The 106,105-nt window shown below is 70.1% G+C and carries 89 protein-coding genes, 2 tRNA genes and 5 pseudogenes (1 of these 96 only partly in view); 34 read left to right on the top strand and 62 right to left on the bottom strand.

What is annotated here, in order from left to right:
• On the top strand, positions 1–1,489 hold a 1,489-nt coding region (locus ACFYQ5_RS02065; RefSeq protein ID WP_389191693.1), incomplete at its 5' end, for a hypothetical protein.
• Positions 1,490–1,514: 25 nt separating this feature from the next.
• On the opposite strand, the gene ACFYQ5_RS02060 is transcribed toward ACFYQ5_RS02065, so the two are convergent.
• On the bottom strand, positions 1,515–2,150 hold the full coding sequence (locus tag ACFYQ5_RS02060; protein ID WP_389191690.1) for a tetratricopeptide repeat protein: 636 nt from the start codon (positions 2,148–2,150) through the stop codon (positions 1,515–1,517).
• 514 nt (positions 2,151–2,664) lie between these two features.
• On the opposite strand from ACFYQ5_RS02060, the gene ACFYQ5_RS02055 reads away from it, so the two are divergent.
• On the top strand, positions 2,665–4,377 hold the full coding sequence (locus tag ACFYQ5_RS02055; RefSeq protein ID WP_389191687.1) for a hypothetical protein: 1,713 nt from the start codon (positions 2,665–2,667) through the stop codon (positions 4,375–4,377).
• Positions 4,378–4,435: 58 nt separating this feature from the next.
• Here ACFYQ5_RS02055 and ACFYQ5_RS02050 read toward each other — a convergent pair whose 3' ends face one another.
• Complete coding sequence (locus tag ACFYQ5_RS02050; RefSeq protein WP_389191685.1) at positions 4,436–6,802, bottom strand: NB-ARC domain-containing protein; 2,367 nt, start codon at positions 6,800–6,802, stop codon at positions 4,436–4,438.
• Positions 6,803–7,030: 228 nt separating this feature from the next.
• On the opposite strand from ACFYQ5_RS02050, the pseudogene ACFYQ5_RS02045 reads away from it, so the two are divergent.
• A pseudogene (locus ACFYQ5_RS02045) lies at positions 7,031–7,414 on the top strand (transposase); the annotation flags it as partial.
• A 215-nt stretch (positions 7,415–7,629) separates the two neighbouring features.
• On the opposite strand, the gene ACFYQ5_RS02040 reads toward ACFYQ5_RS02045, so the two are convergent.
• The 11 genes from ACFYQ5_RS02040 to ACFYQ5_RS01990 all read right to left on the bottom strand — a co-directional run bounded on the left by ACFYQ5_RS02040 (position 7,630) and on the right by ACFYQ5_RS01990 (position 24,169).
• Positions 7,630–7,703: transfer RNA gene (locus tag ACFYQ5_RS02040), tRNA-Thr, on the bottom strand.
• A gap of 98 nt (positions 7,704–7,801) precedes the next feature.
• A complete protein-coding gene (locus ACFYQ5_RS02035; protein WP_389191682.1) occupies positions 7,802–9,331 on the bottom strand; it encodes an alpha/beta hydrolase in 1,530 nt (509 codons plus the stop codon).
• 102 nt (positions 9,332–9,433) lie between these two features.
• On the bottom strand, positions 9,434–10,639 hold the full coding sequence (locus ACFYQ5_RS02030; RefSeq protein ID WP_389191679.1) for a DNA polymerase III subunit delta': 1,206 nt from the start codon (positions 10,637–10,639) through the stop codon (positions 9,434–9,436).
• A gap of 118 nt (positions 10,640–10,757) precedes the next feature.
• Positions 10,758–13,868 (bottom strand): dTMP kinase, encoded by a 3,111-nt coding sequence (gene tmk, locus ACFYQ5_RS02025; RefSeq protein WP_389191676.1) that lies wholly within the window; start codon positions 13,866–13,868, stop codon positions 10,758–10,760.
• 178 nt (positions 13,869–14,046) lie between these two features.
• Entirely contained in the window at positions 14,047–16,908 is a 2,862-nt protein-coding gene (topA, locus tag ACFYQ5_RS02020) for a type I DNA topoisomerase (protein WP_389191674.1), read from the bottom strand.
• A 280-nt stretch (positions 16,909–17,188) separates the two neighbouring features.
• On the bottom strand, positions 17,189–17,386 hold the full coding sequence (locus ACFYQ5_RS02015) for a hypothetical protein (RefSeq protein WP_389191673.1): 198 nt from the start codon (positions 17,384–17,386) through the stop codon (positions 17,189–17,191).
• A gap of 381 nt (positions 17,387–17,767) precedes the next feature.
• Positions 17,768–19,273, bottom strand: coding sequence for a methyltransferase (locus tag ACFYQ5_RS02010; RefSeq protein ID WP_389191670.1), 1,506 nt, complete (start codon positions 19,271–19,273; stop codon positions 17,768–17,770).
• Between the two features lie 157 nt (positions 19,274–19,430).
• A complete protein-coding gene (locus tag ACFYQ5_RS02005; protein ID WP_389191667.1) occupies positions 19,431–20,057 on the bottom strand; it encodes a small secreted protein in 627 nt (208 codons plus the stop codon).
• Positions 20,058–20,337: 280 nt separating this feature from the next.
• Positions 20,338–22,809: a sodium-translocating pyrophosphatase gene (locus ACFYQ5_RS02000; RefSeq protein WP_389191664.1), complete on the bottom strand. Its 2,472-nt coding sequence runs from the start codon at positions 22,807–22,809 to the stop codon at positions 20,338–20,340.
• 350 nt (positions 22,810–23,159) lie between these two features.
• Positions 23,160–23,609: an ATP-binding protein gene (locus ACFYQ5_RS01995; protein ID WP_389191661.1), complete on the bottom strand. Its 450-nt coding sequence runs from the start codon at positions 23,607–23,609 to the stop codon at positions 23,160–23,162.
• A gap of 206 nt (positions 23,610–23,815) precedes the next feature.
• Positions 23,816–24,169, bottom strand: coding sequence for an STAS domain-containing protein (locus tag ACFYQ5_RS01990; protein ID WP_003967428.1), 354 nt, complete (start codon positions 24,167–24,169; stop codon positions 23,816–23,818).
• A 79-nt stretch (positions 24,170–24,248) separates the two neighbouring features.
• Here ACFYQ5_RS01990 and ACFYQ5_RS01985 point away from each other — a divergent pair, with 79 nt between their 5' ends.
• Positions 24,249–26,762, top strand: a complete 2,514-nt coding sequence (locus tag ACFYQ5_RS01985) for a DEAD/DEAH box helicase (RefSeq protein ID WP_389191659.1) — start codon at positions 24,249–24,251, stop codon at positions 26,760–26,762.
• Here the strand turns inward: ACFYQ5_RS01985 and ACFYQ5_RS01980 are convergent.
• The 7 genes from ACFYQ5_RS01980 to ssd form a co-directional block, all read right to left on the bottom strand.
• A complete protein-coding gene (locus ACFYQ5_RS01980) occupies positions 26,680–27,090 on the bottom strand; it encodes an Rv3654c family TadE-like protein (protein WP_389191965.1) in 411 nt (136 codons plus the stop codon). The genes ACFYQ5_RS01985 and ACFYQ5_RS01980 overlap by 83 nt on opposite strands.
• A gap of 83 nt (positions 27,091–27,173) precedes the next feature.
• Positions 27,174–27,566: a TadE family type IV pilus minor pilin gene (locus tag ACFYQ5_RS01975; RefSeq protein WP_389191656.1), complete on the bottom strand. Its 393-nt coding sequence runs from the start codon at positions 27,564–27,566 to the stop codon at positions 27,174–27,176.
• Entirely contained in the window at positions 27,553–27,789 is a 237-nt protein-coding gene (locus ACFYQ5_RS01970) for a DUF4244 domain-containing protein (RefSeq protein WP_389191653.1), read from the bottom strand. Before ACFYQ5_RS01970 ends, ACFYQ5_RS01975 begins: the two co-directional genes overlap by 14 nt.
• 168 nt (positions 27,790–27,957) lie before the next feature.
• Entirely contained in the window at positions 27,958–28,782 is an 825-nt protein-coding gene (locus ACFYQ5_RS01965; protein ID WP_389191650.1) for a type II secretion system F family protein, read from the bottom strand.
• A complete protein-coding gene (locus tag ACFYQ5_RS01960; protein ID WP_389191962.1) occupies positions 28,779–29,621 on the bottom strand; it encodes a type II secretion system F family protein in 843 nt (280 codons plus the stop codon). Before ACFYQ5_RS01960 ends, ACFYQ5_RS01965 begins: the two co-directional genes overlap by 4 nt.
• A 23-nt stretch (positions 29,622–29,644) precedes the next feature.
• Entirely contained in the window at positions 29,645–30,793 is a 1,149-nt protein-coding gene (locus ACFYQ5_RS01955) for a TadA family conjugal transfer-associated ATPase (protein ID WP_389191647.1), read from the bottom strand.
• Positions 30,790–31,929, bottom strand: a complete 1,140-nt coding sequence (gene ssd, locus ACFYQ5_RS01950) for a septum site-determining protein Ssd (RefSeq protein ID WP_389191644.1) — start codon at positions 31,927–31,929, stop codon at positions 30,790–30,792. Before ssd ends, ACFYQ5_RS01955 begins: the two co-directional genes overlap by 4 nt.
• Before the next feature lie 502 nt (positions 31,930–32,431).
• Between ssd and ACFYQ5_RS01945 the strand changes: the two genes are divergently transcribed.
• A complete protein-coding gene (locus ACFYQ5_RS01945; protein ID WP_389191642.1) occupies positions 32,432–33,271 on the top strand; it encodes an HAD family hydrolase in 840 nt (279 codons plus the stop codon).
• Between the two features lie 495 nt (positions 33,272–33,766).
• Here the strand turns inward: ACFYQ5_RS01945 and ACFYQ5_RS01940 are convergent, their stop codons facing one another.
• Entirely contained in the window at positions 33,767–34,591 is an 825-nt protein-coding gene (locus ACFYQ5_RS01940; protein ID WP_389191639.1) for an oxidoreductase, read from the bottom strand.
• Between the two features lie 102 nt (positions 34,592–34,693).
• On the opposite strand from ACFYQ5_RS01940, the gene ACFYQ5_RS01935 reads away from it, so the two are divergent.
• Positions 34,694–35,689, top strand: coding sequence for an ATP-binding protein (locus ACFYQ5_RS01935; protein WP_389191636.1), 996 nt, complete (start codon positions 34,694–34,696; stop codon positions 35,687–35,689).
• Between the two features lie 31 nt (positions 35,690–35,720).
• Here ACFYQ5_RS01935 and ACFYQ5_RS01930 read toward each other — a convergent pair whose 3' ends face one another.
• Positions 35,721–37,043: a hypothetical protein gene (locus tag ACFYQ5_RS01930; protein WP_389191633.1), complete on the bottom strand. Its 1,323-nt coding sequence runs from the start codon at positions 37,041–37,043 to the stop codon at positions 35,721–35,723.
• Positions 37,044–37,339: 296 nt separating this feature from the next.
• Between ACFYQ5_RS01930 and ACFYQ5_RS01925 the strand changes: the two genes are divergently transcribed.
• The 7 genes and pseudogenes from ACFYQ5_RS01925 (at position 37,340) to ACFYQ5_RS01895 (ending at position 45,677) form a co-directional block, all read left to right on the top strand.
• Positions 37,340–39,844 (top strand): SulP family inorganic anion transporter, encoded by a 2,505-nt coding sequence (locus ACFYQ5_RS01925; RefSeq protein ID WP_389191630.1) that lies wholly within the window; start codon positions 37,340–37,342, stop codon positions 39,842–39,844.
• Positions 39,845–40,029: 185 nt separating this feature from the next.
• Positions 40,030–41,997: an acetate--CoA ligase gene (gene acs / locus ACFYQ5_RS01920; protein WP_389191627.1), complete on the top strand. Its 1,968-nt coding sequence runs from the start codon at positions 40,030–40,032 to the stop codon at positions 41,995–41,997.
• A 116-nt stretch (positions 41,998–42,113) separates the two neighbouring features.
• Positions 42,114–42,227, top strand: a pseudogene (locus ACFYQ5_RS01915) (IS481 family transposase); the annotation flags it as partial.
• A 193-nt stretch (positions 42,228–42,420) separates the two neighbouring features.
• Positions 42,421–43,824, top strand: coding sequence for a Na+/H+ antiporter NhaA (gene nhaA / locus ACFYQ5_RS01910; RefSeq protein WP_389191624.1), 1,404 nt, complete (start codon positions 42,421–42,423; stop codon positions 43,822–43,824).
• A gap of 39 nt (positions 43,825–43,863) precedes the next feature.
• Positions 43,864–44,394 carry a phage holin family protein gene (locus ACFYQ5_RS01905; protein ID WP_351279673.1) on the top strand — a complete coding sequence of 177 codons (531 nt, stop codon included), beginning with the start codon at positions 43,864–43,866 and terminating at the stop codon, positions 44,392–44,394.
• On the top strand, positions 44,391–45,368 hold the full coding sequence (locus tag ACFYQ5_RS01900; protein ID WP_389191620.1) for an alpha/beta fold hydrolase: 978 nt from the start codon (positions 44,391–44,393) through the stop codon (positions 45,366–45,368). The genes ACFYQ5_RS01905 and ACFYQ5_RS01900 overlap by 4 nt, the downstream gene beginning before the upstream one ends.
• 105 nt (positions 45,369–45,473) lie before the next feature.
• A complete protein-coding gene (locus ACFYQ5_RS01895; protein ID WP_389191618.1) occupies positions 45,474–45,677 on the top strand; it encodes a hypothetical protein in 204 nt (67 codons plus the stop codon).
• Between the two features lie 60 nt (positions 45,678–45,737).
• Here ACFYQ5_RS01895 and ACFYQ5_RS01890 read toward each other — a convergent pair whose 3' ends face one another.
• The 3 genes from ACFYQ5_RS01890 to nth form a co-directional block, all read right to left on the bottom strand.
• Positions 45,738–46,943 carry a MarP family serine protease gene (locus ACFYQ5_RS01890; protein WP_389191615.1) on the bottom strand — a complete coding sequence of 402 codons (1,206 nt, stop codon included), beginning with the start codon at positions 46,941–46,943 and terminating at the stop codon, positions 45,738–45,740.
• 91 nt (positions 46,944–47,034) lie between these two features.
• On the bottom strand, positions 47,035–47,772 hold the full coding sequence (locus ACFYQ5_RS01885; protein WP_389191613.1) for an NUDIX hydrolase: 738 nt from the start codon (positions 47,770–47,772) through the stop codon (positions 47,035–47,037).
• A gap of 117 nt (positions 47,773–47,889) precedes the next feature.
• On the bottom strand, positions 47,890–48,732 hold the full coding sequence (gene nth / locus ACFYQ5_RS01880) for an endonuclease III (protein ID WP_389191959.1): 843 nt from the start codon (positions 48,730–48,732) through the stop codon (positions 47,890–47,892).
• Between the two features lie 253 nt (positions 48,733–48,985).
• Between nth and ACFYQ5_RS01875 the strand changes: the two genes are divergently transcribed.
• Entirely contained in the window at positions 48,986–49,660 is a 675-nt protein-coding gene (locus tag ACFYQ5_RS01875; RefSeq protein ID WP_014046869.1) for a Crp/Fnr family transcriptional regulator, read from the top strand.
• A gap of 84 nt (positions 49,661–49,744) precedes the next feature.
• On the opposite strand, the gene ACFYQ5_RS01870 is transcribed toward ACFYQ5_RS01875, so the two are convergent.
• The 4 genes from ACFYQ5_RS01870 to ACFYQ5_RS01855 all read right to left on the bottom strand — a co-directional run bounded on the left by ACFYQ5_RS01870 (position 49,745) and on the right by ACFYQ5_RS01855 (position 52,266).
• On the bottom strand, positions 49,745–50,575 hold the full coding sequence (locus ACFYQ5_RS01870) for an MBL fold metallo-hydrolase (protein ID WP_389191610.1): 831 nt from the start codon (positions 50,573–50,575) through the stop codon (positions 49,745–49,747).
• On the bottom strand, positions 50,568–51,494 hold the full coding sequence (locus ACFYQ5_RS01865; protein WP_389191607.1) for an NUDIX hydrolase: 927 nt from the start codon (positions 51,492–51,494) through the stop codon (positions 50,568–50,570). Before ACFYQ5_RS01865 ends, ACFYQ5_RS01870 begins: the two co-directional genes overlap by 8 nt.
• Before the next feature lie 143 nt (positions 51,495–51,637).
• A complete protein-coding gene (locus ACFYQ5_RS01860) occupies positions 51,638–52,108 on the bottom strand; it encodes a RidA family protein (protein WP_389191604.1) in 471 nt (156 codons plus the stop codon).
• The gene (locus ACFYQ5_RS01855) at positions 52,108–52,266 is read right to left on the bottom strand and encodes a DUF4177 domain-containing protein (RefSeq protein ID WP_019992579.1); all 159 of its coding nucleotides are present in this window, start codon (positions 52,264–52,266) and stop codon (positions 52,108–52,110) included. The genes ACFYQ5_RS01860 and ACFYQ5_RS01855 overlap by 1 nt, the downstream gene beginning before the upstream one ends.
• Before the next feature lie 71 nt (positions 52,267–52,337).
• Here ACFYQ5_RS01855 and ACFYQ5_RS01850 point away from each other — a divergent pair, with 71 nt between their 5' ends.
• Together ACFYQ5_RS01850 and ACFYQ5_RS01845 are read left to right on the top strand one after the other, a co-directional pair.
• Positions 52,338–53,372 (top strand): ArsA family ATPase, encoded by a 1,035-nt coding sequence (locus tag ACFYQ5_RS01850; RefSeq protein WP_389191601.1) that lies wholly within the window; start codon positions 52,338–52,340, stop codon positions 53,370–53,372.
• Entirely contained in the window at positions 53,369–54,823 is a 1,455-nt protein-coding gene (locus ACFYQ5_RS01845) for an ArsA family ATPase (RefSeq protein WP_389191598.1), read from the top strand. Before ACFYQ5_RS01850 ends, ACFYQ5_RS01845 begins: the two co-directional genes overlap by 4 nt.
• 35 nt (positions 54,824–54,858) lie before the next feature.
• On the opposite strand, the gene ACFYQ5_RS01840 is transcribed toward ACFYQ5_RS01845, so the two are convergent.
• Positions 54,859–55,221 carry a WhiB family transcriptional regulator gene (locus ACFYQ5_RS01840; protein WP_389191956.1) on the bottom strand — a complete coding sequence of 121 codons (363 nt, stop codon included), beginning with the start codon at positions 55,219–55,221 and terminating at the stop codon, positions 54,859–54,861.
• Between the two features lie 398 nt (positions 55,222–55,619).
• On the opposite strand from ACFYQ5_RS01840, the gene ACFYQ5_RS01835 reads away from it, so the two are divergent.
• On the top strand, positions 55,620–57,878 hold the full coding sequence (locus ACFYQ5_RS01835) for a transglycosylase domain-containing protein (protein ID WP_389191595.1): 2,259 nt from the start codon (positions 55,620–55,622) through the stop codon (positions 57,876–57,878).
• An 88-nt stretch (positions 57,879–57,966) separates the two neighbouring features.
• Here ACFYQ5_RS01835 and ACFYQ5_RS01830 read toward each other — a convergent pair whose 3' ends face one another.
• Positions 57,967–58,431, bottom strand: a complete 465-nt coding sequence (locus ACFYQ5_RS01830) for a GatB/YqeY domain-containing protein (protein ID WP_389191592.1) — start codon at positions 58,429–58,431, stop codon at positions 57,967–57,969.
• Between the two features lie 79 nt (positions 58,432–58,510).
• Here ACFYQ5_RS01830 and ACFYQ5_RS01825 point away from each other — a divergent pair, with 79 nt between their 5' ends.
• The 4 genes from ACFYQ5_RS01825 to ACFYQ5_RS01810 all read left to right on the top strand — a co-directional run bounded on the left by ACFYQ5_RS01825 (position 58,511) and on the right by ACFYQ5_RS01810 (position 61,445).
• Positions 58,511–59,449, top strand: a complete 939-nt coding sequence (locus ACFYQ5_RS01825; RefSeq protein ID WP_389191589.1) for a metallophosphoesterase — start codon at positions 58,511–58,513, stop codon at positions 59,447–59,449.
• 87 nt (positions 59,450–59,536) lie between these two features.
• A tRNA-Pro gene (locus ACFYQ5_RS01820) sits at positions 59,537–59,610 on the top strand.
• 826 nt (positions 59,611–60,436) lie between these two features.
• On the top strand, positions 60,437–60,787 hold the full coding sequence (locus ACFYQ5_RS01815) for a MerR family transcriptional regulator (protein WP_389191586.1): 351 nt from the start codon (positions 60,437–60,439) through the stop codon (positions 60,785–60,787).
• Between the two features lie 454 nt (positions 60,788–61,241).
• Positions 61,242–61,445: a cold-shock protein gene (locus tag ACFYQ5_RS01810; RefSeq protein ID WP_389191584.1), complete on the top strand. Its 204-nt coding sequence runs from the start codon at positions 61,242–61,244 to the stop codon at positions 61,443–61,445.
• Between the two features lie 308 nt (positions 61,446–61,753).
• Here the strand turns inward: ACFYQ5_RS01810 and ACFYQ5_RS01805 are convergent.
• From ACFYQ5_RS01805 to ACFYQ5_RS01785, 5 genes and pseudogenes are all read right to left on the bottom strand, one after another.
• A pseudogene (locus ACFYQ5_RS01805) lies at positions 61,754–61,950 on the bottom strand (hypothetical protein); the annotation flags it as partial.
• On the bottom strand, positions 61,947–63,077 hold the full coding sequence (locus ACFYQ5_RS01800) for a 4-oxalomesaconate tautomerase (protein WP_389191581.1): 1,131 nt from the start codon (positions 63,075–63,077) through the stop codon (positions 61,947–61,949). The gene ACFYQ5_RS01800 and the pseudogene ACFYQ5_RS01805, both read right to left, overlap by 4 nt.
• Positions 63,074–63,781 carry a 4-carboxy-4-hydroxy-2-oxoadipate aldolase/oxaloacetate decarboxylase gene (locus tag ACFYQ5_RS01795; protein WP_389191578.1) on the bottom strand — a complete coding sequence of 236 codons (708 nt, stop codon included), beginning with the start codon at positions 63,779–63,781 and terminating at the stop codon, positions 63,074–63,076. The genes ACFYQ5_RS01800 and ACFYQ5_RS01795 overlap by 4 nt, the downstream gene beginning before the upstream one ends.
• 134 nt (positions 63,782–63,915) lie before the next feature.
• Positions 63,916–64,439 (bottom strand): annotated as a pseudogene (locus ACFYQ5_RS01790) (GntR family transcriptional regulator).
• 237 nt (positions 64,440–64,676) lie between these two features.
• Positions 64,677–65,234: an NAD(P)H-dependent oxidoreductase gene (locus ACFYQ5_RS01785; RefSeq protein ID WP_389191575.1), complete on the bottom strand. Its 558-nt coding sequence runs from the start codon at positions 65,232–65,234 to the stop codon at positions 64,677–64,679.
• Positions 65,235–65,351: 117 nt separating this feature from the next.
• Here ACFYQ5_RS01785 and ACFYQ5_RS01780 point away from each other — a divergent pair, with 117 nt between their 5' ends.
• The gene (locus tag ACFYQ5_RS01780) at positions 65,352–66,005 is read left to right on the top strand and encodes a TetR/AcrR family transcriptional regulator (RefSeq protein ID WP_389191573.1); all 654 of its coding nucleotides are present in this window, start codon (positions 65,352–65,354) and stop codon (positions 66,003–66,005) included.
• Here the strand turns inward: ACFYQ5_RS01780 and ACFYQ5_RS01775 are convergent.
• Positions 65,980–67,227 carry a damage-control phosphatase ARMT1 family protein gene (locus ACFYQ5_RS01775; protein ID WP_389191571.1) on the bottom strand — a complete coding sequence of 416 codons (1,248 nt, stop codon included), beginning with the start codon at positions 67,225–67,227 and terminating at the stop codon, positions 65,980–65,982. The two genes, ACFYQ5_RS01780 and ACFYQ5_RS01775, sit on opposite strands and share 26 nt — an antisense overlap.
• A 175-nt stretch (positions 67,228–67,402) precedes the next feature.
• On the opposite strand from ACFYQ5_RS01775, the gene htpG reads away from it, so the two are divergent.
• Both htpG and ACFYQ5_RS01765 read left to right on the top strand, forming a co-directional pair.
• Positions 67,403–69,316, top strand: coding sequence for a molecular chaperone HtpG (gene htpG / locus ACFYQ5_RS01770; RefSeq protein ID WP_389191569.1), 1,914 nt, complete (start codon positions 67,403–67,405; stop codon positions 69,314–69,316).
• A 362-nt stretch (positions 69,317–69,678) separates the two neighbouring features.
• Positions 69,679–70,473: an SGNH/GDSL hydrolase family protein gene (locus ACFYQ5_RS01765; protein WP_389191566.1), complete on the top strand. Its 795-nt coding sequence runs from the start codon at positions 69,679–69,681 to the stop codon at positions 70,471–70,473.
• 43 nt (positions 70,474–70,516) lie between these two features.
• Here the strand turns inward: ACFYQ5_RS01765 and ACFYQ5_RS01760 are convergent, their stop codons facing one another.
• The gene (locus ACFYQ5_RS01760; protein ID WP_389191563.1) at positions 70,517–71,353 is read right to left on the bottom strand and encodes a class I SAM-dependent methyltransferase; all 837 of its coding nucleotides are present in this window, start codon (positions 71,351–71,353) and stop codon (positions 70,517–70,519) included.
• A gap of 90 nt (positions 71,354–71,443) precedes the next feature.
• Between ACFYQ5_RS01760 and ACFYQ5_RS01755 the strand changes: the two genes are divergently transcribed.
• Both ACFYQ5_RS01755 and ACFYQ5_RS01750 read left to right on the top strand, forming a co-directional pair.
• Positions 71,444–73,324, top strand: coding sequence for a S9 family peptidase (locus ACFYQ5_RS01755; protein ID WP_389191560.1), 1,881 nt, complete (start codon positions 71,444–71,446; stop codon positions 73,322–73,324).
• Between the two features lie 62 nt (positions 73,325–73,386).
• Positions 73,387–74,166, top strand: a complete 780-nt coding sequence (locus ACFYQ5_RS01750; protein ID WP_389191557.1) for an SURF1 family protein — start codon at positions 73,387–73,389, stop codon at positions 74,164–74,166.
• Between the two features lie 126 nt (positions 74,167–74,292).
• Here the strand turns inward: ACFYQ5_RS01750 and ACFYQ5_RS01745 are convergent, their stop codons facing one another.
• From ACFYQ5_RS01745 to ACFYQ5_RS01715, 7 genes are all read right to left on the bottom strand, one after another.
• Positions 74,293–75,693 (bottom strand): hypothetical protein, encoded by a 1,401-nt coding sequence (locus tag ACFYQ5_RS01745; RefSeq protein ID WP_389191554.1) that lies wholly within the window; start codon positions 75,691–75,693, stop codon positions 74,293–74,295.
• A complete protein-coding gene (locus ACFYQ5_RS01740; RefSeq protein WP_389191551.1) occupies positions 75,690–76,265 on the bottom strand; it encodes a SigE family RNA polymerase sigma factor in 576 nt (191 codons plus the stop codon). Before ACFYQ5_RS01740 ends, ACFYQ5_RS01745 begins: the two co-directional genes overlap by 4 nt.
• 358 nt (positions 76,266–76,623) lie before the next feature.
• Positions 76,624–77,688 carry an aspartate-semialdehyde dehydrogenase gene (locus ACFYQ5_RS01735; RefSeq protein ID WP_389191549.1) on the bottom strand — a complete coding sequence of 355 codons (1,065 nt, stop codon included), beginning with the start codon at positions 77,686–77,688 and terminating at the stop codon, positions 76,624–76,626.
• A complete protein-coding gene (locus tag ACFYQ5_RS01730) occupies positions 77,685–78,956 on the bottom strand; it encodes an aspartate kinase (RefSeq protein WP_359476845.1) in 1,272 nt (423 codons plus the stop codon). The genes ACFYQ5_RS01735 and ACFYQ5_RS01730 overlap by 4 nt, the downstream gene beginning before the upstream one ends.
• A gap of 230 nt (positions 78,957–79,186) precedes the next feature.
• A complete protein-coding gene (locus tag ACFYQ5_RS01725; RefSeq protein WP_389191546.1) occupies positions 79,187–79,846 on the bottom strand; it encodes a DUF5063 domain-containing protein in 660 nt (219 codons plus the stop codon).
• Between the two features lie 83 nt (positions 79,847–79,929).
• On the bottom strand, positions 79,930–80,529 hold the full coding sequence (gene recR / locus ACFYQ5_RS01720; protein WP_031090791.1) for a recombination mediator RecR: 600 nt from the start codon (positions 80,527–80,529) through the stop codon (positions 79,930–79,932).
• A gap of 60 nt (positions 80,530–80,589) precedes the next feature.
• Positions 80,590–80,925 carry a YbaB/EbfC family nucleoid-associated protein gene (locus ACFYQ5_RS01715; RefSeq protein WP_362546522.1) on the bottom strand — a complete coding sequence of 112 codons (336 nt, stop codon included), beginning with the start codon at positions 80,923–80,925 and terminating at the stop codon, positions 80,590–80,592.
• A gap of 359 nt (positions 80,926–81,284) precedes the next feature.
• Between ACFYQ5_RS01715 and ACFYQ5_RS01710 the strand changes: the two genes are divergently transcribed.
• Positions 81,285–82,073: an SLATT domain-containing protein gene (locus ACFYQ5_RS01710; RefSeq protein WP_389191544.1), complete on the top strand. Its 789-nt coding sequence runs from the start codon at positions 81,285–81,287 to the stop codon at positions 82,071–82,073.
• Positions 82,074–82,129: 56 nt separating this feature from the next.
• On the opposite strand, the gene ACFYQ5_RS01705 is transcribed toward ACFYQ5_RS01710, so the two are convergent.
• From ACFYQ5_RS01705 to ACFYQ5_RS01695, 3 genes are all read right to left on the bottom strand, one after another.
• Complete coding sequence (locus tag ACFYQ5_RS01705) at positions 82,130–82,780, bottom strand: hypothetical protein (protein WP_389191541.1); 651 nt, start codon at positions 82,778–82,780, stop codon at positions 82,130–82,132.
• Positions 82,781–82,889: 109 nt separating this feature from the next.
• Positions 82,890–83,603, bottom strand: a complete 714-nt coding sequence (locus tag ACFYQ5_RS01700) for a GntR family transcriptional regulator (RefSeq protein ID WP_389191538.1) — start codon at positions 83,601–83,603, stop codon at positions 82,890–82,892.
• Positions 83,604–83,694: 91 nt separating this feature from the next.
• A complete protein-coding gene (locus tag ACFYQ5_RS01695; protein ID WP_389191536.1) occupies positions 83,695–85,068 on the bottom strand; it encodes an aspartate aminotransferase family protein in 1,374 nt (457 codons plus the stop codon).
• Positions 85,069–85,243: 175 nt separating this feature from the next.
• Here ACFYQ5_RS01695 and ACFYQ5_RS01690 point away from each other — a divergent pair, with 175 nt between their 5' ends.
• The 3 genes from ACFYQ5_RS01690 to ACFYQ5_RS01680 all read left to right on the top strand — a co-directional run bounded on the left by ACFYQ5_RS01690 (position 85,244) and on the right by ACFYQ5_RS01680 (position 88,147).
• Entirely contained in the window at positions 85,244–85,855 is a 612-nt protein-coding gene (locus tag ACFYQ5_RS01690) for a DJ-1/PfpI family protein (RefSeq protein ID WP_389191533.1), read from the top strand.
• Positions 85,852–86,355 carry a MarR family winged helix-turn-helix transcriptional regulator gene (locus tag ACFYQ5_RS01685; RefSeq protein ID WP_389191531.1) on the top strand — a complete coding sequence of 168 codons (504 nt, stop codon included), beginning with the start codon at positions 85,852–85,854 and terminating at the stop codon, positions 86,353–86,355. Before ACFYQ5_RS01690 ends, ACFYQ5_RS01685 begins: the two co-directional genes overlap by 4 nt.
• Before the next feature lie 73 nt (positions 86,356–86,428).
• On the top strand, positions 86,429–88,147 hold the full coding sequence (locus ACFYQ5_RS01680) for a serine/threonine-protein kinase (protein ID WP_389191528.1): 1,719 nt from the start codon (positions 86,429–86,431) through the stop codon (positions 88,145–88,147).
• A 34-nt stretch (positions 88,148–88,181) separates the two neighbouring features.
• Here ACFYQ5_RS01680 and ACFYQ5_RS01675 read toward each other — a convergent pair whose 3' ends face one another.
• From ACFYQ5_RS01675 to ACFYQ5_RS01665, 3 genes are all read right to left on the bottom strand, one after another.
• Entirely contained in the window at positions 88,182–89,639 is a 1,458-nt protein-coding gene (locus tag ACFYQ5_RS01675) for a helix-turn-helix domain-containing protein (RefSeq protein ID WP_389191953.1), read from the bottom strand.
• 387 nt (positions 89,640–90,026) lie between these two features.
• Positions 90,027–90,518, bottom strand: coding sequence for a hypothetical protein (locus ACFYQ5_RS01670; RefSeq protein WP_389191524.1), 492 nt, complete (start codon positions 90,516–90,518; stop codon positions 90,027–90,029).
• A 98-nt stretch (positions 90,519–90,616) separates the two neighbouring features.
• Positions 90,617–91,510 (bottom strand): glycoside hydrolase family 19 protein, encoded by an 894-nt coding sequence (locus tag ACFYQ5_RS01665; protein WP_389191521.1) that lies wholly within the window; start codon positions 91,508–91,510, stop codon positions 90,617–90,619.
• A gap of 264 nt (positions 91,511–91,774) precedes the next feature.
• Here ACFYQ5_RS01665 and ACFYQ5_RS01660 point away from each other — a divergent pair, with 264 nt between their 5' ends.
• Entirely contained in the window at positions 91,775–93,328 is a 1,554-nt protein-coding gene (locus ACFYQ5_RS01660; RefSeq protein ID WP_389191519.1) for a substrate-binding domain-containing protein, read from the top strand.
• 143 nt (positions 93,329–93,471) lie between these two features.
• On the opposite strand, the gene ACFYQ5_RS01655 is transcribed toward ACFYQ5_RS01660, so the two are convergent.
• Complete coding sequence (locus ACFYQ5_RS01655; protein ID WP_389191516.1) at positions 93,472–94,755, bottom strand: adenylosuccinate synthase; 1,284 nt, start codon at positions 94,753–94,755, stop codon at positions 93,472–93,474.
• A gap of 186 nt (positions 94,756–94,941) precedes the next feature.
• Here ACFYQ5_RS01655 and ACFYQ5_RS01650 point away from each other — a divergent pair, with 186 nt between their 5' ends.
• Positions 94,942–95,778, top strand: a complete 837-nt coding sequence (locus ACFYQ5_RS01650) for a diacylglycerol kinase (protein ID WP_389191513.1) — start codon at positions 94,942–94,944, stop codon at positions 95,776–95,778.
• Between the two features lie 18 nt (positions 95,779–95,796).
• Here ACFYQ5_RS01650 and ACFYQ5_RS01645 read toward each other — a convergent pair whose 3' ends face one another.
• The gene (locus ACFYQ5_RS01645) at positions 95,797–96,318 is read right to left on the bottom strand and encodes a GbsR/MarR family transcriptional regulator (protein WP_389191950.1); all 522 of its coding nucleotides are present in this window, start codon (positions 96,316–96,318) and stop codon (positions 95,797–95,799) included.
• Between the two features lie 94 nt (positions 96,319–96,412).
• Between ACFYQ5_RS01645 and ACFYQ5_RS01640 the strand changes: the two are divergent.
• Together ACFYQ5_RS01640 and ACFYQ5_RS01635 are read left to right on the top strand one after the other, a co-directional pair.
• A pseudogene (locus tag ACFYQ5_RS01640) lies at positions 96,413–96,505 on the top strand (ABC transporter); the annotation flags it as partial.
• 157 nt (positions 96,506–96,662) lie between these two features.
• Entirely contained in the window at positions 96,663–97,049 is a 387-nt protein-coding gene (locus tag ACFYQ5_RS01635) for a hypothetical protein (RefSeq protein ID WP_389191510.1), read from the top strand.
• Here the strand turns inward: ACFYQ5_RS01635 and ACFYQ5_RS01630 are convergent.
• The 9 genes from ACFYQ5_RS01630 to fbaA form a co-directional block, all read right to left on the bottom strand.
• The gene (locus ACFYQ5_RS01630) at positions 97,032–98,237 is read right to left on the bottom strand and encodes a cytochrome P450 (RefSeq protein ID WP_389191507.1); all 1,206 of its coding nucleotides are present in this window, start codon (positions 98,235–98,237) and stop codon (positions 97,032–97,034) included. The genes ACFYQ5_RS01635 and ACFYQ5_RS01630 overlap by 18 nt on opposite strands.
• 9 nt (positions 98,238–98,246) lie before the next feature.
• The gene (locus ACFYQ5_RS01625) at positions 98,247–98,915 is read right to left on the bottom strand and encodes a response regulator (protein ID WP_389191504.1); all 669 of its coding nucleotides are present in this window, start codon (positions 98,913–98,915) and stop codon (positions 98,247–98,249) included.
• On the bottom strand, positions 98,912–100,225 hold the full coding sequence (locus ACFYQ5_RS01620) for a histidine kinase (protein ID WP_389191501.1): 1,314 nt from the start codon (positions 100,223–100,225) through the stop codon (positions 98,912–98,914). The genes ACFYQ5_RS01625 and ACFYQ5_RS01620 overlap by 4 nt, the downstream gene beginning before the upstream one ends.
• Before the next feature lie 73 nt (positions 100,226–100,298).
• Positions 100,299–101,174, bottom strand: a complete 876-nt coding sequence (locus ACFYQ5_RS01615) for an alpha/beta hydrolase (RefSeq protein ID WP_389191498.1) — start codon at positions 101,172–101,174, stop codon at positions 100,299–100,301.
• A gap of 125 nt (positions 101,175–101,299) precedes the next feature.
• The gene (gene kynU, locus ACFYQ5_RS01610) at positions 101,300–102,496 is read right to left on the bottom strand and encodes a kynureninase (protein WP_389191495.1); all 1,197 of its coding nucleotides are present in this window, start codon (positions 102,494–102,496) and stop codon (positions 101,300–101,302) included.
• Positions 102,489–103,337, bottom strand: a complete 849-nt coding sequence (locus tag ACFYQ5_RS01605) for a tryptophan 2,3-dioxygenase family protein (protein WP_389191492.1) — start codon at positions 103,335–103,337, stop codon at positions 102,489–102,491. The genes kynU and ACFYQ5_RS01605 overlap by 8 nt, the downstream gene beginning before the upstream one ends.
• A gap of 171 nt (positions 103,338–103,508) precedes the next feature.
• A complete protein-coding gene (locus ACFYQ5_RS01600; protein WP_389191490.1) occupies positions 103,509–103,922 on the bottom strand; it encodes a DUF3151 domain-containing protein in 414 nt (137 codons plus the stop codon).
• Between the two features lie 3 nt (positions 103,923–103,925).
• Positions 103,926–105,416, bottom strand: a complete 1,491-nt coding sequence (locus tag ACFYQ5_RS01595) for a DHA2 family efflux MFS transporter permease subunit (RefSeq protein WP_389191488.1) — start codon at positions 105,414–105,416, stop codon at positions 103,926–103,928.
• 221 nt (positions 105,417–105,637) lie between these two features.
• Positions 105,638–106,105, bottom strand: the 3' end of a protein-coding gene (gene fbaA / locus ACFYQ5_RS01590) for a class II fructose-bisphosphate aldolase (protein ID WP_389191486.1). It continues 564 nt past the right edge of the window; 468 of the gene's 1,032 nt are visible here — the last part of the coding sequence; its start codon lies off the right edge, out of view — the gene reads right to left on this strand; the stop codon is at positions 105,638–105,640.

Raw genomic sequence — 106,105 nt, 5'->3', positions numbered from 1 at the left:
GACCGGAGACCGGAGACCGGAGACCGGAGACCGGAGACCGGAGACCGGAGACCGGAGACCGGAGACCGGAGACCGGAGACCGGAGACCGGAGACCGGAGACCGGTCTTCGGTATGTCGCCGGAATGGCTCCTCCAAGACGGGCGCCCGCTTGCCGCCGCCACGGTCCTGTCCCACCCCGAACAACTGGAGAGACTGACCGCGTCGTGCCCCGAGGCGGCGCCCACCGCCATCCTCGCCGGAGACCCCTGTTACGACCGCATCCTCGCCGCCCTTCCCCAGCGCGACCGCTTCCCTCGCGCCCTGGGCGTCGGGCCGGATCAGCGGCTGATCGTCGTCAGTTCGACCTGGTCACCACGCTCGCTCTTCGGCGACGACAACGGGGAAGCAGAAGCGAGCGGGGGTGATCTGCTGCCCTGGCTGCTGCCGCGCCTGGCCGCCGAACTGCCCGCCGATGAGTACCGGGCTGCGGCCGTCCTGCACCCGAACATCTGGCACGGCCACGGCCCCGGACAGGTCCGGGCGTGGCTGGACAGCGCCCAGCGCGCGGGCCTTGCCCTCGTTCCTCCGCTCGAAGGCTGGCGGCAGGCACTGATCGCGGCTGACTGCGTTCTGGGAGACCACAGCAGCGTCACCTACTACGCGGCGTCCATCGGCGTCCCCGTCCTGCTCGGGGCGTTCCCCGGGGAAGCCCTCGACCCGTCCTCTCCGGTCGCGGCCCTCGGCCGGACGGCTCCCAAGCTGCTCCGCCGTGGCAGCTTGCGGGCGCAGATCGACCAGACGATGGCATCCCATGAGCCCGCCCGGTACGCGGGTCTGGCGGAACAGACCAGCTCGTCACCCGGCGAGTCGGCCACGCTTCTGCGTCGCCTGTTCTACGACCTCATAGGCATCGACGAACCCGACGGCCGCCCAGCACTGCTTGCTCCGCTGCCCCTGCCACTCTACGAGCCGGCCCAACCCACCGTCCCGATCCGCGTGTTCACCCACGTGGTCAGTGTGGATCCGCCGGAGGTGACAGTGGTCCGCCACGCCCAGACCGGCTTCGAGGCCGGGCACGCGGAAGACGAGGCCGAGCACGCCACTGCCGCCCACACGGCGGTCGACGAGGAGACGCGGGAGGCCGGCCGACTGCGCATCGCGGACGTCATCGTGCGGCGCGCAGACGAGGACGACCCCCGGATCGGCCCACCCGGTGCCTGGGCATCGGACGCGCTCGCCCAGTACCCGTACTGCGGCCTGACCGCTTACATCGACGGACCGGACCGCTGCGTCGTACGCACCCGCGAGGGCGACCTCGTACGCCTGACCGCGGCTGCCGGCCCGGACGGAAGGCCTGACCTCTGCGACCCCGCCGCCTATGCCTCCGCGCTGTACGCCTGGACCGGCAGCGGGAAGTCCCTGCTGGAGGCGGGCCCCGAAATCACCGTATGGACGGGCACCACGGCGCACCGCGTCACCGCCGAGTACATCGGCCCGCCCCGGGAGTAGGGCAAGACCGCCACAGCCCGGGGTTTCAGTCCCCCAGCTCGGCAAGCCGCGCACGTACCCGGGCGAGAGCCACCTGGTCACCGCCCTGCTCGTAGAGGGAGGCGGCGGTGCAGAGGTCCTCCGCCTCTTCGGCCCGGCGGTCCGAAAGCCGGTTGCACCGCGCCCTCAGTTCCGCAGCGTCGGCAAGCTGAAGCCCGGCTCCCTCGATGTCCATAGAGGCCATGGCCTTATCCAGACAGACGCGTGCGAGGGCGGTGTCCCCCGCGTCGAGGTGCGTCTCGCCCAGGCTCATGTACACGCGGCCCTCGTTGTAGCGGTCGCCACCGGGCAGGGCACGGAACTGCGCCAGCGCGTCGTTGAGGTGGCCGGCGGCGTCGGCGAAGCGCTGCTGACGGCCCTGCGCGCGGCCGATGTGATGCACGAGAAGGGCCAGGGCACGGGGTCGGTCCCGCCACCCGTCATCGCCCTGCCCCATACGGCTCAGGATCTCCCGGGCCTCCTCGAAGCACCGCTGCGCCTCCGGATACTTCCACTGCTTCAGCCGGAGCAGTCCCAGCGCCTCGACGGCACTCGCCTGTCCCCGATGGTGCCCCAGGGCCTCGTCCGCGTTGGCCGCCGCCCTCAGAGCCTCCTCCGCGTCATCTGCTCGCCCGAGGCCCATATAAGCCATCCCCCCAACTCGCAGCTCTGCCAACCGTATCGCCAAGATCAGGACGACGATGCCGGAACCGATGATGCCGTCGTCCTGGAAGGCCTCCCGAAGACAAGCAGTGGCCTTCGGTCCTTCGCCCTCGACGACGAGAGGTCGAATTCTTGGAGGTACAAGCGGGACCCACGAGGAGGCCAAGCACAAGTGGGGCGACGGCTGGCCTTGCTCCTTTTCGCGGCAAACCGTCGCAGTGACTGCCGCAGAGCGTTGTTCACGCGGCCCGTGGAGGTTGGCCTATCACCAGCCAGTACGGTGTAGCCATTCATCCGGATCAATGACACCTGGAAGGGTTGTTTGTCGGCGTGAGATGGGATAGGGGCACCGTAGCCGCGAGCCGCGAGCCGCGAGCCGCGAGCCGCGAGCCGCGAGCCGCGAGCCGCGAGCCGCGAGCCGCGAGCCGCGAGCCGCGAGCCGCGAGCCGCGAGCTCATTTCGGACCACGCCGCACGTAGCTATTCGGGGCGGCCATGACCGCTAGACCGCCCCTGCGCGTTCCGGTTGGGCCCGATGCTCGTCGGTGGAGCACCTTCCGCGCCGAAAGGACGTTGGTCGTAGCTGCTCGCACCGTCACCTCTACCGTCCGCGTGCTCGAGTGCCTGCCTGCGCTGGTACGCGACGACAGCCGCGTTTCGGTCGTCTTCGCCTACGACCCGACCTCGGCCTTCAGCGACGGGGTCCTGGACCTGCTCCATGACGCCGGATGCCGGATCATGCCCTGGGATCAGCTGGGCCGCGCCGCGCCCGACCTCATCCTCTCCGCCAGTGAGAACATCGAGGTCCCGGACGGCGACTGCCCGGTCCTCGTGCTGCCGCACGGAGTGGGCTTTCAGAAATTCGTGCCCGATTCCCGCAGTTCCCGCGTACGGCTCTCCGGCGTCGTATCCGACGCTCTGCTCGAATCCGGCCGTGCGTGGCTTGCTGTGTCGCACCCGGATCAGGAAGAGCAGCTTCTCTCCACACACCCCAAGACAGCCGGACGCACGCTCCTCGTCGGCGACCCGTGCTTCGACGAGCTCCTGAGCAGCCGGCCCCACAGGGCCACGTACCGGCGTGCGCTGGGTGTGGCGGAGGACCGCCGACTGGTCATCGTCAGTTCGACCTGGGGCCCTTCCTCCCTCATCGGCCAGTGCCCGGACCTGCCGGCGCGCCTCCTCGCCTCGCTGCCGTACGACGAGTACCAGGTCGGGCTGATCGTCCACCCCAACGTCTGGGCGGCGCACGGATCGTGGCAGATCCGTACCTTGCTGGCCTCCGCGCTCGACGCGGGCCTGATGCTCATTCCCCCCGTCCACTCCTGGCGGACCGCACTCGTCGCCGCCGACCTGGTCATCGGCGACCACGGGTCCGTGACGCTGTACGGAGCTTCACTGGGCACCCCCGTACTGCTTGCCGCGTTCGGCGAAGACTCCGTGCCAAGGACGGCGGCCGGCGCCCTGGCACAGCTCGCACCCCGCCTCGATCCCGGTACGGAACTCCACCAGCAGGTCGCCGACGCCGTCAGCACGCACGAGCGACCACCCTGCGCCTCCATCGCTCAGCAGGCGTTCGCGGAGCCCGGGCAGGCCCACGCCCGCCTCCGTGCCAACCTCTACCGGCTGATGAAGCTGACGGAACCGGTCTCCGCATCTCCGGATGCACCAGTTCTCAGCCCGCCCGAGCCGACGCACGCCGCGGCGACTTCCTGCACGTCCTGGCGGGTGACCACCACGGTCTCAACGGACGGCGGCCGGTCGGCGGTCAGCGTGCTCCGTCTCCCCGCGGCCGTTTCCGAGCCCGGGGCGGAAGACGGCTCCACCTTCGTTCATCTCGCCTGCGACGAAGAGGAAGAGGACCGGCGCCTCACCGAGAGTGCGTCCGTCATGCTCCGCCACCGCGCGGCGACGACCGACGTCTGCGCGCTGCGCTGGATCGCGGAGACCCTCGATCGCCTGCCCGGCTGCCGCCTGGCCGCAGTGGACACGGACGCACACACCACCCTCGCCGGCCTTCGGGACGGGCGGGTCGTGACAGCGACAGTCACGGGGCCCACTCCGGGGCCGGGCCCCGTAGCCGCCGTGGTCTACGCGCTCCTTCGAGCCTCGCAGCCGCTGTCGGACGCTTCTGTGACCCTGCGGATCGGGTCCGCACGCACCGAGGACGTTCTCCTCAGGCTCCACCCCCACCTGCCGGCTCTCTCGTAGGCTGGGCGAGACGGGGCCCCTCTCAGCTTGGTCGGTCCAGGATCCGCAGACGTTCCCGCTACTGCTCCACGAGCGGGCTGCCGCCGTCCTGATGGATCTCGACGGCGCGGGCCAGATGCTCCCGGAGGTGAGTACGGTCGCCGCCCGGCCGCTCCGCGATGGCGGCCAGCTCCAGCAGCGCCTCGGCCTCGTAGTGAGTCGCGTCCTGCGCCTGGAGGATGCGAGCCGCCTCACTCAGTGTTCCGATCGCCTGCTCCGTCTCGCCCCGGTGGTCGTACGCACGGCCGATGGCGAGCATGGCCCGCGCCGCCATCCGCAGGTCAGGACTCCGGCCGGTCAACAGCGCTTGGTGTGCGTGCCGCAGGGTGACGAGCGCCTGGGCCGGGTTGCCGGCCGCGTCCTGTGCGCTGCCCAGGAAGAGAGAGGCGATGGCGGCTCCCCGCGCCTCACCGGCCTCGGTGTTGAGCTCCAGAGAGCGCTCGTACATCTCGATGGCCCGGGACGGATGGAATCGGTCCCAGTAGCGCCCGAAGAACTCGAGTACGGATGCGCGGAGATCGGTGCGGTCGGCCACCTCCGCACAGGCGAGAGCCTTCTCCAGTTGCACACGCGCCTGCTCGTACTCGCCCAGGTCCATCAAGGGGCGAGAGAGCAAGGATCGCAGGCGCGCCTCGGCTGCGGGAACGAGCTCGTCGGACGCCGCCGCAGCCGCGGCTCCGAGCTCCAGTGATTCCTTCCAGTCCCCGAGGTGTCTGCGGTGCAGGAAGAGCACGGTGAATCCCTCGGCCAACTGCCAAACGGGTGTGTGCAGACCGAGGCGAGACGCCTCGCGAAGCACGGCCAGGATGTTGGACCGCTCGGCGTCCAGCCAGGACAGCGGGGGCGGTGTGTCGTCCGCCGCGAACGGATCCGCGGCGCCGAGCAGCAATTCGCCCACGTCGGCGATGCGCAGGCGGTCCGCCCGCACCGCCCGGTCGGCGAACGCGGTCAGTGCCAGATAGTGGGTCACCAGCCGCTCCACCAGTGCTCGCCGCGTACCGGACGGCTCCTCCGCCTCCGCGCGCTCGCGTGCGTGCAAGCGTACGAGGTCATGGAAGCGGTAGCGGTCGTCGCCCGCCACCTCCAGCAGGCCGGCTTCCTCAAGCACGTCCAGCAAGGTCTGGGCGGCAGGCGCGTCGACTCCCGTGGCAACGGCCGCCGCGCCCGCGTCGAAAGTGCGGCACGGCAGGCAGCCCAGAAGTCGATAGAAACGCGCTTCGTCAGCCGGAAGCTGCCGGTATGTGGAGTCGAACACTGCGGACACCGGGTGCTCCCCTCGGAGGGACATCGCGGTCAGTCGGCTGAATTCGTCCGACAGTTCCTGGGTCAGGCGGGCCATGGTGAGGCGGCGGTTGGTCACGAGACGGGCAGCCACCACATGCAGGGCGACAGGCAGCCCACCACATAGCGCGACCAGCCGTTCGGCGGCGATCGGTTCCGCTGCGACAGCGTCGTCGCCACAGCGATCGGCAAGAATCCGCAGGGAGCTGTGGATGTCGAGGGGTGCCAGAGACAGTAACCTGGCTCCGTCGAGGGCGAGTTCACCGAGTTTGGCGTTGCTGGTGACCAGCACCGCGCTGCCGGACCCCTGCGGCACCAAAGCCCGTACCTGGGCGGGCTCGTTGACATCGTCCAGGACGAGCAGAATCCGCCGCCCGGCGGAGCGCGATCTGAACAGCCGGGTCCGTTCCGCGAGGGAGTGCGGCAGGTAGGGGTCCTTCACGCCGAGCGACCGCAGGAGCATCTCCAGGGCGGCGGACACGTCACCGCCTCCCCGTTGACCCCGCAGCTCCGCGAAGTCGACGTACAGCTGCCCGTCGGGGAAACGCTCCCGGGACCCGTGCGCCCAGCGGCTGGCCGTCGCCGACTTGCCGACCCCAGGCGTACCACCGAGCACCAGCACGTCGACATGCGAGGAACCACAGCCGTCGGCGCTCACCATCGCGTCCATCCTGGACAGGTCAACGGTGCGGTTGATAAAGGGAACGCGCAGGGCGGGAACCTCGTCCGGCAGCGCCTCCGGCGGGGGCGGCGGTTGAACGGTGTAAGTGATCCCGCCGTGGATCTGGGAGTTCTGAAACGCCCCGTACTGGACTCCCCCGCTGATGGCCGCGCCGCCCGGCCCACGTTCCCCGCTCAGGTCGGCCAACCACTGCCTCAGGTCCTGTGCGGCAGCCGGATCCTCCTCAAGCAGTCCGCTGAGCCGCAGCCGCCAATCGGCCTCGATGTCCACGGCAGCGCGTCGCTCGCCCCCCTCCTGGGCTGCGGCCAGCCGTTGGCTGGCCTGTTGGAGGTCGCCATCCGCCTCCTCCTCCCCGGATCGGCCACGACGGCCGAAAAGCCGCGCCACCCCTGCCTTCGCCTGCTCCCACGATTCTGTAACCATGGCACCGACCAGCGCCGCCGCCCCCGACGCGGCAAGCGCCGCCAACTCCGCTTCCACAGAGCCCCCCTCGCACTTCGCCTCTGTCCAGATCGATCAGAACCCCACCGTAGAGAGATCACAAAGGCTTGGATAGCCCGGCACCCGTGCACCACGTACATCGTGGCCGACTATCCGGCTCGCTCCCGACGTCTGCCTACGAGCAGTCAAAAGATCGAAAGGAGACACATGGCCGCCCGCCAGGACCGGGGCAAGATCGCGAAGGTCTCAAGCCCGTCTGCGCAGCACCGACCGAGGAGGCAGCACTCGAGCGGTTCGCCGAGTTCGCCGACGCCTGGGGCAAGAAGCATCCGGCGATCGTCCGGCTCTGGGAGAACGCCTGGGAGGAGTTCACCCCGTTCCTCCGCTTCGACACCGAGATCCGCCGCATCGTTCTGCACCACGAACGCGATCGAGTCCGTGAATGCCAGGATCCGGCTGGCGGTCAAAGCCCACCGGCACTTCCCGGATGAGCAGGGCGCCTTGAAGTGCGTCTACATGGCGATCATGTCGCTCGACCCCACAGTCAAAGGCCAGGCCCGCTGGACCATGCGCTGGAAGACCGCAGCGACGTGACGTGAAGCGCGAACGCGGCCCGGATCCCGGCCGCTCGTCCCCCTTCGGCAACAACCCGCTTGTCCACCGCTCTGCGCGCTCGCTGCACGCCTGTCCACCGGTTGTCCACCGGAGGCGGTCATGGCGCCCAGGAAGGGGCGTCCAACTGCCATGAATTGATCTTTACAAAAGCAAAAGCCCCAGGTCACGGCGAGTGAGTCCTGAGGCTTCTACAGAGCCGCCTTCGGGATTCGAACCCGAGACCTACGCATTACGAGTGCGTTGCTCTGGCCAACTGAGCTAAGGCGGCACGCTCTGTCGCACCATGGTGCGGTCAGCAGCGACGCCAATTCTACACAGTTTCCAGGGGTGCTCCGCACCGCCCGCCCTGACCGCCGTATCCCCAGGTCAGGTGCACTTCTTGCCGTCCTTGGGCGGCGTGCCGTCCAGCAGATAGGTGTTGATCGCCGTGTCGACGCAGTCGCTGCCCCGGCCGTACGCCGTGTGCCCGTCACCCTCGTAGGTCAGCAAAGTGCCGGAGGAGAGCTGGTCCGCGAGGGACTCGGCCCACTTGTACGGGGTCGCCGGGTCGCGGGTGGTGCCGACGACGACGATCGGCGCGGCGCCCTCCGCCTCGGTGCGGTGCGGGGTACCGGTGGGGTCCACGGGCCAGGAGCCGCAGTTCAGGGCGGCCCAGGCGAAGCCCCTGCCGAAGACCGGCGAGGCCTTCTCGAACTCCGGGAGCGCCTTCTCCACCGCCGCGGTGCCGGTGAACGCGGGGGGCAGGTCCAGACAGTTCACAGCGGCGTTGGCGAACATGAGATTGGCGTACTCACCGCTCGGCTCGCGCTCGTAGTAACTGTCGGCCAGAGCGAGCAGACCGGAGCCGTCCCCGCGCTGCGCGCCGGCGACCGCTTCGCGGAGCTGGGGCCAGGCGCCCTCGTCGTACATGGCGGCGATCACACCCGTGGTCGCCAGGGACTCGGTCAGCTTCCGGGGCTCACCGGTCGCCGCGGGTGCGGAGTCCAGATCGGTGAAGAGCTTCTTCAGCGCCGTCGCCGCATCGGCGGTGGACGTGGTGCCGAGCGGACAGTCGGCCTGCTTCACACAGTCCGCGGCGAAGGACTGGAAGGCGGCCTCGAAGCCCGCGGTCTGGTCGCGGTTGATGTCGACAGCGGGAAGCGAGGGGTCCATCGCCCCGTCCAGGACGAGGCGTCCGGCCCGGGTGGGGAACAGCTCGGCGTAGGTCGCGCCGAGGAACGTGCCGTACGAGGCGCCGACGTAGTGCAGCTTCTCGTCGCCGAGCAGGGAGCGCAGGATGTCCATGTCTCGCGCCGTCTCGACCGTGGAGACATGCGGGAGGATCTCGCCGGAGCGCTTCGCACAGCCGTCGGCGAACTTCGCGTAGGACTTCTTCAGCGCGGTGATCTCGCCCCGGTCGTCCGGGGTCTGGTCCACCTGCGTGTAGGCGTCCATCTCCTTGCCGGTGAGGCACTCGACCGGTTCGCTGCGGGCCACCCCGCGCGGATCGATGGCCACCGTGTCGTACCGGGCACGGACAGGGGCGGGGTAGCCGATGCCCGCGTACCCCTGGAGATAGCCGACGGCCGAGCCGCCGGGACCACCGGGATTCACCAGGAGCGAGCCGATCCGCTTGCCCGGCCCCGTGGCCTTCTTACGGGAGACGGCCAGCTTGACGTCTCCGTCGTCAGGCTTCGCGTAGTCCAGCGGGGCCTTCATCGTGGCGCACTGGAAACCCTCCACACCGCAGTTCCGCCAGCGCAGTTTCTGCCCGTAGTACGGCTGGAGTTCCTCGGTGACGGCCGAACCCGTCGCCGACGCACTCGGTGCCGAACCACCACTGCTGCAGCCGGAGACGAGAAGGCCGGCAGTGCCGAGCGCGGTGGAAAGGATTCGGAGCAGGCGCCTGGTGTCCATCCTCGGAGCGTAGCCGCCGTGGGACGACCCAACCGATTCCCCACTCATACGGGTGAATTCACCATCCGAGCGGAGCCCTACGGGATACGCCGACGCCGGACCTCAGCCCGCTCGGAGCGTCACCGTCATCGCCTCCACGGCGAGCAGGGGCGCGACGTTACGGTCGAGGGCACGGCGGCAGGCGATCACGGCCTCGATCCGGCGCAAGGTGCGCTCGGGCGTGGACGACTCGGCGATCCGGTCGAGAGCATCCTGTACATCGGTGTTGGCGAGGGCGATCCGGGAGCCGAGCTGAAGAGCCAGCACATCGCGGTAGAAACCGGTGAGTTCGCTCAGCGCCAGATCGAGGCTGTCCCGCTGCGTACGCGTCCTGCGTCGCTTCTGCCTGTCCTCCAGCTCCTTCATCGCACCCGCCGTCCCGCGCGGCATCCGGCCCCCGGCCACACCGCCGAGCGCCGCCTTCATGTCGTCCGTCTCCTTGACGTCGACATCCTCGGCGACCTGCTTGGCGTCGTCCGTGGCCGTATCGATCAGCTCCTGGGCCGCCTTGAGGCAGCCACCGACGTCGTGGACGCGCAGCGGGAGCTTGAGCACGGCGGCACGGCGCGCACGCGCACGCTCGTCCGTGGCCAGGCGGCGCGCCCTGCCGATGTGCCCCTGAGTGGCACGGGCCGCGGACGCGGCCCGCTCGGGATCGATGCCGTCACGCCTGATCAGTACATCGGCCACGGCCTCCACCGGAGGCGTACGCAGCGTGAGATGACGGCAGCGGGAGCGGATCGTGGGCAGCACGTCCTCGAGGGAGGGGGCGCAGAGCAACCACACCGTGCGGGGCGCGGGCTCCTCCACCGCCTTCAGCAGGACGTTTCCCGCGCCCTCGGTGAGGCGGTCGGCATCCTCCATGACGATGACCTGCCAGCGGCCCACGGCGGGGGACAACTGCGCACGGCGGACCAGCTCACGGGTCTCCTTCACACCGATGGAGAGCAGATCCGTGCGGATCACCTCGACATCGGCGTGGGTGCCGATCAGCGCCGTGTGGCAGCCGTCGCAGAAGCCGCAGCCGGGCGCCCCGCCCAGGGCCCGGTCAGGGCTGGTGCACTGGAGCGCGGCGGCGAAGGCGCGGGCGGCGGTGGCCCGGCCGGAGCCGGGCGGGCCCGTGAACAGCCAGGCATGGGTCATCTTGGAGCCGGGGGGCACCGGCTCGCCCGTGGAATTGGCGGTGACCAGTGCGTCGGCGTCCCGGGCTGCGGCGCCGAGCTGCTCCTGCACCCGGTCCTGTCCGACCAGGTCGTCCCATACGGTCATGGTCACCGCCCTTCCGGTGGTGTGGTGCGGGGACGCCGGAATCCCAGCGCTTCCCTATTGTGCGGGAAGGCTCTGACAGTCCCGGCGTTCCGTCCCCTGGCCCACCGCCCGCCCGTCGTCAGCGGCGCGGTCGGCGCCCGCCGCGTCCGGAGCCGCCCTGGTCCTCGTCCTGGTCGCCGAGCAGTTCGTCGGCCAGGGACGGCAGATCGTCGAGCGGCGTCTCCTCGGCCCAGTCGGGACGCGGCCGCTTCTGGCGGCCGGAGGCGCCCTGCGCCGCCCGTCCGGCCTGCGGGTCGTCGCTGACCTGGGGCAGCTCGCGCGTGCGCTCGTTCTCACCCTCGGGGCGGGAAGCGCGGCGCTCGTCGCGGAAGACGCCCGGCGGTACCCGGTCCGAGGGGTTCTCGTCGCGCACGGGCGGCAGTACAGCCGTCTCGTCCGCGTCCCGGACGGGCGGCAGGACGGTCGTCTCGTCCGCGTCGCGCGCCGGGCTGTCCGGCCGGGCGACCGGCACGGGCTGCGTGATCTCGTTGGGGTTCACGATCGGAGTCGGCACGGTGAGCTCGTTGTCCGGTACGGACTGCCCCGTGGACCCGGAACCGGAACGGCCGGACTCCTGGGAACGCTGCGCGGCAGCGGCCTCCTCGGCCCGGACAGCAGCCTCGGCCTCGGCGCGACGGCGTGCCTCCTCGGCCCGTACGAGCGCCTCCTCCGCCTTGCGCTGCTTCTCAAGGCGCAGTTCCTCCGCCTCCTTGCGAAGTCGCGCCTCCTCCTGGGCCTGCCGGCGCAGCCGCTCCTGCTCGGCCTCACGCACCCGCTCCTCGGCCTCGAGACGGGCCCGCTCCTCCTCCGCACGGCGGCGTGCCTCCTCGGCGCGCTGCCGGGCCTCCTCCGCCTGCCGTTCGGCCTCGCGCTGCCGCGCCTCTTCCTCCTCGCGGCGCTTGCGCTCCTCCTCCTCGGCGCGGAGCTTGGCGAGCTGAGCCTGCCGCTCACGCTCCAGCCGCTCCTCCTCGGCCTTCCGGGCGGCCTCTTCCTCGGCCTTGCGCCTGGCCTCTTCCTCGGCTGCCTTGCGCGCGTCCTCCTGGGCCTTGATCTCGGCCTCGGAGAGCGGCAGGAGGTGGTCGAGCCGGTGGCGTACGACGGTAGTGATCGCTTCCGGTTCCTGACCGGCGTCCACCACGAGGTAGCGGGCCGGGTCGGCCGCCGCGAGGGTGAGGAAGCCGGACCGGACCCGGGTGTGGAATTCGGCCGGCTCGGACTCCAGCCGGTCGGGCGCCTCGGTGAAGCGCTCCCGTGCCGTCTCCGGGTCGACGTCCAGAAGCACGGTCAGATGCGGTACGAGCCCGCTCGTCGCCCAGCGTGAGATCCGGGCGATCTCGGTCGGGGCGAGGTCACGGCCCGCGCCCTGGTAGGCGACCGAGGAGTCGATGTAACGGTCCGAGATGACGATCGCGCCGCGCTCCAGTGCCGGGCGGACGACCGAGTCGACGTGCTCGGCGCGGTCGGCTGCGTACAGCAGTGCTTCCGCGCGGTTGGACAGACCTGCCGACGAGACGTCCAGCAGGATCGAACGCAGCCGCTTGCCGACCGGGGTGGCGCCGGGTTCGCGGGTCACGACGACCTCGTGGCCCTTGGCACGGATCCATTCGGCGAGCGCCTCGACCTGGGTGGACTTGCCGGCTCCGTCGCCGCCCTCCAGGACGAGGAAGAAACCGTTCGCCGCGGGTGCGACGGCGGGATCGCCGCCACGCAGCGCCTCACGCAGATCACGGCGCAGCGGCACACCGGCACGGTCGTCGGTCCTGGCGAGGACGATCACCGCGACGGGCAGCAGCAACGCGCCGATGAGCATCAGCGCGAAGGCCGCACCACCGTGCGCGAAGACGAAGTCACCGGACCCCAGGCGGTGCCGCCCGATGGCGGCGGCGAGCAGCGGGCCGCCCACCGCGCCGAGCGCGACCAGCACCCGGACGACGGCCTGGAGGTGTTCGGTGGCCCTGGCCTGACGGAATGCCTCCGTCTCCTGATCGATGACCGCATGCCCGATGTGGGCGGCGACGCCCGCCGCGTAACCGGCGAGCAGCGCGATCAGCAGCCCGGTGGCGGTGTCGGGCACCAGGCCGAGGGCGAGGAGGGCCACACCCGTGACGGCGACCGCGAGTGCCAGCAGCCGGCGGCGCGACAGGGCGGGCAGCACCTTGCGCGCGGTACGGATACCGAGCGCGGTGCCACCGGTCAGGGCCAGGACCAGCAGGGCGAAGGTGGCAGGCCCGCCACCGAGGTCGGCGGCGTGCAGCACCGAGACGGCGGCAGCGGCGGCGACGGCCCCGGCGACCGCGGCGCACGCGGCGACGATCAGCGGGACGCTGCCGGTACGGCCCTTGTCGGACCCCGTTCCGGTGACCGGCCGGCGCAGCCCCTCCAGGGGCGAGCGCGGGCGGGGCGTCCGGGTGGCGGGGAATTCGAGGAAGTACAGGGTCGAGACGGAAGCGGCGAAGAGTCCCGCCGCGACGTAGGAGCCGAGAGCGGCCTGGTGGAGGGAGAACCATTCGAAGCCGGTGCCGAGCAGTTCACCGATCAGCGCGGCGACCACCAGCACGGCGGCGGCCGCGGGGACCGCCAGGAAGTTCGTCCGCAGGGAGAGCCGGCGCAGGGCGTCGAGGTGGTCCGGCAGCGGGCGCACGGCGGCGCCCTCCAGGGGCGGGGCGGGAAGCAGCGCGGGAGCCGCGCTCTCCTTGGCCACCGCCCACAGCCGTTCGCCGACCCCGGCGACGAAGACGGTGATCAGGATCATCATGAGTGCCTTGTCCGGCATCCAGTCGATCCACAGGGGCGCGACGACCAGCAGAGCGAGCCTCAGCCCGTCCGCCCCGATCATCAGCCAGCGGCGGTCGACGGGACCGCCGGGCGCCGTGAGCGCCGTCAGAGGCCCCAGGAGTACGGCTCCGAAGAGCACGGTGGAAAGAATCCGGGCACCGAACACGGCGGCGACGGCAAAGGCCGCCCCGCGGTATCCGGTCCCGAAGGAGCCCTCGAGGACCGCCGCTTGCAGCGACAGCAGCACAAGCACGAGAAGGGCGAGTGAATCGCCGATACTGCCGACGAGCTGGGCGCTCCACAACCGCCTGAGCGGGGGAACACGCAAAAGGGCTCGTACGGCGCGCTCGCGTGAGTCTGCGGCAAGTGTGTCGGAGGTGGGGCTCACGACCGGTGGCTGCTCGGCTCGCGTCATCCGCCCAGCCTATCGGGAACGGAACGGTGCCCGGGGGCCGCGTCCGAACATATGCCCCCATAGGGACGCGGGCCGCCTGTCGCGCGAACGCCGGAGGGGCCGGGACGTCCCGGCCCCTCCGGCGTTCCCGAACGGCCGGCGGTCAGCTCCGCACGGCTTCGGCACCGATGCCCGACGGTCAGTTCTCCTCGGACGGAGCCGAAGCCGTCCTCTTCGCCGCTGCGGCCGTCTTCTTCGCGGGCGCCTTCTTGGCTGCGGTCGCCTTCTTGGCCGTCGTGGCCTTCTTGGCCGTCGTCCCGGTCGTGGCCTTCTTCGCCGTCGCCTTCTTGGCCGGAGCCTTCTTGGCCGGAGCCTTCTTCGCCGTCTTCTTCTTCGCCGGCCCCTTGGCCCGCTTCTCGGCGAGCAGCTCGTAGCCGCGCTCCGGCGTGATGTCATCGACGCTGTCGTCGGTCCGCAGCGTCGCGTTCGTCTCGCCGTCGGTGACGTACGCGCCGAAGCGGCCGTCCTTCACGACCACCGGAGCCCCGCTCACGGGGTCCGTGCCCAGTTCCTTCAGCGGCGGCTTGGCGGCGGCCCGCCCGCGCTGCTTCGGCTGGGCGTAGATCGCGAGGGCCTCTTCGAGCGTGATGTCGAAGAGCTGGTCCTCGGACGTCAGCGAACGAGAGTCCGTGCCCTTCTTGAGATAGGGCCCGTAGCGGCCGTTCTGCGCGGTGATCTCGACGCCCTCGGCGTCCTCACCGACGACCCGCGGCAGCGACATCAGCTTGAGCGCGTCGGCCAGCGTCACCGTATCGAGCGACATCGACTTGAAGAGGCTGGCCGTCCGCGGCTTCACCGCGTTCTTGCCCGTCTTCGGCGTGCCCTCGGGCAGCACTTCGGTGACGTACGGGCCGTAACGCCCGTCCTTGGCGATGATCTGGTGGCCGCTGACCGGGTCGGCGCCGAGTTCGAAATCGCCGCTCGGCTTGGCCAGCAGCTCCTCCGCGTGCTCCACGGACAGCTCGTCGGGCGCCAGGTCCTCCGGCACGTCCGCGCGCTGGTGGCCCTCCGAGTCCTTCTCACCGCGCTCGATGTACGGGCCGTAGCGGCCGACGCGGAGCTTGATGTCGTTGCCGACGGGGAACGAGGAGATCTCGCGGGCGTCGATCGCGCCCAGGTCGGTCACGAGCTCCTTCAGGCCGCCGAGGTGGTCCCCGTCGCCGTTGCCCGCGGAGGACGCGGCACCCGCACCGGTCGTGTCGTCGCCGGTGCCGAAGTAGAAGTGCCGCAGCCACGGCACGGACTGGGCCTCGCCCCGCGCGATGCGGTCGAGGTCGTCCTCCATGCGGGCGGTGAAGTCGTAGTCGACGAGCCGGCCGAAGTGCTTCTCCAGCAGGTTGACCACGGCGAACGAGAGGAACGACGGCACCAGGGCCGTGCCCTTCTTGAACACGTAGCCGCGGTCCAGGATGGTCCCGATGATCGAGGCGTACGTCGACGGGCGGCCGATCTCCCGCTCCTCGAGCTCCTTGACCAGCGAGGCCTCGGTGTAACGGGCCGGCGGCTTGGTGGCATGTCCGTCGACCGTGACCTCGTCGGCCGTCAGCGCGTCGCCCTCGGCGACCTGCGGCAGCCGGCGCTCTCGGTCGTCCAGCTCGGCGTTCGGGTCGTCCGCGCCTTCGACGTACGCCTTCATGAAGCCGTGGAAGGTGATCGTCTTGCCGGACGCGGAGAACTCGGCGTCCCGGCCGTCGCTCGCCCGGCCACCGATCTTCACGGTGACGGAGTTACCGACGGCGTCCTTCATCTGGGAGGCGACGGTCCGCTTCCAGATCAGCTCGTACAGCCGGAACTGGTCGCCGGTGAGGCCCGTCTCGGCCGGGGTGCGGAAGCGGTCGCCCGAGGGGCGGATCGCCTCGTGCGCCTCCTGCGCGTTCTTGACCTTCCCGGCGTACGTCCGCGGCTTGTCGGGCAGGTAGTTCGCCCCGTACAGCTGCGTGACCTGCGCGCGGGCCGCGGAGATCGCGGTGTCCGAGAGCGTCGTGGAGTCCGTACGCATATAGGTGATGAAGCCGTTCTCGTACAGCTTCTGCGCCACCTGCATCGTGGCCTTGGCCCCGAAGCCCAGCTTGCGGCTCGCCTCCTGCTGGAGGGTCGTCGTGCGGAAGGGCGCGTACGGCGAGCGGCGGTACGGCTTCGACTCGACGGAGCGGACCGCGAACGTGGAGTCGGCGAGCGCCGCCGCCAGGGCGCGGGCGTTCGCCTCGTCCAGGTGCAGCGTCTGGCCCGAGCCGGACTTGAGCTGCCCGTCCGGACCGAAGTCACGGCCCTGGGCGATACGGCGCCCGTCGACCGCGCTGAGGCGGGCGGTGAGCGTCGAGGGGTCCGAGGCGTCACCGGTGCGCCCGGTGGCGAACGTGCCGGTCAGGTCCCAGTACTCGGCGGAGCGGAAGGCGATGCGCTCGCGCTCCCGCTCGACGACGAGACGGGTGGCGACGGACTGGACACGGCCCGCGGAGAGCCGCGGCATGACCTTCTTCCACAGGACCGGCGAGACCTCGTAGCCGTAGAGGCGGTCGAGGATACGACGGGTCTCCTGGGCGTCGACCATGCGCTGGTTGAGCTCGCGCGGATTGGCGACGGCGGCCCGGATCGCGTCCTTGGTGATCTCGTGGAAGACCATCCGGTGGACCGGGACCTTGGGCTTGAGGACTTCCTGCAGGTGCCACGCGATGGCTTCGCCCTCGCGGTCCTCATCGGTGGCCAGGAAGAGTTCGTCGGATTCGGCGAGGAGCTGCTTGAGCTTCCTGACCTGGGCTTTCTTGTCCGCATTGACGACGTAGATCGGCTGGAAGTCATTGTTGACGTCCACGCCGAGGCGGCGTACCTCACCGGTGTACTCGTCCGGCACCTCGGCGGCGCCGTTCGGCAGGTCGCGGATGTGCCCGACGCTCGCCTCGACGACGTATCCGGGGCCGAGATAGCCCTTGATCGTCTTCGCCTTGGCAGGCGACTCGACAATGACGAGTCGGCGGCCTGCGCTCTCGCTGGTCGGGGACAACTTCGCTCTTCTCTCCGGTCGGCACTCGTGGGCATCCGGGCAGCGCTCTGGCGCTGCGCGCGGTGCTGTCGCTGCGGAGTGTGACGGTACAACCCGCCCCCGTGTCAAACGGCAAAAGCCCGCAACGGCCACTCGAACGGTAACCCGACTTCCGCCGTTCCTGCCGCCCGGACTGCCCGGTCCGCTCCTCGCAGTGCTGTCGCCTGCGGGTTTCGAGGCCCTGTCGGGGAACCGTGCGGGACGCCTGTCCGGCCGCCGCCGTCCCTGCCGGACACGTGGATCAGACGCGGGTGAAGCACCACACGCCGAGGACGAGGAAGAGTACGCCGAAGAACGTGGCGAGAGCCGTGGAGGCGACGGGGCTCACACCGAGCGCCACCGGCGCGCGCTGAACGGTGCGCGCCCCCGTCCAGACGAGGAGGGCGGCACCGAACAGTGCGAAGGCCGCACCGGCGAAGACCGTGGTGACGCTTTCCATGTCCGTGCCCCTCACGCTCTCCCCCTCGGCTGCCGCGTGGCGCTCGTACGCCGTCGCGCTTCACGTGGCTCCCGTGCCGTCGCGCTGTGCGCGCGGCTCGGCAGAGGGGAGGCTGGCACGTCGGCACGAACCCGGGGTGAACACCGGACGGCTGCCCGGGGAACGGTCGTGAGCGGAATCCGCGACCCGTGCCGGAGCGGCGTGGGCCCGTGTGCGTCAGGGCTGGTCAGAGGGAGGTTGAGCGTCGGAGGACGCGGCTCCGGTACGCGGGAACGGAGCTCGGGGACGGAGCGCGACTGCGCACCGGGGGAACACGCACCGCCGGCACCACGGCGCACCGGGGGAAACGCACTGCCGGCACCAGCGCGCCGCGTCACCCCGTCATCGCACGGGCTTCAGGAAGCCTTCCTCCACCAGCAGTCGGATCGCCTGCGGGGTGCGGTCGCGCAGCAGCACGGGATCCTCTGCCATCAGCTGGGCGATGGCGTCCAGAATCCGGCCCGCGGGCAGCGAACCGTCGCACACGCCGGCGAACCCGGCCCCGACGGCATCGACCTTGGTGGCGCGGCGCATCCCGCGGTGCTGACGCAGCACCACATGCTCGGGGTCCTCGGCACCTGGCAGCCCGACCTGCTCCTGCACGACCTCCTCGGCGAGCGTGAAATGCGCGGCGAGCAACGCCGCGTCGTCGTGCTCCCGCAGGTAGTCCTGCCGTGTGAAGTGCGCCTCGACGGCGGACCCGAGAGGCTGCTCCACCGCGTGCGGCCACTCCTCGGCCACGAGCGAGGGATTCCCGGCGGCAGCCGCGGCGGACTTCCGGAGCGTGATCCAGCCGAAGCCGACGGCCTTGGTACTGCGGGCCTCGAACTCGTCCAGCCAGGCCGCGTACCGCTCGGCGTACAGGGCGGGGTCGGTGCGGTGGTCGCCGCTGTCGCGCAGCCACAGCTCGGCGTACTGCGTGATGTCCTGCACCTCGCGCTGCACGATCCAGGCGTCACAGCCGACGGGCACCCAGGAGCGCACCCGGTCCTGCCACTCCTCGCCCTCCACGTGCTGCCAGTTGGCGAGGAACTGCGCGTAACCGCCTTCGTTGAGCCGGTCCCCGGCCTGCTGCACGAGGGTCCGGCACAGATCGTCGCCCCCCATGCCGCCGTCGCGGTAGGTCAGCCGGGCGCCGGGCGAAATGACGAAGGGCGGGTTGGACACGATCAGGTCGTACGTCTCGGCACCGACCGGTTCGAAGAGAGAGCCCTCGCGCAGATCGGCGGGGGCCGCTCCGGACAGGGCAAGGGTCAGGCGGGTGAATTCCAGCGCGCGCGGGTTGACGTCCGTGGCCGTGACCCGGGTGGCGTGCTGGGCGGCGTGCAGGGCCTGGATACCGGAGCCGGTACCGAGATCGAGGGCGGCGGCCACGGGCCTGCGTACCGTGATCCCGGCGAGCGTGGTGGAGGCCCCACCGACGCCCAGGACGACACCTTCCTCGTGCGAGCCGATGCCGCCGGCCCCGCCGACCGCGCACCCCAGGTCGGAGACGATGAACCAGTCCTGCCCCTCGGGACCGCCGTAGGGCCGTACGTCGACAGTCGCTGTGACCAGGTCGCCCTCGTGGACCGCCCAGCCGTCCTCCACGCACTCCTCCAGCGGGAGGGCGGCAGCGGCCGCGGCGGCCGGAACGGGGCGCTGCAGAAGGAACAGCCGCACCAGCGTGTCGAGCGGTGAATCCCCGCGGGTGGCCCGGAGCGCCGGGACGGTTTCGCTACGGGCGAGCGCGGCGTAGGCGGGCGCGCCGAGCCGTTCGAGGAGGCCATCGGCGGTGAACGCGGCGGCGATCAGGGCTTCGCGGAGCCGGGGGGCATGGTCGGATGCGGGGAGGCTGGTCGTACTCACCCGCCCATTGTGTCCGCTCGCGCCGACAACGGCAGCTGCCCGGCCCCCACGTGGGGCGGGGCCGGGCAGCTGCGAGGGTCTCGACCGCTACGACTCCTCGCCCCTCTACGGCTCCTCGCCCCTCTACAGCTCCTCGACTGCTACGACTTCTCGACTGCTACGACTTCTCGCTTGCCGAGGCCGAAGGCGATGCGGACTTCGACGCCGGGGCGGACGGAGCGGAGGCGGGCGGAGCCGATGCCGTCGGCTTCTGGCAGCCCTTCTGCTTCGCCATCGCGGAACCGACCTCGCCGGACTGAAGCTTCTTCAGCGCCTGGTCACCATTGGTGCTGATCTTTGTCAGCTCGTCGGCGATGCCCTTGAGACCGTCGGCGAACTTCGCCTGGTCCTTCGGATCGAGCGTGTCGACCTTCGTCTTCAGATCCGCGTAGGCCGTCGAGGAAGCGTTGAGCTCTTTCACGGCCTCCTTGTGCGTGGTCTCTCCGCCGTCCACGGGCGGCGCACCCGCCGACTGCACAGCCGTGCCCAGCGCCTTGTACGCCTGCGAGATCTGCTGGAAGGCGGCCGAGTCGGTCTTCTGGACGTCGGCGGGCTTGCTGGCGTCGCCCGTCTGCTGCTGGATCGCGGCATTGGCGTTCGCGATCTTCTGCAACTGCGGCTGAACCTGGTCGCAGACCTTCTTCGCCCAGTCGTTCACCTTGTTGTCGCTGTCGTCGCTGCAGCCCGACAGCGTCAGTACGAGTACCGCACCGCCGGACAGTGCGGCTGCAAGCTTCTTGTTCACCGGATTGGGTCCCTTCCAAGGCTCTCGGCCCCGGAACTTACACGTCGAGTGGGCGACAATCAGGCGCGGGGCATTCGATATATATGCTTTTGCAGCCATTTGCACCAAGGAAAATGAGGGAGATACAACTCACCTGCTCACTCGGACACCCGTACGAGCCGCCTCCCCCACCGAAGTCCGCCCCAGGCCACGGAAGCGGCGGACTGCGCATCAGAACGCGCCGTCCGCCGCCGCGCTGAGCAGGCGTCACTACCGGCTCACCGCTCTCCGACCGTGGATCTCACGAAACTGCCGCAGGGCCGGAGGACTTGACGGGACCGCTCCCCCCGTCGTCACCACCAGGGCCACCACCACCCGGACTGCCACTCGGGCTGTCGCTGTCGATGTCGCCCACGGCGATCCCTCGCCGCTTGGACACATAGACCGCACCGACGATGACCACGACGGCGATCCCTGCCACCAGGGCCCGTACCCCCGCGCTCGCGTCCTCGCCGTAACTGAACTGCACCACCGCGGGGGCGATGAGCAGCGCCACCAGATTCATCACCTTGAGGAGCGGGTTGATGGCCGGGCCCGCCGTGTCCTTGAAGGGATCGCCGACCGTGTCACCGATGATCGTCGCGGCATGGGCCTCGCTGCCCTTCCCTCCGTGGTGGCCGTCCTCGACGAGTTTCTTGGCGTTGTCCCACGCGCCACCGGAGTTGGCGAGGAAGACGGCCATCAGGGTGCCGGTGGCGATCGCTCCCGCGAGGTAGGAACCGAGGGCACCGACCCCCAGGGAGAACCCGACGGCGATCGGCGCCAGAACCGCGAGCAGCCCGGGCGTGGCGAGCTCACGCAGCGCGTCCTTGGTGCAGATGTCGACGACGCGTCCGTACTCCGGCTTCTCCGTGTAATCCATGATCCCGGGGTGTTCCCGGAACTGCCGCCGCACCTCGTGGACCACGGCCCCGGCCGAACGGGAGACCGCGTTGATGGCCAGCCCGGAGAAGAGGAACACGACTGCGGCTCCGAGGATCAGGCCGACCAGGTTGTTCGGCTGCGAGATGTCCAGACTCAGCCCGAGCTCTCCCGCCCTGGCCCCGACGTCGTCGACCGCCGAGGCGATGGCATCCCGGTACGAGCCGAAAAGCGCCGCCGCCGCAAGAACCGCCGTGGCGATCGCGATGCCCTTGGTGATGGCCTTGGTGGTGTTGCCGACGGCGTCCAGATCCGTGAGGACCTGGGCTCCGGCGCCGGTGACGTCCCCGGACATCTCGGCGATGCCCTGGGCGTTGTCGGAGACCGGTCCGAAGGTGTCCATCGCGACGATGACGCCCACGGTGGTGAGCAGGCCGGTCCCTGCCAGGGCCACCGCGAAGAGCGCCAGCATGATCGACGTACCGCCGAGCAGGAAGGCCCCGTAGACGCCGAGACCGATCAGGAGCGCGGTGTAGACGGCCGACTCCAGACCGATGGAGATACCCGCGAGCACGACGGTCGCCGGGCCGGTGAGGGAGGACTTCCCGATGTCCCGGACCGGGCGCCGCCCGGTCTCGGTGAAGTAGCCGGTGAGCTGCTGGATCAAGGCGGCAAGCACGATACCGATGGCCACGGCGACCAGCGCGAAGACGCGCGGGTCGCCGCCGTGCGAGGTGATGGCTTCATCGGTGACCCCGTCCAGCTCGGCGTACGAGGACGGCAGAAAGACGAAGACGGCCACCGCGACGAGGACGAGCGAGATCACGGCGGAGACGAAGAATCCGCGATTGATGGCGCTCATCCCACTGCGGTCGGCGCGCCTGGGAGCGACGGCGAAGATCCCGATCATCGCCGTGATCACACCGATCGCCGGCACGATCAGCGGAAAGGCGAGCCCGGAGTCCCCGAAGGCAGCCATGCCCAGGATGAGCGCGGCCACGAGCGTCACGGCGTACGACTCGAACAGGTCGGCGGCCATGCCCGCGCAGTCACCGACGTTGTCGCCCACGTTGTCGGCGATGGTGGCGGCGTTGCGCGGGTCGTCCTCGGGGATGCCCTGCTCCACCTTGCCCACGAGGTCGGCACCCACATCGGCGGCCTTGGTGAAGATGCCGCCTCCGACCCTCATGAACATGGCGATCAATGCGGCACCGAGGCCGAACCCCTCCAGCACCTTGGGCGCGTCGGCGGCGTAGACGAGCACCACACAGGATGCGCCCAGCAGGCCGAGGCCCACCGTGATCATGCCGACCACCCCACCGGTACGAAAAGCGATCTTCATCGCTTTGTGCGAAACGGTGGTGAGATCTTTTGCCGGCTCTCCCGCGGCGGGAGTCGCCTCGCGTGCGGCAGCGGCCACGCGCACATTGCTACGGACTGCGAGCCGCATACCGATGTATCCGGTGGCTGCCGAGAAAAGCGCACCGACCAGGAAGAACAGCGAGCGCCCCGCGCGCTGCGACCAGTTGTCGGCCGGAAGCAGCAGAAGCAGGAAGAACACGACGACGGCGAAGATGCCGACGGTACGCAGCTGACGGGCCAGATAGGCGTTCGCGCCCTCCTGGACCGCCGCCGCGATCTCTTTCATGCGTTCGGTGCCTTCACCGGCCGCCAGCACCTGGCGTACGAGCAACTGGGCCACGACCAGCGCGGCAAGGGCGACAACCGCGATGACCACGATGATCAGCCGGTTGCCGTCGGTGAGTACTGCGGATGCGAGTGAGGTGGACCGGCCGGAAGGTACGGGTACGTGCGTCAGTTCTGCCAGGGGGGTGTTGAAGAACTCCGCCATACGTCCTCCTTGAAGCTGAGCGCTCAAGACGTGGACGGATTGTAGGGAGCAAAACCTGATCAAAACAGTGGGTGGTCAATGAAATCGACTTTCGTCCACCCAATGGCAAACGATCTCACTCGCACCCGAACCCGAATGCAGTAATGGGACAGAAGTATGGCGCGTACGAATTTCCCGAGATCATTGATCAAGAAAAAGAAAAAGGCCCCTGCTCGACAGGGACCGAAGCGCGAGGCGGGTGCTGCGCAGGCGTGGCGAAGCGGGGGACAACACTCAGAGGGAGCAGGCCAACGCCAGGTGAGGTGAGGTGGCGGGGTGCGTGGGGGTGCGTGGGGAATAGGCAGGATGGGTCAGGGGAGCACGACAGCCAGGGCTGTCGGCCAGGTCATGCGGATCACTCCACCGTCCGCACCCGTCCGGACTTCCACGTCGTCGACCAGGCCGCTGATGACCGCGAGGCCCATCTCGTCCTCGCTGTCGGCGTCGATCTCAGGGTCGTCCAGACCTCCACCACCGGACGTTCCCCGCACCGAGCCGTCGCTTCCCGGGGCGGGAAGCCCGTCGCCGACCTCGATGGAGAACGCCTTCTCCTCCTCGGTCAGAATGACCGTGATCGGAGCGGCGATGTGATGGCTCCGATGCAGCCCCACGGCGCGGCTGCATGCCTCACCGACCGCGAGTCTGACTTCGTCGAGCACCGCCTCGTCGACGCCGGCCCGGCGCGCCACGGCGGCTGCCACAAGGCGGGCCGTCCTGACGTGTTCGGGCTGAGCGCTGAAGCGGAGTTCAACGGTTGGCATGCCATCCCCCTCGAACGTATGGGCGTGCTTCTCAGGGGCCCGGGCGTGGTGCCCGGTACCCCTGTTCTCATTCTCCTCCGGAAACCGACGAAGCCGGCAGCCGACCACATGGTCGACCGCCTGCTTGTGGCGGCCCGTCTGCTGCCGCCTGCCGGTCTGTCGCTGCGTGCCGGTCGGCCTTGGAGCTGCCGACCCGCACCGACGGCTCAGTCGGTAGCCGCGACAGCCTCGTCGACCGTGGTGTGAATGGGAAACACCTTGGTCAGACCTGTGATCCGGAAGATCTTGAGAATGCGCTCCTGGTTGCACACCAGGCGCAGCGAGCCCTCATGGGCCCGGACACGCTTCAAGCCACCCACGAGCACGCCGAGGCCGGTGGAGTCGAGGAAGTCGACGCCTTCCATGTCGACAACCAGGTGGTAGCTGCCGTCATTCACCAACTCGACCAACTGCTCGCGCAGCTTGGGCGCGGTATACACATCAATCTCGCCACCGACCTCGACGACCGTACGGTCGCCACCAGGGCCGGACACATTGCGAGTCGACAGGGACAGGTCCACGGATCCTCCAGCACCTTGCTATCGAGCGGTCGCCCCTCAGTCTCCCCGACGGAGGCCAGGGGACGGATCGCCAGCCGCGATGGCATTCAATCACTTACCAGCAGCCATGCACGACGCCTTGGGACCATTGTCCGTCATGCCAGTGACAGACTCGGTGCCGATGGCCAAGAATCACCGCCCCAGTCGACCACCCGAGAACGCGGGCTCGCGCCCCTCTCCCACGGTGGTTCTCGACCGGCTCGCCGCAGCGGCGGGCCGGGCAACGCGCATCACTCATACGGAGCACTTGCCCCCGCGGGCGGGAACCCATGCCACCTGGCCGGATCGCATCCGGCCGGAAGTGATCTCGGCAATCGGCCGGGCCGGAATCGACCATCCGTGGACACACCAGGCCACCGCGGCCGAGCACGCCCTGGACGGCGAGTCCGTAGTGATCGCCACCGGGACTGCGTCCGGCAAGTCGCTCGCCTACCTCGCTCCGGTGCTGAGCACCCTCCTCGACGGCTCCCAGGCTCCGAACGGCCGCGGGACCACCGCCCTGTACCTGGCCCCCACCAAGGCCCTGGCCGCCGACCAGCGCCGCGCGGTGAAAGCGCTCGCGGCACCCCTGGGCTCCGCGATCCGGCCGGCGGTCTACGACGGGGACACGCCGATCGAAGAACGCGAATGGGTGCGCCAGTACGCCAATTACGTCCTGACCAATCCCGACATGCTGCATCGCGGCATCCTCCCGTCCCACCCCCGCTGGGCCTCCTTCCTCCGCTCCCTCCGCTTCGTCGTCATCGACGAGTGCCACACCTACCGGGGCGTCTTCGGCTCCCATGTGGCCCAGGTACTACGCCGCCTTCGCCGCCTCTGCGCCCGCTACGGATCCGATCCGGTCTTCCTCCTGGCCTCCGCCACCGCGGCACAGCCCTCGGTCGCCGCAGGCCACCTCACGGGCCTTCCCGTCAAAGAGGTCGCCGACGACGCCTCGCCCCGGGGTGAGATGGTCTTCGCCCTCTGGGAACCGCCACTGACCGAGCTGCACGGCGAGAAGGGAGCTCCGGTTCGCCGTACCGCCACGGCCGAGACCGCAGACCTCCTGACCGACCTGACCCTCCAGGGTGTGCGCTCGGTCGCCTTCGTGCGCTCCCGGCGCGGCGCCGAGCTCATCTCCCTCATCGCCAAGGAACGGCTGGCCGAGGTGGACCGCTCGCTGCCCGGGCGCGTCGCCGCCTACCGCGGCGGCTACCTCCCCGAGGAGCGTCGGGCCCTGGAACGAGCGCTGCACTCCGGAGACCTGCTCGGACTGGCCGCCACGACCGCCCTGGAGCTCGGCATCGACGTCTCGGGCCTGGACGCCGTCATCATCGCCGGCTATCCGGGCACCCGCGCCTCCCTCTGGCAGCAGGCCGGCCGCGCCGGACGCTCGGGGCAAGGCGCCCTCGCCATCCTCGTGGCCAGGGACGACCCGCTGGACACCTTCCTCGTCCATCACCCAGAGGCGCTGTTCCAGCAGCCCGTGGAGTCGACCGTCCTGGACCCGGACAACCCCTACGTCCTTGCTCCCCACCTGTGTGCAGCGGCCGCGGAACTCCCCCTCACGGAAACCGACATCGCCCTCTTCGGCCCCGCGGTGCCCGCCCTGCTGCCACAGCTCGAAGCGGCGAAGCTGCTGCGCAAGCGGGCCACTGGCTGGCACTGGACCCGCCGCGAACGGGCCGCCGACCTCACCGACATCCGCGGCGGGGGTGGCCGTCCGGTCCAGATCGTCGAGGAAGGCACCGGCCGGCTGCTGGGCACGGTCGATGAATCAGCAGCGCACACCGCCGTCCACGAGGGCGCGGTCCATCTCCATCAGGGCCGCACATACCTGGTCCGGAAGCTGGATCTGGACGATTCGGTGGCCCTGGTGGAGGAAGCCGTCCCTCCCTACTCGACCAACGCCCGTGACACGACAGCGATCGCCGTGCTGGAGACAGACACCGAGATCCCGTGGGGTGACGGCCGGCTCTGCTTCGGCTCCGTCGAGGTGACCAATCAGGTCGTCTCCTTCCTGCGACGGAGGCTGATCACCGGAGAGGTCCTGGGCGAGACCAAGCTCGACCTGCCACCCCGCACCCTGCGCACCCGTGCCGTGTGGTGGACGGTCACCGAGAACCAGCTCGATGCCGCCCGGATCAGCCCGGAAATCCTCGGAGGCGCCCTGCACGCCGCCGAACACGCCTCCATCGGCATGCTTCCGCTCTTCGCCACCTGCGACCGCTGGGACATCGGTGGTGTCTCCGTTCCCCTGCACCCCGACACCCTCCTCCCTACGGTGTTCGTCTACGACGGCCACCCAGGTGGCGCGGGCTTCGCAGAGCGCGCCTTCCACACGGCCCACGCATGGCTCACGGCGACGCGTCAGGCCATCGCGTCCTGCGAGTGTGAGGCGGGCTGCCCGTCCTGCATCCAGTCTCCCAAGTGCGGCAACGGCAACGAACCACTGCACAAACGGGGCGCTGTACGCCTCCTGACCGAACTGCTCAGGACCGCGCCGCCGGACCCCGGGGAAGGCCACGCGGCGGAGCGCGCGGAGGGCCGGCGGCCGGAAGGCCCTGCGGAGTGAGGTCATGTGCGTGCGGCTCCGCTGCGAGTGACGGCCCCGTCGCAGGCACCGGACGCAGCGGGGCCCCCGGAGGCCCCGCTCTCGATCTGACCTCAGGCGCGTACGGGCCGAAACGCGCGCGGGCCGTCACGTCGGCGACCTCACCCTGGACCCCGCAACGCACGATCTCAGCTCCTTGGGCCACGGCAACCTCATGTGCCGCCCCGCACGCCACCTCCGCACCCCACAGCGCCCGGTCGGCTGCGGCAAGCGCCGCCATGTCCGCCGCGCCACCGGCCTTGTGACGGGCGGACACGGCCTGGCCGAGGGCGAGCAGCGTCGCGAACACCGCGCAGAGCGTCGCCGTCGTGACCGCCACCCAGACGGTCGCCAGCCCTCGTTCCCCGGCCCCGGGGCCGCCTTTCAGCCCCCTCAAGTCTCTGTCCCCACGGCGTCCTCGGCCATTGCGACAGCCTCAGCACTCAGCGTCAGGCCCAGCGTCCCGGGCCCCGGTGCAGGCGCCTCCACCCGGACCCGCCACAGCCCCCCGGCCCGCTCCACGGCGACCCTGGCCCTGCCAGGCGCCGCTTCCTGCGCCGCGGACCGTACCGCCGCCTCCGTCTCCGACCGGGCCGCTGCCCGTGCTCCGGCCCGCGCCGCGTCCACACAGCGGATCTGGTCCGACGCGGCCACCAGCGCCCAGACGAGGGCGAGGACAAACGCCACCAGCACCGGGATGGCCATCGCGGCCTCCGCCGTCACCGCGCCCCGGTCGCCGCCCCGGCTGCCGCCCTGGTCTCTCCGCGGTACCTCAGAACTTCGCATCGAGGGCGTCCTTGATCAGCGACTGCAACTCCGACAGCACGGCCCCGCTGGTAACCACCTTGTAGAGCACCGCCGCGAAAGCGCACGCGGCGATGGTCCCCACCGCGTATTCGGACGTCGTCATCCCCCGCTCCGGTCCGCTGCACCGGACACTCCTTCCGAACCTGGCTTCCCACGCACGACGCAGCACGTTCAGGGACTGCTTCATGACTTTCCTGCCCATCTCAACCCCCATGTCCAAAACTCACGTTGTTGTCGTTCGACTTCGATTCAGCGCTCCGAGCGAGCCGCATCCCGGCTCCGTTCGGGAGCTCGCCGGTCCTCGTCCCGATCGGTCTTCGGAGCCGGCTGTCGGAGCCGGCTTTCGGAAGAGAAGAGCAGCGGTGCCTGCTCAGTTGCCCTGCAACAGACCGGTCGCCAGGCCGATCACCACCGGTGCCACACCCATCGCCAGAAAGGCGGGCAGGAAGCAGAGCCCCACCGGTGCGGTGATCAGCACACCAGCCCGCTGGGCTCGCGCAGCAGCCACGTTCGCCCGCTCCGCACGCATCTCATCGGCCAGCCTGGAAACCGGCTCTGCCGCAGGTGCCCCCGTCGTCGCGGCCCGTTCCAGACAGCGGGCCAGCGGCGCGGCACCCGGCATCTCCCCGAACCGGCCCCAGGCCTCGGCCGGTTCACCACCGAGCAAGATCTCGGCCGCCGTGCGAGCCAGCCGTTCACCGACCGGACCGGCGATGGACTCCCCGACCGCCTCCGCCGCATCCCGCGGTCCGGCGCCCGCCGAAAGGCAGGACGCCAACAGGTCGGCGACGACAGGAAGTTGCCGGGCGACCAAAGCAGTCTCGGCCTCCTTACCGACGGCGCCACGTCCCCTTGCCGAGTGCTGCCACCGCCGTACTCCATAAGCCGCCGCAAGACCGACCCCGCATCCGACAGGGCCACCGACGATGACCCAGCCGGCCGCCCACGCGGCCAGCAAAACCGTCCACCGTCGAGCACGACTCCGGCCCAGCACCCGCAGGTTCATCGGTTCCTGCCTCGGCGGGCTCGCACCGGACTCGGTCAGCAACGCCCCCCGTCTGCGTATCGCCCGCTCATGCCGCCGGGTGGACAGCGCGAGGGTGAGATACGCGGCTGCGCCCAGCGCCGCCCCTACCGCCCCCAGCACCGTCGCGGCCGCCCCCAGCGGTCCTCCCGCACCGGGTACCCCGCTCACGCCGCTTCCCCCGCCCTCACGATCCGCGATGCCCAGAACAGCCCCGCAGCCTCCAGCAGGCCGCCCGTCACCAAGCAGGCGAGTCCGCCCGGGCTGTGCAGCAGAACCCCCAGCGGGTCCGCTCCGAGTGCCGCCCCCAGCCCCAGGCCCACCACCGGCAGCAACGCCAGTACCGCCACCGTCGACCACGCGCCCGCCAGCTGTGCCCGCAGTGCCTCCCGCCGTCGCCTCTCGCCCCTCAGCGCGCTCTCCAGACGAGCCAGCCCTGCCGCGAGACCGGCTCCGCCATTCACCGCGACCCGCCAACAGGCAGCCATCCCCGCGAGCCCATCAAGGCCGGGCTCTGCCGCCGCCTGCCGCAGCGCGCCCGGCACATCGCCGCCGAACCGCGCAGCGGCCAGCACCGCGGACTCGGCAGCGCCCAGTGCGCCTGCGTCCCGGGCAGCGGCGAGCAAGGCCTGTCCGGGCTCGCGCCCGGCCCGTAACTCGCCGACCACCGCCCCACACAGCCGGGTCACCGCATGGGCCGCCTCCTCACGCTCTCGCCGCCGAGCCCGCTGCCGCAGCCAGCGCTTCACGAGAGGCACCGCCACAGCGCCCGCGAGCAGAGGGAGTACCGATTCCCCCAGCGCGGCGAGGAGAGCCGCCACAGGGGCACACAGCCATTCCCGCCGCCCGTCGAGGAGCGTGCGGGCCATGGCCCGGCCCGTCGGCCCCCACCGCGCCGCTCGCCGTCGAGCCGTCAACACCCGGGCCCGCCGTGCCCCCGGGTCCCGCGCCACGGCCAGACCACCTGCCACACCCGCGCAGCCCGCCATCACCCACGCAGGCACGTGCATCAGGGTGTCGGAGCCGGGCGCCGTCACGGCTTCTCCCCGATCAGCACCCCGAGCCGGGCCCAGCCCCGCTGCGGCTCGAACCCCTCAGCGCCCCAACGCAGCGCGGGCACGGTGTTGACCAGCCCTGCGGAATCCCGCTCGAGCACATGCACTTCGGCCAGACGCCGCTGCCCTCCCCGATCCCGCACGAGGTGGACGACCACGGACAGCGCCGCTGCCAGCTGGCTGTGCACAGCAGCCCGGTCGAGACCCGCAGCCGTTCCGAGAGCCTCCAGACGCGCCGGAACATGCTCGGCCGCGTTGGCGTGCACGGTGCCGCAACCGCCTTCGTGTCCGGTGTTGAGAGCCGCCAGAAGCTCTGTCACCTCGGCCCCCCGGACCTCTCCCACCACCAGCCGGTCAGGGCGCATACGCAACGCCTGGCGCACCAGGTCCCGCAGCGTCACCCGCCCGGCGCCCTCCTGATTGGCGGGGCGCGATTCCAGACGCACCACATGCGGGTGGTCCGGGCGCAGTTCCGCCGAATCCTCGGCCAGCACGATGCGTTCCCGCTCACCGACCGCCCCCAGCAGACTCGACAGCAGAGTCGTCTTCCCCGCGCCAGTTCCTCCGCTGATCAGATACGAGACCCGCGCCTCGACCAGAGCTCTCAGCAGCCGGTCGCCGCCGGGCGGGACGGTCCCCGCGGCCACGAGCTCCGCGAGTGTGAAGGCCCTGGGCCGCACCACCCGTAGTGAGAGGCACGTCGAGCCGACCGACACCGGCGGAAGCACCGCATGCATGCGTGTCCCGTCCGGCAGCCGGGCGTCCACCCAAGGCCGGGCATCGTCCAACCGGCGCCCAGCCACTGCGGCGAGCCTCTGAGCCAGCCTCCGGACGGAGGCCGCATCCGGAAAGACGACACGGGTGAGCTCGAGTCCGCCGCCACGGTCCACCCATACCCGGTCGGGGGCGGACACGAGCACATCGGTCACCGCCGGGTCGGCCAACAGCCGCTCCAGGACTCCTGTGCCGACCAGCTCGCCTCTCAGCTCCTCGGCCGCACCAAGGACTTCCGCGTCACCGAGCAAACGGCCCTGCTCCCTCAGCGCGGCAGCCACTCCTGCGGGAGTGGGCGCCGCACCGCTGCGAGCGAGTCGTTGACGTACGGCGTCGAGCAGGGCGTCGGTCATGACGTCTCTCCCCCGCTGGACCGGGCCGGCACGCCGCCCGAGCGGCTCGGAGCATCCGCCAGCTCCCAGAAAGCCGTACAGAAGCGGGCCAGGACGCCGCGGGAATTCCCTCCCGGGGGCATACCGCCGTCCTGTGCCGAAGCCAGTCCAGGCTCCGTGGGCAGGTCGCCGACGAGCGGCAATCCCAGCGCCTGCGCCACCCACTGTTCGTCCAGACCCGCTGTGTACGGGCCCCGGACAACGACCCGGAGGTCCTCCAGAACCATTCGGGCCGCAGATGCCACTCGCTGCGCCGCGGCGACTGCTCTCAGCTCCCCGGGCACGACCAGTAGCCCGACGTCCAGCTGCGCCAGTGCCTCTGCCACGCTTTCGTCGACCCGCCGCGGCAGATCCACGACCACCACTCCACCGAGCCGGCGCGCCGCGGCGAGCACCGACCTCATGGCCTGCGGCGGAACGATCACCTCGTCGTCCCGACTCCAGCTGAGCACGCGGAGCCCGTGCAACGCGGGCAGGGACTCCTCCAGAGCCCCTCCGCCCAGCCTCCCTTTCGAGCGGGCGAAATCCGGCCATCGCAAGCCCTCGGATTCCTCACCACCGAGCAGCACGTCGATCCCGCCACCCAAGGGATCGCCGTCGACCAGCATCGCCCGGCGGCCCGACCTCGCCGCTGTCACGGCAAGCGCACAGGCCAGCGTGGACGCGCCGGAGCCGCCGCGTCCTCCCATCACTCCCACGGTGAGCGCGGATCGTCCCACACCCTCCACCGCATTGGCGATCTGGTCGACCAGCCAGCCTTCGGAGTCGGGGAGCCTCAGCACATATTCAGCCCCGATCTCGACCGCGCGACGCCACACATCCGGGTCGTCCTGGTCCCGTCCGACGAGCATGACGCCGGGCCTGCGGGACACTCCGCGGCACCCACGCGCCGCGTCGTCACCCACAAGAACCATCGGCGCCCGCTCCCAGCCGCCCTTCTCGCCCGGTGGGCCGTGATGCACCTCAGGCACCGCCCCCGCCGCCGCGCACAGCCTCAGCAGATCGTCCAGCAGGTCCGCGTCCTCGGTCACGACCAGCGGTCCGTCCCGCCGCCCCTCGGCGCCGGACGGGCCTTCGCCCGCGAAAGATCCAGCCACGATCTCTGCCCCCTCTTGCTGTCCCTTCAGTGCGGTTTCGCAGCGATCTCGAACCACTTCCGAGATGCGCGATTCCGGAACCCGCGGACTTCGCGGGTGGAATCAACATGCAACGCCCCGGAAAAAGATGTGGATCTTGCTCAGAAACTGTGGACAACTCAGGCACTGTGAATATCCCTGTAGCTCGTACAGGGGACTTTCGTAGCGCACCCCTTCCGCTACACACGGTGACGCGACATGATCGAGCGAACACCTGAGAGGAAGGGGGCGACGGCGGCAGCAAGGCGGGGAGAGCCTTGATTCCCTGGCCGCAAAACGCATCCGGACATGCGACGACCCCCGCCGGGGGGGAGAGCGGGGGTCGTCCCCACGGCCGACTCAGGGGGGGGAGGAGCCGGACCGGGTTAGCACGGTCGCGAACGATCCGTGACTTCCATGGTGTACCCGAGCGCCTTCTCAGGCAAACCCACCCGCCGGATTTTACGCCGAATGGCGGGCCCCTATGCTCACCTTTGTGGAAAACTGCTTCTCGCCGCGCACAGCAGCCTTCTTTGACCTGGACAAGACGGTCATTGCGAAGTCATCGACGCTGACCTTCAGCAAGTCCTTCTATCAAGGTGGGCTGATCAACCGCCGCGCCGTACTGCGCACCGCGTACACACAGTTCGTGTTCCTCGCAGGGGGCGCCGATCACGACCAGATGGAGCGGATGCGCGAATACCTCTCAGCGCTCTGCAAGGGATGGAACGTCCAGCAGGTCAAGGACCTTGTCGCCGAAACCCTGCACGACCTGATCGATCCGATCATCTACGACGAGGCCGCAACTCTCATCGAGGAGCACCACACCGCCGGACGCGATGTGGTCATCGTCTCGACCTCAGGCGCTGAAGTCGTCGAACCGATCGGTGAGCTACTGGGCGCCGACCGGGTCGTGGCGACCCGGATGGTCGTGGGCGACGACGGCTGCTTCACCGGCGAGGTCGAGTACTACGCCTACGGGCCGACCAAAGCCGAGGCGATCAGAGGTCTTGCCGAATCGGAAGGCTACGACCTCTCGCGCTGCTACGCATACAGCGACTCCGCCACCGATGTGCCGATGCTCGAGGCGGTCGGCTACCCGCACGCCGTCAACCCGGACCGGGCACTGCGGCGCGAGGCCACCCTCCGGGAATGGCCGATTCTCGTCTTCGATCGACCTGTCCGGCTCAAGCAGCGCCTACCCACGTTCTCGATGCCACCGCGCCCGGCGCTCGTGGCCGCAGCCGCACTGGGCGCGGCCGCCGTAACAGCCGGGCTCGTCTGGTACGCCAACCGCCGCCGCATCGCCTCGCTCACTGCCTGACAAGCCTGACCGCCGGCGGCACCACCGGGCACCGCCGCATTCAGAGACACGAAGCCCCTCCGGACACACACGCAGCCATGTCCGAATCGACTACATTTGAACATAAAAGTAAAGAAGTGCAGCCAGGCCTTCCACTGCTTCCGGTCCTGGAGTACAAAGGATTCAACGGCCCGCGAGACCAAGGACATCCGAGAGGATGACCTGTTCACGCACATATGGCCCCACGGACCGAAGCACGAAAGCCGAGCACCCACGCGACGTCGACCCGTCGATTACGGGCCAGCCGCACCAGGTGACGGGCAAAGAACCCGACCTGATGGGCATATATCGAGGACGCTTGGTAACTGGGTGGACGTGCCAGCGGCGGTACCGGAATCGGTACCGCCGCAACCCTCTCCCAGCGCCCGCCCACAGCGCCCCTGCACACCTCCGCAGCGCTCAGCCGACGGTGCCATCGATTCGCGGCCGCGTAAGCAACCCTCCGCGAGGACGCGGCTAGGCTGCGCCGCGCTGCAGCGCCTCACACACGGCCGTGGACTCCCTGACGCCCAGTTCCACCGAGCGCCCGCAATGGGTGATCCAGGCAGCCATGCCCTCCGGCTGCCCCGACAGATAGCCCTCGAAGGCGGCGACGTAAGCCGCACGCCCCTGCTCCGCGTGACCGACTTCGGCAGGACAGATCGACTTGGGGTCGAGCCCACTGCCGATCAGCACGATCCGCTCGGCGGTCCGGGCGACCAGGCCGTTGTGCGAACCGAACGGGCGCAGCGCCAGCAGTTCACCGTGCACCACCGAGGACGTCACCAGCGCGGGCGCCGAACCGCCGGCAATGATCAGTCGCGAGAGCCCTTCAAGCCGCCCGGACACCTCGTCCGCGCCCGGGACAGGAGCATCGATCAATGGCTCATCGACCGGCTCATCCGCCAGCCTTGGCCTGCCGACCGCGCCCTCGGGGGTGTCGCCGCCTGCCGCCACCAGGTGCAGCCGCGCCAGAACACGAAGCGGTGACTGCCTCCAGATGGAGAGCAGCTGCCCCGCCTCTGCCGTGAGCCTCAGGGCGGCACCGATGGTGCGAGCCTCGTCCTCACCGCTGAAGTCCGTACGTCGGCGCACCTCTTCGAGATTCCAGTCGGCACCCGAGAGCGCAGCCGAGCCACGAGCTCCGCGCAGGGCCGCTTCCGCGGTGACCTCGTTGCTGCGGCGCCGCATGACCCGGTGCCCGTAGACCCGGTCCACCGCCTTGCGTACGGAGTCCACCGCATCGGTGACCCCCGGCAGTTCTCCAAGGGCGGCCAGCGGGTCCGAGGAAGTCGTACTCATAAGTAGGGAGGCTACGCGCCCCAGGTGCGTATACCACCCAGGAGTGGTCTTCTTCACGAAGCACAACAGCAGCGAGCGATGACACCACTACCCTAAGTGAATATGAAGATCGCTTTCGTAGGGAAGGGCGGCAGCGGCAAGACCACGCTGTCTTCGCTCTTCATCCGCCACCTCGCTGCCAATGAAGCCCATGTCGTCGCAGTGGACGCCGACATCAACCAGCACCTCGGGGCCGCCCTCGGCCTGGACGAGAACGAGACCGCCGCCCTGCCCGCCATGGGCGCCCATCTGCCGCTCATCAAGGACTACCTCCGCGGAAGCAACCCTCGCATCACATCCGCAGCGACCATGATCAAGACGACACCGCCCGGGGAGGGGTCCCGACTCCTGCGCGTCCGCGAGGACAATCCGGTCTACGACGCCTGCGCTCGCGCGGTCAGTCTCGACGACGGAGAGATCCGGCTGATGGCCACCGGCCCGTTCACCGAGTCCGATCTCGGTGTCGCCTGCTACCACTCCAAGGTCGGGGCGGTCGAGCTCTGCCTCAACCATCTGGTCGACGGCCCGGACGAGTACGTGGTGGTCGACATGACCGCCGGTTCGGATTCGTTCGCGTCGGGCATGTTCACCCGCTTCGACATGACCTTCCTGGTCGCCGAACCGACCCGGAAAGGTGTCTCCGTCTACCGCCAGTACAAGGAGTACGCGCGGGACTTCGGTGTCGCGCTGAAGGTGGTGGGCAACAAGGTGCAGAGCGAGGACGATCTCGATTTCCTGCGTGCCGAGGTGGGCGATGACCTGCTGGTCGGCGTAGGTCACTCCGGCTGGGTCCGGACGATGGAAAAGGGCCGCCCGGCCCCGTTCGAGCTGCTCGAGGCGGACAACCGGATGGCGCTGCAGGCCTTGCAGAACGCCGCGGAGGACTCGTACGAGCTGCGTGACTGGGAGCGCTACACACGACAGATGGTGCACTTCCATCTGAAGAACGCGGAGAGCTGGGGCAACGAGAAGACCGGGGCCGATCTGGCTGCCCAGGTGGACCCCTCGTTCATCCTGCATGAGCACTGCCCGGAAGCGGGCGCCGCCCAGCCCGCCTGAACGGGCCGGAACGGCGCCAGGGAGGCGATCCCTAGTCCGCGCTCCCGTCGGTCCCCTTGCCTGCCGACCGGTCCGCCGGCCTGGCAGGCACGGGGCTGCCTGCGGGCTTGCCCGGGGCGGCCCCGGCAAGGAACGAAGTCCAGCCGGGCTTGGGCTTCTGGCCCACCTCCAGCGTCCCGAGTCTGGCGAGCGTCGCCGGGTCCTGCGCGTCCAGCCAGTCGGCGAGCTGACGGAAGGAAACACACTGCACATCCCGCTGGGTGCAGACCGTCTTGATCGTCTCCTCGACCGCACGCATGTAGGTGCCACCGTTCCAGGACTCGAAATGGTTGCCGATGATCAGTGGAGCGCGGTTCCCGTTGTAGGCACGGTCGAAAGCCTGGAGCAGACCGTCCCGCATCTGATTACCCCAGTACTCATGCTTGTCAGGGTCGCCCTGCGTCTTCGTGCCGGACTGGTTGAACATGAAGTTGTAATCCATCGAGAGCGTCTCGAACGCGCGGCCCGGCATGGGGACGAGTTGCAGGGGAAGATCCCAGATCCCGTCCTTCTTCGCAGGCCAGACCTGATTGCCGATGCCACTGGAGTCATAACGGAAGCCCATGGTCCGCGCGGCTGCGACCATGTTCTTCTGCCCTTCCAGACACGGAGTGCGGGCGCCGATCAACTCGCGGTCGTAGTCGAAGGGCAAGGGTGCTTCACCCTTGAGGGCCGGGGCGTTGGTCTTCCAGCTCTTGACGAACGACTTCGCCTGGCTGATCTCGCTCTTCCACTCCTCGACCGACCAGGTGCCGACTCCCCCGTCCGGCCCGCAGAAGTGTCCGTTGAAGTGGGTGCCGATCTCGTTGCCGTCCAGCCACGCGGCGCGCAGTTCCGTCAGCGTCCGGCGGATTCCCTCGGCGTCGTTGAACCCGATGTCGGAGCGGCCCGCCGAATGCTGAGGCGGGTCGTAGAGCTCCTTCTTCTCCTCCGGCAAGAGGTACACGCCGCTGAGGAAGTACGTCATCCTGGCGTCGTACTTCTTCGCGACCGCGCGGAAATGCGAGAACAGCTTCTGGCTGTCCTCACCCGCGCCGTCCCATGAGAACACCACGAACTGCGGGGGCTTCTGACCAGGCTTGAGACGCTTGGCCGCAAGGCGTTCGGGCTGGGGTCCCGTGAAGGCGGTGGAACCGTCGCCGATGAGGCTGACCGCCCCCTTCGGCGCCGCCGCAGGTGAGTTCCCTTCCGTGGCGGGGGCCGTTTTCTTCCCCGCTTCGGGCACGGGACCGGCGGCCCCCGAGCAGCCGGCCAGGCCGACGATCAGCGCCGTGGCCACGGCGCCCAGGGCGACCCGCTTCGTGACGGCCATCATCCGTCCACCTCTTCCTTGCAGGATTCATGCGTTGAAGTGCCGACACGGCGCGGTCAACCTCACACAGCACTGCCAGGATTAGTACTACAAATCGGGTGAAAAGATGCCTATTCACTTGAAAGAGTGAATGGCTGAGCTATTTGCTCGAAAACATGGACACTCTTCTTTACCCTCCATTACGATTCATTTACGGAGAGTTTAGAAATCCCGCCGCTGTACCCCACCGCTGCACGCCGTGAACCACGGCCGCCGTCACTCACATACCGCGACCGCGCTGCCCCGGAGGAGACGGGAACATGTCTGCCTGCGTCCGCAACGACCACACGTCCCGCAGTTCGCGCGCTTCCCGCGCCTGGGGATTCAAGCGTCCACACAGCCCGCCACCACCGCCCCGCCGCGGACGTTTCCGCGTTTCGGGTGCGGATCTGTCCGCGTCGATCACTGTCTTTCTGATCGCCGTTCCCATGTCGCTCGGTCTCGCCGTCGCCATGGATGCCCCCCTCGCCGCCGGCCTGGTCTCAGCGGCGATCGGCGGCATCGTCGCCGGACTGCTGGGCGGCACACCCCTCCAGGTCAGTGGACCGTCCGCCGGACTGACCGTAGTCACAGCCGAGTTGATTCAGATCTACGGCTGGCGCACCACGTGCGCAATCACCATCGGTGCGGGGCTCCTGCAGATTCTGCTGGGTTCACTGAGAGCCGCCCGCAGTGCCCTTGCCGTCAGCCCGGCCATCGTGCACGGCACGCTCGCAGGTATCGGCGTGGCCATCGCCCTCGCCCAGCTGCACATCGTGTTGGGCGGGACACCGCAGAGCTCAGCCCTCGACAACGCCCTGTCACTTCCCGCCCGATTGGCGCAGTTCGAGCCGGCAGCCCCCCTCATCGGGGCCCTGACGATTGCCCTTCTCGTCGTATGGCCACGCCTGCCCGGCCGGATCGGGACATCGCTGGGCAGAGTCCCTGCCGCGCTCGCCGCCGTGGTCGTCGCGACGACTGTGGCCACCATGGCAACCCCTGGGATCGTCCGGGTGGACCTTCCGTCATGGCGCTCGCACGCACTGCCCGAACTGCCGCAGGGCCCGATAGCAGCACTGGCAACAGCCGTGTTCACCGTGATGCTCGTGGCCAGCCTCGAATCGCTGCTGGCTGCGGTCTCCGTGGACAAACTGGCTGCAGAACGGTCAGCCGACACCCCCAAAGACGGGTCGGCGCCACCCGCACATGTCAAACGGTCCGACCTCGACCGGGAGTTGCGGGCCCAAGGTGTCGCCAATGCGGTGTCAGGACTCGCCGGAGGGCTTCCCGTCTCCGGCGGTGCCGTGCGCAGTTCTGCCAATGTGCGGGCGGGCGCAACGAGCCGTGCCTCCACCGTGCTGCACGGCGTCTGGGTTCTGCTGGCAGCCATACTGCTGGTCACAGCCCTCGAACTGATCCCTTTGGCGGCGCTCGCCGCCCTGGTGATGGTGGTCGGCATCCAGATGGTCAGCTTCGCCCATATCCGGAAGGTCCACAGACACCGCGAGTTCCTGGTGTACGGCGCAACGATCAGCGGCGTGATTCTCGCCGGAGTGCTCGAAGGTGTGGCGATCGGCATCGTCGTGGCCGTGGGTGTCGCCCTGCACCGGCTGGCCCGCACGAGGATCACCGTGACGGAACAGGACGGCCGCTATCTGGTCGCCGCTCGCGGTCAGCTGACCTTCCTCGCCGTCCCCCGCCTCAGCCGCCTGCTCGGACAGCTTCCGCAAGGGGTGGACGCCGTGGTCGAGCTGGACGGCTTCTTCATGGACCACGCGGCGTACGAGACGATCCAGGACTGGTACGCGGCACAGACCGCACTGGGTGGCCGGATCGAGTTCACCGGGCGTTCCGGTGGCCGGATCGCCGAGCCTGCATCCGCCTCCCATTCCTGCTGTCGGCCATGGACGCCGTGGCGCAACCATCACTGCCACGACCGCGCGCCGGACGTGGCACACACCACCCCCGTCCCTGGCTCGCATCTGGTCTCGAAGGCTGCCCCTTCCACGACCCCGAGAAGCTCCGCGGGCCGCCGGCACGGCACCCATCGGCTTCTCAGCGGTCTCAGTTCGTTTCAGCGCACCACCGCTCCGCTGGTCCGGGGAGAACTGGCCCGGCTCGCAGCGGAAGGGCAACGGCCGTCGCAGCTGTTCCTCACCTGTGCCGACTCCCGCCTGGTCACCAGCATGATCACCGCCAGCGGCCCGGGCGACCTTTTCACCGTGCGGAACGTCGGCAACCTGGTGCCGCCACCGGACACCGGAGGCGCCACGGGCAACGACGACTCCGTGGCTGCCGCCATCGAGTACGCGGTGGACGTGCTCGAGGTCGAGTCCATCACCGTCTGCGGCCACTCCGGATGCGGCGCGATGCAGGCCCTGTTGGGAGCCGCGTCGGAGACGCCCCGAACGCCTCTGTGGCGCTGGTTGCGGCACGGGCTGCCGAGCCTGGAGCGCATGCGTTCCCGTCACCACTCCTGGGCGCGCATCGCCGGCCGACTGCCCACCGATGCGGTGGAACAGCTCTGTCTCACCAATGTGGTCCAGCAGTTGGAGCACCTGCGCGCGCATGAATCGGTGGCCCGCCGCCTGGCGGCAGGCACCCTGCAACTGCACGGCATGTACTTTCATGTCGGCGAGGCGCAGGCCTATCTGCTGACCGAAGGCGCCAGTTCCGGAACGGGGCCCGACGAGGTCTTCGTTCGGGTCGCCCCCGGCTCCGTATGGGGTGCGGAGCCCGGCGCCGAAGCTCTGCACGCAACCCCCGGCACCGCGGTCGGCGCCTGAACCACTCACACACCCGGTCCGTGAGACCTTGTGGGCCCGCTTTCGCATCGCACAGCGCTGCTTTCGGAAGCGGGCCCTGTGGCTCCCTACACGAGACACAGGTCTAAACCAATTTCCGGCAGACACTTGTCACCTGGCCCGCAGCCTGATGAGCTGTCCCCCGGGACACAACGGACACCCTGGGAATGGGAGATGTCGTGAGCAACGAAAGCCTGGCCAATCTGCTCAAGGAGGAGCGGCGGTTCACACCGCCTGCCGATCTGGCCGCGAACGCCAACGTGACAGTGGAGGCGTACGAGCAGGCCGAGGCGGACAGGCTGGGCTTCTGGGCCGAGCAGGCCCGCCGCCTCACCTGGGCCACCGAGCCGACCGAGACACTCGACTGGAACAACCCGCCCTTCGCGAAGTGGTTCGCGGACGGCAAGCTCAACGTCGCGTACAACTGCGTGGACCGGCATGTCGAGGCCGGCAACGGCGACCGGGTCGCGATCCACTTCGAAGGCGAGCCCGGCGACAGCCGCGCGATCACCTACGCGGAGCTGAAGGACGAGGTCTCCCGCGCGGCCAACGCGCTTATCGAACTCGGCGTCGGCAAGGGCGACCGCGTCGCCGTCTACCTTCCGATGATCCCGGAGGCAGCCGTAGCGATGCTGGCCTGCGCCCGCATCGGCGCAGCCCATTCGGTGGTCTTCGGCGGCTTCTCCGCGGACGCCATCGCCACGCGTATTCAGGACGCCGACGCCAAGGTCGTCATCACGGCCGACGGTGGCTACCGCCGCGGCAAGCCCTCGGCGCTCAAGCCCGCCGTGGACGACGCCGTCGCCCGCATCGACAGCGTCGAGCATGTCCTCGTGGTCCGGCGTACCGGGCAGGACACCGCATGGTCCGAGGGGCGGGACGTCTGGTGGCACGAGATCACCGGTCGGCAGTCTCCCGAGCACACGCCCGAGGCGTTCGACGCGGAGCAGCCGCTCTTCATTCTCTACACCTCAGGGACGACGGGTAAGCCGAAGGGCATCCTGCACACCTCCGGGGGTTACCTGACCCAGACGGCGTACACCCACCACGCGGTCTTCGACCTCAAGCCCGAGACGGACGTGTACTGGTGCACCGCCGACATCGGCTGGGTGACCGGACACTCGTACATCGTCTACGGCCCGCTGGCCAACGGCGCGACCCAGGTGATGTACGAGGGCACGCCCGACACGCCCCACCAGGGGCGCTTCTGGGAGATCGTCCAGAAGTACGGGGTCACGATCCTCTACACCGCGCCGACCGCGATCCGTACGTTCATGAAGTGGGGAGACGACATCCCCGCCAAGTTCGACCTGTCGTCGCTGCGCGTCCTGGGTTCGGTCGGTGAGCCGATCAACCCCGAGGCATGGATGTGGTACCGCAAGCACATCGGTGCCGACAACTGCCCGGTTGTGGACACCTGGTGGCAGACCGAGACCGGCGCGATGATGATTTCGCCGCTTCCCGGGGTCACGGCGGCCAAGCCCGGTTCGGCCCAACGGGCCCTTCCCGGCATCTCCGCCACCGTGGTCGACGACGAGGCCAACGAGGTGCCGAACGGCGGGGGCGGCTATCTCGTCCTGACGGAACCGTGGCCGTCGATGCTCCGCACCATCTGGGGTGATGACCAGCGGTTCATCGACACCTACTGGTCGCGCTTCGAGGGCAAGTACTTCGCGGGCGACGGTGCCAAGAAGGACGAGGACGGTGACATCTGGCTGCTCGGCCGCGTCGACGACGTCATGCTCGTGTCCGGGCACAACATCTCGACCACGGAGGTCGAGTCGGCCCTCGTGTCGCACCCCTCGGTCGCCGAGGCCGCCGTGGTCGGCGCCAACGACGAGACGACCGGTCAGGCCATCGTCGCCTTCGTGATCCTGCGCGGCACGGCCACCGCCTCCGAGGAGTTGGTCGCCGAGCTGCGCAACCACGTCGGCACCACGCTCGGGCCGATCGCGAAGCCCAAGCGGGTCCTCCCTGTGGCCGAACTGCCGAAGACCCGATCCGGCAAGATCATGCGCCGCCTGCTGCGCGACGTCGCCGAGAACCGCGAACTGGGTGACGTCACGACGCTCACCGATTCCTCGGTCATGGCCCTCATCCAGACGCAGCTTCCTGCCGCGTCCTCCGAGGACTAGGTGTTCTGTCCACGGAGGTTGGTGACAGTGATCACGGCTGGGGGATCTTGAACGAGTGAGGGCCTTCCGGGTTCGGTGTGGATTGCGACATCTACACGAACAACCAGAAGGCCCTCATGCCCCACCGTAATGCACCCCTGACCGAGACCGGCCGCCTGCGTCTGGCCCGCTGCGTCGTCGAGGACGGCTGGCCCCTGCGCCGGGGCGCCGCACACCGGATCCGGATAGCGTTCTGATACCCCAGGTAGAGTGGTGGCTCCGTCAACGGAGCACTTGCAAAGAAGCACGAAAAAGAAAGCCGTCGACGCGAGCAGTCAGCGTCAACAACCACATATGACATCTCCACAGGGGCGCCGGGAAGTCTGGTCGGCAGGTGAATCAGCCATGCCACCACTGCCGTGAACCGACCCGGAGGTCTCCCCCGTGGCCACGCCCGCACCCCCGTCCGACCGGCGCAGCACCCTGTTGGGCAGGCTGTCCCTGCCCGAGCGGAATTACGTCGCCGAAGCCCTGCGCACCGAGACGGTCGGTGGCATCATCCTGCTGGTCGCGGCCGTAGCCGCGCTGATATGGGCGAACACCTTCGGCTCGAGTTATTCGGCCGTCAGTCACTTCCACTTCGGTCCGGGGGCCCTGGGGCTGGATCTCTCGGTGGCCCACTGGGCGGCCGACGGGCTGCTCGCCGTCTTCTTCTTCGTCGCAGGCGTCGAACTCAAGCGTGAGCTGGTCGCCGGGGAGCTCCGTGACCCCCGGGCGGCGGCCCTGCCCGTCGCCGCGGCGCTCTGCGGGATGGCCGTCCCCGCCCTCGTCTACCTGCTGACCGTCGTACTCGGCGGTGGATCCACCGCCGGTTGGGCCGTCCCCACCGCCACCGACATCGCCTTCGCGCTCGCCGTCCTCGCCGTCATCGGCACATCGCTGCCTTCGGCGCTGCGCGCCTTCCTGCTGACGCTCGCCGTCGTCGACGACCTCTTCGCCATCCTCATCATCGCGGTCTTCTTCACAGAGAACATCGACTTCCTGGCGCTCGGAGGCGCCTTCGCCGGCCTGGCCGTGTTCTATGTGCTGCTGCGCACAGGAGTGCGGGGCTGGTACATCTACCTCCCGCTCGCCCTGGTCATCTGGGGGCTGATGTACAACAGCGGCGTCCACGCCACGATCGCCGGTGTCGCCATGGGCCTCATGCTCCGTTGCACCAAGCGCGAGGGCGAGGCGCACTCCCCCGGCGAACACATCGAGCACCTGATGCGCCCGCTGTCGGCCGGCATCGCGGTTCCGCTGTTCGCCCTCTTCTCGGCCGGTGTCACTCTCAAGGGCGATGCCCTGGCCGGCGTCTTCACCCGGCCCGAGACGCTCGGGGTGGTGCTCGGTCTGGTCCTCGGCAAGACCGTCGGTATCTTCGGCGGCACGTGGCTCGTCACCCGCTTCACCAAGGCCGAACTGAACAAGGAACTCGCCTGGGCGGACGTCTTCGCGGTGGCCACGCTGGCCGGCATCGGCTTCACCGTTTCGCTGCTCATCGGGGAGCTCGCCTTCACCGGCGACGAAGACATGATCAACGACGTCAAGGCGGCGGTCCTCGTCGGTTCCCTGATTGCCGCCGTACTCTCCGGTGTACTGCTCAAACTGCGGGTACGCAGATACAGGGCGCTGTACGAAGCCGAGGAGCTCGACGCGGACGAATCAGGGATACCTGACGTCTACGAGCAGGGCGACCCGGAGTTCCACCTGCGGATGGCCGCGCTCCACGAGAAGAAGGCTGCCGAGCACCGTCGCCTTGCCGAACGGGCGGGGGCAGCGAGCAGCAAGCCGGACAGTCCGGCATGATCTGACATCGGATGTACGGAAGAGAAAAGGGAGTCAGGGATGAGCGACCCCGGCAACTATGCGGGCAGCACCGACCGTAGTCTCGGACAGTTGTTCGCTTCGGCGACTGCTGAGATGTCCGCGTTGGTGCACGACGAAATCGCCCTGGCCAAGGCCGAGGTGCGCCAGGACGTCAAGCGCGGCGTGATCGGCAGCGTGGCGTTCATCGTCACAGGCGTGCTGATCCTGTTCGCGATCCCCGTGCTGAGCTTCGCCGCGGCCTACGGGATCCACAATCTCGGGCTCGGTCTCGCCTGGTCGTTCCTGATCGTCGGCGGCGCGTTCATCCTGCTGGGGATCCTGCTCGCCCTCTTCGGGCTCGCGAAGTTCAAGAAGGTCAAGCCGCCGGAGAAGTCCATCGCTTCGGCCAAGCAGACCGCGGCGGTCCTGCAGGGCGTCAAGCCGCATCCCCGCCCCGCCGTCGGCGCGCGTGCGATCGAGCAAGCTCAGGGCAGCACGCTCGCGGACAAGGCCATCGAGAACCGCCCTGTCCAGGACAAGGCGGTCTCTGTGACACGCTCGTCCACATGACCGACCCTGATTTCAGCGCATCCGACCCGGTGGCGCCGCTGGGAGCGGCTGCCGGTCCAGGCAGCCCTGTCCGCATCGAGGGGCCGTGGGCCCATCGTGATGTGGCGGCCAACGGCGCGCGCTTCCATATCGCCGAGCTCGGCGACGGACCGCTGGTGCTGCTGCTGCACGGTTTCCCGCAGTTCTGGTGGACCTGGCGTCATCAGCTGACCGCCCTGGCCGACGCCGGGTACCGCGCGGTCGCGATGGACCTCCGGGGGGTCGGCGGCAGTGACCGTACGCCCCGGGGTTACGACCCCGCGAACCTGGCGCTGGACGTCACCGGCGTGATCCGCTCGCTCGGCGAGCCGGACGCGGCCCTCGTGGGGCACGACATGGGCGGCTATCTCGCCTGGACGGCAGCGGTGATGCGGCCGAAGCTGGTCCGGCGACTCGTGGTGTCGTCGATGCCTCATCCGCGCCGCTGGCGTTCCTCGATGCTCTCGGACTTCGCGCAGTCACGGGCCGGCTCACACATCTGGGGCTTCCAGCGGCCGTGGGTACCGGAGCGTCAGCTCGTGGCGGACGACGCGGCTTTGGTCGCCCGGCTGATCCGTGACTGGTCCGGTCCGCGCACCCCTGACTTCCCTGACGACCGGACCGTGGACGTCTACCGGCGCGCGATGTGCATCCCGTCGACGGCGCACTGCTCGATCGAGCCGTACCGCTGGATGGTGCGCTCCCTCGCGCGTCCGGACGGCGTCCAGTTCAACCGGCGGATGAAGCGGCCGGTACGTGTACCGACACTGCATCTCCACGGCTCGCTCGACCCGGCGGTCCGGACGCGCAGTTCGGCAGGTTCCGGCGAGTACGTCGAGGCGCCGTACAGGTGGCGACTTTTCGACGGTCTGGGGCACTTCCCCCACGAGGAGGATCCGGTCGGCTTCTCGACCGAACTCATCAACTGGCTCAAGGACCCTGAGCCCGACCGGTAGTCGGCGCGCACAGGTGTCCGACGAACAGCCAATTGCCTGCCGCATAAGCCAATTGGCTGACTCGCACACGATTACCGACCTTGGGTCACGGGCAGACGTCGGGGTATGGGCTGGACGCGCGACTTCAACGACGCAGCACGCAACCACCGCTCGACCGCTCCTGCCGGTCCGAGCACTCACGAGGGGGACGGCTCCCGGAACCGGGTGCGCGATGTGAGCGATTTCCATGATCTCCGGCTGGGCATTCCGCGTATCCTCCACCGCCGCGCCCGCTGGGTCTCGGCGCGCCTGCGCCATCCCCGTGGATGACGCGGGAGTCGTCGCACAGCACTCCGGGAACGGCCCCCGGCAGGCGCCGGACACTGGACCTCAGAGCGCGCAGCCCTGGCTGTCGACCTCCTGGACCGAGGACTTGCCGAGCTCGATGTCGTCGCGGATCTCGTCGGCCGTCAGCGCGTAACCCGTGTCCGAGTCGTCGAGCGACTTGGCGAACACCACTCCGTACACCTTGCCGTCCGGAGTGAGCAGCGGACCGCCGGAGTTGCCCTGCCGGACCGTCGCGAAGAGCGAGTACACATCGCGTCGCACGGTGCCCCGGTGGTAGATGTCCGGGCCGTTGGCGTCGATACGGCCCCGGATACGGGCCGAGCGTACGTCGTAGGCGCCGTTCTCCGGGAAGCCGGCGACGATGGCGCTGTCCCCGCTCGCCGCGTCCTTGTCGGTGTCCGTGAAGCGCAGCGGCTCGGCATCCAGGTCCGGGACGTCCAGTACGGCGATGTCCCGCTGCCAGTCGTAGAGCACGACCTTGGCGTCGTACAGCCGGCCCTCGCCACCGATCTGGACGGTCGGCTCGTCGACGCCGCCGACCACGTGGGCGTTGGTCATCACACGGCGGTCGGAGAAGACGAAACCGGTTCCTTCGAGGACCTTGCCGCAGCCCGGTGCCATGCCGACGACCTTGACGATCGACTTCTTGGCACGGGCGGCGACGGGGCTTCCGGCCAGTGCCGGGTCCGGAGGCTCGACGTCGGTGATGGGCTCGTTGGCGAAGGGGCTGAAGACCTGCGGGAAGCCGTTCTGCGCCAGGACGGAGGAGAAGTCCGTGAACCAGTTGGAGGCCTGATCGGGCATCACCCGGGAGACCCCGAGCAGGACCGAGGAGCTGCGGACCTCCTTGCCCAGCGTCGGCAGTGACGTACCGGCCAGCGCGGAGCCGATCAGCCAGGCCACCAGGAGCATGGCCACCACGTTGACCAGGGAGCCGCCCGTGGCGTCCAGGGCGCGCGCCGGGGACCACGTGATGTACCGGCGGAGTCTGTTGCCCAGGTGGGTGGTGAACGCCTGGCCCACGGAGGCGCACACGATCACGATCACGACCGCGACGATGGCGGCGGTGGAGGAGACTTCCGCCCCGTCGGTCACCTGGTCCCAGAGGACCGGCAGCAGGTAGACGGCGACGAGGCCACCGCCCAGGAAGCCGATCACGGACAGGATGCCGACGACGAAACCCTGGCGGTAACCGATGACCGCGAACCACACGGCGCCGACCAGCAGCAGGATGTCCAGCACGTTCACCGTCTATAGCCTCGCAGATTCGTCACCTGGCCCGTCCGGTTCGACGGGGTCCGGGCCGGACCCGGAACAGCGCAGCACGGGAGTCAGCCTGTCATGCGCGCCAGTCGAGCGGCACCTGCCTGGTCCTGTCCCAGGGGCGTTCCCACCCCGCGTAGTGCACAATCCTGTCGATCACACCGGCTGTGAATCCCCACACCAGCGCGGATTCGACCAGAAATGCGGGGCCTTTGTGGCCGCTCGGATGGACGGCGGTCGCGCGGTTGGCCGGGTCCGTGAGATCCGCCACGGGGGCGGTGAAGACCCGGGCCGTCTCGGCCGGATCGACGACACCCACCGGGCTGGGCGTCCGCCACCAGCCGAGGACGGGCGTGACGACGAAGTGGCTCACCGGGATGTAGAGCCGGGGCAGCACACCGAAGAGCTGGACACCGCTCGGGTCGAGTCCGGTCTCCTCCTCGGCCTCCCGCAGCGCGGCCCTGAGCGGCCCGGTGGTCGCGTGGTCGCCGTCCTCGGGGTCGAGGGATCCTCCGGGGAAGGAGGGCTGACCGGCGTGGGAGCGCAGGGAGCCGGAGCGCTCCATGAGGAGCAGCTCCGGACCGCGCTCGCCCTCGCCGAAGAGAACCAGCACCGCTGACTGCCGCCCGGCGCCGCTCTCGGGCGGCAGGAATCGGCTGAGCTGCTGGGCCTGCACGGTCCTCGCCGCCCGAGCCACGGGCTCGAGCCAGGCCGGCAGCCCGTCGGTGGAGACGGTGATCGCGCTGTCCTGGGGCGCGCCCGTCTCAGTGGTGGCCGCGTCGGCTGCGGCCCGTGTGCTCTGTGCGTGCGTCATGGGCACCCCCGTCGTTCCAACGCCTGTCGTCGGCCATTTCGTTCCGCACGGGCCCCGCCCGCAAGCCGCTGAGGGATCGCCCGCCCCGGTCGTCCCTCAGCCCCGCACAAGGGCCGCTCACCCGGCTCCCAGCGGCGGAGCGGGGCTGCCCGGATAGTCCGGGGGCGGGCTGAGGCGCTGGCCCGGGTAGCCGCCCATCTCGTACTTCAGGAGCTTCTTCGCCTTCTCGGGATCCGTCTCGCCCTCCCCGTAGGAGGGGCAGAGCGCGGCGATCGGACAGGCCCCGCAGGCGGGCTTGCGGGAGTGGCAGATGCGGCGGCCGTGGAAGACCACCCGGTGCGAGAGCATCGTCCACTCGCTCTTCGGGAAGATCGCGGCAATCTCCGCCTCGACCTTCTCCGGGTCCTCCTGCTCGGTCCATTTCCAGCGTCGGACCAGGCGGCCGAAGTGGGTGTCCACCGTGATGCCGGGGACCCCGAACGCGTTACCGAGGACGACGTTGGCCGTCTTGCGTCCGACGCCGGGCAGCTTCACCAGGTCCGCCAGCCGGCCGGGGACCTCCCCGCCGAAGTCGTCCCTCAGCGCTGCCGACAGGCCCATGAGGGACCGCGCCTTGGCCCGGAAGAAACCGGTCGGACGGATGATCTCCTCCAGCTTCTCGGGAACGGCGGCGGCCATGTCCTCGGGCGTCGGGTAAGCCGCGAAGAGTGCCGGGGTGGTCTGGTTGACCCTCAGGTCGGTGGTCTGGGCGGAGAGAACCGTGGCCACCAGCAGTTCGAAGGGATCACGGAAGTCCAGCTCGGGGTGGGCGTACGGATAGACCTCGGCGAGCTCGCGGTTGATCCGGCGGGCCCGGCGGACCATCGCCAGATGCGACTCCGGCTTGACCGGCTTGCCCGACGCCGCCCCCGTCGAGGACTTCGCGGCTTTTTTCTTACTTCGTACGGACTGTTCGCCCACAGCGGAATTCCCGTCTCCCGACACCCCATCAGCCTCCTCGGCCTGCGCTCCCACCGGCGTTCCGGACACCCGGCCAGCCTAGAGCCAGGGGCTGACATCCACCCCGGGCACCGGGTATTCACGCCCAATCGGCCCCCTGCCGTAGGGTCCGGCACGCCCGTGCGTCAAACTGGTTTGTGATCGATCGCACTGTTTTACCGTCCGGCATCATGGAAACCACGCTTCACTGAACAGGCCGACAAGGAGAGAACTCGTGGACGACGTTCTGCGGCGCGCCCCGCTTTTCGCGGCGCTCGATGACGAGCAGGCCGCGGAGCTCCGCGCCTCGATGAGTGAAGTGACCCTCGCACGCGGCGACGCGCTGTTCCACGAGGGCGACCCGGGCGACCGCCTGTACGTGGTCACCGAGGGCAAGGTGAAGCTCCACCGCACCTCCCCCGACGGGCGGGAGAACATGCTGGCCGTCCTCGGCCCCGGCGAGCTGATCGGGGAGCTGTCGCTCTTCGACCCGGGCCCGCGCACGGCGACCGCGACCGCGCTCACCGAGGTCAAGCTTCTCGGCCTCGGTCACGGAGACCTCCAGCCCTGGCTGAACGCCCGTCCCGAGGTGGCCACGGCACTGCTGCGCGCCGTCGCCCGCCGACTGCGCAAGACCAACGACCAGATGTCGGACCTGGTCTTCTCCGATGTGCCGGGCCGCGTCGCCCGCGCGCTCCTCGACCTGTCGCGCCGCTTCGGCGTGCAGTCGGAGGAGGGCATCCACGTCGTGCACGACCTGACGCAGGAAGAACTGGCCCAGCTGGTCGGCGCCTCCCGCGAGACGGTCAACAAGGCGCTCGCGGACTTCGCCGGCCGCGGCTGGCTGCGGCTCGAAGCGCGCGCCGTGATCCTGCTGGACGTGGAGCGGCTGGCGAAGCGGTCCCGCTGACGCCGTGCCTCGCACGTTCGACGAAGGGCCCCACCGTCCGGTGGGGCCCTTCGCGTGCCCGGGGGCGGCCGTGCGAGCCGTGCCTCAGATCAGGCCGTGCTCGGTCAGGTACTCCAGCTGGGCCCGCACCGACAGCTCCGCCGCCGGCCAGAGAGATCGGTCCACATCCGCGTACACGGCTGCCACGACCTCGGCAGAGGTCCGGTGGCCCGCCTCCACGGCCGTCTCGACCTGGGCCAGTCGGTGCGCGCGGTGGGCGAGGTAGAACTCGACGGCCCCCTGCGCGTCCTCGAGCACCGGCCCGTGCCCCGGAAGCACGGTGTGCACCCCGTCGTCGACCGTCAGCGAACGCAGCCGCCGCAGGGTGTCCAGGTAGTCGCCGAGCCGGCCGTCCGGGTGGGCGACGAGGGTGGTGCCACGCCCCAGGATCGTGTCGCCCGTCAGTACGGCCCGGTCGGCGGGCAGGTGGAAGGAGAGCGAGTCCGCCGTGTGTCCCGGGGTGGGGACGACCCGGAGTTCGAGCCCTCCCGTGGTGATCACGTCGCCGGCCGTCAGCCCCTCGTCGCCCAGCCGCAGCGCCACGTCCAGGGCTCGCACGTTCGTACGCGTGAGCCCGGCGAACCGGGCGGCACCCTCCGCGTGGTCGGGGTGCCCGTGCGTGAGCAGGGTGAGGCCGACGCGCCTGCCCGCCCTCTCCACGGTGTCGACGACGGCCCGCAGATGCACCTCGTCGAGGGGCCCCGGATCGATCACGACCGCGAGGTCGGAGTCCGGTTCCGCGACGATCCAGGTGTTCGTGCCGTCCAGGGTCATGGCCGAGGCGTTCGGTGCCAGGACGTTGACCGTACGGGTGGTGGCGGGCCCGGTGAGCACCCCGCCGCGGGGCTGTCCGGGCAGTGCTGCCGCGTCACTCATGAGGGGTTCCGTCCGTGGCCGAGCCGTCGCCCGTGGAGGAAGCCGGTCCACCGGCCGCCGGGACGTGTCTGGTGAACTCGTCGTGCCCCGGCCAGCTCAGCACCAGCTCGTCACCCTCCATACGGGCCTCTGCCAGCACGGGGGCGAGGTTCTGGGATTCCGCTGCCTTCAGCGCCTCCGCAGCCGTCCCGTACGGCCTCAGCGCCCGCAGGGTGGCCACCGTGGGCGGCATCATCAGCAGTTCGCCCTTGTCGTAGCCGTCGGCGGCGTCTCCCGGCCGGATCCACACCGTCCGGTCCGCCTCGGTGGAGGCGTTCCGGGTGCGCTGGCCCTCCGGGAGCGCGGCCACGAAGAACCACGTGTCGTAGCGTCGCGGTTCGAAGGCCGGGGTGATCCAGCGCGCCCAGGCGGCCAGCAGGTCGGAGCGCAGCACCAGGCCCCGGCGGTCGAGGAACGCGGCGAAGGACAGGTCGCGGGCGACCAGTGCCTCACGGTCGGCCTCCCAGTCGGCACCTGTGGTGTCGCTCACGACGGTGCCGGCGGTCGGCCCGGCCAGCAGGACGCCCGCTTCCTCGTACGTCTCACGGACCGCGGCGCAGACGACTGCCTGCGCCTCGGCGGCCGTGTCGACGCCCAGGCGGCCGGCCCAGGTGTCCAGGGACGGTCCCGCCCAGCCCACGAGGTGGTCGTCGTCGCGCGGGTCGACCCCGCCACCCGGATAGGCGTACGCGCCGCCGGCGAAGGCCATGGAGGTGCGCCGCCGCAACATGTGGACGCAGGGGCCGCCCGGCCCCGACGTGTCGTCCCGGAGCAGCATCACCGTGGCTGCCCGCCTGGGGGTCACGGCCGTCAGCTCGCCGCTGGCGAGGGCCCTGATCCGGGCGGGCCATTCCGGTGGGTACCACTGACCGTTGGACATGGCCGGAGGCTATCCGGAACCGCGCCGATGTTCGAGGGGCCCCGACACGAATGTCTGCCCCCTACATCGGCCTCGCGCATCCGCCCCTTACGCACATGATCCCGCCCGGTCGCGGGACCGGACGGGATCATGGAAGTGCGGGATCAGGCGTCGACGAGCTCGACCTGGACCTCGACCTCCACCGGTGCGTCCAGCGGCAGCACCGCGACGCCCACGGCGCTGCGGGCGTGCACGCCCTTGTCGCCCAGGACCGCGCCCAGCAGCTCGCTCGCGCCGTTGACGACTCCCGGCTGCCCGGTGAAGTCGGCGGCCGAGGCGACGAAGCCCGTGACCTTGACGACCCGTGCGATCCGGTCCAGGTCACCGGCGACCGACTTCACCGCCGCGAGGGCGTTCAGCGCGCAGGTCTTCGCCAGTTCCTTGGCCTCGTCCGGCGTCACCTCGGCGCCGACCTTGCCGGTCACCGCCAGTTTGCCGTCCACCATCGGGAGCTGGCCGGAGGTGTAGACGTACGCCCCGGACCGCACGGCCGGCTGGTAGGAGGCCAGCGGCGGTACGACGTCCGGGAGCGTCAGGCCGAGTTCGGCGAGCTTCGCCTCCACGGCGCCCGCCACTAGGGCTTCTCCCGCTTCAGGTAGGCCACGAGCTGCTCGGGGTTGTTCGGGCCGGGAACGACCTGGACCAGCTCCCAGCCGTCCTCGCCCCAGGTGTCCAGAATCTGCTTGGTCGCGTGCACGAGAAGGGGCACGGTCGCGTATTCCCACTTGGTCATGAGCCGACTGTAATGCCTGGCACACACGGCCTCGTGCGTAGGCTCCCTGCCGACTGGTTAGGCTCGAAGACGTGAGCAGGTTCCAGGTCGTCAGCGGCAAGGGCGGGACCGGTAAGACCACGGTCGCCGCCGCACTCGCGCTCGCCCTCGCGACCGAGGGCAGGCGCACTCTCCTCGTAGAGGTCGAGGGCAGGCAGGGCATCGCCCAGCTCTTCGAGTCCGACTCCCTCCCCTACGAGGAACGCAGGATCGCCGTGGCGCCCGGCGGCGGCGAGGTGCACGCGCTGGCGATCGACGCCGAGCGCGCGCTCCTGGACTACCTCCAGATGTTCTACAAGCTGGGCGGTGCCGGCCGGGCGCTGAAGAAGCTCGGCGCGATCGACTTCGCCACCACCATCGCCCCGGGGGTCCGGGACGTCCTGCTGACCGGCAAGGCCTGCGAGGCCGTGCGCCGCAAGGACAAGCAGGGCAGGTTCGTCTACGACTACGTGATCATGGACGCGCCTCCCACCGGCCGCATCACACGCTTCCTCAACGTGAACGACGAGGTGGCGGGGCTGGCCAGGATCGGCCCGATACACAATCAGGCGCAGGCCGTGATGCGGGTCCTGAAGTCCCCCGAGACCGCGGTCCACCTGGTGACGCTCCTGGAGGAGATGCCGGTCCAGGAGACCGCGGACGGCATCGCCGAGCTGCGCGGCGCCGAACTGCCCGTGGGCCGGGTCGTGGTGAACATGGTGCGCCCCCATCTGCTGGACGAGGACGCGCTGCGTACGGCGTCGGGTGGCCGCCGCAAGGAGATCGCCAAGACGCTCACCCGGGCCGGCGTGACAGGTTCCGCCGGGCTGGTCCGGCCGCTGGTCGCGCAGGCCGCCGAGCATGCCCAGCGCGTCGGCCTGGAGCGTGAGCAGCGCGCGGTGCTGGCCGGGCTGGGGCTGCCGATGGCCGAGCTCCCGCTGATGGGCGAGGGAGTGAGCCTGTCCGCGCTGTACGAGCTGGCGGAGGAGTTCCGTAAACAGGGTGTCGGCGACGAGACCGCGGACGCGGCGGGGCAGGCGCCCCGGGGCGGGCAGCGACGCGGCTCCGGACGAGGGGTGGGGTCATGACGCTGGACACGGACAGCGCACCGGGGCTGGAGACCGACGCGCTCCTGGACGATCCGGAGATCCGTATCGTCGTGTGCTGCGGCTCGGGCGGCGTGGGCAAGACCACGACCGCGGCGGCGCTCGGCGTCCGGGCGGCCGAGCGCGGCCGCAAGGTCGTCGTCCTCACCATCGACCCGGCCCGCCGGCTCGCCCAGTCCATGGGCATCGACCAGCTGGACAACATCCCGCGCCGGGTCGAGGACATCGAGGGCGAGGGCGAGCTGCACGCCATGATGCTCGACATGAAGCGCACCTTCGACGAGACCGTCGAGGCGCACACGGACGCCGAGCGGGCCCGCGCGATCCTGGAGAACCCCTTCTACCAGTCGCTGTCGGCCGGCTTCGCGGGCACGCAGGAGTACATGGCGATGGAGAAGCTCGGGCAGCTGAGGGCGCGCGACGAGTGGGACCTGATCATCGTCGACACCCCGCCGTCCCGGTCCGCGCTGGACTTCCTGGACGCGCCGAAACGTCTCGGCTCGTTCCTGGACGGGAAGTTCATCCGGCTGCTGATCGCCCCCGCGAAGATCGGCGGGCGGGCCGGGATGAAATTCCTCAACGTCGGGATGTCGATGATGACGGGGACGCTCGGCAAGCTGCTCGGCGGTCAGTTCCTGCGCGACGTACAGACCTTCGTCGCGGCGATGGACTCCATGTTCGGCGGATTCCGTACCCGGGCCGATGCGACGTACAAACTGCTCCAGGCGCCCGGCACGGCGTTCCTGGTGGTGGCGACACCCGAGCGGGACGCGCTGCGCGAGGCCGCCTACTTCGTGGAGCGGCTGGCCGCGGAGGAGATGCCGCTGGCCGGTCTGGTCCTCAACCGGGTGCACGGCAGCGAGGCCGCACGGCTCTCCGCGGAACGGGCGCTCACGGCCGCAGAAAATCTTGACGGTGTCGGCATTGTGGATCAGGCGGCAGGGAAGGCTGGCCTTGGTGACCCGGCGGACCCGATGGACGCCACCTCTCCCGAAGCCCCGGAGTCGCCGCTCTCCCCCGAGCGAAGCAACGAGCCCTCCCCGCACGAGCCGCCACAGCAGGAGCCGCCCGAGCACGACCGCACGTCGCACACCCCCGAGCCCGAGCCGCACAGCCATGGCCGAAAGTCGCCTGACCCGTCCGGGCCACCCGCACAGACGGAAGCGGGCGGCTACGACACACCCGTCCCGGACGCGGACGCCGGATCGGCCGGGGTATCCACCGACGTGACCGTCGAGCAGCTGACCGCGGGCCTCCTGCGGCTGCACGCCGAGCGGATGCAGGTCGTCGCGCGCGAGCAGCACACACGCGACCGCTTCACCACGCTCCACCCCGAGGTCCCGGTGACCGAGGTGGCCGCGCTGCCCGGTGATGTGCACGACCTCTCAGGCCTCAGGGCCATCGGGGAACTACTCGCGGCCGGAGCTGTGTAGGACCACCCTCCGCCCCACGGGCCGCCCTGTGCGGCCTACCCCACGGCGGCGAACCTCTCGTGCAGTTCGCCGTCGTGCAGGTCGTCGTTCAGACCCACCGCTGCGGGCAGCATGCCTGTGGACCGCTCGTACTCGCTGCGCGCGGTCTCCAACAGGCGGCGCCACGACGTGACGGTGGGCCGCCGACGCAGCAGCGCGCGGCGCTCCCGCTCAGTCATCCCGCCCCACACGCCGAACTCGACGCGATTGTCCAGCGCATCGGCAAGGCACTCGGTCCGCACCGGGCATCCGGTGCACACCGCCTTGGCTCTGTTCTGCGCTGCCCCTTGTACGAACAGTTCATCCGGATCGGTAGTGCGGCAGGCTGCCTGCGCACTCCAGTCGGTTACCCAGCCCATCCCGGCGCCGTCCTCTCCCGAATCGAGGCTCCCCCACGGCGACAGCGGCATATTCACCGCTGCCAGTTGAGGACGTTACGGAAGGTGGCGACAGCACAACACCCCCTTCGGGCCCAATCTTGGATGGCCCGAACGGACTATGCGTACGCGGCAGATCACCCAGAGGAGTGATGCAAGGACATGCGTGACCTTCCCGATGAACTCGGGACAGAAAACCCAAGTCGCAACGGACATTCAGCAACACATGAGGCGAATTCGGGGACGCCTCGACAGGTGGCTGAATTCCATTGAGGACCGTGCAGAGGGGTTGATGCGAAATCGGACTGCTGTGACAGTTGGGAGCAGCTTAGGCCAAGGCCTATACGTGTGTCCGGCGAATGAGAACGTAGGCTGCCCCCATGCCAAAGAAGCGCTCAGGCGGGGGTCTGACGACGACCCAGCAGGCCGCCAAGTTCCTCGGTGTCGCCGCGCTCTCCGGAGCTGTGCTGGCGGGCATCGCGCTGCCGGCCGCCGGCGCACTCGGGCTCGCGGCCAAGGGGACGGTCGAGGGATTCGACGAGATCCCCTCCAACCTCAAGACTCCGCCGCTGAGCCAGCGGACCACGATCCTGGACAACGAGGGCGGCGCGCTCGCCACGGTGTATTCGCGTGACCGCACCGTCGTCCCGCTCAAGGACATCTCGCCGTACATGCAGGACGCGATCATCGCGATCGAGGACTCGCGTTTCTACGAGCACGGCGCGGTGGACCTCAAGGGCATCCTGCGCGCGATGAACCGCAACGTGCAGGAGGGCGGCGCCGCGCAGGGCGCCTCCACGCTCACCCAGCAGTACGTGAAGAACGTCTTCGTCGAGGAGGCGGGCGACGACCCGGACAAGGTCGCCGAGGCCACCCAGCAGACACTGGGCCGCAAGGTCCGGGAGCTCAAGTACGCGATCCAGGTCGAGGAAGAGCTCGGCAAGAAGAAGATCCTGGAGAACTACCTCAACATCACGTTCTTCGGGCAGCAGGCCTACGGCGTCGAGGCGGCCTCCCAGCGCTACTTCTCCAAGCACGCCAAGGATCTGGAGGTGGGAGAGGCGGCGATGCTCGCCGGCCTCGTCCAGTCGCCGACCCGCTACGACCCGGTCAACGACACGGAGGAGGCGTCCAAGCGCCGCAACACCGTGCTGCAGCGCATGGCAACCGTCGGAAGCATCTCGCAGGACGAGGCCGACAAAGCCATCGCCGCCCCCCTCGAGCTGAATGTCAGCAGGCCGAAGAACGGCTGCATCACCGCCGTCAGCGGCGCCGGGTTCTTCTGCGACTACGTACGCAAGACCATCCTGACCGACCCGACCTTCGGGAAGACCGAGGAGGAGCGCGCCAAGCTCTGGAACCTCGGCGGTCTGACCGTCAGGACCACGCTCTCGCCGCGCGCGCAGCAGGCGGCCGACGAGGCCGCGACCTCGAAGGTCTACAAGGACGACAAGGTCGCCGCTTCGGTGGTCCAGGTCGAGCCCGGCACCGGCAAGATCCTCTCGATGGGCCAGTCCCGGCCGTACGGACTGGACCTGAAGAAGAACGAGACGGTCATCAACCTCGGCGTCAGCAACAAGATGGGCGGCAGCACCTACGGCTTCCAGGTCGGCTCGACCTTCAAGCCGATCACCGCCGCCGCCGCCCTGGAGAAGGGCATCAGCCCTGCGGAGAGCTACGCCACCGACTGGAAGATCTCGCTGCCGCTGAACTCCTTCCGTAACTGTGCGGGAGCCCCGACCGGCACCAGCAACTGGGACCTGCAGAACGAGCTGGAGTCCGAAAAGGGCAGCTGGGACATGACGAGCGCGCTCGGCAAGTCCATCAACACCTACTTCGCCAAGCTGGAGCAGAAGACCGGGCTCTGCGAGACGGTCGAGATGGCGAAGAAGACCGGCTACGAGCGGGGCGACGGCAAGGAGATCGAGGAGAACGCCTCGATCACCCTCGGCGGCGAGGTGAGCACCCCGCTGTCCATGGCCTCCGTGTACGCCTCGTTCGCCAACCGGGGCACGTACTGCTCCCCCGTCGCCATCGAGTCGATCACCGACGCCAACGACAAGAAGGTCGGCGTACCGAAGACCAAGTGCTCCCGAGCGATGAGCGAGAAGACGGCTGACACCATCAGCCAGATGCTCAAGGGTGTGGTCGAGGACGGCACCGGCACCCTGGCCGGTCTCTCCGACCGCGACAACGCGGGCAAGACCGGTACGACGAACGACCGCCTCGACGCCTGGTTCGTCGGCTACACCCCGAACCTCTCCACCGCGGTCTGGGTCGGCGACGACATCGGCGACAAGACCACCAAGATGTACGACATCACCATCGGTGGCCAGTACTACGACAAGGTCTGCGGTGGCTGCCTTCCCGGTCCCATCTGGAAGACAGCGATGACCGGCGCGCTGGACGCGTCGGAGACCCCGTCCTTCAACCCGGTCTCGGTGCCGCGCGCCAAGGAGAAGGGGAAGGACGAGGGCCGCGGCGAGGGCCGCGAAGAAGGCCGTGAAGAAGGCCGCGGCGAGAACACGGGCGGCGGCAACGACGACAAGCCCGACGCCGACCCCCTCGGCGGGATCACCCTGCCGCCCGGCATCATCGGCGGGAACGACGGCCGTGGCCGCGGTGGCAACGGCCCCTGACCGTCCCGGTCCCACCACGTCGTCATGACATGAAGAGAAGGAGGGGCGCCCCCGGGCCGGGGGCGCCCCTCCTGCGTACGTCGGCCTCTCAGCCCGCGAGCAGCTTCTTCACCGTGGCGGCGACCCGGCCGCCCTCGGCGAGCCCTGCCACCTTCGGGTTGACGATCTTCATGACGGCACCCATCGCGCGCGGCCCCTCGGCCCCGGCGGCCTTCGCCTCCTCGACGGCCTGCGCGACGATCGCGTGCAGCTCGTCGTCGGAGAGCTGCTTGGGCAGGTACGCGTCGAGCAGCTCACCCTCGGCCTTCTCCCGCTCGGCCTGCTCCGTCCGGCCGCCCTGCGCGAAGGCCTCGGCCGCCTCGCGGCGCTTCTTCGCCTCCTTGGCGATCACCTTCTGCACCTCGTCGTCGGAGAGCTCGCGCGACGTCTTGCCGCTGACCTCTTCCTTGGTGATCGCGGTCAGCGTGAGCCGGAGGGTGGACGAGGTGAGCTCGTCACGCGCCTTCATGGCCGTGGTGAGGTCTTCCTTGAGCTTGGACTTGAGCGTGGTCATGCGGCGATTGTGACAGGTACGGGGCACCTGCCGCCCTCCTGTTTTCGTCCCACCGCACCGTTTCTGCGACGATGGACCCATGCGCGCACGCTACGGAGTACCCCTGAAAGTCACGGCAGTCGGCGCAGCGGTCGGTGCCGCCGGCCTCGTGTACGCGGCCGGATTCGAGGCACGCTCGTTCCGCCTCCGCCGGATCACCATTCCCGTACTCCCGCATGGAGCACGCCCGTTGCGCGTACTCCAGGTCTCGGACATCCACATGGTGAGCGGCCAGCGCAAGAAGCGCGCCTGGCTGCAGTCGCTGGCGGGCCTGCGCCCGGACTTCGTCGTGAACACCGGCGACAACCTCTCCGACCCGGAGGCCGTGCCGGAGCTGCTCGACGCGCTCGGCCCGCTGATGGAGTTCCCCGGGGTCTACGTCTTCGGTTCCAACGACTACTACGGCCCGAAGCTCCGCAACCCCGTCCGCTATCTCCTGGAGAAGGCGCAGGGCAAGCACGGGCTCAACGGAAACGCGCCGGCGGTCAACGTCGTCCACAACCCGTGGGAGCCGATGCGGGACACCTTCGACGAGGCCGGCTGGCTGAACCTCTCCAACACCCGGGGCCGGATCAAGGCCGACGGCCTCGAGATCGCCTTCACCGGCCTGGACGACCCCCACATCAAGCGGGACCGTTACGCCGAGGTCGCAGGCGGCCCCGAAACGGGCGCGGACCTCTCGATCGGTGTCGTCCACGCCCCGTACCTGCGCACCCTGGACGCCTTCACCGCGGACGGCTACCCCCTGATCCTGGCCGGCCACACCCACGGCGGCCAGCTCTGCATCCCCTTCTACGGCGCCCTCGTCACCAACTGCGACCTGGACACGGACCGGGTGAAGGGCCTCTCCGGCCACACGGTCGGCGAACGCCGCTCCTACCTCCACGTCTCGGCGGGCTGCGGCACGAACCGCTACACCCCGGTCCGCTTCGCCTGCCCGCCCGAGGCGACCCTGCTGACCCTGACGCCTCGCGACTGAGGCCCCGCCGGGGAACAAAAACCGGATTTCGCCTCCGGGCGCCGGTGAGCTAAAGTAATCGATGTCGCCGGGACAATCGGTGGACATCGGGGTGTAGCGCAGCTTGGCAGCGCGCTTCGTTCGGGACGAAGAGGTCGTGGGTTCAAATCCCGCCACCCCGACAGCTGAAACACCAGGTCAAGGGCCTGATTCTCTCTGAGGATCAGGCCCTTTCTGCGTTCCCGGAGTGCGTTCGGGAGAAATCCGGGAGCAGACCGGAGCAGACCTCGGCCAGGGTCTCCCAGTCGGCCGGACCTGGCCGGCTCGGGGCATCCCTCCGTCCCCTCGCAGCCGAGCTGGGCTCCGTCAGCCTGCGGTGCGTCGCCGTCGTACGACGGCGGCCCATGCGGGCTCCCCTGGCCGGCCCCGAGCCCCTCACGCACATGTTCTTCGAGCGGGTCCAACTATCTCTTTGGCTGATTGGCAAAAATCTATACTGGTCGAGGTAGACATTGCACCGTCTCGTGGCTATGGTTTCTCCTGTAGCCGAGATCGAGCAAGGCCCGGCAGAGATGAACTGCCGGGCAGTAACACCGCAGTTGCAGTGCGCAGGACGGTTCGGTGGTGGAGTTTCGAAGCCAGGGTTGTTGCAGGACGGCGACGGGGCTGACGACCGGACCGGGTGGCCCGCAGTGATCAGGGGCCGCCATCACCAGCAGTACGCAGTACCCCGCTTGGTAAGTGATCGTCCAGAGGGAAGAACGGAGGAGCCAGGCGCCATCAGGATCGCCCGGGCGGAAGCCTTGAGCCCGGGTACCGCAGGACATCGACAGTGAGGTGGTCTCCGGTCAAGCAACCGCGATCCCCGCGCCCCCGGCAGCAGTTCGGTCGGGTCCGCGGAAACAGAAGGCCGGCGCAATAGCAGGGCCGGCAGATGGTGTAACAGTTCCTTCGGGGCCCTGGTGCATTGGCACCAGGGCCCCTCCACGCGTTCCGCAGAGAGGTGCAATGACAGCAGACGACTCCTTCGGCCGTCTCGATGACGACGACTACCCCGCCTACACCATGGGCCGGGCCGCCGAGATGCTCGGGACCACCCAGGGCTTCCTCCGTGCCATCGGCGAGGCCCGCCTGATCACCCCGCTCCGCTCCCAGGGCGGCCACCGCCGTTACTCCCGCTACCAGCTGCGCATCGCCGCGCGCGCCCGTGAGCTCGTCGACCAGGGCACACCCGTCGAGGCGGCCTGCCGCATCATCATCCTCGAGGACCAGCTCGAAGAAGCCCAGCGCATCAACGCCGAATACCGTCGCGCCGCCGCCTCGGAAGAGGCACCACCCGCCGCCCGAGGTGGTGCGTGACCACCGGGCACCCCACGGGAATCACCCCGCCTGAACTTCCCGGCGTCTGCTGCCCGACCGGTTCGCATGCGCGGCAGGCGCCGGCTCCGGGCGCCGGTGGAAGAGTCCGGGGGCACACGTGATGAGGGCCGAACACGGCGCGCACTTCTCTCAGAACGCTGCGCTTCGGGCCGATCAATATCTGTGACCGCTGGATGAGGGTTTGATGCACCGTGCGAGGAGTGTTTTCAGCACACCGCGCCACCTGAAATTCACGGCCTCACACCGGTCGCCACCGCATGCTACTGTCGATTTCCGTTGCAGTCGTGGTTCCCAAAACTTAAACGCCTTCGTCGGTATTAAATCCGCAGGGAGCGTTCTGTATTTCCGGTCATTCTCCGGACGGGGCATCATCGCGGCGACCCGGTGTTCGTGCATCGCGGGTGCCGGCGTACTGCCCCAAAGGAGATATGACATGGCGTCCGGCACTGTGAAGTGGTTCAACGCGGCCAAGGGTTTCGGTTTCATCGAGCAGGACGGTGGAGGCGACGACGTGTTCGCCCACTTCTCCAACATCGCTGCCGAGGGCTTCCGCGAGCTGGTCGAAGGCCAGAAGGTCACCTTCGACATCGCGACGGGCCAGAAGGGTCCGACGGCCGAGAACATCGTTCCGGCCTGACCCTGACGCGCACTTCGTAGCTGGGGCCCGCATCCCTCGGGGTGCGGGCCCCAGCTACGGACATTTCCGAGGTATCGGCTGGGACCGACGGCGCGCCCGTGGCGTCACCCGTTCATCGCCTGTACCCGCAGCGGATGCGCTGCGGGACAGATCTGCTTTCACGTTCCTTCGACGCGCCCTCGCACCGGCCTCCGTTGCGATCATTCCTTGATGCGTGCCGCATCAAGGAATTCCTGTGCTCGGATCAGCTGAAATCCCACCCGTGCCACAGGGAGAACACAAAGCGCGGCCGGCGACTTATTTCACGTCGTAGCGGTGAAGACGGCCGATAAATCGCTCAGCCGGGCCGATTCCGAGTTTGCCAGGACCTCCGACCCGCTGCCCATGCGGATTCCGGAGCCGGCCGTCCCGTGATGACAGCACCACCGGCGACCGCGGCCGGAGACATCTGTTTGCTGTGCCCGGATTCGACCAGGGCAGCGATGTAGCGACGCGGCGATGTCACCGGGAGGGGGAGTCGTCTGCGGCCCCTTGCGGGGAGAGCTCGGATGGCGGGGCCGGCTGCGCGGGCCTGGGGAACACGGTGCCGTCGAAGATCTTCCGAGCGGTCCGCACCACCGCGGTGCGCTCGGTGGTGGGGGTGCCGTCGGCACCGGTTCCGACGCCGGCCTCGATGTCGAGGAAACCGGTGGGGTGCTCGATGCGCAGCCGGTCACCGCGCGAGGGGAGCTGGGCGATGCCCTCGGCGACGCTTCCGGGGATGCGCAGCCCGGCGGCGACACCGGCGGCTCCGAGTACGCCGATGGAGGTGTGGCAGCGGTGCGGGATGAAGGTACGGGTCGTCACCGCGCCGTCATGGGCGGGTGGGGCCAGCAGACTGAGCTTGGGCACCGTCGTGTCGCGGACGTCGCCGAGTCCCATGAGGGGGCCCGCTTCGAGGCGGATCCTCTCGATGCGGTCACGCAGAGCCACGTTGTCCTCCAGCTCCTGCGGAGTCTCGTAGCCCGTGATGTCCAGGGCCTCTGCCGAGATGAGTACGGTCGGCATCCCGTTGTCGACGCAGGTCACCGGCGTACCGGCGATGACCTCACGGGCCCGGCCGGTCGGCAGCAGGGGGCTGGTGCCCCGCGCGAATTCGATCACCACCGGAGCGGCCGTCCCGGGCACCCCGGAGATCCGCGCCGTCCCGGTGTAGTCGACGCGCCCGCCGGGGGTGGGGAAGGTGGCCGTGGCCAGGTCGTCGGTGTTGACCATCCGGATGCGTACGGACGTCTGCCCGTCCTGGGCGGCGACCAGGCCCCGTTCGACAGCGAAGGGCCCGATCCCGGCGAGCAGGTTGCCGCAGTTCTGACGGTCGGACACCTCCGCGGTGTCGACGGCGACCTGGAGGAAGAGGTAGTCGACATCGACGTCCGGATCGTCCGGTACGGAGACGACCGCGACCTTGCTGGTGACCGGGTGCGCCCCGCCCAGGCCGTCGATCTGGCGCGGGTCGGGGCTGCCCATGATCCGCAGCAGCAGATCATCACGGGCGGCCGGGTCACGCGGCAGGTCGTCGGCCAGGAAGTAGGCGCCCTTGGACGTGCCGCCCCGCATCAGGAGGCAGCGGACCTCCGCCGGTTCCCGGGTCACGCGCCGGCCTCCCGCGTGTGGTCCTCGTACGAGGTGTACCGCACACCCAGGGCGTCGAGCTTCTCGCGCAGTCCGTAGCGGTCCGGCCCGAGTTGGCCCTCCAGGAAGGCCGCGCGCGCCCTGGCCTCCTTGGTCTCCCGCGCCTCGGACGCCTCGGCGGTCTCGCGGGCGCGCTCGCGGGGCACGACCACCACACCGTCGTCGTCGGCGACGATGACGTCGCCCGGGCGGATTACCTGGCCGCCGATGACGACCGGGACGTTGACCGAGCCACCGGTCGCCTTCACCGTCCCCTGGGCCGACACGGCCTTCGCCCACGAGGCGAAACCCGTGTCCCGCAGCTCCTGGATGTCACGGATGCCCGCGTCGATCACGAGCCCGCGCACCCCGCGCTTCTGGAGTGCGGTGGCGAACAGCTCCCCGAACATGCCGTCGGTGGACGGCGATGTCGTGGTGACGACCAGGACGTCGCCCTCGCCGCACTGCTCCACCGCCGCGTGGCTCATGAGGTTGTCGCCGGGCCGGCTGAGCACGGTGACCGCACTGCCCGCGATCCGCACACCCTCCTGGATCGGGCGCAGCCCGGGTCCGGTCAGCCCGGTGCGGCCCATCGCCTCGCTCACGGTGGCGACGCCGTATCCGGCGAGCGCCTCGATGTCCCGCGCGTCCGCCTTCGGCGGGCCGGTGACGATGACGCCGCTCATACCGGCCGCTCCACGATCCGCGCCGTGTCGGTTGTCATGGCTGATGTCATGGCTGAACTCTCCTTGCTGGACAGGGTTTCGAACCCACCAGCGCGGCGCGCCAGGCGCGCAGTGCGTCGATCAGGCGCCGCGCGTCACCCGTGCGGTGCCTCGATCACGCTCGCCAGGTGGGGGCGGGCGGCCGCCTCGGCCGCGCGGCGGCTCCCTGGCCCTGATCGCTTCGATCACGGCCAGGTGTTCACTCAGGGACCGCTGGGGGCGTCCGGGCCTCAGGCGAGCTGGAACCTGTGGCGCACCCGCTGGCCGTTCAGCCGCTCCAGGAGCGATACGGCCGTCTGCTGACCGGAGAACTCCCACACCATGGCGTGGAGTTCGTGATTCAGATCGGAGCAGGGCATGGGCTCGCCACGGCTTCGTCGACGCTCGCCACACGCACCCGTGCACCGCGGTTACGGATCCGTTCGACCAGCCCTTCCGACTCCGGCTCGACCAGTGCCGCTCCGACGCCGGCCCGTGTCACACCGATCTGCTCGGCGAGTTCGTTCTCCACCAGCCGCGGGGCCGGTGCCATCTCGCCGCGCAGAATCGCCTGCCGCAGCTGGGCCAGAGCCAGCTGCCCGGCCTGCTCCCCACTGGTCGGACCGGCTTGATTCGGCATCGTTGCCCCCTGAGTGAGTGCCTGTCGAACCTAAATCCGGGCCGACATAATTGTCAACAATCTCGTTGGTCATATTGCCGAAGTTACGTCGTTCTCAGCGCGGAGCCCGCGCGCGAACGCCCGCACAACGACACATGGGTCCGGTCCCTCTCCTGGGAGAGGGACCGGACCCATGGCCATGCCGGACGGCACGAGGACGGCGGCGCGGCATCCCCGCGCGCCGCCGTCAGCGGTGGATCAGACAGCCGCCGCGGTGCCCTGCGCGACCTGACGGAGCACCTCGGTCAGCGAGGCGACGACCTCGGCGTCGTCCGCCGGGTGGAGCTCGGCGAAGCGGGTCACGGAGCCGGGGATGGAGAGCTTGGCGTCCGCGAGGACCGCTCCACCCGCGATGCCGGCCGCCTTGCGGGCATCGTCCTGCGCCCACACGCCGCCGAACTGACCGAAGGCGGTACCGACGACGGCGACCGGCTTGGCGGTCAGGGCGCCGGCGCCGTACGGGCGGGACAGCCAGTCGATGGCGTTCTTCAGGACGGCCGGCATGGTGCCGTTGTACTCGGGCGAGAACAGGAGGAACGCATCGACCCGGCCGGCCGCCTCGCGCAGCTGGGCGGCGGCAGCGGGAACGCCGCCTTCGACGTCGATGTCCTCGTTGTAGAAGGGGACGTCCGCGAGTCCCTCGTAGACCTCCACCTCGACACCCTCGGGCGCGTGCTTGACGGCCGCCTCGGCGAGCTGACGGTTGTGGGAGCCGGCGCGGAGGCTGCCGACGAGGGCGAGGATGCGTACAGACATGAGGGAAGCTCCCGGGTGACGGAGACTGCAGAAGTAAGCGGACCATAGTCCGTTTAAAGTTGTACCACCTAAACGGACCGTGGTCCACTTGCGTCGGCCCGGGGCTACCCTGAAGCCATGACCGCTCCCCCTCCCCCGCTGCCCAGGCCGCCCGACCCCGGCGAGGCACGGACGAATCTCGTGCTCGCCGCCGTCGGCGAACCGGAGCTGCTACGGGCGGATGCGGCACGCAATCGAGTGCTCCTGCTGGACGCCGCCTCCCGCCTGCTGGCCTGCTCCGGACCGGCGAACCTCACCATGGAATCGGTGGCCACCGCCGCCGGGGTCGGCAAGGGCACCGTCTTCCGGCGCTTCAAGGACCGCACCGGCCTGCTCATCGCGCTCCTCGACCACCGCGAGGCGCTCCTGCAGGCCGCCTTCCTGTCCGGGCCGCCTCCCCTGGGCCCCGACGCCCCGGCGGCCGAGCGGCTGCACGCCTTCGGTCCCGCCCTGATGCGCCATGAACGCGATCACCACGAGCTGATCCTGGCCTCCCGCAACGATCCGCTGCGGACCTACGCCGTCCCCGCGCAGCGGCTCAGGCTCAGTCATGTCAGCCTGCTGCTACGCCAGGCGGGGGCGGGGGGTGAGCCGGAGCTGCTCGCGCACACGCTGCTCGGGACGATCGACACTCCCCTCGTCCATCATCTGACGTGCGAACGCGGATTGAGTACCGGTCAGTTGGAGGAGGGCTGGCACGAACTCCTCACCCGGTACGGGGTGCCGCGCTGAGCATGGTCCCACCACCCGGCTGTGCGCGGACCTGGATCAAGGCGTGCGTTCCGCTGGTACGCCACACCCGGCCGGACCGCTCCAGACCCTCCAGGGTCCGCGGGTCCAGGCCCACGACGACGTCGGACTTCAGGGTGCGAAGCGCGGCTACGGGCCCCGGGAAGTACGCCGTGAGGTCGGCGAACGGTGTGGTCGCGGGCCACAGCCGGTCGCCCACCAGGCGCCGGTAGTTGAGGTCGCCCTTCAGGACGGTCAGCGTGGCGGTGCCCAGATCCGCCCGGAGATCCTCCGGCATCCGCTCGTAGGGGAACGGGGCACAGAAGAACGGGTGGGTACGCACCTCGATCCGGCCCGCGCCCATGGCCTGCCGGACCCGCCTGCCGATCGCGCCCGCCTCACCGGGGGCCCGGCGCAGTCGGCTCAGGCAGTCGACGACGTCGGCCGTCATCGCGTCGGAGACGTAGTACGGGCACGGCTTCACATGGAGCACCACCCGCCCGGCGTGGCCGTACTCGAGCAAGTGGTCGATGAGGACGAGGTCGGGGATCAGCTCGCGCCCGGTGTTGTCCGCGATGACGGCGACGGTGGCCGGGGATCCGGGCGGCAGGATCGACCACAGCACGGCGCTGTCGTCGGCGACCAGACCGGTGACGGCCTCGCCCGGAGCGGATTCGCCCGTCGGGCCGCGGAAGCCGAGATCGGCGCGGTTGCCCCAGAGCGAGGCATGGAGAAGCGCGGTCGCCCGATCGGCCGCGGGAACCCCCGCGAGGTCGTCCAGGGTGCGGAGCTCCTCCTCGACCGTGTCGCCGCGGAGCTCGGCGCGCTTGAAGGGGGCGAAGGGGTCGATGCCCCGCCACGGACCCTCGCCGAAGTAGCCGACGGCCCCCAGGAGCCTGCGGTAGAAGTAGCTCTCACCCCAGAGGAACGGGGCGTCGAACCACGGGCGTCCGAAGTGCTCCCGCCCCCACTCCGCCCAGAGCTCGCGGTCCGCGTTCCCGGGGCCGAGCGGTTCGACGACGCCGTGCGCGATCTCGTGCAGCAGGGCGTCCAGGGCGCGGTGCTGCCGGGGACCGTACGGGAAGGCTTCGCGCACCTCCTCGATCAACGCGGGATGGCGCTCGGCCATGACGCCCCGGGCGAAGCTGCCCGGTTCCCGGCACGTGATCACAGGGGGGAGGCCGAGGCCCTCCGCGGCCTGGAAGGTCGCTCGCGTATCGCCCATGCCGCCCAGTCTGCCCGGTGGGCGAGCCGTGCGTCCCACGGCGGGCTCGCATGTCCGCCGCCCGCGGTGGGCATGGAGCCCTCAACGGCCATGACCGAAGCGGCACATGGGCCACGGGGCCTGGTTACGATATGCAGCGGTTCAGACGACCAACCCAGGAAAGGGAACCCGACCCATGCCGGCCGAGACGTTCGAGTTTCAGGTAGAAGCGCGCCAGCTCCTGCAGATGATGATCCATTCGATTTATTCGAACAAGGATGTATTCCTGCGTGAGCTCATTTCCAATTCTTCGGACGCGCTGGACAAGCTGCGACTGGAATCGCTCCGCGACGACACGCTCCAGGCGGACTCGTCCGACCTCCACATCGCCATCGAGGCCGACCAGGAGAAGCGCACGCTGACCGTGCGCGACAACGGCATCGGAATGTCGCACGACGAGGTCGTTCAGCTGATCGGGACCATCGCTCATTCCGGTACGGCGAAATTCCTCCAGGAACTGAAGGAAGCCAAGGACGCCGCCGCTTCCGAGGAACTCATCGGGCAGTTCGGCGTCGGATTCTATTCGAGCTTCATGGTCGCCGACGAGGTCACCCTGCTGACCCGGCGCGCAGGTGAGGACACCGGCACACGCTGGCAGTCCAGCGGCGAGGGCACCTACACCGTCGAGTCCGTCGACGACGCCCCACAGGGCACCTCGGTCACCCTGCGGCTCAAGCCCGAGGACACCGAGGACAAGCTCTTCGACTACACGTCACCCTGGAAGATCAGGGAAATCGTCAAGCGCTACTCGGACTTCATCACCTGGCCCATCCGCATGGCGGCCGCCGGGGGCGAGGAGGGCGCCGAGCCCGAGGTCGAGACGGTCAACTCGATGAAGGCCCTGTGGGCCCGGTCGAAGGACTCCGTGACCGATGAGGAGTACAGCGAGCTGTACAAGCACATCAGCCACGACTGGACCGAGCCGCTCGAAACCATCCGCATGCAGGCGGAGGGAACCTTCGAATACCAGGCCCTGCTCTTCCTGCCGTCCCACGCGCCGCAGGACCTGTTCATGCAGGACCACAAGCGTGGAGTGCAGCTCTATGTGAAGCGCGTATTCATCATGGATGACTGCGAAGCGCTGATGCCTACGTATCTCCGCTTCGTGAAGGGCGTGGTCGACGCACAGGACCTGTCGCTCAACGTGTCGCGCGAGATCCTTCAGCAGGACCGCCAGATCGAGATGATGCGGCGTCGCCTGGTCAAGAAGGTGCTCTCGACGGTGAAGGACATGAGGGCCGGCACCCCCGAGAAGTACGGGACGTTCTGGAAGGAATTCGGCCGGGTCCTCAAGGAGGGCCTGTTCCAGGACTTCGAGAACCGCGACGCGATCCTGGAGATCTCCTCCTTCGCCTCGACCCAGGACGAGGTGGAGCTGACCACCCTGCGCTCGTACGTGGAGCGGATGAAGGAGGGGCAGGAGCAGATCTACTACATGACGGGCGAGTCGCGCGCGGCCATGGAGAGCTCGCCCCACATGGAGGCCTTCCGCGCCAAGGGCTTCGAGGTCCTGCTGCTGACCGACCCGGTCGACGAGGTCTGGGTCCAGTCCGTTCCCGAGTTCGACGGCAAGCCGCTCCAGTCCATCGCCAAGGGCGAGGTCGACCTGGACACCGACGAGGAGAAGAAGGAGGTCGAGGCCGAGCGTGAGAAGCAGCAGGAGGACTACGCCGGCCTGCTGACCTGGATGACGGAGCAGCTCGGCGACACCGTGAAGGAGGTACGCCTCTCCTCACGGCTCACCGTCTCGCCGGCCTGCATCGTCTCGGACACGCACGACGCCACTCCGGCCCTGGAGAACATGTACCGCGCGATGGGCCAGGAGGTGCCGCAGATCAAGCGCATCCTCGAACTCAACCCCTCGCACGCGCTGATCAACGGGCTGAAGAAGGCGCACGCCGAGCAGAGTGGCCAGGAGGACACCGGCACCGAACTGGCCGAGACGGCCGAGCTCGTCCACGGGCTGGCGCTCCTCTCGGACGGTGGCGAGCTGAGTGACCCCTCGCGCTTCAGCAGGCTGATGGCGGACCGCCTGGAGCGCACGCTGTAACACCCCGCCTTTCCCTCTCGCACCGCGGCCGCCAGGTTCCCTGGCGGCCGCGGTCTTGTGCGGTGCGCGAGCAGTCGTGACGGCGGCACGACCACAGGAAGCGGCTGCCGTTCGAACAGACACCGCTCCCCAGGAGATGACTCAGAGGAGTCGCCAGGGGTGTCGGAGACATCCGTAACTTCACCATTTCGAGGGCCTGTCGGAGGTTTATCTACGCGCGGAGCATCGCCAACCGAACGATCCTTCGGGCATATCAGACGACTTTCCCGCGGGCCATTACCGCCGAGTACCGGGAGCTGCTACAAACGTGCTCGCCCCACGAACTCCCCACTCGTCCCCCACATTTCGAAGGGCTGGCAGCCATGTCAGTACGAACCTTCCGGGCATCCCTCTCCGCTCTCGCGCTCGCCGCCGTGGCCACACTCGGCTTGGCGCAACCGGCGTCCGCCGCCGGCGAGAACTACGTCGCTCTCGGTGACTCCTACTCCTCCGGAGTCGGCGCCGGGAGCTACACCTCGGAGAGCGGCGACTGCAAGCGCAGCACCAACGCCTACCCCTACCTCTGGAGGAACGCGAACGCCCCGTCGTCGTTCGCGTTCGTCGCCTGCTCGGGTGCGACGACGGCCTCCGTGTCCAGCGGCCAGCTGGGCGCGCTGAACTCGTCGACCACGCTCGTGAGCGTCACGGCCGGCGGCAACGACGTCGGCTTCGCGGACGTCATGCAGACGTGCGTCCTGCAGAGCGAGGCCACCTGCGTGAACCGCGTGAACACCGCGGTCTCCCAGATGCAGAACTCGCTGCCCGGCAGCCTCGACTCCCTCTACGGGGGCATCCGGGCGCGCGCTCCGCAGGCCCAGGTGGTGGTGCTGGGCTACCCGCGGTTCTACAAGCTGTCGGGCTCCTGCGTCGCCGGCCTCACGGAGACCGAGCGCGGAGCGATCAACAACGCGTCGGACGTGCTGAACGGGGTGCTCGCCAAGCGGGCGGCCGACGCCGGGTTCACGTACTCCAGCGTGGTGGACGAATTCACCGGGCACGAGCTCTGCTCGGGTGACGCGTGGATCCACAGCGTGACCGTCCCGGTCACCAACTCGTACCACCCCAAGGCCATCGGGCAGTCCAACGGCTATCTGCCGGCCTTCGACTCGGTGGCGTAGCCCGCGTCAGGTGGGCCCGCCGCCGGGCGGGCCCACCTGCTGGTCAACCACCGGCAGGGCGCGTCGCCTTGACCGAGTACATCATCGGGATGCGGGGGCGATCGGCCGGGAAGCGGTAGTAGCCGTCCGCGTGCCGCACCAGCGCCGGGTAGCGGGCGAAGAGCGAGGCATCGTGTTCGTGCAGGAACTCGATCCGCAGCCCGGCCGCCGCCAGCGCCGAGACGACCTCGCCCACGGGGTGCTGCCACTCCACGCTGCGGTTGTGGACGGTGGCGGCGTCGAAGTCGGCGTAGGTGCCCGGCGACTCGTCCACCCAGGCATCGGGGCTGAAGTAGTCGTACGCGACCGTCGAACCGGTCTCGTCGTCCAGACAGTCGGTCAGGGGATGGAACTCCGCCAGGTAGAGGAACCCTCCGGGCGCGACCAGCGAGGCCGCGACCTCCGCCCAGCGCCGTACATCCGGGAGCCAGTTCAGCGCGCCGAGACCGGTGTAGACGATGTCGTACGCGGAGTCCGGTACAGCCTGGGCGGCGTCGTACACATCGGACGCGACGAACGCGGCCCGGTCCGGCGGCAGACCCAGTGAACGGGCCAGGCCCCGGGCGGTCTCGACTGCGGGCTCGGAGAAGTCGAGGCCGACGACCTGGGCGGCACCGTGGCGGGCCCACGACAGGGTGTCCAGGCCGATGTGGCACTGCAGATGCAGCAGTGTCCGGCCCGTCACGTCACCGACCTCCGTGAGCTCGAACTCGCGCAGGGAGTCCTTGCCCGCCCGGAAGGCATCCAGGTCGTAGTAGGCACTGGCCGCGTGGATGGCCACGCGTTCGTCCCAGCGTGCGCGGTTGGCCTCGTGCCAGTCCTCGGGCGTCGGTGAGTACATGCCGGGAAAGTTACCCACAGGCTGGGCGTGCGTGCGAACAGTTATCCACAGGCTGCCCGGTGGTGGGCCCCATCGGGTTTGATGGGGGTCATGAGCGACACACAGAACGACGCGTCCGTATCGGAGCGGGAGCAGGAACCGCCGCGGTGGGAGCAGCGGTTCCGCGCCGCGCGGGTGTCCCTGCCCGACTGGGCCGAGGACGCCCCCGACCGCGCGCTCTTCGTCTCCAACGCCACCGGGACGTACGAGCTGTACGCGTGGGACCGGGCGACCGGGAAGCAGCGCCAGGTCACGGACCGGCCCAACGGGACGACCGACGGGGCCCTGACGCCGGACGGCGGGGCTGTCTGGTGGTTCGCCGACACCGACGGCGACGAGTTCGGCGTGTGGATGCGGCAGCCCTTCGACGGTGGTGCGGACGAGCCGGCCACGCCCGGTCTGGAGCCCTCCTACCCGGCCGGGCTCGCGATCGGCCGTGACGGCTCGGCGGTGGTCGGCCGCTCGACGGACGAGGACGGCACGACCGTCCATCTGGTGCGCGCCGGGGCGGAGCCGGTCGAGATCTACCGGCACCGGGAGTCCGCCGGGGTCGGTGACCTCTCCCACGACGGGACGCTGATCGCCCTGGAGCACACGGAGCACGGCGACGCGATGCACTCCGCTCTGCGGGTGGTGCGCCCCGACGGATCGACGGTCGCCGAGCTGGACGACACCGAGGGCGGCACGAAGGAGCTGGGCCTGTCGGTACTGGGCTTCGCCCCGGTGACCGGCGACACCCGGCTGCTGATCGGGCATCAGCGACGCGGCCGGTGGGAGCCGATGATCTGGGACCCGGTGGCGGGGACGCAGACGGACCTGCCGGTCGATCTGCCCGGCGACGTGGGCGCGGAGTGGTATCCGGACGGGTCCGCGTTGCTGATCGAGCACAGCTTCGAGGCCCGCAGCGAGCTGTGGCGGTACGAACCGGGCGCCGCGGGACCGGTGCGGGTCGAGACGCCCTCCGGGACGGTCTCGGGCGCCACGGCCCGTCCGGACGGCACCGTGGAGTATCTGTGGTCGTCGGCCGCCCAGCCGCCGGCCGTGCGGTCCACGACGGGCTCCGTCGTGCTCGACCCACCGGGTGCGAAGGCACCGGCCTCGGTGCCGGTGCGGGACGCCTGGGTCGACGGCCCCGGCGGGCGCGTCCACGCCCTGGTGCAGACCCCGGCCACCGGTGACGGCCCGTTCCCCACGGTCTTCGAGATTCACGGGGGCCCCACCTGGCACGACAGCGACGCCTTCGCGTCGGGGCCCGCCGCGTGGGTGGACCACGGTTTCGCCGTCGTGCGGGTCAACTACCGCGGTTCCACGGGCTACGGCCGCGCCTGGACGGACGCGCTCAAACACCGGGTCGGGCTGATCGAGCTGGAGGACATCGCGGCCGTCCGGGAGTGGGCGGTGAAGTCAGGGCTCGCTGATCCCGAGCGGCTGGTGCTGGCCGGTGGCTCGTGGGGTGGCTATCTGACCCTGCTCGGGCTCGGTACGCAGCCGGATGTCTGGGCCCTCGGGCTGGCGGCGGTCCCCGTCGCCGACTACGTGACCGCCTATCACGACGAGATGGAAGCGCTGAAGGCGATGGACCGCACGCTGCTGGGCGGGACACCGGAGGAGGTGCCCGAGCGCTTCGAGGCCTCGTCCCCGCTGACCTATGTGGACGCCGTGCGCGCCCCGGTCTACATCTCCGCCGGCGTCAACGATCCGCGCTGCCCGATCCGGCAGGTGGAGAACTACGTGGACCGCCTCGCGGCCCGTGGCGCCGTCCACGAGGTGTACCGCTACGACGCGGGGCACGGCTCGCTGGTCGTGGAGGAGCGGATCAAGCAGGTGCGGCTGGAGCTGGACTTCGCGCTGCGCCACCTCGGACGGGCAGAGGGCGGGGGCCGGGAGGAAGGACGGGTGAAAGAGCGAGGGACGGAACGGCCGACGGCATAAGGTCCGGATAAATGGTGCACCCCGCCCCGGGGGCCCGGAGCGGGGAACCGTACCGTGGAGGGGTGTACCGGTTCCTGCTGACCCCGCGGTGGTGGGGGATCAACCTCTTCGTCGTGCTGGCCATCCCGTTCTGTGTGTTCATGGGCACGTGGCAGCTCGGCCGTTTCGAGGACCGCGTGCAGACGCACGAGGAGGCTGAGGAGCGCCCCGATCCGGGCACCCGCTCCCCTGAGCCGCTCGACGAGCTGCTCCCCGTGAGCACGGAGACCTCAGGACGCCCAGCCGTGGCGACGGGGACGTACGCCGACCAGTTCCTGGTCCCCGGCCGCACGCTGGACGACCGTGACGGCTTCTACGTGCTGGATCTGCTGCGCACCGACGGCGGCAAGGCACTGCCCGTCGTACGGGGCTGGCTGGCGGGCACCCCGGGAAGCACCGAGGTTCCCCCGGCGCCGGCCGGCCAGGTCACCGTGACCGGCGATCTGCAGGCCTCCGAGAACAGCGGCACCACCGGCGTCGACCTCAGTGGCGGGCTTCCCGAGGGCCAGCTCGGCATGATCAGCGCGGCGTCCCTGGTGAACCTCGTCCCGTACGACGTGTACGACGCCTGGGTGACCCTCCCCGAGCCGGAGGCGGGCGGCACGGGCGGCGGGATGAAGCCTGTGCCCGCGGCGGCCGCGCAGGGCAGCGGGCTCGATCTGAAGGCCTTCCAGAACCTCGGCTACACCGGCGAGTGGTTCGTCTTCGGCGGCTTCGTGCTCTTCATGTGGTTCCGGCTGGTGCGCCGCGAGGCGGAGGCCGCCCGCGACGTGCAGCTGGGGCTCGCGGCCGACGCCGACTGACGGGTCGATCCCCGCGACGGGGACGCAGCTGTCATGGGCAGGGGCCCTCCGGAACCTGAGAGTTCCGGAGGGCCCCTGCCCATGACAGCGGTCCGGATCCGTCGCGTAGCCGGATCCGGATCCTTGCTACGAGGCGTCCAGTACGCCCGTGCGGTAGATCGTGCCGGCACACGCGTTGGCGATCGTGGTCGCCGCGGTCGGCGCACCCGCCTCCGGGGTGTGCGTGACCGCGATGCTGCCGTCCGCCGGGCCCTCGTCCGCACTGCCGAACTGCGCCGCGGTGTCCGTCGTCCCCGCCGCAGCATCCGTGCCCTCGGCTGCGCCGCCGCCTCCGCCGCCGCCCCCGTCACCGTCCGTGGGCGTCGGGCTGGGCGAACTGCCGGTGGTCGGACAGGTGTCCGACGGCACCCATGCGAAGCGCACCTCGTACGTCATCGTCGGCTTCAGAAGCACGGTCCCCGGCTCGAGGGACGGATCGGGCAGCCCGGCCGCCGGGTCGCCCGCGGTGTGCTGCACCACGGTGATCTTCAGCGGGTCGGCGGCGCCCGCCGCCTCGAAGCCGACCGTGCCGTTACTGGTGACCGAGCAGACGTCACCCGAGACGTTGGCGATCCTGAAGGTCCCGTACACCGTGCCGTCCGCGCCGGCCGCACCCGCGTCGGCGGAGGCGACCCCGAGCTGGTCGGGCTCGCAGGCCGTGCGGGCCGCCGCGGCGGAGCCCGGGGGGGCGTCCGGGCCCGCGGACCCGCTCTTCTCGGCATCCGGGCCCGACCCCCGCGTCGGGGTCATGGAGTTGTCGGTCTCGCCCTCGGCTCCCTCGTTCTGACGGTCCGCCGGGCCTGCCGTCCGTCCGCCGTCGGATTCGGCACCGGCGTCCTCACCGCTGCCTCCCTGGGCCTGCTGGCCGTGGCCGGCGATGGCGGGGTTCGCGGTGGCCGAGCCGTCCGAATTCGCCACATGGACGAAAGCGGGTACCGCCGTCCCGATCAGCAGTGCCGCGGCCGCGGCGCCCACCACGCCCTGGCGCCGCCGGGCGCGACGGGCGGGCACCGCGCGGTGCAGATGGCCGAGGGTGCCGTCGGAGGGCTCGAGACCCTGGACGGCGTCCTGCAGCATGCGGCGCAGCGCGTCCTCGTCCTTGCCTTCACCACCGGAGCCGAAGAGGTCGCCGGAGCCTCCGGAGGCACCGCCGTCTCCGCCGCCGCTTCCTTCTCCGCCGCCGCCGAAGAGCGCGGTCAGCGTGCCGCCACCGCCGACCCCGGCGTCATGACCGCCCGAGCCACGACCGGCCGCGCCGTCACCAGCCGCGCCGTCACCGCCCGCATCGTCACCGCCCGCGTCGTCACCGCCCGCAGCCGCGTCCGGGGCGGCGGGCCCTGCGGCGGTTTCCGCGCCGTCGACCGCCTCGGCGTCCTGCTTCCGTTCACCGTCCTGCTCCGGATCGGTGTGCGGGATGTCCTCCGGCCCTTGGTTCACAATTCCGTTTCCAGTCCGGTCATCGTCGTGCCTGTGCTCGCGCCCGCTCATGCCTGCGCCTCCATCACGACACGCAGTGCCGCGATGCCCCGGGAGCCGTACGCCTTCACCGAACCGAGCGATATCCCCAGCGTCTCCGCGACCTGGGCCTCCGTCATGTCCGAGAAATAGCGGAGCACCAGCACCTCGCGCTGGCGACGCTGAAGCCCCTTCATCGCCTTGATCAGCGCGTCCCGCTCCAGTTGGTCGTACGCGCCCTCCTCCGCGCTCGCCATGTCGGGCATCGGCTTGGAGAGGAGCTTCAGCCCGAGGATGCGCCGACGCAGCGCGGAGCGGGACAGGTTGACCACGGTCTGGCGGAGATACGCGAGCGTCTTCTCCGGATCGCGCACCCGGTTCCGCGCCGAGTGCACCCGGATGAACGCCTCCTGCACGACGTCCTCGCAGGACGCCGTGTCGTCCAGCAGGAGTGCCGCGAGGCCCAGCAGCGACCGGTAGTGGGCGCGGTAGGTCTCGGTGAGATGGTCGACCGTCGTTCCTGCCGCCACCGTCTCCTCAGCGCCCTCGCGCTGCGAGGGCAGCCGGGCGGGGCGCGCAGCGGGCATGGGCGCAATCACCGGCATACCGCCGGGTGCGCGGGGCCGCCGGAGCGGACGCACCGAAGCGCCTCGCAACGGGCCCACCACTGTGATGTCGAGAACCTCTGCCACGCCAGTTGGACAAGCTTCCCCCCGTCAGGGTTGTACGCGTACGGCACCGCGTTCGATGCTGTGCGACATGCCCTCATTCGTACCTGCTCTTCCCCAAATGCCCCGTAAACAGATCCAGCCACGCAAGAAGTGACGACATAGACGCGTCGCATCCGCCCAGCGGTTGCGGAGACCAGGAAATCATCGTCGGACATGGCAACGCCCCAGCTCAAGAGGTAGAGACTGGCAACTTACCCACAGGGCGCACACAGATCCTACAAAACAAGTTCGATCAGGTACGAGGAAATTCTCCGGCCACCGACTCGGCGATCTGGGCCACATTGAGAGCCGCGCCTTTTCGGAGATTATCGCCGCAGACGAACATCTCGATGGCCTGTGGATCGTCCATCGACTGCCGCACCCTGCCCACCCAGGTCGGGTCGGTGCCCACCACGTCGGACGGCGTGGGGAAGTCGCCGGCCGCCGGACTGTCGAAGAGCACCACCCCCGGCGCGGTCGCCAGGACCTCGTGCGCCCGGGCCACGGACACCTCGTTCTCGAAGCGGGCGTGCACGGACATGGAGTGCGTCGCGACGACGGGTACGTACACACAGGTCGCCGTCACCTTCAGGCCCGGCAGGCCCAGGACCTTCCGGCACTCCTCGCGGATCGCCAGCTCCTCGGACGACCATCCGTCCCCGGCGTCGGTCCCGGCCCACGGCACCACGTTGAGGGCCACCGGGGCGGCGAACGGGCTCTTGTCCCCGTCGCCCAGCGCCCGCCGTACGTCCCCGGGGCGTGTGCCCAGCTCCGTTCCCGCCACCAGGGCGAGCTGCTCGCGGAGCACGGCGACACCGTCCCGGCCCGCACCGCTCACCGCCTGGTAGGACGAGACGATCAGCTCCCGCAGCCCGAACTCCGCGTGCAGCGCGCCGACCGCGACGATCAGCGACAGTGTCGTGCAGTTCGGGGACGCGACGATGCCGCGCGGCCTCAGCCGCGCGGCATGGGGATTGATCTCGGGGACGACCAGGGGCACGTCGTCGTCCAGGCGGAAGGCCGCCGAGTCGTCCACGACCACGGCACCCTTGGCGGCGGCGACCGGCCCCCACTGCGCGGACACCTCGTCCGGCAGCAGGAACAGGGCGACGTCCACCCCGTCGAACACGTCCTCGGAAAGCGCGAGGACCTCGCTCTCCTCACCACGTACGACCAGCTTGGTGCCGGCCGCGCGCGGGGAGGCGATCAGTCTGACCTCGCCCCAGACGTCCTCGTGCTGCGAAAGGATCTGGAGCATGACGCCGCCGATCGCCCCGGTCGCACCGACGACCGCGAGCGAAGGGCGGCGTCCTGTCATCGGCCGGTGCCCCCGTAGACGACGGCCTCGTCGGAGTCGCTGTCGAGGCCGAAGGCGGTGTGCACGGCGCGCACGGCCTCGTTGACGTCGTCGACACGGGTGACCACGGAGATGCGGATCTCGGACGTCGAGATGAGCTCGATGTTCACACCGACGTTCGACAGCGCCTCGAAGAAGCCCGCGGTGACGCCGGGGTTGGTCTTCATGCCCGCGCCGACGAGGGAGATCTTGGCGATCTGGTCGTCGTAGCGCAGCGACTCGAAGCCTATGCCGGCACGGTTGCGCTCCAGGGCGTCGATGGCCTTGCGGCCCTCCGCCTTGGGCAGGGTGAACGTGATGTCCGTGAGACCGGTCGAGGCGGCGGAGACGTTCTGCACCACCATGTCCATGTTGATCTCGGCGTCCGCGATGGCGCGGAAGATCGCGGCGGCCTCACCCGGCTTGTCGGGTACGCCGACGACCGTGACCTTGGCCTCGGAGACGTCGTGGGCGACTCCGGAGATGATGGCGTGCTCCACCTGCTGGTCCCCTTGCGGCTCGTTGCTGACCCAGGTGCCGCGCAGTCCGGAGAAGGACGAGCGGACATGGATCGGGATGTTGTAACGGCGTGCGTACTCGACGCAGCGGTGCAGCAGCACCTTGGAGCCGGACGCCGCCAGCTCCAGCATGTCCTCGAAGGAGATCCAGTCGATCTTCCGGGCCTTCTTCACGACCCGGGGGTCGGCGGTGAAGACACCGTCCACATCGGTGTAGATCTCACAGACCTCCGCGTCCAGCGCGGCGGCCAGCGCGACGGCGGTCGTGTCCGAGCCGCCGCGACCGAGGGTCGTGATGTTCTTGCCCTCCTGGCTCACACCCTGGAACCCGGCGACGATGGCGATGTTGCCCTCGTCGATGGAGGTCCGGATACGGCCCGGCGTGACATCGATGATGCGCGCTTTGTTGTGGACCGAGTCGGTGATGACACCGGCCTGGCTGCCCGTGAACGACTGGGCCTCGTGGCCCAGGTTCTTGATCGCCATCGCCAGCAGGGCCATGGAGATCCGCTCTCCGGCGGTCAGCAGCATGTCGAACTCACGCCCGGCAGGCATCGGGGATACCTGCTCGGCGAGATCGATCAACTCGTCCGTCGTGTCGCCCATCGCGGACACCACGACAACCACCTGGTTGCCGTTCTTCTTGGCGTCGACGACTCGCTTGGCAACACGCTTGATGCCTTCGGCATCGGCTACGGAGGAGCCTCCGTACTTCTGCACGACAAGGCCCACGTGCGCTCCTCGCTCAATAATGGTGCGGTCGGCTCAGTTTAACGAGCAGTCCGGAATCGACCCATCGATACCGGATGGTGAGATGTCCCGCCCACCACCTGGTACCGCCCGGCGATCCGAACTGCTCGTACCGGGCTGTTGCCCGCTTCCCCGTCCCGCACGCCTCTTTGTGTCCCAGGACACAGCAGGAGCAGAGGCCGCGGAAGCCCTGCACGCCCCGGAGCGGGCCGCTACAGGACCGGCCGCAGGCCCAGCGGTCCCGCGATCTCCTCGGCCATCACACGCCCCGCCTCCTCGGCCAGATCCCCTTCGCCCGGGTCCTGGTCCGTGTCCAGGCCGTCGAGCTCCTGGAGCGGCTGGTTCAGCCGGATGTGGGCGATCAGCGACTGGAGCGCGCGCAGGGCCGCCGACGCGGTGGAGCCCCAGTTGGAGAAGTACGAGAACTGCCACCACCACATGGCCTCCGCCGTGCGGTCCGCCTCGTAGTGCGCGAGGCCGTGGCCGAGGTCCGTGACCAGGTCGGCCAGATCGTCGGAGATGCGGTGGGGCACGGGGGGCTTGCGGGGCTCGTACGGGTCGAAGACCTCGGAGTAGACGTCGATGGGCTCCAGGAGCTCCGCGAAGCGCTCACGCAGACCGTCGGCGTCCGGTTCGGCGCCCAGGTCCGGCTCGTAGCGCTCGTCCGGGAGGATGTCCTCGTACGCGCCGAGCCTCCCGCCGGCCAGCAGGAGCTGGGAGACCTGGAGGAGCAGGACCGGGACGGCCTCCTCGGGCTCCTCGGCCTTGGAGACCTCGGTGACCGCGACGATGAAGGTCTTGATCTGGTCCGCGATCTGGACGGCGAAGTCGTCCGGATCCTGCGTGACGGAGTTCAGCGTGGCGTCAGACATCGAGGGGACCTCCCGTGGGCACGGTTGCGAACGGTGGGTAGAACATAGCGCCGCCGCGCAGGAAGCCACGGCCGGACTCCGGGTCACACATCGAGCAGCCGCCTTCCCTCGAAGGCACGGCCGAGGGTGACCTCGTCCGCGTACTCGAGGTCGCCGCCCACGGGCAGTCCGCTGGCCAGCCGCGTGACCCGCAGGCCCATCGGCTTGACCATCCGGGCCAGGTACGTCGCGGTGGCCTCGCCCTCCAGATTGGGGTCCGTCGCCAGGATCAGCTCCGTGATGGAGCCGTCGGCGAGCCGGGCCAGCAGCTCCCTGATGCGCAGATCGTCGGGGCCGACGCCCTCGATCGGGCTGATCGCACCGCCGAGCACGTGGTAGCGGCCCCGGAATTCACGGGTCCGCTCGATCGCCACGACGTCCTTGGGCTCCTCGACCACGCAGATGACCGTCCGGTCACGGCGCGCGTCCCGGCAGATGCCGCACTGCTCCTGCTGGGCGACGTTGCCGCAGATCTCGCAGAAGCGGACCTTGTCCTTGACCTCGAGAAGGGCGTGTGCGAGCCGGCGTACGTCGGTGGGCTCGGCCTGCAGGATGTGGAAGGCGATCCGCTGCGCGCTCTTGGGACCGACGCCCGGCAGCCTGCCCAGCTCGTCGATCAGCTCCTGAACCACGCCTTCGTACAACGGAACGCCTTTCCTTTTCCTGCTCGCACCGTATCCGGTACGCCTGGGTAGCTACAGGGGTCAGAACGGAAGACCCGGCATGCCGCCGAGACCCTGGGCCAGCGGGCCGAGCTTCTGCTGCTGGAGCTGCTGCGCGTTCTCGTTCGCCGCCTGGACAGCGGCGACCACGAGATCGGCGAGCGTCTCGGTGTCCTCCGGGTCCACCGCGCCGGGATCGATCACCAGGCCGCGGAGCTCTCCGGACCCGGTCACGGTGGCCTTCACGAGACCACCGCCCGCCTGTCCCTCGACCTCGGTCCTGGCCAGCTCCTCCTGGGCCACGGCAAGATCCTGCTGCATCTTCTGGGCCTGCTGGAGCAGCTGCTGCATGTTGGGCTGGCCACCACCGGGAATCACGGTCACTCCTGGCATTTCGACGACAGATGTTTCGGTACGCCGAGCCTACGTGTTCACCGGACGCCACGCCCCACCCGCCGGGGACCAACTCTTTCGGGTGAGTTCCGAGAAGTCCCTGCCGTGCTCCTATACCTGACCAGAAGCCGTGCCCATCCGGGAATCCCGCGATTCCGACCCCGCGGCCCACCATTCGGCGGTAGGAAGGGCATGCGTACCCGTACCCCTGCGCACCGCGAGGGTAACGCAGAGTTACAGGGGCGGGGGATCCGGACACCTGCCGGTACCCGCCCCTTCCGTGACCGAAACCATGCCGATCCGCGTCGATACGCGCCGAACGCAGAGTGCAGAGGAGTGCCCCGGTGAGTCAGCCGGAGATGCAGCCCGAAGGGCCGCCCCGCAAGGAGTCCGGCGCGGGATCCGGTGCAGGCACCGGAACCGAACGGTCCGGTTCGCGCTACGGTTCGAGCCCTCGGGACCTGACCGGCCGCGCCTTCCCCCTCGGGGACTGGGGCGAACCCGCCGAACGGCTCGACGAGCTCTACCGATGGGTCGAGGCCGGCGCCCTGGAGACCGCCGACTGGTATCTGCGTGACCGGGTCCGCAAGCGGCGCACGGCCAGACTGCTCCGGCTCGGCACGGCGGCGGGAGTGGTCGCGGGCGCGGCCCTCCCGCTGCTCGATCTGACCGGGCAGCTGCACGGGTCGGCCGGCTGGGGCTACCTGTCGCTGCTGCTGGGCGCCGCGTGCATGGCGTGCGACCGGTACTTCGGCCTGACCTCCGGCTGGATAAGGAATCTCGCGACGGCACAGGCCGTACAGCGGCGCCTGCAGGTGCTGCAGTTCGACTGGTCCTCCGAGTGCGTCCGGGAGGTGCTCGGACCGACGGAGGGCACCGCCAGCGAGGCCGCGGAGCGGTGCCTGGGGGTGCTGCGCCGGTTCTCGGAGGACATCACCGAGCTGGTCCGCATGGAGACGGCGGACTGGATGGTGGAGTTCCGGGCCGGGCCCGCGCCCATGGGGATGCAGTCACTGGTGTCGGGCGGACCCGGCGGCCGCCCCGAGCCCGGGGCAGCACCCGGCCGGCTCACCATGCCGGCGGTGACCCGGCCGAACATGCCGCGCCAGCGCCCGCCGGAGCCGCCCCGCTGAATCCGGTGGCCGCCCCGCCGCACGAGCGGGACGGCCGCCGGCCGGCCGACGCGGGGTCAGCTGAAGATGATCATCGAGCCCTGCGCGAGGCTGCGGGTGGCCGCCGCGTGCAGGCCCAGCCAGACGTGCCGCTCCCGGGCGAAGGGGTGCTCGTCGTACGGGACCGGGGCGGCCGGTTCCTCCAGCGAGGTCGGGCCGGCGGGCGGGAGAGGGGCTGCCGGCGGGTTGGCCGGGTCGATGCCGAGGGACGGGGCGACGAACTCCAGCTCCCGCAGCAGCCCGTGGGAGGAGCCCAACGGGCCGCCGCCTTCCAGGAGCTGGTCGCCGGAGAGCGGACGGGAGAAGTCCACCGGAACGTACGCTCCGGAGTGGTCGTAGTGCCAGACCAGGTGCGACTCCTGCGCGCTCTGCTCGAACATCTCCAGCAACTGCTCGTAGTCCCCGCCCAGGGCGTCGACGGGTGTGACGGCGAGACCGCTCAGCTGGAGCAGATAGGCGCGGCGCAGGAAGTGCAGGGCGTCGTAGTCGAATCCGGCCACCGGGGCGACGTCCCCGGTGAGTCCCGGCATGTAGGCGTAGACGGGCACGGGCGGCAGCCCCGCCTCGGTCAACGCCTTGTCGTAGACGGCGATCTCTTCGGCGAACGGGTTGTCGGGGCTGTGGCACAGCACATCGACGAGGGGGACCAGCCACAGGTCACAGGCCACGAAGTCTCGCTCTCCAACGGGTTCGTGCGATGGTCGGAACAGCGTAATGCGACGGGGACCCCGCGCACAGTGCGCGGGCCGGACCTCGGCCGGAACGACCGGGGACGGCTCAGCCGTGGCCGGGGTGCGGGGGGTTCCCGGCGGCCAGCCGGTCCGCCCAGCTCAGCCCGTGCGCGTAGTGGCCGTCCAGCACCGCGCGTACGGCGGGCCCGTCGGCGGCCGTGATCGCCGCCACCAGCTCCTGGTGTCCGTTCCACAGCCAGTCGCACACGTCGGCGTCCCCGCGCAGGTACGGGACGGCGAACGCCCACACCTGCATGCGCAGCCGCTGGAGGAACTCGTTGATGTAGGTGTTGCCGATGACCGCGCCGAGTTCCCGCCAGAACCGCAGGTCGTAGCCGATGAGGATGTCGAGGTCGCCGCTGCGGGCGGCCCGTGCGGCCTCCTCCGCCCGGCGGCGTACGGAGACGAGGGCGGTCTGATGGGCGCCGATCACGGCGGGCGCCGAACCGGTCCCGTCGAAGATCCCCCGGAACACCCCGTCGATGACCAGGGCACACGCCTCCACCATCGACCGGTAGTCGGCGACGGTGTATTCGCGGACCCGGAAACCGCGGTGCTGGTCGGACTCGAGCAGTCCCTGCGCGGCGAGGTCGACGAGTGCCTCGCGGACCGGCGTCGCGGACACCCCGTACTGCTCGGCGATCTGCTTGACGGTGAACTCGACCCGTGGCCGCAGACGCCCCGCGAGCACCTCGTCACGCAGTGCGTCGGCGATCTGCTGCCGCAGCGTACTGCGGGTCACCCCTCCGCTCGCACCCATGACGCCCCCTCCCGTTCTCGGCTTGGGTCACCATAAGCCAGGGCGTGTGCCCAGTTCCGGGCACGGGGGAGTGCGTCGCGTCCGGCGCCGCCTACACGGTGTGCTCGTCGGCGACCGAGAGGGCCGCGTCCAGGGCCGCGAGGCCCTCCTTCGCCTCGGCCTCGGTGATGTTGCAGGCGGGGACGACGTGGGTGCGGTTCATGTTGATGAAGGGCCAGAGGCCGTTCTTCCTGCAGGCCGCGCCGAAGGCCGCCATCGGGGCGTTGGCCTCGCCGGTCGCGTTGTACGGGACCAGCGGCTCGCGGGTCGCCCTGTCGCGGACCAGCTCCAGCGCCCAGAACGCGCCGAGTCCCCGCACCTCGCCGACGGACGGGTGGCGCTCGGCGAGCGCGCGCAGGCCGGGGCCGAGGATGTGCTCTCCGAGGTGTGCGGCGCTCTCGACGGTCTTCTCCTCCTCCATGACCTTGATCGTGGCGACGGCGGCGGCACAGGCCAGCGGGTGACCGGAGTAGGTGAGTCCGCCGGGGTAGGGGCGGGTCTCGAACGTGGCGGCGATCTCGGCGCTGATGGCGACGCCGCCGAGCGGCACGTAACCGGAGTTGACGCCCTTCGCGAACGTCATCAGGTCCGGCACGACGTCGTGATGGTCGGCGGCGAACCACTTCCCGGTGCGCCCGAAGCCGGCCATCACCTCGTCCAGCACGAACACGATCCCGTACCTGTCGCAGATCTCGCGGACCCCGGCGAGATAGCCGGGAGGCGGCGTCATGATGCCCGCAGTGCCGGGGATCGTCTCCAGGACGACGGCGGCGACGGTCGCCGGGCCCTCGAAGGCGAGCGTGTCCTCCAGGTGCTGGAGCGCGCGGGCGCACTCCTCTGCCTCCGTCTGCGCGTAGAAGGGCGAGCGGTAGAGGAACGGCGCCCAGAAGCGGACGACACCCGCCGAACCGTTGTCGGAGGCCCAGCGGCGGGGGTCCCCGGTGAGGTTGATCGCGGTGGCGGTGGCTCCGTGGTACGAGCGGTAGGCGGAGAGCACCTTCTGGCGTCCGGTGTGCACCCGGGCCATCCGTACGGCGTTCTCGACGGCCTCGGCGCCGCCGTTGGTGAAGAAGATCTTGTCCAGGTCGCCGGGGGTGCGCCCGGCGATCAGGCGGGCCGCCTCGGAGCGCGCCTCGATGGCGAACGCGGGGGCGAACGTGGTGAGTTTCGCGGCCTGTTCCTGGATCGCGGCGACGACGGCGGGGTGCTGGTAGCCGATGTTGGTGAAGACGAGACCGCTGGTGAAGTCCAGGTAGCGGTTTCCGTCGTAGTCCCAGAAGTACGCCCCCTCGGCGCCGGCGACGGCGAGCGGGTCGATCAGGCCCTGGGCGGACCAGGAGTGGAACACGTGCGCGCGGTCGGCGGCCTTCACGGCCGCGCCCGCCGCGGAGTCGACGTACGGGGGGCGAGGGGCATCGGGGCTCATGCGGCGAGCCTAGGCGGCGGCCCGGCCGTCCTCCATGGCCACTGTGTACAGCGCGGGCCGCCCGGCTCGGCAGGGTGTCGGGTCCGGCCCGGAACCGGGCGAACCAATTGACAGCATACTGCCACCATGACAGCCTTCTGTCCTAGGATCCCGTGTTGCGCCACCGGAGGTCATCATGACCGGCACGACCGTCCATCTGGCCGTCTACGACACCTTCGCCGACTGGGAGCCGGGCTTCGCCACCGCCCAGCTCACCCAGCACGGCCACACCGTGCGCACCGTCGGTCTCACCACCGCACCCGTCACCACCATGGGCGGGATGCGCGTCCGGCCCGACCTCGCGCTCGGCGAGCTGGACCCCGGCGACAGCGCGCTGCTGATCCTCACCGGCGCCTCCCTGTGGGACACCGGCGACACGCTCGCCCCCTTCGCCCGTACGGCGCGGGCCTTCCTCGACGCCGGAGTGCCTGTGGCGGCCATCTGCGGGGCGACCGCGGGGCTGGCCCGCGAAGGGCTGCTCGACGACCGCACCCACACGAGCGCGGTGTCGTTCTATCTCGCCGCCACCGGTTACGGGGGCGGCGCGCACTACGCGGAGGCCGACGCGGTGACCGACCCCGGCGGGGCGTCGCGCGGCGCTCTCGTCACGGCGGGGCCGACCGAGCCGGTCGCCTTCGGGCGCGAGATCCTCGGCCTGCTCGGGGTGTTCGAGCCGAAGAAGCTGGACGCCTGGTACCGGCTCTTCCACGACTCGGACGCGAGCGCCTACGAGGTGCTCGAAGGATGAGCGCGGAGAACGCCGGGCCCCCCGGGAGCACCGAGAACCCCGGTCGCTTCAGCCGCACCGCGATCGGGGTGTTCCGGCTCAACGGCCGGTTCCTGTCCGTGGCCGAGGAACTGGCCGGTCCCGTCGGCCTCACGGCGGCCCGGTGGCAGGTCCTCGGCGCGGTCCTGACCGAGCCGCTCCCCGTGTCGGGGATCGCCCGCGCGATGGGTGTCACCCGGCAGAGCGTGCAGCGGATCGCCGATCTGCTGGTGGACCAGGGCCTTGCCGAGTACGTCGCGAACCCGGCCCACCGGCGGGCCAAGCTGCTCCGGCCCAGCGCGGAGGGCCGGGCCGCGGTGAGCCGCATCGACCCTGCCCACAGGGAGTTCGCCGAGCGGCTGGCCCAGGAGCTGGGCGAGGAGGAGTTCGCCCGTACCGTCCAGGTGCTGGAGCGGCTCTCGGCCGCCATGGACATCCTGACGTCCCCCACCGCAGCGCAGCCGGAATCCTCCACGGGCTGAGGGCCGTCGCCGGGGCACGCGCCGCTATTCTCGACCACGGTCCGCAACGGCCGTACGGGGGAGGAAGCGCACCATGGAGAAGCTGGGCTCCGGCGATCCGCAACGCATCGGCACCTACCGCCTGTTGGGCCGCCTCGGCGCCGGCGGAATGGGCCGGGTGTTCCTGGCCCGCTCGGACCGGGGCCGCACCGTCGCCATCAAACTGGTCCGCTCCGAGCTCGCCGCACAGCAGCATTTCCGCGACCGTTTCCGGGCGGAGGTGCAGGCCGCCCGGCGGGTCGGCGGTTCGTGGACCGCTCCGGTGCTCGACGCCGGTGTGGACGCCGCGGTGCCGTGGGTGGCCACCGGTTACGTCGCCGGGCCCTCGCTCCACCGCGTCGTCTCGGGGCGTCCGGGTGCTCCGGTGTCCGACTCCGGGGCGTTCGGTCCGCTCCCTGGGCGCTCCGTCCGCGTTCTGGGTACCGGACTCGCGGGGGCGCTTCAGGACATCCACCGTGCCGGGCTGATCCACCGCGACCTGAAACCGTCCAACGTCCTGTTGACGATCGACGGCCCCCGGGTGATCGACTTCGGTATCGCCCGGGCTCTGGAGGCCGACACCGACGGCGGTCTCACCCGTACCGGCGCGATGATCGGCTCGCCCGGGTTCATGGCGCCCGAGCAGGTGCGGGGCGAGCGTGTGACGACCGCGTGCGACGTGTTCTGCCTCGGCTCCGTGCTGGCGTACGCGGCGACCGGCCGGATGCCGTTCGGTGCGCCGGACAGCGGGATCCACGCGCTGATGTTCCGTATCGCCCAGGAGGATCCGGACCTCACCGGGGTACCCGTCGACCTGTTCGGACTGATCCGGGACTGCCTGGCGAAGGACCCGGCCGCGCGGCCCTCCACGGACACCGTCCTGGAGCGGCTGGGCGATACGGACACGGCGGAGCCGTGGCTGCCGGGTGCGCTGATCGCCGAGCTGGGCCGGCACGCCGTGCAGCTGCTGGATTCCGAGGACCCGGAGGAGGACGGCCGGGGCCGTGCGGAGAGCCCCCGGACCTCCACGGAACAGCCCGCGCCCGCCCGGCCCGCGCCTCCCGCACCCGTACGGCCTCCCGGCGCGGTGCACGGGCTCCCCACCTCGGTCGGCCCGCCCGCACCGGCGCGGCGGCGGACCCCGCCGCCCTCGTACGGCTTCCCGCAACAGTCCGGCCCCGCCCAGGGATACGGCTACGGGCCCACTCCCCCGTACGGCCCGTCCGCGGCCCGTTCCGCCGCGCCCGCGCCCGAGCGCCGCCGTGGGGCGGGCCCCGTCCTGCTGCTGGTCGCCGTCGCGCTGCTCGTCGCGGTGGGAGCGGGCTGGGGGGTCTACGCCTTCATGCGGAACGGGGACGGCGGCCCCACGGCGTCCCCGGGCGGCGCCGGCTCCACCGCGGACGGATCCAGTCCCGACGGCGCCGTCCCGTCCGGCTTCCTGGGCACCTGGTCCGGGATCGTCGACGGCGGCGGATCATCCACCCGCCGACTCGTCGTCCAGCAGGGCGAGGTGGGCGACACCGTGCTGTCCCTCACCGCCGAGGGCCCGCTCGACACGGGCGGCACGTACCGCTGCGTGTTCCAGGCCGACCTGGAGGGCGAGCCCTCCTCCGAGGGGCCCGTCCGCATCGGGCCCTCCCGGGTCACGGAGGGCGAGCCGATGTCCTCGTGCACCCCGGGGGAGCCCACCGCCCTGACACTGCTGCCCGACGGCACCCTGCACCGCGAGATCACGGCGACCGGCAAGAGCCTGACGTACACGAAGACGGGCTGAGCGGCACGGGCTGCGGGGCTGCGGGCGGTTCGGCTCACGCCGCGAGGTCCACCGCCCGGAAGGCGAGCCACAGGTCGTACCGCGCGCTCGGCGTCTGGAGCAGCGAACGGCACAACAGAGCCTCGAGCCGGGTGAGGCGCTTGCGCGCGCCGGGCACGGAGATGCCCAGTTCGGCGGCGGCCGGGCTCAGTTGGGCTTCGCAGCGCAGCCACGTCCGCAGGGTCTCCTCGCCCATGGGACCGGCCTGGGCGATGAGCCGGAGCTGCTGGAGGGCCCAGTCCCGGACACCGGGGGCGCGCAGGACGGCGTCGAGGTCCTCGGACGGCGTGGGGCCCTTCGCGCGGGGTCGGTGGAGCGCCGGGGTGGCCCTGATCCGGAGGGCCAGGTCGACGGTCGCCTGGTCCGCGACCCGGTTCAGGTCCAGGCCGAGGAGTTCGCCGACGAGCTTCAGCCGCGCGGCCAGGGTGTTGCGGTGGATCTTCAGGTGCTGGGTGGCGTGGGAGGAGAACGCGAGCCAGGACGCGACGGTCGCCGACAGCTCCTGGCTGCCCGGGTCCTGCGAGCGGCGCGGCAGATGCGTGAGGAGGGGCGCGAGGAGGGCGTCCGCCCATCGCGCCCCGGCGGCGCCGACGAGCAGCGCGGGCTCCGGGGCGGCGCCGAATCTGGCATGGCGTCCGGGAAGGACGCGGGCGACGGCGAGGGCGTGGAAAGCCTGCTGGTAGGCGATCGCCGTGTCGGGGAGCCGTACTTCCTCGCTGACGCCCACGACGCAGTCGTCCACGAGTCCGGCGACGGCGAGGCCGAGCGTGCGGCCGGCCGAAGGCCCCTCCGCTTCCGCTTCTTCGTCCGCCGGCACGATCAGGATCAGATGACGGGCGTAGACCGGGCAGCGCACGATCCAGGTCCGGCCGCCGGAGACGTCCGTGCAGATCCGGGCCACCTCGTCCCGCTGCCCTCCGGCACACTCGACGACGCAGACGCGTACGGGGTCGGGGAGCTTCGGCCGCAGGGCGCCCGCCACTTGGTGGGCGATGGAGAGCTGGCCCGTCATCAGCAGGTGCAGCACGGCCTCGCGGCCCCGGGACTCCGCGAGGTCCACCCGGCGCCGCTTGCGTTCGACGTTCTCCGACGCCCAGGACAGGGCCAGCGGCATCACCGCGTCGGCCATCAGTGTGCTCAGCGCGTCGGGCAGCGGCTTGGGTGCGACGAGCGCGAGGACCGGGCCCGGTCTCCCGGGCACCCGGTCGAGGGGGAGCAGCAGCGCTACGCACTCGTCGGTGTCGAGGGAGTACGCCCCGGCGCCCCGTGCCGTCAGCTCCCGCACCGCCCGGGCTGCGAGACCGGCCGCCTCGTGGCCCGGCCACCGGATGTTCCCGGCCACGGCCTGGAGCACCGTACCGTCCCCGTCCATGATCCCGGCCCAGCCCTCCGCCCGCCGGGCCAGCCTGCGCAGCAGTTCCGGCGATCCGCCGGTCCGCGCCAGCCGGTACATCAGCAGGACGTCGTCCGCCCGTTCCCGCGCACGCACGTGTCCTCCGCCCCTCCCTGAAACCGGAGTGCAGAGTACCGGTCCGGCTGTGCGGTTTGATACCCGTCGGGGGCCACACCGTGCGAATTGAATCTCCCGGCCCGCCGCCCCGCCCCCCTAGAGTCCCCAGCGTGTTCCGGGACGTTCAGGGAACGTCGGGGGACGTCGGAGCGTCCCGGATCCGGGGCCCGAGGACGTCGGGGGACGTCCGCACGGCACGGCGGCAGCGGCTCACGGGGGTGGTCGCTGTCGTCGGCCCGCGGCGCGCGAATCCTCGACGCACGCGTAGCCGGCGCGGCAGAGCGCGAGCCCTCGGCGCACGTAGCCGCCGCGCGGAGCACGGAGCACCGCTCACCCCGGGAGCGTCGCCGCCTCCCCCACGGCGGCGAGCAGCCAGATCGGGAACTCCGGATCGGCCTGCCCCACCGCGAGACCGAGCCAGCGCGTACCCCCGGGCACACGCCAGACCTGCATGCTGCCCGCCAGGCCGCAGAGCTGCCCCAGCGGTTCCGGAGCGACGTCCGCGCCCTCCTCGTCCCGCTCCAGATACGGCCAGAGGTCGACGGTCTCCGGCTCGCCCCAGCGCTCGCTCAACGCGGTGGCCAGGAGGCTGAATTCGGCCTCGATCTCCTGCTCGGCGGCTTCGCCGAGCTCGGGGGACCGGTCGTCCCAGAAGTCCCGGCTGGCCCGCAGGATCAGCAGGTGGTGTCCGGGGCCGCTGCTGCGTCCGCCGCTGTCCTCCCTCTCCTCCCCCGCCGGGAAGGGCAGGCTGAGGGCACTGTCGATCAGGGCGAGGCGGGCCTCGACGGTCGTGGGCGGGGTGCCGGCGCTGTCCGTGTTCATGGGGGGTGATCCTGCCAACCGCCCGTCCCGGAGAACGAGTCGGGGGCGCGTCCGGCCGTGGCCGGACGCGCCCCCTTCTCCCTGGGGTGGGGCCGGGTTCAGCAGCTCAGGTTCGAGCCGGGTGTGGTGCCCAGGATCTGGACGAACGCCTGGTACTTGTCGATGCGGCTCTGGACCTGGGCGGGGTTGCCGCCGTTGCACTCGATGCTGCCGTTGATGGACCGGATGGTCTCGCCGAAGCCCGCGCCGTTGACGATGGCGTCGTGCGGCGTCATGGTGCCGGGACCCGACTGGGTGTTCCAGTACCAGAGGCCGGTCTTCCAGGCCACGGCCGCGTTCTGTTCCACCTGCCAGGGGTTGCCGAGCAGGTCGATGCCGAGCGCGTCACCGGCGGCCTTGTAGTTGAAGTTCCAGCTGAGCTGGATCGGACCGCGTCCGTAGTAGGCCGCCTGTCCGGCCGGGCAGCCGTAGGGCTGGCTGGTGTCGCAGTAGTGCGGGTAGTTCGCGGTGTTCTGCTCCACGATGTGCACCAGGCCGCCGGTCTCATGGCTGACGTTGGCGAGGAACGCCGCCGCCTCCTGCTTCTTGACCGTGTCGCTGCCGGTGCCGGCGAAACCGGGATAGGCACTCAGGGCCGCGGTGAGGCCGCTGTAGGTGTAGAAGGAATTCCGGCCCGGGAACATCTGGTTGAACTGGGACTCACTCACGACGAAGCCCGAGGGGTTCGGCTCCCCCGGGTCCGTGCCGCCGCCGGAGCCGCAGCTGCCCTGATCGGCCCAGACGTCGGCCGTGCCGGGCCGCTCGTTCTGGGTCCACCACTTCGCGGACCAGTTGTGCCCGCCGTACGAAGCGGATCCGCCGCCCGTGTAGACGGAGGAGGCGCTCCAGGCCGGGGCGCAGGCGGCGGCCGATGCCGTGGAGGCGGGGAGAAAGACGAGCGTGGCGATGACCGCGCCCAGCGCGGCGATCATGCTCATGACACGTTTGGCCACGTGATCACTCCTTCGGCGCGGCGCCCGCGCCGAGCGTGCGCCGCCATGGGGGTGCGACCACTCAAGCGCCGATGGTCTGAACCTGTCAAGGTCTAGACCAGAACTTGCCCCCGGCACCCACCTCTCCAACTCCACCTAGACACAGGCTTGTTGAACACAAGACGAACTTCACCGGAAGGAATCCGGAGGCCCTCCCACCTCTCGGCCCCCGGCCGTACGGTGACGCCATCCCGCACACCGCACCCACGAGGGAACCCGAGAACCATGGAGTGGTTGTTCGACCCCGCGAACGTCATCGCCATCCTCTCCGCCGGCCTGGGCGTCCTGACGACAGCGGGCGTGCTCTGGTACGAACGCCGCGTCCCGCGCCGCAAGCGCATCGGCTACCGCGTGCAGATGGACACCCCGATAGGCAGCGAGGTCAGCCGGGGCCGGGCCAATGTGCGGCTCGGGCTCTTCAACGAGACCCCGGACATGGCCGACGCCACTCTCGTCCTGCTGCGCATCGAGAACGACGGATCGCAGTCGATCGGCGACGAGGACTACACCGGGCGCGGTGAACTCAACGGACTCACGGTCGAGTTCACGGACCGGACCGTCCGCGGGATCGCCGTGACCCATTCGTCGGACGCCGACCATCTGATGGATCACTTCACCCCGGCGGCCGGCCTGCGCCACGACGGTTCGATCATCCGGCTGCCACGCGTCCCGCTCAACCGCAACGAGCACTTCAAGCTCCTGGTCCTGCTCACCGGTTCGCACGTGGGCGGCCCGATCAAGATCACCGGGGGCATCCGGGACGGTGCCGTGGCGCGGAACAAGGCCGCACGCCCCGACGAGAAGCCCCCGCTGTTCGGCCGGGCCGCCAGGAGCATCACCGTGGCCCTCACCGCCTGCGTCGTCACGCTCGCCGGCATCATCGTCGTACGGGACGACTCCCCGCCCCCGATGGACTGCGCCACGGGCACCCTCACGGTCACCGGCTCCACCGCGTTCGAGCCGGTCCTGAAGGAGCTGGAACAGAAGTACGAGGAAGAGTGCGAAGGCGCCGACATCCGCCTGGACATCCACGGCAGCAACGCCGGGGTGCAGAAGCTCGACGACGAGGGCGCCGAGGCCGGACCGGCAGGGTCCCCTTCCATGATCGCCCTGTCCGACGGCCCCAGGCCGGCGTCTCTCACCAAGCTGCGCGAGAAGCGGGTCGCGATCTCGCTGTTCTCCCTCGTCGTCAACGACGCGGTGCCGGTGACCGATCTCTCCCTCGACCAGATCAGACGGATCTACCGGGGCGACATCCGCAACTGGAACGAGATCAGGAGCGGCACGGACCAGGAGATCCGGCTCGTCAGCCGGGACGCCAACTCCGGGACGCGCGAGGTGTTCCAGCGCCGCGTCCTCCACCACACCAACGAACTCGCCACGTCCTCGCGCGACTGCGCCACCAAGGACTACGCCGACGCCCCGGTCTTCCGCTGCGAACGCAACGGCACGGACGCGGTCCTGGCCAAGGTCGCCTCCGTGGAAGGCGCGATCGGCTACACGGAACTGCGGAACGGCGAGGTGCCCGAGGGCGCGCACCGGATCACCATCGACGGCACCACCCCGTCCGTCGACACGATCGGCAGCAGCGACTACCCGTACCAGGAGATCGAGTACGCCTACACCTACGGATCGCCGCCCGCGAACTCCCTGGTGGCCGGCTTCCTGAACTACATGGACAACTACGGCGAGGAGATCATGCGCACCAACGGCCACCTCGCCTGCTCGACCCCGAAGGGCATGCGACTCTGCGGACAGGGCTGGGCCGTACCGGAGTAGGGGGCGCGCGGGGCGCTGTTCGTGATCGCGCTCACCCGGCAGCCGCCCTGACCGCGCCCACCGCGTCCCTCACGCAACAGGACGGCCGGACCTTCCCGGAGGGAAGGTCCGGCCGTCCTCGCACTGCTCCTGCGCGAGAGCTCCTACAGGAAGGAGTTGATCTCGATGGTCTCGGTGCGGCCGGGACCGACACCGATCGCGGAGATCGGGGCGCCGGACATCTCCTCCAGCGCCTTCACGTACGCCTGGGCGTTCTTCGGCAGGTCGCCGAAGGTCTTGGCCTTCGTGATGTCCTCGGACCAGCCCGGCAGCATCTCGTAGACCGGCTTCGCGTGGTGGAAGTCGGTCTGGCTGTACGGGATCTCCTCGACGCGCTTGCCGTCGATCTCGTACGCCACGCACACCGGGATCTGCTCCCAGCCGGTCAGCACGTCCAGCTTGGTGAGGAAGAAGTCGGTGAGGCCGTTGACCCGGGTCGCGTACCGCGCGATCGGGGCGTCGAACCAGCCGCAGCGACGGTCACGGCCGGTGGTGACACCGCGCTCGCCGCCGATCCGGCGCAGCGCCTCGCCGTCCTCGTCGAGAAGTTCCGTCGGGAAGGGTCCGGCACCGACGCGGGTGGTGTAGGCCTTGAGGATGCCGATGACCCGGCTGATCTTCGTCGGTCCCACGCCGGATCCGGTGCAGGCGCCGCCCGCGGTCGGGTTCGACGAGGTGACGAAGGGGTACGTGCCGTGGTCGACGTCCAGCAGGGTGCCCTGGCCGCCCTCGAAGAGGACGACCTTGCCCTCGTCGATGGCGTTGTTCAGGATCAGCGTCGTGTCGGCGACGTACGGCTTGATCTGCTCCGCGTACTGGAGCATCTCCTCGACGATCTTGCCGGACTCGATGGCGCGCCGGTTGAAGACCTTGGCCAGGAGCTGGTTCTTCTGCTCCAGCGCCGCTTCGACCTTCTGCTCCAGGATCGACTCGTCGTAGAGGTCCTGGACGCGGATGCCGACCCGGTTGATCTTGTCGGCGTAGGTCGGGCCGATACCGCGCCCGGTGGTACCGATCTTGCGCTTACCGAGGAAGCGTTCGGTCACCTTGTCGACGGTGACGTTGTACGGAGTGATCAAATGAGCGTTGCCGCTGATCAGGAGCTTGGACGTGTCGACGCCTCGCTCATTCAGACCGCTCAGCTCGGAGAGCAGGACCGCCGGGTCGACGACGACACCGTTACCGATGACCGGGGTACACCCCGGCGACAGGATTCCGGAGGGGAGGAGATGCAGTGCGTACTTCTGGTCGCCTACGACAACCGTGTGGCCGGCATTGTTGCCGCCCTGGTAACGCACCACATAGTCAACGGATCCACCGAGGAGGTCGGTGGCCTTCCCCTTGCCCTCGTCACCCCACTGAGCACCGAGCAGCACAAGTGCGGGCACAGGCGTACACCCCTTCCGGGCGGGGCATGTCCAAGGTCAGGGGGCGTACGTAAAGGTCGTACCTGCCGCACGACGATGTACGGCAAAGCCTGAGCCGTCGAACCGGGTGCCCCGGAATAGACGAAGCCCCTGGCGCAATAGCGCAAGGGGCTCTTGCACCAAGATGCTACCCGAGGAAGGACCGAGGTGTCGGCTGCAGAGCCCCCCGGCGACGGCGACCACCAGCTACTCGTGCTCATCGACCCCCTTGCCCGCCGCTACGACGGCGAATCCGTGCGCATCGCGAAGGATGTGCTGAGCGCCGGCGCACACGCCAAGATCTGCTTCGTGGACGGCCCCGACGACTTCGCCAGGGCCCTGTCCCGGCGAGGCTCCAGGCGTCCCGTCGTCGTCGGCGACGACCACGCGCTGCTGCGCGCCGTGACCCAGCTCCACCGGGAGCGGGAGCTCGCCGACAGCACGCTCTCCCTGATCCCGGTCGGCGCGGCGCACACGCTGGAACTCGCGCACGCGCTCGGCGTGCCCCGGGGCGCGGTCGCGGCGGCGCGCACGGCGCTCGACGGGGTCACACGCCGGCTGGACCTCCTGGTCGACGACAGCGACGGAGTCGTCCTCGGCGAGCTGCGCATCCCGGCGGCCAGACCCGCGCCGGGCCAGCCCCACACGGTCTGGGACGCCTGCCGCACCCTGGTGGCCGCGCTGGTCCGTCCCGCCCCGCCCTCGCCGTCGGGCCACTCCCGCACCCACCGGCTGCGGGTCGAGGCGGACGGGGTCCTGCTGAACGACCTGGACCGGCCGGTCGAGGGCGTCTCGGTGACCGCCCAGAGCGACGGAGGCCTGGCCGACGTGGTGATCCACACGGCCTCCGGAGAGACGCACACGGCGGAGGCCAAGGCGGTCACGGTCTCCGGCCCGGACTTCCGCTACCGCGCGGACATACAGATCGCGGGCCCCGTCAGGACCCGCACATGGACGGTACGGGCGGGTGCCTGGGGGCTGGTGCTCCCCGCGGTGGACGCCTGAGACCCGGCCCGCAGGGCCTCACCCGGACGTCTTGCGGCTCTCGCGCCACCGCTCCAGGACGCCCACCAGTTCCGTCTGCATGAAGGCGAAGAACTCCGCCGTCTCCGCGAGGCGCGCGCCCGCCCGGGTGTCCTCGCCGAGGGAGCGTGCGCCGTCCCTCAGCGTGCGCTCCCAGCGCGTCAGCACCTGGTCGCGGTTGGCGAAGGCGGAGTACCAGATCTCGTTGTGCAGGCGGTAGCGGTCGCGGCGCGAGCCGGGGTCCCGTTCGCGGCCGACCATGCTGACCTGGCTCAGGTAGTTGATCGCACCCGACACGGCGGCCGGGCTGATCTGCAGCTGCCTGCCGAGGTCCGCCGAGGTCATGGAGGCGTCGTCGTCCGCGAGAAGTGCCGCGAAGACGCGCGAGGCCATCCGCTGCATCCCCGCCTCCGTCATCTCGGCCGCGAAGCGCTCGACGAAGCGTGAGACCGCGTCCGCGTCGCGCCCGCCGCCGGCGCTCCCACCCGTCTCCCCGGGTTCCCCGGTCCCGCTCGTGGTCATGGCCTCCGCCGCCTCCCCTGCTCCGATCATGGCCTCAACTTTATGCGCTTCCTTAACTTCACAACTTTGTGAAATCGACGTACTTTCAGAAAACATGACGAAGGCGATCACCGTGTCCGTACCGCACAAGCCGTTCGGGCGGACCCACGCACGGGACGGCCTCGACCTCACCGTCGAGGCGGGCGAGGCGCGGCGCTCGCCTCCGACGCGGAACTCCTGCCGCTCGTCGAACCGACCGCCGGCCTCGACCCCCTGATGGAGGTGGTCTTCCGGGACGTCCGGGTCGCTGAGCGACCTGCGGACCGGGTAGGAACCGGCCATGGTCCGCCGGCGTCCTGACGCACATGGAGCAGCGGGACGCGGCAGGGTACGGCGGATGCGCGGCGGCGGCGCTCGGGGCGGGCATAGCCCTGTACATCTGGGGTTCGTCCCTGCGCACCGGCCTGCACATGGGCATGGGCTTCGAAGGACAGGCCCGGGACCTCTCCGTCCTCTGGACGGAGCTGCCCCTCGTCCTCCTCGCCGGGGCCCTGATCCCCCCGGTCGCCTGGCTCCTGCCCCTGCGTCTGCTGCGCGGGCGCGGGTCCCTGCGGGCCCGGGTCCTCGTCGCGGCCGTGTGCACCGCGAGCTTCCTCGCGGTGTCCGCCTGGGGCCTGCACGCCTGGACGAACCCGCACCACCCCGATCACATACGGCTCTCGGGCGTCCTCGCCTCAGATCTCGACCAGTAGCTCCCGCAGCCCCCGGATCACGTAACCGGGCTGCCACTCCGGCTCCGCAGTCACCCGCATACCGGGCGCCTTGCGCAGCAACTCCCCGAAAGAAGCGACAAGTTCGAGGCGGGCCAATGGGGCGCCCAGACAGTAGTGGATGCCCGCGCCGAACGAGATGTGCGGGTTGTCCTTCCGGGACAGGTCCAGCGTCTCCGCGTCGGCGAAACGCTCCGGGTCCCGGTTGGCCGACGCGAAGAGCAGGGCGACCTGTGAACCGCGAGGGATGACGGTGCCGTCGATCTCGATGTCGTCCAGGACCCACCGCGCGAACATGGGCACCGGGGTGTCGTAGCGCAGCAGCTCCTCCACCGCGGTCGGCAGCAGGCTGTGGTCGCCGCGCAGGGCCGCCAGTTGCTCCGGGTTCCGGAAGAGCATCCACCAGCCGTTGACCGTGGCGTTGACGGTCGCCTCGTGTCCGGCGTTGAGCAGCAGGACGCAGGTGGAGATGATCTCCTGCTCGGTCAGCCGGTCCTCGTCGTCGTGCGCCGCGATGAGCCCGGAGATCAGATCCGGCCCCGGGTCCGCGCGCCGTGCGCCGATCAGTTCGCGCAGATAGCCGGAGAACTCGACCGACGCCCGTACGGCGGCCCGTGCGGTCTCCTCCGGCGGGTTCAGCTCGAACATCCCGCAGATCGCGGCCGACCACGGCCGCAACAGCCCCCGGTCGGCCTCCGGGACGCCCAGCGTCTCGCCGATGACGGCCACCGGCAGCGGCTCGGCGACCGCGCCCAGCAGATCGCCGCCGCCGGCCTCGACGAAGTCGTCGACGAGCCCGGCGGCCAGCCGCTCCACGGTCGGGGCGAGCGCCTCGACCCTGCGGGGCGTGAACGCCTTGGCGACCAGCCGCCGGATCCGGGTGTGGTCGGGTGCCTCCAGGTCGAGGATCCCGTGCCCGTTGAGCGTGTGGAACGGTTCGTGGGCGGCGGGCGGGGCGGTGACGCCGAACTCCTCGTGGCTGAAGCGGTGCAGATAGGTCCGCCCCAGCCGCCGGTCGCGCAGCAGCCCGGACACCTCGGAGTAGTGCGGGACCAGCCACTGCCGCGTCGGCTCGAAGTAGTGCGCCCGGCCGGTGGCGCGCAGGGCGGCGTAGGCGGGGTACGGATCGGCGACGAACGCCGGGGACCAGGGGTCGAAGGACACATGCATGAGCCGACGCTATCGGGGCGTGACCAGCCTCGCCTCGTACGCGAACACGGCCGCCTGGGTCCGGTCCCGCAGCCCCAGCTTCACCAGGATGCGGCTGACGTGGGTCTTGATCGTCGACTCGGCGACCACGAGGTGCGAGGCGATCTCCAGGTTCGACAGCCCCTGGGCGATCAGCACGAGCACCTCCGTCTCCCGCTCGGTGAGGTCACCGATCCGGGCCATGGCGGGTGCCCGTGGCGCCTCGGCGATCTTCGAGAACTCGGTGATCAGCCGCCGGGTCACCGTCGGGGCGAGCAGCGCCTCCCCGGACGCCACCACCCGCACGCCTTCGGCGAGCTGCCGGGCCGAGGCGTCCTTCAGCAGGAAGCCCGAGGCGCCGGCCCGCAGGGCCTGGTAGACGTACTCGTCGAGATCGAACGTGGTCAGGACGAGCACCTTGGCGTCCGCGTCGGCGGCGACGATCTCACGGGTCGCCTCGATGCCGTTGAGCTCCGGCATCCGGATGTCCATCAGCACCACGTCGGGCCGCAGCGCGGCGACCTGGGACACGGCCTGCCGTCCGTCGACGGCCTCGCCGACCACCTCGATGCCGGGCATCGCGTTGAGCAGCACCGAGAAGCCCTCGCGGACCATCATCTGGTCGTCGACGATCAGGACCCGGATGGGCGAGTCGTTCACGCTCCCTCACCGTCCTGCACGCTGTCGTGCCGCACCGGTACGGGAAGGAACACGGCGACCTCGTACCCGCCGTCGTCCGTGGCTCCCGCGGTCATCTCCCCGTTCAGCATCGCGACCCGCTCCCTCATCCCCGTGATCCCGTGCCCGGCACCCGGCGACGGCTTGACCAGTCCGCGCGCGGGGCCGTTGACGACACGCACCCCGAGCCCGCCGAGCACATAGCCGATCTCCACCTTGGCGGCGGCGCCCGGCGCGTGACGGAGTGTGTTGCTCAGCGCTTCCTGGACGATCCGGTACGCCGAGAGTTCGACGCCCTGAGGAAGCTCCCGGACCGCGCCGGTGACGGTCTTCTCCGTCTCCAGCCCGGTCTCCCGGACGTTGTCCAGCAGCCGGTCGATCTCGGCGAGGGTGGGCTGCGGGGCGTCCGGCGCCTCGTAGTCCTCCGCCCGTACGACACCGAGGACGCGGCGCAGCTCGGTGAGCGCCGAGACGGCGTTCTCCCGGATGGTGGCGAACGCCTGCACCAGCTCGGGCGGCGGATTCTCCACCCGGTACGGCGCCGCCTCGGCCTGGATCGCGACGACGGACATGTGGTGGGCGACGACGTCGTGCAGCTCGCGGGCGATGGTGGTGCGCTCCTCCAGCAGCGTGCGCCGGTCACGTTCCACGGCGGTCACCGTGCGCTGCACGGTCACCTCCCGCTGGGCCTCGCGGCGCACCTGCACCACGGTGACGACGAGCAGGGCGAACGCGGAGACGACGGTCATCAGCACGGTATTGGAGAAGCCGGGCCCCATATTCCCCAGGAAGCTCCCGAGGAGCAGGGTGATCAGCCACATCCAGGCGGCGGTACGAGGCCGTGTCCTCGCCGCGACCACGATCAGGGCTGTGAGGTGACATAGGAACGTGCTCGGCTGCCACGGCCAGTCGCCACTGCCCACGACCGCTACCACCAGGGACGACGCGATCGACACCCAGAACGCGAGGACGGGACGGACCAGCGTCATCAGCAGCGTGGCGGCCGGCAGGAACGAGGTGATGACGGTCGCGGTCCCGAACGGTGAGTAGGTGTTCGCGGAGAAGACGCCCTCCATCAGCGAGATCAGCGCGACCAGGCCCACCACCGCGTGCGGGAACCAGACGGCGCCCTTGCGGAAGGACTTCGGGAGGCGCCGGATCACAGGCCCGTCCGTGCCCAGCGGGCCCAGCGGGCGGTAGTCGAACACGTTCTGGAACAGGTCCTGCCGCAGGGCGTGTATCGCCCCTGCGGCCGCCCGGCGCTCCGGGCTCTGGGTCTTGGTCTCGGTCACGCTTCCACGGTAGGTGTCGGCCCCCGCCCGGTCGTCAGCAGTGATGCGGATCCTTCGCCGTCCGTCGCAAGTACTACCAGGCCAGTTGGGCGATCTCCTCGGCCACCACGGCGCAGGCGTCAGCCGACGGATCGATCAGCGGAAAGTGCCCGACCCCGTCCAGCAGCGTCAGCCCCACCATCTCCCCCGCCTTGGCCGCCGCGTCCACGAAGGCCTCCGTGACGGCCTGCGGCACGGTGATGTCGTCCACCCCCTGGACGACGGCCGTCGCGATCCCGGTCGGCAGCAGCAGGGCCGGATCGACGTGTGCGCGCCGTGCCTCGAAGGCCTCCTCACCGCCGAGGAGTTGGTGCAGCGCGCCCGAGCAGACATCCAGCTCCACCGCGCTCGCGAAGTCCCCGATGGGCGCCAGCGCGACGACCCCGCGCAGCGGCGGCGCGGCGGGCAGCCGCCACGGCGAACCCTCCGGGAGCACATGCCGGGCGGCCGCCCACAGGGCGAGCTGCCCGCCCGCCGAGTGCCCGGAGACCACGGTCTTACGGAGGTCCGCCCCCGGCAGCTCCCGGGCCGCCAGCGACGGCAGGGCGTCCATCGCGGCGGCCACGTCGTCGAAGGTCTCGGGCCAGCGCCCCGCGACCGGGCCCGCCGTCCCCTGCTCCGGGATCCCACCACCACGCCGGTACTCGACGCTGGCCACGGCGAAGCCACGGCGCGCGAGGAAGTCCGCGAACGGGGAGAGGTGCTGCCGGTCGTAGGGCGCCCGCCAGGCCCCGCCGTGCAGCAGGACCACGAGCGGCACCCCGGCCCGGCCGTCCCGCGGTGCGAAGAAGTCGATCACCTGGTCGGGGTGGCTCCCATAGGCCGCGGACCCGTCGGGGGCGACCACCGGATGCGCGAACGCCGACCCGGTCTCGGCGGCGTCGCGTTCACGCGCGGCAGAATCCGACATGCTGCTCCAACCGTCCTGGGCCCGTGCCCAACTGGACTGACCTGCGGGGACGGTACCAGTACGACGGGCCGCCGCCGTACGGGCCCGGAGTTGGGTCCCGTACGGCACCTGACGCCCCGTCGGTCTCAGTCCGCCAGCACCTCGCCGAGGATCCGCGCCGCCCGTTCCGCGTCGGCGAAACCGACGTACAGCGGGGTGAAACCGAAGCGCAGGATGTCCGGCCGGCGCAGATCGCCGACCACGCCGCGCTCGATGAGCGCACGCATCACCGGTTCCGTCTCCTCCGCGTCCTCGCACCGCAGCGAGACCTGGCTGCCGCGCTGCGCGTGGGCGGCCGGGGTGACGGATGCGACCCGGCCCTCGGGCACGTAGGCGGCGACGCACTCCAGGAAGAAGTCCGTCAGCGCCAGGGACTTGGCCCGTACGGCGTCCACCGACACGCCGTCCCACACGTCCAGCGCCGCCTCCAGGGCCAGCATGGACAGGATGTCCGGGGTGCCGACCCGGCCGCGTACCGAACCGTCCGCGGGGGCGTATCCGGAAGTCATCGCGAACGGGTCGGCGTGCGAGGTCCACCCGGGCAGGGGCGAGTCGAAAGCCGCCTGGTGCCGCTCGGCGACGTACAGGTAGGCCGGCGAACCGGGGCCGCCGTTGAGGTACTTGTACGTACAGCCGACGGCCAGGTCGACGCCGTGCGCGTCGAGGCCAACGGGCAGGGCGCCGGCGGTGTGGCACAGGTCCCAGACGGCGAGGGCGCCCGCCTCGTGGGCGGCGGCGGTGAGGCCGGGCAGGTCGTGGAGCCGGCCCGAGCGGTAGTCGACGTGGTTCAGGAGGACGGCCGCCGTGCGGGGGCCGAGCGCGGCCGGTACGTCGGACGGGGCGACCGGGACGACGCGGTGCCCCGTCATGCGGGCCGCCGACCCGGCGATGTACCCGTCCGTGGGGAAGCTCGTGGCGTCGACGAGGATCTCGTCGCGCCCGTCGCCCGCGAGGCGGGTCGCCGCGACGACCGCCTTGAAGACGTTCACGCTGGTGGAGTCGCCCACCACGACCTGTCCGGCCGCAGCCCCGACCAGTGGGGCGATCCGGTCGCCGATCCGCTCGGGCGCGGTCCACCAGCCGCTCTCGTCCCAGGAGCGGATGCGCAGCGCGCCCCACTCACGCGTGATGACGTCCTGCATACGCGCGGGAACGTGGGCGGGCAGCGCGCCCAGCGAGTTCCCGTCGAGGTAGACGGTGTCGTCGAGGGTGAACAGGCCGCGCAGTGCGCCCAGTTCGTCGGCGGTGTCGAGCGCCTCTGCGCGCTCCTTGAAGTCAGACATGGCTACGCGCCGTCCACAGCTCGGGGAACACGCTCTTGGTCGCCCGCTTCTCCAGCCAGGCGACCCCGGCCGACCCGCCGGTTCCGGTCTTGGACCCCATCGCCCGCCGGGTGGCGGTCAGGTGGTCGTTGCGCCAGCGCCACACCAGCTCGCCGACATCGGTCAGCACCTCGCCGAGCCGTACGAGCTCGGCGTTCTGGTCCACGTCGGCGTAGATCTCCGCCCAGACCGCCTCGACCGCGGGGGACGGCTCGTACTTCTGCGACAGGTCCCTCTCGAGCACCGACTGCGGCACGGCGTATCCACGCCGGGCGAGCAGGGCGAGCGCCTCGTCGTACAGGCCGGGCTCGTGGAGCGCCTTCTCCAGCTCGGCGTGGACCCGGGGCGCGCCCCGGTGCGGCACGAGCATGGAGGCGGACTTGTCGCCCAGCAGGAACTCCATCCGGCGGTACATCGCCGACTGGAAGCCTGACCCCTCGCCGAGGGAGCCCCGGTAGGAGTTGAACTGGGCGGGGGTGAGGCCGGCCAGCGGCTTCCAGGAGGCGTTCAGCGCCTCCAGCTCCCGCAGCGAGCGCTTCAGGGCGTCGCGCGCGACCGGTATGCGGTCCTCGCGCAGGGCGTGCGCCGCCGTCTCCCACTCATGGACGATGACCGTGAACCACAGCTCCATGACCTGGGTGGTGACCAGGAAGACCATCTCGCCGGGATCGTCCGAGCGCAGGTGCTGGAGGTGGGTCAGGACGTCTGCCTGGACGTAGTCCTCGTACGGAGTCGTTCCCGCGAAGTCCAGGTGCGGGTCGTCCGCACCGGTGGCTTCGGGGTCGGGGTGGATCGTCGACATTTCTGTCTCCTCGACACGAGCTTCCGGGTAGCGGTCCGCCCCTTCCTCTGAGGTGGTGGAGCTCCGGTCCCCTGCTCGGCAGCATAACGGCCACACCCGCCGCGTCGCACGGCATGCGCCGGGCCCCGCAGGCGTGCGGCCTGCGGGGCCCGGGGTGGAAAAGCGGACGGCTCAGCCCAGGATGTCAGCCGCCGTCTGTGAGGATTCCCGCAGGAAGACCGAGCAGCGCTCGTACTCGTCCTGCTCGCCGATCGCCTGCGCGGCGCGCGCGAGGGCGTGCAGGGCCCGCAGGAAACCGCGGTTCGGTTCGTGCTCGAACGGGACAGGGCCGTGGCCCTTCCAGCCCGCGCGGCGCAGCGCGTCGAGCCCACGGTGGTAGCCGGTGCGCGCGTACGCGTACGACTCGACGACCCGGCCGCCCTCGTACGCCTCGTCGGCGAGCTGGGCCCAGGCCAGCGACGACTTGGGGTACTTGGCCGCGACGTCGGCGGGCGCCGCGCCTCCTGCGAGCAGCTCGCGCGGCTCCGGGTCGTCGGGCAGATGGGTCGGGGGAGGGCCCCCGAGCAGGTTCTCGTGGATGGACATGGCTCAAGTGTGCCTGGGTCCGGGTTCCGGCTCCAAGGGCGGGGCCGTGACGCCGCAGTTGATCGCGCACTGCGGACGCGGCTCCCGTCCGGGCTCCGGAGCCCTCCGCAGGGCCCACCAGGCGATCACCGAACCCGCCACCAGCAGCCCGGCACACATCGGCATGGCCCGCCGGAACGTCGAGGCGAACTCCCCCGCGTCGCGGTAGGCCTCCGGGCCCATCCCGGCCAGCAGCGGGAGCGCGGCCACCGCGAGCAGCCCGGCGGCCCGCGCCGCCGCGTTGTTGATGCCGCTGGCGAGCCCGGCACGGCCGGTGTCCACGGCGGCCAGGACGCTCGCCGTGAGGGGGGCCACGAGGGTGACCATGCCGAGGCCCAGCACCAGCACGGCGGGCAGGACGTCCACCGGGTAGGAGGCGCCGGGGCCGACCCGCAGCATCAGGAGCATTCCGCCCGCCGCCAGCAGCGGGCCGACGGTGAGCGGGATCCGTGGCCCGAGGCGCCGGCCGAGGTCACCCGCGGACGCGGAGAAGAGCAGCATCAGGACCGTCGTGGGCAGGAGTGCGGTGCCCGCGCCCAGTGCCGAGTAACCGGCGACCACCTGGAGCTGGATCGCGGAGAGGAAGAAGAACCCGCCGAGGGCGGCGTACACGCAGAAGGTCACGAGGTTGACGGCCGTGAACTGCCGGGACGCGAAGACGGACGGCGGCACCATGGGGTCGGCCCGGCGCCGCTCCACCCGTACGAAGGCCGTCCCCAGCACCACGCCGCCGGCCGTCGCGCCGATGACCATGACGGACGCGCCCTGCTCCGCCACCTCGATCAGCGCGTACGTGACGAGGGCGAGCGCGAGCGCGGCCAGCGCGGCACCGAGCACGTCGAAGCGCCCGTGGGCGTCCGGGTCCCGGGACTCCGGTACGTGGCGCAGGGCCACGGGCACACAGACGGCGGCGAGCGGCAGATTGAGCAGAAAGACCCACCGCCAGCCGGGCCCGTCCACCAGCCACCCCCCGAGGAACGGCCCGACGGCCGCCCCGACCCCGCCGAGCCCGGACCAGAGCCCCACGGCACGGGCCCGGTCGTCCGGGTGGAAACCCGCCTGGATGATCGCCAGCGAACCGGGGGTGAGCAGCGCGCCACCGACCCCCTGCAACGCCCGCGCGCCGACCAGCACCTCCGCGGTCGGCGCGATCCCGCACAACAGCGAGGCCACCGCGAACCAGACGACGCCGACGACGAACACCCGCCGCCTGCCGTACCGGTCACCGAGCGCCCCGCCGAGCAGGATCAGCCCGGCGAGCGTCAGCATGTAGGCGTTGACGGTCCACTGGAGCGCGGCCAGGTCGGTGTCGAGGTCCTCGCCGATACGGGGCAGGGCCACATTGATGACCGTGGAGTCGAGCAGAGCCATGCTGGACCCGAGCACGGTGGTCAGGACGACCCAGCGCCCCACGGACGATCTGACCCGGATCTCGCCGTCGGCCGCATCAGTCATAAGAGCAGCATCCTCGCTCGCCGCGCAGGGGGCCATCCCGGCGGAGGGACCGGCTGAATGCAGGCCCGGTGTACGCCGTCACCGGGCTTCGCTTCCCTGTCGGCGGGGGTTCATCCGAATCCACCGGTTCGCGGACATGCCGTGGGCCCAGCCTCCCTTCGGGGAAACCGGGCCCATGACGTACCCGTACGGGTCGGACCACCCGTACGCGCGAAACGCGCTTACTTCAGCTTGGTGCCCGAGGAGCGCAGGTTGGCACAGGCCTCCGTGACCCGCTTGGCCATGCCGCCCTCGGCGGACTTGCCCCAGCTGCGCGGGTCGTAGACCTTCTTGTTGCCGACCTCGCCGTCGACCTTCAGCACGCCGTCGTAGTTACGGAACACGTGGTCCACGATCGGGCGGGTGAAGGCGTACTGGGTGTCGGTGTCGAGGTTCATCTTCACGACGCCGTTCTCCAGCGCGGTGGCGATCTCCTCGGCCGTGGAGCCCGACCCGCCGTGGAAGACGAAGTCGAACGGCTGGCTGCCTGCGGGCTTGCCGTACTTGGCCGCGACGCCCTGCTGGAGGTCCTTGAGGAGCTCCGGACGCAGGACGACGTTGCCCGGCTTGTACACGCCGTGGACGTTGCCGAAGGACGCGGCCAGCAGGTAGCGGCCCTTCTCGCCCAGGCCGAGCGCCTCGGCCGTACG

The organism is Streptomyces sp. NPDC005794, from assembly GCF_042871445.1.
Lineage (GTDB): Bacteria > Actinomycetota > Actinomycetes > Streptomycetales > Streptomycetaceae > Streptomyces.
This window is presented reverse-complemented; position numbering and strand designations above follow the sequence as displayed.

What these genes read in the sequence shown, in the direction of transcription:
- ACFYQ5_RS02000 (WP_389191664.1), bottom strand. Translation starts at nt 22,809, where the DNA reads ATGGCGGAGTTCTTCAACACCCCCCTGGCAGAACTGACGCACGTACCC.
- ACFYQ5_RS01765 (WP_389191566.1), top strand. Translation starts at nt 69,679, where the DNA reads ATGTCAGTACGAACCTTCCGGGCATCCCTCTCCGCTCTCGCGCTCGCC.
- ACFYQ5_RS01760 (WP_389191563.1), bottom strand. Translation starts at nt 71,353, where the DNA reads ATGTACTCACCGACGCCCGAGGACTGGCACGAGGCCAACCGCGCACGC.
- ACFYQ5_RS01725 (WP_389191546.1), bottom strand. Translation starts at nt 79,846, where the DNA reads ATGTCTGACGCCACGCTGAACTCCGTCACGCAGGATCCGGACGACTTC.
- ACFYQ5_RS01795 (WP_389191578.1), bottom strand. Translation starts at nt 63,781, where the DNA reads ATGAGCGGCGTCATCGTCACCGGCCCGCCGAAGGCGGACGCGCGGGAC.
- ACFYQ5_RS01780 (WP_389191573.1), top strand. Translation starts at nt 65,352, where the DNA reads ATGACCGCTCCCCCTCCCCCGCTGCCCAGGCCGCCCGACCCCGGCGAG.
- ACFYQ5_RS01840 (WP_389191956.1), bottom strand. Translation starts at nt 55,221, where the DNA reads ATGGGCTGGGTAACCGACTGGAGTGCGCAGGCAGCCTGCCGCACTACC.
- ACFYQ5_RS01735 (WP_389191549.1), bottom strand. Translation starts at nt 77,688, where the DNA reads ATGACAGGACGCCGCCCTTCGCTCGCGGTCGTCGGTGCGACCGGGGCG.
- ACFYQ5_RS01930 (WP_389191633.1), bottom strand. Translation starts at nt 37,043, where the DNA reads ATGATGGCCGTCACGAAGCGGGTCGCCCTGGGCGCCGTGGCCACGGCG.
- ACFYQ5_RS01630 (WP_389191507.1), bottom strand. Translation starts at nt 98,237, where the DNA reads ATGCATGTGTCCTTCGACCCCTGGTCCCCGGCGTTCGTCGCCGATCCG.
- ACFYQ5_RS01985 (WP_389191659.1), top strand. Translation starts at nt 24,249, where the DNA reads ATGGCATTCAATCACTTACCAGCAGCCATGCACGACGCCTTGGGACCA.
- ACFYQ5_RS01755 (WP_389191560.1), top strand. Translation starts at nt 71,444, where the DNA reads ATGAGCGACACACAGAACGACGCGTCCGTATCGGAGCGGGAGCAGGAA.
- ACFYQ5_RS02015 (WP_389191673.1), bottom strand. Translation starts at nt 17,386, where the DNA reads ATGGAAAGCGTCACCACGGTCTTCGCCGGTGCGGCCTTCGCACTGTTC.
- ACFYQ5_RS01935 (WP_389191636.1), top strand. Translation starts at nt 34,694, where the DNA reads ATGAAGATCGCTTTCGTAGGGAAGGGCGGCAGCGGCAAGACCACGCTG.
- ACFYQ5_RS02030 (WP_389191679.1), bottom strand. Translation starts at nt 10,639, where the DNA reads ATGACCGTATGGGACGACCTGGTCGGACAGGACCGGGTGCAGGAGCAG.
- ACFYQ5_RS01815 (WP_389191586.1), top strand. Translation starts at nt 60,437, where the DNA reads ATGACAGCAGACGACTCCTTCGGCCGTCTCGATGACGACGACTACCCC.
- ACFYQ5_RS01855 (WP_019992579.1), bottom strand. Translation starts at nt 52,266, where the DNA reads ATGACCAAGTGGGAATACGCGACCGTGCCCCTTCTCGTGCACGCGACC.
- ACFYQ5_RS01645 (WP_389191950.1), bottom strand. Translation starts at nt 96,318, where the DNA reads ATGACCACGAGCGGGACCGGGGAACCCGGGGAGACGGGTGGGAGCGCC.
- acs (WP_389191627.1), top strand. Translation starts at nt 40,030, where the DNA reads ATGGGAGATGTCGTGAGCAACGAAAGCCTGGCCAATCTGCTCAAGGAG.
- ACFYQ5_RS01825 (WP_389191589.1), top strand. Translation starts at nt 58,511, where the DNA reads ATGCGCGCACGCTACGGAGTACCCCTGAAAGTCACGGCAGTCGGCGCA.
- ACFYQ5_RS02060 (WP_389191690.1), bottom strand. Translation starts at nt 2,150, where the DNA reads ATGGGCCTCGGGCGAGCAGATGACGCGGAGGAGGCTCTGAGGGCGGCG.
- ACFYQ5_RS01600 (WP_389191490.1), bottom strand. Translation starts at nt 103,922, where the DNA reads ATGTCCATCCACGAGAACCTGCTCGGGGGCCCTCCCCCGACCCATCTG.
- ACFYQ5_RS01900 (WP_389191620.1), top strand. Translation starts at nt 44,391, where the DNA reads ATGACCGACCCTGATTTCAGCGCATCCGACCCGGTGGCGCCGCTGGGA.
- htpG (WP_389191569.1), top strand. Translation starts at nt 67,403, where the DNA reads ATGCCGGCCGAGACGTTCGAGTTTCAGGTAGAAGCGCGCCAGCTCCTG.
- ACFYQ5_RS01945 (WP_389191642.1), top strand. Translation starts at nt 32,432, where the DNA reads ATGCTCACCTTTGTGGAAAACTGCTTCTCGCCGCGCACAGCAGCCTTC.
- ACFYQ5_RS01955 (WP_389191647.1), bottom strand. Translation starts at nt 30,793, where the DNA reads ATGACCGACGCCCTGCTCGACGCCGTACGTCAACGACTCGCTCGCAGC.
- ACFYQ5_RS01995 (WP_389191661.1), bottom strand. Translation starts at nt 23,609, where the DNA reads ATGCCAACCGTTGAACTCCGCTTCAGCGCTCAGCCCGAACACGTCAGG.
- ACFYQ5_RS01960 (WP_389191962.1), bottom strand. Translation starts at nt 29,621, where the DNA reads ATGCACGTGCCTGCGTGGGTGATGGCGGGCTGCGCGGGTGTGGCAGGT.
- ACFYQ5_RS01615 (WP_389191498.1), bottom strand. Translation starts at nt 101,174, where the DNA reads ATGTCGGATTCTGCCGCGCGTGAACGCGACGCCGCCGAGACCGGGTCG.
- ACFYQ5_RS01835 (WP_389191595.1), top strand. Translation starts at nt 55,620, where the DNA reads ATGCCAAAGAAGCGCTCAGGCGGGGGTCTGACGACGACCCAGCAGGCC.
- ACFYQ5_RS01925 (WP_389191630.1), top strand. Translation starts at nt 37,340, where the DNA reads ATGTCTGCCTGCGTCCGCAACGACCACACGTCCCGCAGTTCGCGCGCT.
- ACFYQ5_RS02050 (WP_389191685.1), bottom strand. Translation starts at nt 6,802, where the DNA reads ATGGTTACAGAATCGTGGGAGCAGGCGAAGGCAGGGGTGGCGCGGCTT.
- ACFYQ5_RS01870 (WP_389191610.1), bottom strand. Translation starts at nt 50,575, where the DNA reads ATGAGTGACGCGGCAGCACTGCCCGGACAGCCCCGCGGCGGGGTGCTC.
- ACFYQ5_RS01685 (WP_389191531.1), top strand. Translation starts at nt 85,852, where the DNA reads ATGAGCGCGGAGAACGCCGGGCCCCCCGGGAGCACCGAGAACCCCGGT.
- ACFYQ5_RS01695 (WP_389191536.1), bottom strand. Translation starts at nt 85,068, where the DNA reads ATGAGCCCCGATGCCCCTCGCCCCCCGTACGTCGACTCCGCGGCGGGC.
- ACFYQ5_RS02055 (WP_389191687.1), top strand. Translation starts at nt 2,665, where the DNA reads ATGACCGCTAGACCGCCCCTGCGCGTTCCGGTTGGGCCCGATGCTCGT.
- ACFYQ5_RS01700 (WP_389191538.1), bottom strand. Translation starts at nt 83,603, where the DNA reads ATGGGTGCGAGCGGAGGGGTGACCCGCAGTACGCTGCGGCAGCAGATC.
- ACFYQ5_RS01905 (WP_351279673.1), top strand. Translation starts at nt 43,864, where the DNA reads ATGAGCGACCCCGGCAACTATGCGGGCAGCACCGACCGTAGTCTCGGA.
- ACFYQ5_RS01845 (WP_389191598.1), top strand. Translation starts at nt 53,369, where the DNA reads ATGACGCTGGACACGGACAGCGCACCGGGGCTGGAGACCGACGCGCTC.
- ACFYQ5_RS01785 (WP_389191575.1), bottom strand. Translation starts at nt 65,234, where the DNA reads ATGTCTGTACGCATCCTCGCCCTCGTCGGCAGCCTCCGCGCCGGCTCC.
- ACFYQ5_RS01605 (WP_389191492.1), bottom strand. Translation starts at nt 103,337, where the DNA reads ATGTCGACGATCCACCCCGACCCCGAAGCCACCGGTGCGGACGACCCG.
- ACFYQ5_RS01940 (WP_389191639.1), bottom strand. Translation starts at nt 34,591, where the DNA reads ATGAGTACGACTTCCTCGGACCCGCTGGCCGCCCTTGGAGAACTGCCG.
- kynU (WP_389191495.1), bottom strand. Translation starts at nt 102,496, where the DNA reads ATGTCTGACTTCAAGGAGCGCGCAGAGGCGCTCGACACCGCCGACGAA.
- tmk (WP_389191676.1), bottom strand. Translation starts at nt 13,868, where the DNA reads ATGACGCGAGCCGAGCAGCCACCGGTCGTGAGCCCCACCTCCGACACA.
- ACFYQ5_RS01595 (WP_389191488.1), bottom strand. Translation starts at nt 105,416, where the DNA reads ATGACTGATGCGGCCGACGGCGAGATCCGGGTCAGATCGTCCGTGGGG.
- ACFYQ5_RS01975 (WP_389191656.1), bottom strand. Translation starts at nt 27,566, where the DNA reads ATGCGAAGTTCTGAGGTACCGCGGAGAGACCAGGGCGGCAGCCGGGGC.
- ACFYQ5_RS01775 (WP_389191571.1), bottom strand. Translation starts at nt 67,227, where the DNA reads ATGGGCGATACGCGAGCGACCTTCCAGGCCGCGGAGGGCCTCGGCCTC.
- ACFYQ5_RS01745 (WP_389191554.1), bottom strand. Translation starts at nt 75,693, where the DNA reads ATGAGCGGGCGCGAGCACAGGCACGACGATGACCGGACTGGAAACGGA.
- ACFYQ5_RS01670 (WP_389191524.1), bottom strand. Translation starts at nt 90,518, where the DNA reads ATGAACACGGACAGCGCCGGCACCCCGCCCACGACCGTCGAGGCCCGC.
- ACFYQ5_RS01970 (WP_389191653.1), bottom strand. Translation starts at nt 27,789, where the DNA reads ATGGGCAGGAAAGTCATGAAGCAGTCCCTGAACGTGCTGCGTCGTGCG.
- ACFYQ5_RS01885 (WP_389191613.1), bottom strand. Translation starts at nt 47,772, where the DNA reads ATGACGCACGCACAGAGCACACGGGCCGCAGCCGACGCGGCCACCACT.
- ACFYQ5_RS02035 (WP_389191682.1), bottom strand. Translation starts at nt 9,331, where the DNA reads ATGGACACCAGGCGCCTGCTCCGAATCCTTTCCACCGCGCTCGGCACT.
- ACFYQ5_RS01740 (WP_389191551.1), bottom strand. Translation starts at nt 76,265, where the DNA reads ATGCCGGTGATTGCGCCCATGCCCGCTGCGCGCCCCGCCCGGCTGCCC.
- ACFYQ5_RS01865 (WP_389191607.1), bottom strand. Translation starts at nt 51,494, where the DNA reads ATGTCCAACGGTCAGTGGTACCCACCGGAATGGCCCGCCCGGATCAGG.
- ACFYQ5_RS01690 (WP_389191533.1), top strand. Translation starts at nt 85,244, where the DNA reads ATGACCGGCACGACCGTCCATCTGGCCGTCTACGACACCTTCGCCGAC.
- ACFYQ5_RS01830 (WP_389191592.1), bottom strand. Translation starts at nt 58,431, where the DNA reads ATGACCACGCTCAAGTCCAAGCTCAAGGAAGACCTCACCACGGCCATG.
- ACFYQ5_RS01680 (WP_389191528.1), top strand. Translation starts at nt 86,429, where the DNA reads ATGGAGAAGCTGGGCTCCGGCGATCCGCAACGCATCGGCACCTACCGC.
- ACFYQ5_RS01635 (WP_389191510.1), top strand. Translation starts at nt 96,663, where the DNA reads ATGGAGCAGCGGGACGCGGCAGGGTACGGCGGATGCGCGGCGGCGGCG.
- ACFYQ5_RS01660 (WP_389191519.1), top strand. Translation starts at nt 91,775, where the DNA reads ATGGAGTGGTTGTTCGACCCCGCGAACGTCATCGCCATCCTCTCCGCC.
- ACFYQ5_RS01810 (WP_389191584.1), top strand. Translation starts at nt 61,242, where the DNA reads ATGGCGTCCGGCACTGTGAAGTGGTTCAACGCGGCCAAGGGTTTCGGT.
- ACFYQ5_RS01895 (WP_389191618.1), top strand. Translation starts at nt 45,474, where the DNA reads ATGGGCTGGACGCGCGACTTCAACGACGCAGCACGCAACCACCGCTCG.
- ACFYQ5_RS01675 (WP_389191953.1), bottom strand. Translation starts at nt 89,639, where the DNA reads ATGTACCGGCTGGCGCGGACCGGCGGATCGCCGGAACTGCTGCGCAGG.